Source organism: Nocardia sp. NPDC127579, assembly GCF_042672005.1.
Lineage (GTDB): Bacteria > Actinomycetota > Actinomycetes > Mycobacteriales > Mycobacteriaceae > Nocardia.
In genome coordinates this window covers 168,881-282,228 of the sequence record NZ_JBHXVZ010000009.1, presented here as the reverse complement: position 1 = coordinate 282,228, position 113,348 = coordinate 168,881, and the positions used below count along the sequence as shown (strand labels likewise).

Sequence of the window (113,348 nt, the reverse complement as noted above, 5' to 3'; positions counted from 1 at the left end):
GCGGCCGATCTCTTCCAGTTCGCCCAGCCAGCGCGCGCCTTGTCCGCCGAATGCGAGCGCATAGGGGGTACCGCTGAGCAGACGATCCACCAGTGGCGCCCGCTGATCCTGCGCGGCACCCATCTTCGCGTTCGTTCCGGTCCCGGTCTCAGTGCTCTCGTTGATCGTCAAGACGCTTCGACTTCCTTACTCCTGGCGGTGCGCCCACGGACCCACCGCTCCCTCCGGTACGCAGGGTGCTGTTCGACCTCTAGGCCTGATACGGGCGAGGATGGCACAAAATCATGAGGAAAGCCTCACGTTTGCCTCCCCAGCCCAGCCTTACCCTCCAGTATTCATGCACGGTCGTACCAGAACGCCGAGAAACATGAGGGCCACTCACGTTTGAACCCGCAGGTCTACCGGTTACCAACCCGTACGAAACATGAGTGCCCCTCATATTGGCCGTTACCTAATCGTTATAACCCCAGGTCGTGTTACTCACCAGTACGCCACGCCCATCCAGAGCTTCGCGATCCCGATCAAGCCCGGTAGAGTTTGGACGGTCGTACCACCAAGCGCGAGTGGCGAAATTGGCAGACGCGCCAGATTTAGGTTCTGGTGTCTTAGGACGTAGGGGTTCAAGTCCCCTCTCGCGCACCACTCGAACACGTATTTCTGGCAGATCCGCAAGAACTGGGCCGCGCCGTCCGAGGCAGCGGCCGACCAGGACCTTCGTAGTTGAGCGGGTGGAGAACCGTTCGCGCAGATTCCCGGCAAGGCGGGCACCGGCTTCGGCGACAGCCAGTCCGGCGGCCCTGATGCTTCTGAACGCTGTCGTCAGCGACGGACGATTCAAAACCACCAGGGTGATCGACGTCGCACTGCTACTCACCCTCGCCCGTCGCTCCAACGTCGACGAACGCACCGGTGACTACGGTTTCGTCGTGGTCGACGAATGCCACCACATCGCCGCCTCCGCCTTCATCGGCGTCCTCACCCAAATCCCCGCCCGCTACCGGCGGCCTGACCGACGAACACCTGGCTCGATAGGGCGGCGATCAGACCTTGATGACGCGGATTCCAGGGCCGCACAACACCTTCAGGCCCTCGGGATCCGAGGTCAGGACGGTCTGCACCCATTCGAATTGACCGCCGAAGCGATCGCGCGCACAGTGCGCCTGGTTCGTCGATTCGCCTCACACACAGGCGATCTACAGACGGGACCGCCGGGGATTCAGGTGTTGCCCTATTCGGGCAGGCCCTTCGACGCGGACGGCGTCAGGAACTCGAGTCGCGTCGAACGGACATAGTTGTCGTGCCGGCTCCTGAAGTGCTGAATGTGTTCGCCACGTAGACCAGGGGGCCGGGTTCGGTCGCGCAGATCTCTGCGACGGATGAAAACTCCTCAGCGCCTTGATGATACGTCAAGCAGAGCAGTTCGGCGCGCTCACAAGATCCGATCCCCTTGCAAGCGCTCCGATTCCGCCCCCGTTACAGCAGGGCTCGGCGTAGAGTCACACGCTGAACACAGCGGTTCGAACAGGAGAGCAGGAGCGCGCTACGGGCACCAGCAATTCCGGCGGCACCCGCGCATCGGGCTGGGACAAGATCGCCGTGATCATCTCGATCTGCGCACTCGCGGTCAGCGGAGTAAGCGCGTGGTTCTCCTGGAACGCGAACGACATCGCAAGGGACGCCAACGATTTGTCGTCGGCGCGCAACGATTTGGAGCGGCAGGCCAGCTTGCCGCTGAAGCTGGCCGACGCCAGGATCGTGGTCTGGTCGACGGTCGCCGCCCCGCCGCATGCCGCCGACGGCATGTACGTGGACGGTGACGACACCGAGGTAGCGGATGACCACTGGATGTCGAGCACGAAACGGTTGGTCCGGCTCAGGTTCACGAACACGAACAGCTTCGATGTCTTCGTGAGCGATCCGTACATCACGCTCGCGGACGGCAGATTCATGTTCCCCCAGTACCGCTGCGAGGATCAAGAATTCGACTCCGGCGGCAAATGCACCATGAGGCTGAAAGCCGGTGACAACAAGGGCATCGAATTCGACATCCAATCGGCGAAACTCGACACTCATTTCACCGACGCGTGGCGCAAGCGCGGACTGGAACTGTGCATCAGCACCACCCTCGGACAGCAGTGCAACCTGACGACCCTGATTCTCCCACCGGGCTCGGCCGGCAGTTGAGGCCCACCGAGCTCTCTCGGTAGGGCCGCACCGGAGGCGGGACGCGCGGCGGCGACCGACATCTCGCAGGTGACCTCCATCACTTACTCTGCATGTAACCTTTGGTTACATGCAGTTGATGTGCCAGACTCCCCAAGGGCGCCCGGGTTCGTACCGGCGTGCTGAGATGAACCGGATTGGCAAGGGGGCCAACGGTTTACGGTGAATGCGGCTTTGTCGCCGCGATAAGGACGGTCGTCGGAGACCGGTGATTCAGCGCTGGACATCTGCTCGACGTCCAGGCTCTGTCTCGCATGCCCTGAGGAGAGGTAAATGACCGCTGTTCTGGATGGCATCACGATGAAGAAGAAGACGAGCTCGCCCGCGCGTGAGGTCGCACGGCTGGCGGCGTGGCTTCCGTACTACGGCACCAAGGGATATCGGCAGTTCCGGCGCAGCGGGGACAAGGCGGTCGTGACCTCGAACCTGCGCGAGTTCCTGGTGCGCATGGGTCCGATGTACACCAAGGCCGGGCAGATCCTGGGCACACAGACCGGGCTGTTCGACAGCGACGCCATCACCGAGTTCCGCGAACTGTTCGCGGACATGCCGGCGATGCCGCCGGCCGAGACTTGTATCGTGCTGCGGGACAAGGGATCCGCGGAGATGAATCGGCGGCTCGTCGACTTCGACCCGGTGGCGCTTGCGGCCGGGACGGTCGCCCAGGTGCACCGCGGACGACTGGACACCGGCGAGGTCGTCGCCATCAAGATAGTGAAATCCGGTGTGCGAGAACGCCTCGTCGCCAGCACCTCCGCGACCACCGCGATGCTGTCCACCGTGCAGAAGCTGTTTCCGCCCGCCCGGTCCTACGACGCGGTCAGCCATTTCGCCGAACTGCGCCCGTTCCTCGTCGACCAGTGCGATATGCGCGTCGAAGCGCAACGCCAGGCGCGGGTCCGGGAGAACTTCCGCGCCCATCCCTTCGTGCGCGTGCCGGAGGTGTATCCGGAGCTGTGCACCGAGGACGTGCTGGTCATGGAGTTCATCGACGACGCCATCCCCGGCACCGAATTCGAGCGCTGCACCTATCCGCGCGGTGAACTCGCGCGCCGCATGCAGGACATCATCTACACGATGGCGTTCTTCCACGGCGAGTTCCACGTCGACCCGCACCCGGGCAACATGATGGTGACCGACGACGGCCAGATCGTCATGCTGGACTACGGGCTGGTGGGCACGCTGTCGGAGGACAGCAAATGGAATCTGGCCGCCTTCTACTACGCGTGCATCCACCGCGAATGGGACAAGGCCGTCGCACGATTCATCGAAGCGTTCACCGTGCCTCCGGAGGATTCGACCGGCTTCCCGGCCGCGCGACGCCAGCAGTTGACCGCCGTGCTGCGCTACCACTTCGAGGAGAAGACCGAATCGTGGTCGACGATGGGCTTCTTCGACGACGCGACGAAGGTCCTGCGCGCCGCGAACTGGCGGCTTACCACCGAGTTCACGCTGCTCGGGCTCGCGTTCCTGACCGGCGAGGGTTTCGTCAGCGCGGTCGACCCCGATATCGACGTGTGGGCCAACGCGCGCAAGTTCACCGACCGTTTCTCACCGTTCATGAGCGCGGAACTGAAGGACCTGTTCGATACCGAGATCGCCGGCCACATGCCCCGGGCGATGGCGATCAAGAACGACGACGAGCGTGCTCTGATCGCCCAGATCCACATGGACCGGTACATGCTGCCCAGCGAGTACCCGCTGATCGTGGACACGGCCGAGGGCAGCCGGTTCACCGACATCGACGGCAACAGCTACATCGACCTGTCCAGCGGTTTCGGCCCGCACATCCTGGGTTACCGGCCGAAGCAGGTGGTCGAGGCGATCGAGGTGGCCGTGCGCAAGGGCGCGGTCAACGCGATCGGTAATCGCGCGGAACTCGACCTCGCGGCCCTCATCGCCGACGCGTTCGGCGGCGACCGCAATGTCGTGTTCACCAACTCGGGCACCGAATCGGTGCTCACCGCCTCCCGCATCGCACGGGCGCATACGGGCAAGGACGTGGTCGCCAAGTTCGAGGGCCACTATCACGGCTGGTCCGATCAGGGCATGGTGTCTTCCTGGTTCCGCTACAGCGGCGCTCCCGAAGAGCCTGTGCCGGTGAGTAATTCGGCGGGCGCACAGCGCGGCGTGGTCGAGAACACCCTCGTTCTCCAGTACGGCGCGGACTACTCGATCGAGCGGATCCGCCGCCACGCCGCCACGCTGGCCGCGGTGGTCGTCGAGCCCATGCCGTCGATGAACCTCGACTACGACCCGGAGTTCCTGCGCAAGCTGCGGGCCGTGTGCGACGAATGCGATGTGGTGCTGATCTTCGACGAGGTGGTCAGCGGGTTCCGCGTCACCTACGGCGGGGTGCAGACCCTCGCCGGGGTCGCGCCCGATCTGACCTGTCTCGGCAAGATCGTCGGCGGCGGGCTGCCCGGCGGCGCCGTGGTGGGCAGTCAGCGGGTCATGCAGACCGCGCGCACCACCGACGATCCGTTCGAGGATTTCGCGTCCCGCGCGTTCTGCGGCGGCACCACCAGCGGCAACTCGGTGTCGACCGCGGCGGGTGCGGCGGTGCTCGGCTACCTGCGCGACAACCCGGAGGTCTACCGCGAACTCGATGCCAAGACCGACTATCTGCGTGAGAGCTTGCAGCGGGTGGCCGACGAGGAGGGGGTGCGCGCACGGGTGAGCGGCAAGCACACTGTCTTCAGTATCGGATTCGAGTACTCCAAACCCGCGCTGGCCCGCGATCAGGTCGCCGGCAGCCACATCAAGGCCATGCTGGCGCTCGCGTACTACATGCGGCTCAACGGCGTGTATCTGCCCGAGCTGCATACGATCATGCTCGGCGACGCACACTCCTATGCGGACCTGGACGCGGTCGCGGTCGCGTTCGGCAAGAGCATCCGGGAAATGAAGCAGCAGAACTTCTTCGCCTTCTGATGATGACGGTACTCCAAACACGTTCTCGCCCTGGCACATCCGGCGGCACCGAGCCCCGCTCGGGCGGGCTCGCCGCCGGATGGGCCCGGCTGTGCCACCGGTTCCGCTGGCTGATTCTCGGTTGCTGGGCAGTCGTCGCGGTGGTCGGCGGACTCCAATTCGCTGCACTGGAACGACATCTCAGCCTCCCGGACTACTCGATCTCCGACTCGGAGTCGGCGGCGGCGACCCGCCTGCTGGCCGACCGGTTCCCCCGGATGGGCGCCGAACAGGTGGCCGTCGTGGTGACCGGGGCGGACGGGCAGGCCGTGGCCGCATCGGTGCGGCCGATCGTCACGGCGCTGCGCGAGATGCCGGAACTCGGCGAGATCCTCGATCCCACCACGGCACAGGTGGGTCAGCAGCTGAGCACACCGGACCGGCGCACGGCGATGATCCTGGTCGCCCTGCGCGGTCCGGTGCCGGAACGCGATCTGCGCACCGATCAGATCACCGCGGCGCTGCGCGAGGTGCGCCTACCCGACGGTGTCACCGCCGATCTGACCGGCGAGACGCCGTTGAACAAGGCGCTGGCCGAGGTCGAGCGCGAGGACCAGGCCCGAGCCGAGCTCATCGGACTGACGCTGGCGGTCCTGCTGCTGGTGTGGGGTCTGCGTTCACTGCTGGCTTCCGCGCTGGCCGTCGGCGCGGCGCTGCTCGGGGTCGCCCTCAGCAGCTGTGTGATCGCCCTGGTCTCGGATTCGGTCGGCATGTCGCAGTTCGCGCTGGTCGTCGCGACCATCATCGGTCTGGGTGTCGGCATCGACTACGCGCTGTTCCTGATCAGCCGGTTCCGCGAGGAACTCGCCGAGCGAGATCACCTGCTCGGCGCACTGACCCGGGCCTTGCGGACTTCGGGGCACACGGTGATCATCTCGGGTGTCATCGTCATGGTCTCGCTGTGCTCGATCATGATCATCGACGGGCCTGTGTTCCGCGAAATAGCCATTGCCGCAGGGCTTGTCGTGCTGTGTTCGATGATCGCGGCCGTGACCGCGCTCCCGGCCGCACTGGCGGTACTGGCGGACCGCCTGCGGCAGCCCGCTCCCGCGGCGGCGTCCACCGGCGGGCGATGGTACCGGTGGGTCGGGCACGTGCAGCGCAGACCAGCGCTGTGCGGAATCCCGGTGCTGCTCGTGCTGCTGCTCCTGGCCCTGCCGCTGACCGGCATGCGCCTGGGACTGGACCTGGGCATCAAGACGCTGGCGCAGACACCGGCCGGGCGCGGATACGCCAGCGCCGCCGAGGCGTTCGGCGGGGCCGCCGTGGCCCCGATCTATCTCACCGCCTGCGCGCCGGACACACGGACACTGACCGGCGGTGACGCCGCCGAGATCCGCCGTTACCTCGACCAGCAGCGCGGCAAACCCGGTGTCGGGTCGATGGTCTCGGTGTTCGACGTGGCCACCGGCGATTTCGAGGCGTTCACGCGAGGTCCCGTGGGCGGTGCGGTGAGCGGCTCACTGATCGACGACTCGGCCCGGCCGCGCTGCCTGCTCGCCGTGGTGCAGCCCGCGACTCCGGTCGACGCACCGGAGACCGGGGCGTTGGTGCGAGCGCTGCGGGACGATTCGGAAGGATTGGCGGCCAACGGAATCGAGGTCACGGTCGGCGGAATGTCGGCGCAGTACCGGGATCTGGCGACGGAAACCGCGCGGATGCTGCCGCTGGTCGTAGCGCTGGTGCTGGTGGTCTCGCTGATCTATCTGGTGATCACGCTGCGCAGCGTCGTCATACCGATCAAGGCGATCGCCCTGAACGCGTTGGCCACCGCCGCCGCCCTGGGCGCGACCGTCGCTATCTTCCAATTCGGCTATGGTGAACCGCTTTTCGCGTTCACCAGCGTCGGAAGCATCCAGGCGTTCCTGCCGGTGGCCATGTTCGCGGTGCTGTTCGGCCTCTCGATGGACTACGAGGTGTTCATGGTCCGCCGCATCCGTGAGGAGTATCTGCGCTGCGGCGACACCGCCGAGGCGGTGCGGCGCGCCATGGCCAGGGTGGCACCGCAGATCACCGTCGCGGGCCTGATCATGATCGCGGTCTTCGGTTCGCTCGTGGTCGCCGACGTGCTCGAGCTGAAGCAGATCGGATTCGGTCTCGCCGTCGCCATCGCGATCGACATCTCACTGGTCCGGTTGATCCTGGTACCGGTGCTCATGTCGCTGGCGGATCGCTGGAACTGGTGGTTTCCCGGCGCCGCGGCGCGGGGGTCGGAGAAGTCCGCCGAGTCCGACCGTGGCGCGTCCGCGCCCGGTAGCGTCGGCGCTGAAGGGAGTCGTTGATGCGGGTACTGGTCTTGGGTGGCGCCGGTGAAATCGGCAGGGCGGCAGCGCGATTGCTCGCCGCCGAGGTCGATCAGCTGGTGATCGCCGACCTCTCGGCGGACGCGGCCGGCGCGGTGGCCGAGCAACTCGGGCCCACCGCTGTCGCGCGGCCGATCGATGTGGCCGACCACGATCGGCTGGTCGCGCTGGCGCGGGACTGCGACATCGTGGTCAATACCGTGGGGCCGTTCTTCCGTTTCGGTCCGGGCATCCTGGCGGCGGTGATCGAGGCCGGGCGCGACTACGTCGACGTCTGCGACGATCCGGCGCCCACGGCCACCATGCTGGATCTGCATGAGCGGGCGGCGGCCGCCGGAATCACGGCGGTGATCGGTATGGGCGCCAGCCCCGGCGTGGCCAATCTCCTTGCGAGCAAGGCTGTTTCCCTGCTCGATCGGACCGAGTCGCTGGTGACCGGGTGGAACCTGCTGATGGCGCAACCGCAGCAGCGCGGCTGGCGGCCGAGCGCGGCGATCGTCCACGGGATCGAGCAGGTGAGCATGCCGATCCCGGTGATTCGCGGCGGTGCGCTGACGCGCGAACTTCCGCTGCGCAGAACCACGATCGACTACCCCGGTATCGGGCCGGGCGTCGGATGGACCTTCGGGCATCCCGAGCCGGTCACCCTGGCACGGACCTTCCCGGATCTCGCGGACTGCGTGAACGTGGCGCTCGCCCCCCGCTACGCCGTCGCCTCGCTGTCCGCGCTGGGGTCGGCGGTGCGCGCCGGGCTGGTCTCGCGCGAGCGGGCCGCGACCCTTGCCGCGGCGGCCGAGCACGTGCTGCCCAGCTCACCGTTGGCGGCACTCGACCATGGTTGCCTCCCACCGCTTTTCGCCGTCGCTACCGGAACGTTGGATGGTGCCGCGGCGACGATCGGGTGCGCACTGGGGCAATTCCCGGGATTGACCATGGCCGAGGCCACCGGCATTCCGCTCGCTGTGGGCGCCCTGCTGCGCCCGGACCGCCCCGGCGTGCACCCGCCCGAAGCGGTCTACGACCCCGACGAGTTCTTCCACCGCCTGGCCCCCTACTGCCTGGGCAACCCCCGCCCCGAATCCATGGTCGTGGTGACCAACAGCCAGTGGACCCAGGCGGTCAACAACGCCGCCCTCGACAGCGGATCCCTGGTGACCGCTCTACTGCGCTCCCGAGCCCGCTGATCAGGATTACCCGGCCGGCCTTCGACCGCGGGTGGCTGCACTGTCACTGCCCGCGCCGAAGGTCCGGGTCCCGCCCGGACTCAGCTCACCTCACGCAGTTGCTTGCGTACCCATTCGGTGTGGGGATGGTCGACGCCGAAGAGCCGCTGACAGTCGGTCAGCACATCGAGCATCAGGTCGATGCCGGCGGGCCGACCGACGAATTTCGCTACGGCTTGGGCATACCGGACTCGGCAGCCCAGCGTGCGCGGATCGGCGCTGCCGAACTCCCGATCGAATTCGGCCAGCAACTCCTCCAGAAGCGCCAGCGCCGCGCGCTCGCCCATACGAAGCATCGCCATCGCACGGTGGCGGTGCACCAGCAGAGTGTCTTTATCGGTCTCTCCGAGGACCCTGCGGCAATCGGCCAACAGGTCGTCCACCTGCTCGAGTTCCTGATTCGGACCTGCGGTCAACCCGATTGCCTCGGCCAGCATTCCTCTGATGTGCAGCGTGCTGCGATGATCCGGTCCGAGGATATTCGTCTGTCCTGCGACGGCCTCGATCAGTAACGGCAACGCCCGATCGCCATCCTCGATCTCCAGATATGCCTCCGCTAGCACCCCCTTGACGGTGATGGTTTGTTCGGCGTCGGCGCCCAATCGGTGCCGGATCACCGTTTCGACGTCGATGAGCATCGCCAGCGCGGGTGCGGGTTGCCCTGCTCCGATGTAGATCTGGGCGAGGTCGCCGCGCATGTAGGCAAGTTCGAGATCGTCGGCCCCAGGCGAACGTTCGACCTCCGCGATCAAGGATTCCAGCATCTCGGCGGCAGTGCGGAAGTCCGAGGACCACCAGTAGGCGACCGCTAGCAGCCGACGCGCCATCGCTGTGGTCCGGTGTGATTCGCCCAGCACCCGCCGACACTCCGCCGCCGTCGTGGTGAGCCAGTCGCGTGCCTCGGCTAACTGTCCCGAATGCATGTACGCACCTCCGACCGCGATGCGAGCCGCCAGAGAGTGCGGTGATTCGGATCCTTCCGACGACTCGCAGTGACGCATCCAGGCAATCAAGTCCGAGACTGTTCCGGCCGGGACGGTGCCCGATTTGCGGAATGCGATCGCTTTCAACCAGCCGACGGCGAGTTGGACTGGGCGACTATCGGCTCCATGTACCGGCTCGGCCACCGTCCGGATGTGGGTCGCGAGCGATTCAGCCGCCGCGATGTCGCCCGCTGTCATATGGTGCACGGTCAAGGTCATTTGCGCATCGAGTGTTTCGATGTGCTGCTCTCCGTACCGCCGGAGGCGAACCTCGACGAGAGCCTCCAATGTCGGCAACCGCCGGGGATCGGCGGCCACGAGGTTCTGACCTGCGGCCTGGAGCACAGAATCGAGCCGGGCCAGGTCTGGCGACGGCTGATTTCGTAGTGCGGCGGCGGTGGCAAGCTGATATGCGGCGACCTTCTCAGTGAGCGCGCGCCTGGCCTGCGCGTGTTCATCGGAGTACAGGGCGGCCAGCATGTGCCAGGCTCGCACCAGCGTGTCGTAGTCAGCGTCGGCCCGAGCTTCCAGCTCGACCGCGGCGGACTCGGCCAGCGCGATCGCGGCGCGCTGCTCGCCGGACGCGACACAACGACAGATCTCGAGCTCACGCTCTGCCGCGACTGCTTCCTGTGCCGCCGCCCCCAGGGCGCGACGGCGCTCGGCAACGATCTTTTCCAGTACCGGTACCGCGGCCTCGAAATCCCTGAGAGTGATCAGCGCGGTAGCCAGGCCGTCCCAGAGTTCCCGTATGAAGACGAGATCCGCACCGAACAATTCCTCGAAGAAGGTGTACATCACAGCCATGGCGATCGCTGCTCGCACCTTGATACCCGACAGCTCGAACTTCTCCCGGTATCCGAGCCTTTCGACATACGCCTGGAATGGTTCCGACCCCAGCATTTGCTGACAGAACGGCAAAACGGTGTCCATCAACCGCGCGGTGCCCTGCGCCTGAGCGTTTTCCATGGCGAGAGAGGCGAGCGCTGAGCGCGCGACAAAAGAAGCTCCACTGTCCGGGCCGTACTGCTGGTCTGTGTCGTCCTGAATCGCCCGATAGAGGGCCAGCGCCCCCGCCACATCCCCGGCGGCCGCTCGTGTCTCCGCCAAATCGAATCGGGCCGCCAGAACGTCCGGGCCCGGCTCGTCGGACCCGAGCTCCGCGGCCCGTAACAGCGACTCCCGGCACCGGATGGCCTCCTCGTGGCGGTGACCCGCTGTATGCGCCTCGGCGAGTGTTCGGTACGCGGCGGCGACACCCGGCGAAAGACTCTGTTGCACTTGGTGGCCCGTGTCGGAGCCGATCACATTTACCAGAATGGTCGTCGCACGGTCGATCTCGCCGCGCTGCAGCAATGCGTCGGCCAGCCCGATCAACGGCCAGCATGTGGCTGGATGATCCAGCCCGAGTATCGCCTCGTAGTCGTGGGCAACGCTTTCGAACAGTTTCAGCGCCGCAGCCCCGGTGGGATCGGCCAACTGGTGGGCCTCGGCCTGCCAGAAGCGAGCACGGAGCGTGTCCACGTGATCCGGGCTCGTCATATCCTGGAACCCGGCGATAACACCGGGATAGCGGGCGAGCCCCGTCTCGGCGTGTCCGGCATTGACAAGTGCCCAGGCCAGGAAGGCTTCGGCCTGCAGAATCATGCCGGCCCGCGCGTCCTCGTATCTGTCCAGTGTGTGCCGCACCTGATCCGCACGGTGCTTCAGGTCATCCAGGTCGCGCCGACGGAAGAAGACAGCTCGCTCGGGATCGAAAGTCAGGCAGAGTTCCGCCGCGGGCCGCAGCATTTTCCACAGCGGACCCGGGGTTCCGTGCGGCACGCGTTCGGTGACGACAAGGGCATGGCGGATCAGAGTCCGGTACTGGGCGATCGGCAGCGCGTCCATACCGCTGTATGACGATTCGTCCAGCAGCGCCGCGAGCGCACCGATAGCGGCGTCACGCCATTGGGTCGCACTTTCGGCCCCGGAGGTATCGCGCAGGATCGTCTGCGTCAGGCGATGCATGCGCACCGTACCGGTCGCCCGGAACACCAACTGGTGCGCCAGCAGGTGCGACAGCGCGATATCGACCTGCGGGCGTTCGCCACATGCTTCGACCAGGACATCGGGTATTTCCTCGGGGGCGAACCAGGCCATAACCCTGATCAGGTCCACCGCCGACGGGCAGTCCGCCCCGAGTCGCTCCAGCGAGACCCGCAGCACCTCGGCCACCGTGCGCTTGGACCGGTCCGCCGCGGGCAGCAAAGTGGTGATGAGCCTGGGATTCTCGGCCAGCCGAGCGAGGTATTCCGCGCAGCTCATCGGAGTACCAGGCAGGCACAGCAGGGCGCGGGCCTGTTCCAGGGCCAGCGGCAGGTAATCGAGTTCCCCGCAGAGCCGGTCGGCATCCGGGTCCCGGGCCAGTCGCGGTGCGTCCCGAGCCAGCAGCTGCCGCGCCGCATCCGGGTCCAGGACCGGAAGCTGGTGCACCACAGCCGTATCCGGCCACCCCGCAGTACGCCGACTGGTGAGGAGATGATGACCTTCGAGCTTGGCCAGCAGATCCCCGACCTCGTCGGGATCCTCGACGTTGTCCCAGACGAGCAACCATCCGGAGTGCGCCCGCAACCAGCGCATCGCCCACTCGGCGAGAATCTCCGAGGAAACGCCGTCGGCTCGTTTACCCTGCAATTGGCGGCACACCGCAGCCAGCGAATCCGTCAGTTCCGCACTACCATCGGCCACGATGCGCCAGATCGGGTACCGAGCACAGCCTGTGCCGACCACCTCGGCGACGGCTGTCTTACCGATCCCGGCCGCGCCGACCAGCACCCGCGTACTTGCGGCATCGGCCAACGCCTCGGTCAACTGCCCGATCAGCTCACCGCGCCCGTAGACGGCGGCCACCCGCGGCCTCGGCAGATTGCCGATACCCGCAGGCGCCACAACAGTTTCCGGCGGCAGCAGGTCCAGCCCCTGGTGCTGGATGGCGATGCTGTGCGCGGAGACGTTCCGAAATTCGACCCGTAGACCGTAGTCCTCCCGCGCGGCTGCGGGGTCTGCTACGGCCGCGCGTTCGGAGGGTGGATAGGCCCCGATCCCCCGGCGCGGACTCCCGTGATCTTCACGGCACCCGCCACTTTGGCATCCTCGACCACGACGCCGCTACCGACGGCAGCGATATCGGTGATCTCGAGTTGCCCGGATTCGATGCGCCGCAGACGAACACCGACGATCTCGGCGGCCTCCGGCCGCTCATCCTGGATCGCGGCGAGCAGTTGCCGCGCCGCCTCGATCAGTTCTTCGTCCGCACCGGCGCCAGCTTCGGACAGCTCCTCGGCCAGTACCGCGCGCCGCGAAGCCAATTCCGGCTTGGACTCGACCACACCCAGGTCTACCGTCTCGTATCTCCGCGTGATCAAGCCCTTCAACGCAAGGTAGGCATCGGATATCGCGTTCTTCGCGGTTTCCGTCAACCCCGCTGCCGCACCCGCAGCCACCGCCGCGGCGATCATCGTCACTGGCTCCACCCCACCAACCCTCCCATTCTCGGACGAAGTGGCCGTCGCATACCGCCGATCGTAATGCCTTGCAGCACAGCGAGAAGCCGCTACGGGCGCACTGCCCCCTCACACCAGTGCGCCGGCCCCCGGGCGGTCGAATTTCAGCGTCGAGATCTGGTAGCCGGACCGCTTCGCCAGCGCGGTGAGCGTCTTGGCCTGCCCGTACTCCACGATGGTGTCGCACCGCAGATCCTCGACCAGGGCGCGAAATCCCGTGTGCCACAGCACCGGCGAGGTGAGCTGGCGGATCAGGCGGTCTCGCCAGCCCGCGCCGTCGGTGTGGGGGCGGCCGTCGACATTGGCGACGACGGGCGCGTGCCGGGCGGCGAACCGCACGGTGTCCAGCGCCTGGGCCAGTGGCTCGCACGCGGATTCCATCAACGGGCAGTGGAACGCTCCCCCGACCGAGATCCGGACCGGGCGCAGGGCCAGCGCGTGCACGCGCGTCGCGGCTTCGTCGATCGCGGCGACCGTGCCCGAGAGCACCACCTGTCCCGGGCCGTTCACATTGGCGACCCACACGTCGTAGCCCTCCGAACGCGCCTGTGTCACCATCTCGTCCACGGCGGAGACGTCCGCGCCGACGACGACGAGCATGGTCGAATCGGCGCGCCGCGCGGCCGCGAGCATCGCGCTACCTCGCGCAGCGACCAGTCGGGCACCGTCGGTCACCGACAGTGCCCCGGCCGCGACCAGAGCGACGTATTCGCCGAGACTGTGGCCCGCGAACGCGACGACCTCCGGATCGGATACGCCGAGGTGCGCGTCGTGATATCCGAGCACACCCATGGCGAACATCGAGAGCTGAGCGTTGTCGGTCTGTTGCAGGGTCTGCTCGTCCGATACCAGCAGCAATTCGGACACATCGCGGCCCACACTGTCGGAGATCTCCTCGACCAGTGACCACGCCGGGCTGTCCCGCCAGTGCTCACCCATGCCCGGTTTCTGAGCGCCCTGTCCGGGAAAGACCGCTGCGCGAACCGTACTCATCCGCATCCTCCGGCGTGCGAGATGTCGGCTCCGACCAACTGCGGTTCCCCGCGCTGGTCGGTGTCGGCCGGGGTAATGTCCGCGACCGGCTCGGGGTTGCCGCGGGCACGGACCGCTTCGACGAACTCCTCGAGCCGTTCCAGCCCCCAGTACTTCTGCCGTCCGACAATGAACAGCGGCGGGCCGAAAACGTCGTCGTGGAATGCGGTCGACAGTGCTTCGACCGCTAGGTCCCGATACCGTGGATCGTCGGCCGCCGTCGAGACCAGTTCGGGGTCCAAACCCAGTTCGGTGGCGATATCGGCGATTACCGCGGGATCGTCGATCGCACGCCCCTCGGTCCATCGCGCCTGGTAGACCCGATCGATGTACTCGAGACCGCGCCCCTGCTCGGCGGCCGGGAAGTAGCCGATATGCGCCACCTCCCACCGCACCGCGTTGTCGAACGGCCAGGTGACCCGCAGATTCCGCCGCTGGGTCAGGCGCCGGATGTCCTGGAGCAGGTAGCGGTGCTTCTCCTTCGACATCGGAACGTAGACGAAATCGGCTCCGGCCGCGCGGGTCCGGGCGAGAATGTCCTCGTCCGGATCCCAATAGGGAATCCAGGTCAGCTCATCGGGCAGATGTCCGTACAGTTCTTTCATGTCCCGGAACGCCAGCCACGAGTAGGGACTGCGAAACGAGAAGTAATGCCGCGGTGGCGTGGATTTCCGGTTCATCTTCGATTCCTCTTGGTTCGAACCATGACGCTTGTGCCCTGAGGCGGTGGATCAGATGACGGCGCCGCCGTCGACGTGCATCACCGAACCGGTGACGTAGGAGGCGTTGTCGCTCAGCAGGAACTCGACCATCGCCGCGACCTCGTCGGCGGTGCCGACCCGGCGCACCGGGATGCTCTTGACGATCTTCTCCGACTGCGCGGCCGGAATCTCGGCGACCATATCCGTGTCGATGTAGCCGGGGGCCACCACGTTCGCCCGGATGCCGTAGCGGCCGAGTTCGCGTGCCATCGACTTGGTCATTCCGATGACCCCGGCCTTGGTGGCCGAATAGTTGGTCTGCCCTGGATTGCCGTAGACACCGGAGATCGACGACATGGTGACCACCGCACCGCTGCGACGCTTCATCATCTCGAAAACGACCGCGCGGCAGACGTTGTAGACACCGGTCAGATTGGTGTCGATCACCGACGACCAGTCCTCGGGGTCGAGCATCACCATCGGCTTGTCCTTGGTGACACCGGCGTTCGCGACGATCGCGTCGATCGGGCCGAGGTCCTCGGCCACCGCATCGACGAATTTGCGCACCGCGGGCCCGTCGCTGACGTCGACCGCGAACGAGGACACTTTGCGGCCCAGCGCGCGCACCTCGTCTTCGACCGCGGCCGCGGCGGTGGCGTTCGACGAGTAGCAGAACGCGACGTCGTATCCGGCCCGGGCCAAGCGAAGGACACATGCCCGGCCGATACCGCGGGATCCACCGGTTACTACCGCTACCTTGGTCAACGTACTACCTCCATCGGCTCATGTTCTGTCAGTTGTGCGGGCCGGGACCGGATCTCGTCCTGGTCCCGCATGGTCACCACGGCCGAAGCCACCTCGAGGACGAGCTGCCCGTCCACCTCGCACGTCCCTTCGAACACGAAGGTGGTGCCGGTGGAGCGAACCAGTCGCACCCGGTTCTCCAGCCGGTCACCCGGCAGCACGGGGCGCAGCACCCGAATGTCGGTGATCGACCCGAAAAGCATTGCCTTGTCGGTCAAGTCGTCCGCATCGTCGGTGCTCCACAGCGAGAGGATCCCGGCCGCCTGGCACCACGCTTCGATGAGCAGCGGGACCGGATACGCGTAGGCGCTCAGCGGAGCGTCGTCCGGCACATCGCGATACCACGGCTCGTTGCAGGTGATCGCCTTGGTCGCGGTGATCGTCCGGTGCGGCACCAGCTCCTCGACCCGATCCACCAGCAGGATCGGGAACCGGTGGGGCACACGCTGTTTGATCTCGTCGATCTGGATCGGCATCATCGCACCTCGTCCGCGCCGCTGATCGGGTAGCGCAATCGCGCTCGTACACACACGTTTTCGCCCGACGACACCACCGAGCGGAGCACCCAGTCCTGATCCTCGCGCTTCCACACGTTCGTGATCGACACCTCGTCACCCGGATAGATCGGGTGCAGGAACCGAGTGGAGGCGATGGCGCCCAACGTCAGTCCGGGTTCGGGCAGGGCCTGTTCGGCGGAACGAGCGACCAACTCGATCGTGCACACGCCGGGAAATATGGCGAAGTCGGGATAGTGCCCGGCGAACACCTGCTCGGTGCGGGCTATCGAGACCTCGGCGGTGGAATTCAGGCCGTCGCGGTGCACGACCCGAACCTCCGCCTGAACTGCCCGCGCGGCGACACTCATTGCTCCGCCTCACCCACACGCAGCACCGCGCAACCCATCGCGCCGTCGCGGTCGTAGGCGGTGACGACGGCGATCGTGCCCGGGCTGTCGCGCACCGTCACCAGCACCGACGCGAGGGCGAAACTCGTGCACGCGGCACCGGTATCGCCGATCCGGTCGGACACGTCGATCGCGGCCGCGGACGAAAGCCCCGCTCGTGCCAGGGCCGCCGACTCGATGCCGTCGACGTCGCCGGCACCGGCCATGATGCCGACCTGCTCGGGCCGAACCCCCGCGTCCCGCAGCGCGGACGCGATGCAGGACGTCATCAGCTGCACCGGATCGACGCCCATACCCGGAGCACACACCCGGAAACTGGTGGACAACAGCGTCGCCAGCGGCGTACGTCCCGGGCCGGCGGTCTTCTCCAGCAGGAACAGCGCGCAGCCTTCGCCGAGGGTCACCGGCTCTGGCCGCGGACCGCGGATGAGCCGCTCCAGCCAGGCGCGATTCACGGTGTACTCTTCGGCCGCACCGCAGATCACGGCCTCGGCCTGCCCGCCACGCAGGATCCGGCTGCTGTATTGCAGCGCCGACAGCCCGGCGACCCGCCCCGAGGAAACGGTCGCGTTCGGCCCACGCAGCGAGTACCAGATGGCCGAACGCCCGGCGGCACAGTTCATGACCGCGTTCGGGAAGCGGGACGGATCGACATGGTAGGGCTTCTCGCCGACGAGCGAGTCGCGGGTGAAGTCCATCATCGACTTGGTGCTGCCGGTGTCGGTGCCCAGGACCAGAGCGATGTCGTCACAGCCGCCGATCTCGTCCCGGCCGCCGAGATCGCCGAGCAGTTCGCGGACCGCGGTCACGGTCAGCCCCGTGAGCCGGTCCAGCGAGCGCGTACCTTTCGAACCCAGCTCGGCGCGAATATCGAAGTCGGGGACGACGATCGCCGTCCAGTCGTCGACCTCGCACGAGAGGGACTCGGGACGGTCCGTCGAGCGCAGACCGGCGCTCGCGGCCGCGGTGCCGATCCCGAATGCCGACACCGCCGACCATCCGGTGATGACGCCCAGCGCGGTGCGGGCCTGGATCGGTGCGTCCGAAGGTGATTCGGCCACGACTGTCATGCGCGTGCTCCATGGGTGAGTTGAATTCGGTCGTTGAAGCGGTCGATCGCGGCGCTGAACTCCGCCGGCGTCTCGACCATCGGGAAGTGGCCGCAGTGCTCGAGCAACGTCAGCTCCGCGTCGGGGAGCTGGCCGGCCAGGACCGTGCTGTCGGCCGGAGGCGCCGCGACGTCGCCTCTGCCGGAGAGGATGAGACACGGGATGTCCATCTCACGAACGTTCATGTCCGGTGTCCGCAGATAGGTTTCGAAGAACTTCAGCCACCCGTACGGGCCGATCCGATCCTGTACCCGCTCGGCCATGCCCATGAGCAGGTCGCCGGAGATGGGCCGCCCCTTGGCACTGACCCGGATGCCCTCCGCCATGATGTGCACGAACCCGTTCACATACGAGGACAACACATTCCAGTCGAAGTCGTCGTGCGCGGACTTGTAGAACGGCGAAACCAGGACCAGGCCCTTGACCCCGCCGAGGACTTGCTCTCGGATCGGCCGCGTCGCGAGATCGAGCAGCATCGTCGCGGCGAACGAGTGTGCGATGACGACATCCACACCGCCCGGCACCGCGGCGACGGACCGCGCTATCCACTGGGTCGGGTCGGGATGACGCGCCCAGGCCCCGTCCTCGGTGCCGCTCCACGGCAGATCCCCGACCCACACCTCCGGGTCGGCGGCGGCCCCGGAGATACAGCCGAGCGGATTCGCCAGGCCACCCCACCGCCCCAGCACCGGGTCACCATGCCGGGTCCACACCCGCCAGCTGGTGCCGAGGCCGTGCAGCAGCAGCGCACGAATCGGGTGCTGCTGCTCGGACCGGCGCACCAGCACGACCGGGCCGGTGGCCACCTCAGCCGGCACGGGCCACCTGCTCATCGCCGAAGACCACGACGGCGTTGTTGCCCGCGAAGGCGAGACCGTTGTTCTGCACCACCGAAACCGGCGTTTCGATGGACTGATTCGGCACGCAGTCGACCCCGCATTCGGGATCGGTCTCCTCGTGGTTGATCGTCGGGGGAATGAAGCCGTGTGAGATGGACAGGGCACAACCCACCGCCGCCAGCGCCGACGCGGCCCCCATGGTGTGCCCCAGCATCGACTTGATCGACACCGTGCGGGGCAGATCGTCGCCGAAAACCTCCCGGATGGCGGCGGCCTCGGTGATGTCGTTGGCGCGGGTGCCGGTGCCGTGGGCGGAGATGTAGTCGATGGACGACGCGGCCACGCCGGCCGACTGCTGCGCCTTGCGCATGCACCGCTCCACCGACCCCCGGTCCGGAGCCACCGGATGCAGTGCGTCGCAGGTCATTCCGTAGCCCAGGACGACCGCGTAGACGGTGGCGCCGCGGGCCCGCGCGCGGTCGAGATCCTCCAGCAGAAGCATCCCCGCACCCTCACCGGTGAGAATCCCCTTGCGGTTGATATCGAAGGGCTGGCATTTCTCGGGCGCGATCGTTCCCAGTCGATAGAAGCCGGAGAACGTCTTGCGGCAGAACGCATCCGCACCGCCCACGATCGCGTAGTCGACGTCCCCGTAGGAGACGGCGTCGTACCCGTAACCGATCGCGTAGTTGCCCGCGGCGCAGGCGACGGGCAACGTCAGGACCTCGACGTCGGTCAGCCCGAGTTCGGCGGCGACACCGCTGGACAGGCGTCCCGCGGGGACGCGCCGTGCGATCTCCGGCGACAACCCGGCCCAGCCCTGCTCGACTTCCTGCGCGACCAGGGAATCGAGGTCGCGTGACTCGCCATCGGTGGTTCCGACGCTCACCAGCGAGCGTGCCGCGGCGAGCTCGGCCGGGTCCAGGCCACCGTCCGCGACCGCCATCTTCGCGGCCGCGATCGCGAACTGGGTGGCGCGCCCGAGACTGTCGATCTCGAGCCGCTCGATCCAGTCCTCGGGCGCGAACCCGCGGACCTCACCGCCCCGGGAGTGCTCGAATCCGGTCGTGTCGAAGGATTCGATCGTCGAGGCTCCGGAGCGACCCGCACGCAATCCGGCCAGGAATTCGGTGGCACCTATTCCGATACTCGAGACCGCGCCGAGCCCGGTGACGGCCACAGCCCTACGTCCGGCGTCGTTCGCCTTTGCCATTTCCATGTCCTTCGAGTGAGCTATTCGGCTTTCGCCGTGGAAGATTCGGCCTTCGAGAGCTCGGCCGTAACTGATTCGTCGACGGTGCCGGGCGAGCGCACCGCGGCCAACAGGACCGCGGAAAGCACGGTGCCGACCACGAGGACACCCCCGCCGACCAGGCCGACGATGTCGATGCTGTCGGTGAATGCCTCGACCGCCGCGGTGCGCAGCGCCGCACCGGCCTCGGCCGGCAGTTCGGCCGCGACCTGGAGCGCGCCGACGACCGTCTCGCGAGCCGTCGCAGGCAGGTCGGCGATGCTCGAGCCGGTCACCTCGGCCTCGGCCAGCCGGTCACGGAAGATCCCCGCGCCGACCGCACCCAGGACCGCGATACCGACCGCCGACCCGAACTCGGTACCGGTCTCGGTCAACGCCGACGCGGCTCCGGCCCGCTCGGGCGGAGCCGTGGTGAGAATCGTGTCGGCGGTGAGGGTGGTGGCCACCAGGACACCCGCGGTGAGCGCCGACTGGGCGGCCATGATGTACCAGACCGACGAGTCCGGCGTCACGAAGCACAGCAGGAACCCACCCGCGGCGCCGATCGCGATTCCGGTGCACACCACGATCATCGGGCGCACCCGCTTGGCGATCTCCACCGCGGCGACCATCGCGAGGATCCCCGGCGGCATCGCCGTCAGGAACCACAGTCCGGCCTTCAAGGTGTCGTATCCGAGCACCATCTGCAGGAACTGCGTCGTGAACAACGCACATCCGAAGAAGCTGAACATCATGACGAGGTTGACGGTGATCGCGCCGCTGACCGCCCGCACACGCAGCAACGCCGGTTCGATGAGCGGCGATTCGACCCGCAGCTGGCGCCAGCCGAAGTAGCCGAACAACGCGACACCGATCAGGATCAGCGCGGCGATGGGAAGGTCCAGGCCGACCCGGGCCCACTCCTTGATTCCCTGGATCAGGGTCAGCATCGCGACAATGGACACCGCCGCGCTCACCAGGTCGATACGCCCGCTCGCACCGTCTTTGGTTTCCGGGAGGAAGAACGGTCCGCAGACGACCAGCAGCAGCATGACCGGCACGTTCATGAAGAACACCGAGCCCCACCAGAACTGCTCGAGCAGGGCGCCGCCCAGGACCGGACCGAGCGCCGCGCCGGCCGCGAGCCCGCCGTTCCAGATCCCGATCGCCTGGGTGCGCTGCTTCGGGTCGACGAACATCGTGCGGATCAGGGCCAGCGTGGAGGGCATCAACGTCGCTCCGGCGATGCCCATCAGCGCACGGGCCCCGATCAGCATCTCGGGGGTCGTGGCGAACGCGGCGAGGGCGGAGGCGAGACCGAATGCGGTGGCGCCCACCAGCAACAGCAATCGACGACCGATGCGGTCACCGAGCGCGCCCATGGTGATGAGCAGTCCGGCCAACAGGAAGCCGTAACTGTCCAAGATCCACAATTGCTCGGTCGAGGACGGCGCGAGATCCTCGGAGATATGCGGAAGCGCGAAATAGAGGACCGAAAGATCCATCGAGATAATTAGACACGGAATTGTCAGTATTGCGACGCCGATCCATTCTTTCCGCGTCGCTTGCGGAAATTCTCCGGAAGTTGTTGCCCGCTTCGAGCTTTGGCCGTCGTCCATATCTTTGACGCTATCTGCTTCGGAAGTTACATTCTATGATCTGACAGGAAGTTGCCGATCCCGGCATTCAGGGCGCGACGGCCGCCGTCGGCAGCGCGACAATCCGTGCGTCGGCACCCGCGTAGAACCCGTCCCAATCCACCGCGACGCCGAAGACGTGCGCTTTGGCCATCGAGAACACGAATCGCTGCATGCCCCCCTCGTTCCGGCGCAGCGATCCGACCACTCCGACCTGCTCGCGCGCGCCGTGCGCGGTCGCCGATTGTTCGATCGGCACGGTCAGCACCGGGTGCGGTGAGATCTCCACGAAGCACCCGGCGCCGTGGTCGATCAGCGCGCGCACGGCGGGCTCGAAACCGACCCGGTCGCGCAGGCTGCGATACCAGTAATCCGCGTCCAGCCGGACGGTGTCGATAAAACCTCCGACCGACGTCGAATAGAACGGAATCGACCCCGTTCTCGGCGCCACCGCGGCCAGGAGTTCGCCGAGCTCGTCGCGGATGATCTCCACCGGCGCCGAATGCGAGGCGTAATCCACCGCGATCCGCCGCGCCCGAATCTGCTCGCGCTCGCACACGCGGAGCAGTTCGTCCAATCCGGCGGGTTCGCCCGAAACCACCACGGAGGTAGGGCTGTTCACCGCGGCAACCGACATCACACCCGCACAGCCGGAAAGTACCCGCTCGACCCGTTCGACCGGCGCGACGATGGAGACCATGCCGCCGAGGCCGGCCAACCGCTGCGCGATCGCCCGGGATCGCAGCGCGACCACCCGCGCACCGTCGGAGCGGGACAATCCACCGGCGACGACCGCGGCGGCGATCTCACCTTGGGAATGCCCGACCACCGCGGACGGCTGCACGCCGTACGAGCGCCACAGGGCGGCCAGACTCACCATCACCGACCACAGCGCCGGTTGCACGACGTCCACCCGGTCCAGCGACGGCGCCGCGGCCGCCCCGCGCAGGACCTCCGCGAGCCGCCAGTCGACGAACTCCGCCAGCGCCTCGTCACAGGCCGCCAGCTCCCGCGCGAAAACCGGTGCCGATTCCAGCAATTCGACGGCCATCCCGCGCCACTGGGCGCCCTGGCCGGGAAACACGAAAACCGGTGCGCTACCGGTGCGTACCCGGCCCGCCACGACGCCGTCACCGAGATCGTCGGCGGCCAGCCCGGCCAACCCGGCCAGCAGCTGGTCACGATCGCGGGCCACCACCGCCGCCCGGTATTCCGGTTGCTCGGCCGCGATCGCCGACGAGAATCCGATGTCGATCACCGAATCGTCGTGTGACGACCGCGAATCCGCGTCAGCCGTCGACAGGTACGCCCGCAGCCGGTCCGCCGCGACCCGCAGATCGACCGGCGTGTGGGCGGAGACGAACACGGGGACCGGCCGGCTACCGGCGCTCATCGCGAAACCAGCAGGGTGAAGGTGACATTGCCGTATTCGGACGTCGCCGCCACCAGCCGCCGGTGGGCACTCGGAGTGTTCGCCAAACGCGCCAGCACTCGCATCGGTTCGAGCGATCCGGCCCGGGCGATCGACTCCACCTCGACCTTCACACCCGGCCGCCCCGCCAACGTGTCGTAGAGAAAGGAGGTGACCGCCGAGTCGGGCCCGACCACCGTCACCTCGGTCGGCCCATCGTCCGGACTCGCGGCGAGCGCGGCGAAGGCCTGGTCCAGGCCGGGGTTGCGGGCGGCCCCGCGCGCGTTCGGCGGGAGGAAGCACGATCGCGCGGCGATGACATGCCGAGCGGCGTCGTGCACCGGGCGCAGGACCGCGAGCACCGCGCCGTCCTGGGCTCGGGCGCCGGTCTCGGTGCTGTCCAACGGGCATTCCGCGGCGCCGGCGAACACCAGATCGGCGCGTCCGCCGCACACCGCGCGCACTCCCTCTTGGATCGCCTCGAGTCCGGCGGTGCGCGGGGTGTGCAGGCTCAGCGCGAACCCTTTGAGCTGGTGTTCCATCGCGACCCGGCTGGCGACGAGGTTGATCGAGAAGTACGGGGCCGAGGCCGGGCTCAGCACATGCGATCCGCGCTCGGTGATGGTCCGATCGATGTCGCCCTGCGGGACCGAGGCCGCGTTGTTGGTCCCGACGCAGATCGCCCGGCGTTCCTCGTCGAACCGGTCGAGCACCGTGCCCGCGTCGTCCATCGCGCGGCGCGCGGCGACCAGGGCATACTGCGCAGCCCGGGGCAGATACTTGTACCCGCGGCCCAATTCCTGCCGCTGGTCGAACCATTCGTCCGCGGAGCTGTCGTGCGCTGCCGGCGGCTCGACGACGCCGAGGCCGTCGAGCGCGGCCACCGCCACCCCGGCGTCCGGTGACAATGCCGTGTCAGAGGGATTCACGATCAACCTTCTTCACAATCAGAGACATGTTGTTGCCGCCGAAGCCGTACGTGTTGACCATCGCGGTATCGCCGGCCAGCGGTGTCTCCCGCATCGGAAGCATGAGCCCGACCTCGGGATCGACCTCGTCGATCAGCAGATTCGGCGGCATCACGCCACGGCCGAGAAATGTCACCGCGGCAATCACACTCAAGGTTCCCGAGGCGCCGGCCGTATGCCCCAGCAGGGCTTTCGAGCTGTAGAACGGAATCCGCGCGGCGTGCGGCGCCAGCGCGACCGCCGTCGCGGCGGCTTCGACCGAATCGTTGTTCCGGGTACCCGTGCCGTGCGGTACGACCATGCTCAAGTCCCCGGGTGTCACCCCGGCTTCGGCCATCGACGTCCGCATCGCCCGAATCAGTTGTCCGCCTTCGGGATCCAGGCCGGTCACATGGAACGCGTCGCAGGACCAGCCCTGCCCGGCGATCTCCCCGTAGATGCGACAGTCGCGCCCGGCCGCCAGATCGGCGCGCTCGAGTACGACCGCCGCGGCGGCTTCGCCCAGCGTCGTCCCGTCCCGGTCCCGGGAGAAGGGCAGGCAGGTACCTTGCGAGACGGCGCCCACCTGGTTGAAGACCGCCAGCGCCACCCGGGAGAACGTTTCGTAGCCACCGGCGATCACGACGTCGGCCTCTCCGGACTCGATCAGTTGCGCGCCGATCGCGATGGCGTATCCGCTGCCCGCGCAGGCATTCGACAACGAGAGCGCGGGTCCGGTCGTACCGAGCTCACTCGCGACCGCGGGCGCGGCCGCGAACATCGGCACCCACCCCTGTTCGCTGAGCTGCTCGCCACGGGTGCGGTACTGCTCGACCAGGGCGGCATCGCCGTTCGAACTGCCGAGCACCACACCGATCCGGAGCGAATCATCGTCTTCGTGCCCGGCATCGGCCAGGGCTTCGCGGGCCGCGACCAGGATCGCGCGCATCGACTCGCTCGTGGCGAACCCCGCCACCGTCTCGGGTGCGGCCGGCCGGTCCTCGTCCGCCATCAGCGCGAAACGTTTGGTCGGGATGTTCATGTCGCCGAGGTCGGGGGCGACCACCTCCGGCGCCTTCGGGTCGTACAGTCGCGACACCAGTTCGGGCACTGTGCGCGCGGCGTGCGAAACCGCCCCGAGCCCTGTGATGAATACCCTGGTCATAGCGTTCCTTCACGGTTACATGTACAGAATCTGCGAATAGTCGGGCCACCGTCCGTACAGCTCGGCGTCGTCCACGATCCGCACGCCCGCGCGCAGCCGCTCGGGGCGCAGGCGCAGGCCGACGATGTCGTCGTGGCACACCAGCACCCGGACACCGGTTTCGAGCAGTCGCCGGACCTCCGAGCGCGGGTCGTTCACCGCGATCGGCGCACCGCCGAACAGACCGGTCAGCGACTCCGGGCCGAACTCCGCGGTGTCCAGCGCGTAGGTCGCGGCATGATCACGCAGCAGCAGGTCGACGCCCGCGAGTTGCCGGTGCAGTTCCAGGAGTTGGTAGAGCACATCGAAATAGCCGACCTCGATCGCGCCGCGATAGGCCCGTTCCACGATGACGAGATTGCGTGCGTTCGACATCAGGCCGTCCCCATGTAGATCGTCCGCCGGGCGGCTCCGACATGCGCGGCGAAGCGGTGCGGCGAGCGCACCGGGACCCCGTCGATGTGCCGGGCGCCGCGATGCTCACCACAGGTCCGGCAGCCGTACCAGTACAGCTGATCCGGATGGGCTTGCAGCAGCGCCGATATCAGTGACGCGGTGGTCGGGTGCTCGCGGTAGCGGTCGAGCAGATCGGTGGGTTTGGCCTCGCCGAGCGCGGTCTGGGTGAGCTGTGTCGCGTACCCGCAGGCCCACACCTGTACCGAGCGGCCCGAATCCAATGCGGCGCGGACCAGCCGGAGCAGGGTTGTCACCAGTTCACCCTGATGCGGTGAACCCATCACCACCAGCAGCAGGTCGGTGGAAGGCGCGACTCGTCTCAATGCCACACCACCGTCGAGTTGTCGTCGAGCAGGCGCTCGAGCAACCAGTCCATGGTCACCAGCTCGCGGCCGGGCACATCGGAGGCGTCGTAACCCCACTGCTCGAGCGACAGCGCGTCGACGCCGATCACGGCACCCGCCTCGCTCAAGGTGGTGAACACCGGATGATCGAGCACCGCACCGAGCACCGCGCCCTCCAGCAGCGCGACGGTGACCGTCGCGCTCCCGGTGGCCAGCACCTTGACCGCGTCCCGCAGCAGCCGAGGATCCCCGGCGGCCGCGGGCGCGATGGTCTCGACGAACACGTAATCACGCATTGGTCAGCGCGGCGAGCACACGGTCGTCGAAGTTGACCAGCCCCCAGTCGTCGCGGCGATGGATCTGGGCGTAGCCGTGTACAACGGTGCCGGTCGCGGTGTGCACCGGCGTACCGTCCCGCAGCACAAAGCAGTCGAACCGCGACCGATAGGTGAGGTTCTTGAAGACGTCGTCGACGGTGTAGGCGATGTACAGCGTCTCCTCCATCCTCGCCTCGGCGAGCATCGTCACCTGGGAGTGCGGCACCGCCGGAATCCACCGGTGCTCGTCGAGCAGCGTTTTGACCGAGATTCCCCGGCTGTCGACGAACCGGTCCTTGGCTTCCTCGAGCAGGCGCAGGTACCCGCTCATCGCCATCCGCTCGTTGTAATGGCAGGACGGATAGCCGATCCGGGCCGACCAGCTGATCCCGTTCGCGCCCGCGACGAGCGCGGCCAGGAACTCCTGCGGTCCTAGACCCGAAGGCGGAGCCGGACGTCGCGCTCCCTTCGGATACGGCCGCTCGATCTCCTCGGCCGCGAAGGGACGCAGCTCGGCCGGCACCCGGTCGACCGGGTCGATGTAGGTGTCGCGCCGCAGCACCGCGCTCACCTTGGACGTGACGACCTTGGTCCCCTCGTCCGTCGACAGCACCACCTTGAAGGTCCAGGCGTCCTCGGCGGCGGCCGGGATGACCGTCGCGGTCAGCTCGTCGTCCAGGTGCACCGAACTCAGGATCCGGGTATCGATGTCGACGACATCGAACCCGAGCCCGTACTCCTCGTAGAGGAACCGGCTCGACAGACCATTGCCTTTGATGTGGGCCAGGATCGCGTGTTCGACCAGATAGTTGATGTGCTTGAACCCGATCCACGCGCACACATTGTTGCCCTCGTACATCGGGGTGACCGAGCGCGCCGAGGTCTGCTGCCGGATGGCCTCGACGGCCTTGGTGAGTTCCACCATCTTCTTGTCCATTCTTGTCTCGGTCGCCTCAGGGCCCGACCGCTGCCGGGACCTGTTCGGACGTACTGTGCAGGCGGTCCCACACCGCGACGACCGTGCTGTCGGCACCGTCGACCGGCGTGAAGCCCGCGGCGTCGACGACACCCACGGCCGGCCGCGCGTCCAGGCCGGAGCGCGCCACCAGCAACGCGACCGCGCCGGTGCGCCGCTCACCACCGATCGCCACCGCGATGTCGGTGGCCGGCTCCACGCCGATCACCAGCACGTGGTCGGCGCGACCGGCGGCCAACAGCCGCCGGGCCAGGGTCACGGCTTCGTCCAGACCGCCCGGATAACCCGACACGAGCAGGTTCGGACCACGGAACCCGTGCAGAATCGCGACCGAGCTGGCCACCACGTTCGGCGACGCATTCGGCAGATCCATCGGACTGGTTGCCGCGATACCGCCCTCGTCGATCTCCCGCGCGACCCGTGCCACCGTGTCCACATTGCCCAGATTCGATGCGACAACCACGGCCACCCGATCCGGATCCGCCTGGATCGCGCGAGCCACGACCGGATCGGCCAGCACCGCGGTGCTGAGCGCCATCGCGGTCAGCGAGGCCCGGTCCTTGTAGCGCAGGCCGCGCTGGGTCATCACCGTCCGTGGATCGACCTCCGGCGCCATGGCCGTCGCGGCGATGACCGGGAATGTCGTTCCGGCCTCGGTGATCTCGGGCACCGCGGTCGAACTCGGGGCCGTAGCGGCGGCGATGATCGCCACGGCGTTCACGCCGCCGAACCCGAACGCGTTGACCTGTGCGAGCGCGAACTTCTCATCCGGGGCCGGAGCACCGAAGCGCAGCAGCCGAGCCTCGTCGACCGGTGCGCGACCGAGCGTGGTGTGCGGCGTCGTCCCGTGCCGCATCGACTCGATCGCCGTCAGGACCGCGATCAGCCCGGACGCGCCCGAGGTGTGGCCGATCATGGATTTGATCGCCACAGCGGCAGGCTTGCCGATCTGGTCACCGAATACCGTTGTCATGGCGGCGGATTCGGCGGTGTCGTTCTGCGGGGTGCCGGTACCGTGCAGCATCACCAGGTCGATATCGGCGGGGGTGACCCCGGCCATCGTGTGCGCGAGCCGGATCGAATCCGCCATACCGTTGCGGTCCGGGTTGGTGACGTGGCCGGCATCGCAGTTCACACCGACCGAACGCACCTCGAAGGCACCCTCGACGGCACGGGAGGTCAGCACTACAGCCGCCGCGCCCTCCCCCATGATCACGCCTTTCGGGCCGCTCTCGAACGGCCGCAGCGCATCCGGCGTCACCGGCTGCACCCGGTCGAGCAGGCCGTGCATGGACGCGGTGACCACATCGACACCGGCTACGACGACCTCCTCGGCCTCACCGAGCGCGAGCAGGTCCAGCGCCGCGGCGAGTGCGTGCAGCGATGCCGAACAGGCGTTGACCACCGTGGTGACATCCGAGGCACCCAGCGCCGCCCGGACCGCGTGCCCCAGATCGAGCTCCGCCGGTCCCGGCGTGCGTCCCTCGCACACCGCCAGTTCGAGCGTCCGGATCTCGGCCAGGCCGGTGCCGATGAGCACCGGTGTGCGCCCGAGATCGATCCCGGCTTCGTCCGATGCCTGCCGGATGGCCTCGATCACCAGACGAGACGCTCGCCCGGCTTCGGGCTGACCGTCGTCGATCTGGTAGGCCTGCTGTCCTTTGAACCGATCGATCTTCTGCCCGCGCAGCGGCCCCAATCCGGAGCGCCCCTGACATAGGTTGCGATACGTCGACGACGCATCCGCGCCGATCGACGTGATCATCGCGTAAGCCCTGACTGCAGCGCTCATTGCTTGACCGACAACGCCTCGCCCACGACGGTGTAGACACCTTCGAGATTGACCATGCGCGGCAGTTCTTCCTGATCGATCGTCACGCTGAACATCTTTTCCAGTGCCGCAAGGATTTCGATGGCCCGCAGCGAGTCCGCGTCATGGTCCTCGGCGAACAGGCTCTCCCGCGTGACCTCATCCTTTTCGATTTCCAGGATGTCGCAGATCAGATCCTTGATCCGGGCTTCGGTGTCTGTGGAAAGGCTCATTACAGATACTCCGTTTCTAGATACTCGGTGAACTAGACGCCGAGGTTGAACTTGTCACGAATTTCTCTGGAGGCGTCGAAGAACTTCTCGAGGTGCGCGTCGGTGTGGCCCTCGTTGATGATGATCCGCAGCACGGCCTTCTTCCGTTTGGCCGCCGGGTAGGCGTACACCGGAAGATGCAGGCCCTTCTCGAGATATGCGTGGTAGACCTCGAATGCGAGAGCTTCGTCGCCGATCTCGATCGAGGTGAAGCAGGTCTGGGTGTCGTAGACCGGCATTCCCTCCGCCTGCAAGCGGGCCCGGAACAGGTCGACCTTGCGCAGGTAGTTGTCGACGATCTCGGGCTCCCGATTGGCGAGCAGATCCATGATGTAAGTGGTGGCCGCCGCGGCCGGCGCGGACATTCCGGCGGTGAACATCGCCGTACCGCCCGGCTCCAGCGCGATTGTCGCGTCGGAGGTGCCACAGACGACACCGCCCTCGACGCCGACCGCCTTCTTCATCGAGACCATGATGAAAGACGAGCGCAACATGCCCTCGTACTCGCGATGGAACCGTCGATGGCTCGGCCCGTAGATCAGGAATCCGTTGGCGTCGTCGACATAGGACAGCGCACCGTACTTCTCGCAGACGTCGACGATGTCGTGCATGGGCGCGACGGTTCCGTCGAGCGAGTACACCGACTCGAAGACCACGCAGACGCGCTTACCGGCGAGGTCGCGCAGGATGGACTCGAGGTGCTCGACATCGTTGTGCTTGAACGAGAAGAGCCGCTCGCCGTACTTGAGGGTCTCCACGCCTTTCCACAGCGACCAGTGCGCGTCCCGGTCGAACACCATGACGACGTCGCTGTGGTCGAGGGTCAGCATCGGGTTGAACATCTGGTTGGCGGTCATCATCTGGGTGAAACCCAGGTTCGCCAGGGCGCCGCTGCCGAAGCTGACGCAGGCTTCCTTCTTGTGGTAGGCCGCCATCGCGTCCTCCAGGGCCGAATGTGCCACCGACACACCCTGCGAGATGCGCGATCCACCGCTGGCGATACCCAGCGACCGGCTGGTTTCGACGATGACGTCCATAACGTCTTCGCGCGATTGCAGATTCAGGAAGTTGACCGGCGCGAAGTTGATGAGCTTGTCGTCGCCCACGCCCTGCAACGCGCCGGGCATAACATCGGAAAATGGGGGCCGATCGACGCCGAGTTCACGCATTCCCTGCGCGAACTTGGCGAATTCCCAATTACTGTAGTCCATATACCTTCACCTAAGCGCCTCGATTCGCGTCCATATGACGATGTGATTCATGGTTGTGCACTGTCACCGCCTTGTCCACCCTCCCCAAAGGTATTGCAGTTTCCTGACTTACCTGCTCGCTCGCCGGCCGATTACTGGCAGCTTGATGCCCGGGCCGTAGACGGCTCGAGCGCCTACTGCTGAGATAGGCTGACATAGCAACGAATAAACCAGCGGAGGCCGAGACATTGTCTGATCCGGTTATTACGGGTGTCGGCATTACGACATGCGCGGGCGCGGATATGACGGCGCATCGCAAGTCGCTCGAAACACCCACACCCGCCGTAGCGACAATTGTCGACGACGAGCACGCCCGGGTCGCGCATCGCCTGTACGCCCTCGCGCCCGAACCGAATCTTCCCGCGTCCGAATACGCCGCCCGGGCCGCGGCGGAGGCGTTCGCCGACGCCGGCTTGACGCCGGAATCCGTTGCCGGCCGGCGCGTGTGCGTGATCCTGGCGAGCAGCATCGCCGACGCCCGCACCGCGGAGCAGGCCCGGATATCCGGGCAGGCCTTGCCGATCTCGGATTTCGGCAATATCGAGGCCGTGCGGCGGCGCATCGGACTGCCGCACGCGACCGGATACGAACTGGGCAACGCGTGCGCCGGCAGCGGCTACGCGATCTCCGTCGGCTGCGATCTGCTCGCGTCCGGTCAGGCCGATGTCGTCATCGCCGGTGGCGCCGAATCGTATTCGCGGGTCACGGTGGCGGCGTCCAGCGCCATGGCGGCGCTCTCGCCGTCAGGGGTGTGCCGGCCGTTCGATCGGCGCCGCGATGGTGTCGTCTTCGGCGAAGGCGCGGCCGTGGTCGTGCTCGAGACCGCGGACAGCGCACGAGCGCGCGGCGCGTCGAGTTACGCGGCCGTGGCCGGAGCCGGATGGAGCTGCGACGCCCATCACCCGATGGCCTCGGACCCGGCCGGAACCCAGGCCACGCGGTCCCTGCGCGAAGCGCTCGAGCGCGCGGGGACCGCACCTGCCGAGGTGGGCTGCGTAATCCCGCACGGCACCGGAACCCCGCACAACGATGTCGTCGAATCACGAGTGCTGGCAGCGGTATTCGGTGCGGCAATGGAACAGCTGCCGATCTACAGCGTGAAGACCGCGATCGGTCATCTCGCCGGCGGAGCGGGTGCGTCGTCCGTGGTGATCGCCGCGGCGGGTATTCGCGACGGCCGGCTGCCCCGCAACGCGCCGATCGAACCCGACCCCGAATGCCCGGTGTGGCTGCCGACCTCGCCCATCGAGCTCGCGTCCCGGCCTGTCGTCATCAACGCGTACGGCGCGGGCGGGCACAACATTTCACTGGTCCTGCGGGAGGCAGAATGAGCGCGGTAGCGGAACGGACGTCGGTGGTCGTGGCTTTGGGCCGCTGTCGACCGCCGAGCCCGGATGCCGAGGGATGGTTCAATCCCCGCACGGAACTCGGGCGGGGCTATCGGCACCTGCCCGATGCCGCGCACTACCTGCTCGCGGCCGCCCGCCAGGTCGCGCCGCTGCTCGACCGGCCTGCCGGTGACCGCTGGGGCGTCAGTATCGGCAGCGCGTTCGGCAGCGCCCGGCTGCACGACGACATCGAGCGTTCGGTCGCGGACGGCCAGGCGCACCTGCTGTCCCCTACGGCCGCTCCGTATTTCGCGCACAACATGGTGGCCAGCCAACTCTCGGCGGAGTATGGGATCACCGGAATGTGCCTGTCGGTGCATACCCCGGGTACCGCGGGGCTGGATGCCATCGGCCTGGCCACCTCCGCCCTCGACGCGGCCCGGGTCTCCCGCGCGATCGTCGGCGGGTTCGAGGCGCCGCGCCGCGAGGCCGCCCCCGGTGAACGCGCTGAAGGGGCCATGGTGCTGGTACTGGCGGCGGACGCGGCCCTGACCGCCGATACCCCGGCCCTCGCGCGGATCACGGTACGCACCTATGCCCGAGGCGAACTCGAACGGGTGGTGCGGGGCCTGGACAGTGCCGTCCCGACCGTCTACACCGCCGTCGACGACCGGACCGGCGCGGATCTCCGCAAGCTCGTTCCCGACGACGCCGACCTCACCGTGACCTCGAATTCCCTGGCCGCGCTCTGGCCGCTACCGGACATGATCGAGAGCGGCGAAACCGCCGGCACCGTCGTCGCGGTGGCCGGGTCCGTCGTGGTCGCGACCGTGAAACCGATTCACGCCTGATTCCCCGAAAAGCAGTGCCCAACCCGATGAAGAGAAAGTGATGGATATATGTCCACCTCCACGCTGAACAAAGAAGACCTTCGTGAACTGGTCGCCGATACGCTCGATGTGGACCTCGAACAGGTCACCGACAAAGCGGACTTCCTGGAAGAACTCGGTGTCGACTCGCTGATGTCGCTCGAGGTCGCGGTGCAAGTCGAGAAGAAGCTCGGCTTGAAGATCACCGAAGAGGAGCTCAAGGAAATCCGCAACTTCCAGGACGTGTGCACCATTCTCGACCGGAAGATCTCGGCCTAGTGCTCGCTCGTACCTGCCTGTCCGTTCCGGATCCCTTTCCGGAAACGGCAGGCACCACCTACAGCGCACGGATTCAGCAGAACGCCCGGGTAGTGGATGGACACTACCCGGAGTTCCCCATCGTTCCCGGCGCGATTCTCGTCGAACTGGCGGTCGAGGCAGCGTTCCGGGCGGCTCCGGCCGCGGCGGACACCTGCACGAGGTTGTCCGTGGAATCCGCGCGATTCCTCGCGCCGGTGCGGCCGCACGACATCGTCTCGTTCACCACCGACGTACGCGCCGGCGAGGACGGCGACACGGTTGTCCGGGTCACCGGCAAGCTCGCCGACGAGACGCTGTGCTGCCGGACCCGCATACGAATATCGAAGACAAAGGCTGTCCTTTGACCATTTCGGAGATCACCAGCCGGATTCCGCACCGGAGTTCGATGCTGCTGCTGGACAGAGTGCATTTCTTGGTGCCGGGAAGTCACGCCATAGCCAGCAAAGCGGTGACCGCGACCGAATGGTGCTACGAGTCGGAAGCCACCCGACGCGAATACGGCTACCCCATCGGTCTGGTCCTCGAGTCGTTCAACCAGACCGCCGCCCTGCTCACCACCCACGACAATCGGTCGGTCGGCGGGCGCGGGGCGGTCGTATCCGTGCTCGGCAGCTACACCGATGTACACATCGAGGGCACGGTGTATCCCGGCGACGTGATGGTGCACCACGCCATCGCCGCGGGGAGTCTCGGTGGCGCCGAATTCTTCACCGGCACCACGTCGGTGAACGGCACGGTGATCCTGAGGGTCGAGCGCTCCGTGCTCGCCCGCCGAGACGCTGCCCTGCTGCCGGACTACCCGGCCTGAAAGTCGTTGCCGAACAGGAGGAATCGACCATGTATCGTCGTGTCGCCGGCGCGCTTGCCGCCACCGGCCTCGCAGTAGTCGGTGGGATGCACCTTGTCTGGACTGCCAGCCCCTGGCCCTGGGACTCGGGCGATGAATTCCGTGCCGCGGTATTCGGAAGCGCCGAGACCGATGTGCCCAAGATCGGATACGTCCTCGTCGGTCTCGGGACGTTCGGCGCGGCGGCGATGGTCCTGGGCCAAGCGGGTGCACTGCCCCGGATCGGATCGGATCGGCTGCGCGCGCTGGCCATGTACACGCTGTCGGGTGTGTTGCTGGTGCGCGGCTCCGCCGGATATTTCCTCAATAGCGGAGCCTCGGCGGATTTCCGCGAGCTCAACACGGTCGTGTACTCGCCGCTGTGTCTCGTGCTCGGCGGGCTGACGCTCGCGGTGCAGCGCACCTACCGCTGAATCACGCAGCACCCGAACCCGTCTCGGCTCGCTATGAGCCGAGACGGGTTCTCGGTATCAGGCCTGAGCGGAAACCGGATCGGCGAATCCCGGCATCAGCTCCGATACCAGCCGCATGAACTCCAGCCGGGCGTCGAGTTGGGCGTACATGCTGATCGACCCGATCAGTACCCGGACGATCATCACGTACTCACGGGGCAGGTCGATCGCCCGCATCGTCTGCAGATCCGACCGATTGCCCAGGCCCATGCCCGAGGTCGCGGACCGCTGCAACCAGGTGCGCGTGAAATGGAACGACTCGGACTTCAACGGTTCGGTGATCAAGCGCAGATACTGTGCGATCGCGGCCGGTTCGACGTCCTGCCCGGGCTGGACGAAACCGTTGTCGCGCATGGTGATCGCCAGCGTGTCGAAATCGCCCGCACCGGCCAGCCGCACCATCCGGCCCAGCTCCGGCGGCAGGCCGCGCGGAAACCGTGCGCACGCCCCGAAATCGATGACGCCCAGCCGACCGTCGGCCGTCATCATGAAGTTTCCGGGATGCGGGTCGCAATGCAGCAGCCCGGCGCGCGCCGGCGCGGACAGATGGAACTCCGCGAGCAGGCGGGCGGCCCGATCACGCTGCGCGCGATCACCTTCCGCGATCACTCGCGACAGCGGGATTCCCTCCAGCCACTCGGTGATCAGCACCCTGGGCGCACTCGCGACGACGCGCGGCACAAGGAAGTTCCGGTCACCGTCGAACGCGGCGGCGAACGCGCGCTGATTGTCCGCTTCGATCCGGAAGTCGAGTTCTTCGACGGTGCGCTCGCTGAATTCCGCCAGCAGCGCCGAAACATCACCGGATCGGGTCAACCGCGCGAAGGCGCGCCCGTACCGGTTCAGCATGGCCAGATCGCCGCGCAGGGCCTCGGCGGCGCCGGGGTACTGCACTTTCACCGCGACCGGCCGGCCCGACGACCACACTCCCCGATGCACCTGCCCGATACTCGCGGCGGCCACCGGTTCGTCGTCGAAATGCTCGAACCGCTCCCGCCAGCGGGTACCGAGCTGCTGGTCGAGCACGCCGTGCACATGGTGCACCGGCATCGGTTTCGCATTCGACTGCAGCTTGGTGAGTGCTTCCTGATAGGGCCCCGCAACCGATTCCGGGATGGCGGCCTCGAACACACTGAGCGCCTGCCCGAATTTCATCGCGCCGCCCTTGAGTTCGCCGAGGACGGCGAAGACTTGTTCGGCAGCCTTGCGATCCAGCTCCGCATCGATCTGCTCGGCGTTGGCGCCCAACAGTTTTCGCCCGGCACCCAGCACGGCTCGACCAGCGATCCGGACCGGGATACCGGCCAGCTTCCGGCGCCGCTCGCCCGGTCGAGCGGGAATTCGATCAGCGTTCTCCGCCACCGGCCGACCTCATCCTTCGCTGGCAGCGGCCCGCTGCGTCGATTCGGCCAGATCGCGCAAGGTGCGCAGCTGTTTACGACTCATGACGAGATCGCCGTAGCCCAGCAGCGGACCGGAGACCGCGGGCACCGGCACCCGCGCCCGTGTCCGGATGATCAGCCGTGTACCACCGGTGATCGAGGACACCGCGTAGGTGACGGTGATCCGATCCGACGCGGTCATCGTGAGGTGGCGGTCGACCTCGAACGACACGAGTTCGAACATCGACATGAATTTCTGACCGACCTCCAGTCGATCCAGTCCCGGCGTGAACTCGCGGGGGCTTCGCTTCCCCCCGTTGTTCAGCAGGTCGTAACTGTATGGGGCGACCCGCAATTGGCACAGCCACCGGAAAACGACCGACACCGGGGCGTCGATCGTTATCGCTCGGTCCAGCTGGATACCCTGCGGATTCAACTCGTCGCAGGGGTATCGGTGTTCCTGTTCGGCCGAGGTGGCTCCCCAATTCGCGCCGATCATGGCCTCTCCTTCGCTCGTCGTGCTTCGACCGAAACTCCGCCGGCATGGCCCTTCCCCTGGCCTTCGCGGCGCTAGCAGGACAATGACTTCTCTTCTCGCGCAAGCATTTCTACGCGGATAACCTCGACTCGTCGACGGCGGCCGGATCCGGCACCGTCGGTGCGTCCCAGTATCGCATCAACAAGCGCTCGGCACGCATGCCGGCCTGGAATCGCGACTGCGCGCCGAGGTCTTCGTACAACTCCGCCACGTGGCGGCGGTAGGTACGCACCGAGATGCCCAGACGCTGGGCGGCGGTCTCGTCCTTCAGGCCGCGCGCGAGCGAGGCGATGACATCGCGGGTCAGTTCACATTCCCGGCGTTCGCGCAGCCGGGAGTGGATGTCGTATCCCGGTGACAGGGACCAGGTTTGGTCGAACCAGTTGGTCAGCACTTCCAGCATGGGTCCGTTGTCGACCTCGACCAGGCCACCGGAGCGGCCGTGGTCGATGAAGGCGCAGAATCGGTCCACCAGGATCAAGTTGAACACCGGGACGTGCGCGACCCGGCAGTCATCGGCGCGTTCGGGGCCCAGCGCCATCGGAACGTCGCCGAGCTGCACATCCGGCGAGCAGAGCACGGCGAACTTGGTGGACGGGTCCTTGGTCCATTCCCTGAATTCCCCGAGCACTCGGCTGTACCGCTCCGTTCCCAGACCGATCCGCATGGTCTTGGGCCCTCGGCCGAGGATCCATCGGACGGCGTCGTGCAGGTTGTCGGTGGTGACCAGCTGGCGCTCCGTCGAGGTTCGCAACTCGTCGAGTACACCACCGATCAGCAGTTTGGCCTGTTCCCAACCGTGCGCTGGCTGGTCGTCGGCATCCATGACAAGTGCTCCTTCGATCGATCGAGCTGTGTCCGACCGTGCGAAGCTCGCACGTGTCGTCCGAGGTGGTAGAGCCCACGGACGCCGTCGCGGATACAACCGCCCGGGTCGGGGCCGTCGCGATCAAGCCACCCAGCTCTCGGCGGTGGAGGGAAGGAGACCGCGGAGGCGGGTAAGTGCGCGGCCGCGCATGGGGCCGATGGAGCCACGCGGTAGGCCCAGCTGGCAGCTGATGGTGTCGTAGTTGGGGGCGGCGTCGGACATGAGCAGGCCGAGCAGGCGCTGGTCGCGTTCGGGGAGCTGGGAGAACGCGGCGCGGACCTCCTGGCCGGCGAGTAGGCGCAGGACCTGGTGGACGGTCGTCTCCTCGGCGGGGTCGACGGCATCGAGTACGGCGTCGTCTCCGACCGGGACATGCCGGGAGCTGCGAGCGATCTGCTTGAGGCATTCACGGCGGGCGGTGGTGGCGATCCAGGCCGGGAGCCGTTCCGGCGCTTGCAGATCCGCGAGATGGCTCACCACATTGGCCCAGGTCGCCTGGTAGACGTCCTCGCGGTCGTGCTGGGCGAGGCGAAAGGAGCGGGTGATCGACCACACCAGTGGCGAGAACCTGTCGATGAGCGTGCGCCAGCCCGATGGGCACCCCATCAGGCAGCGGGCCACCAGTAGTGGAAATGCTTCGACTTCGGTTGAACCTTCGGAAACGGCCATGTAAATCCCCTGCCACTACCAGGCGCACTACCGCGAACGCGCCGCCTGTAAGCCAGGCTATGCAGCGGCGATACCGGGGAGTAGGCCACCAACGGTGTATGCCCTCTGCATCAAAGGGTGCAGGCAATTGCCACCCGTTCTACGTAGGTGCGCATCCGGGTTCGTGATATAGCGCGCAATACGACCGCAGCTAATACATCGCGCCCCAAGCATTTCCGGATTCCGGGTTCTCGAATTACCTGATATGACAACGAAGTAGCCCCCGGAAATACACCGCCCATTCTGTATCCAGGCTTCGGATCGATCTCTCTGAACTGTCAGCCGCGACGGCTCGAACACGTATCGAGAGGACGCCATGGGCACGGAGACAACCGAAGTACTCGACCCCGCACGCCGGCTGCGGAGCTTCCAATGGTTCAACTGAATGATTCCATCAGAGTGGTCCGGCTCGGCATCCTGGAAAGCCGGCCCATTGTTCAGCTCATGTGCGTACTGCGGTTCGTCGCGGGCACCATGTGGGCCCTGCAATCGGACGAGAGTGGCTGTTCGGCGGGCTGGCCCGCCTATATCGCGTCCGCACTCGCCTGGTCGTGCGCGTCGGTGTCGATCTATCTGATCAACGGCGCCGTGGACGGCCCCGGCGACAAGCTGAACGGGGTCGGACGCCCGGTCGGCCGGGGTGATCTGAAACAGGATGACGCCCGCCAGTTCGCCACGGCGACAGCGGTACTCGCGATCGCCATCGCCCTGCTGTCCGGCAGCTACTCGATGCCACTGCTGGTGGGCGGGTATCTGCTTATCGGCTACGCCTATTCCGTCCCGCCCGTCCAGCTCAATCGCCACCTGGCCGGTGCCTCGATCATCGTGTTCTGCGGCGGCATGCTGACCTATCTGGCCGGCGCGATGGCCGTCGGCGCCGCGATATCCGCCGAATTGCTGGTTTTCGCCACGGTGATGTCGGCGTGGATGGGGGCCGTGGGCGCGATCGTCAAGGACTTCTCCGATTTCGCCGGTGATTCCGCGGTGCGCCGGAAGACCCTGGTGTGCATGCTCGGCGAGCGAACGGTCCGGCGGATCATCGCGACCTCCGCGATCGGCCTCACCTGCGCCACCGGGCTCGCGACGCTGCGGCTGCCGGCCCTGGCGGTAATCTTCCCGCCGCTGTTCATCGGCGCCCTCGCCGTCGCCTACACCACACTGACCACCCGCTATGCCGACCCGCGGGCGGTGAGCCGACGGCCCTATCACGCGTTCATGGGCACTCAGCTCACCGTGCACGCGGCGGTACCTGTAGCACTCATTTGACGTCCTCTTCGGCCTGAAAGCCGGAGATTCCTACCAGCACCCCGATGGGCACTCTCGGCGGGTTCCTGTTTCGCTGGGACTCGCTTTCCGCTCACACGGAAAGGCTTACGGTCCCTCCACAGGCGTTTAACCTCTCCGCACGTCCTGCGGCGAGAATGTTCTTCGCTGCGTTGAGATCCCGGTCGTGGACGGTGCCACACGCACACGCCCACTCCCGAACCGACAACGGTTTCGGCCCGTCGATCCGGCCACACACCGAGCACAACCGACTGGAGGGAAAGAATCGGTCCACCTTCGAGAAAACCCTGCCGTACCGCGACGCTTTCTCAGCCAGCATGCCGGTGAACATCGACCATCCAGCGTCGTGGACCGATTTCGCCAGCCGGGTGCGGGCCAAGCCCTTTACACACAGATCCTCGACATAGACCGCTTGGTTGTCGCGAACTATCGCCGTGGAATGCTTGTGCGCCCAGTCTCGGCGTGTATCAGACACTTTCGCGTGCGCTGCCGCCACCTTCACGCGGGCCTTGGCGCGGTTGGCAGAACCTTTCCGCTTACGCGAAAGACTCTTCTGCGCGCGGCGCAGCTTACGTTCGGCCTGCCGTAGAAATTTCGGGGACTCGATCCGTTTCCCGTTCGACAACACCGCGAACGTGGTCAAACCCAGGTCGATACCCACCTCGGAGGCCACCGGCCGCAACGGCTGTTCGTGCACCTCGATGACGAACGACGCGAAATACCGGCCCGCGCTGTCGTTGATGATCGTCACCGACGACGGCTCGGACGGCAACTCCCGCGACCACGCGAGGTTCACGTCCCCGATCTTGGGCAAGCGCAGCTTCCCACCGGAGGTAACCGCGAAGCGGGCGTTGCGGGTGAACCTGATCGAGCACCGAGTGTCCTTGCGGGACCGGTATCTCGGTGGCGCGACCCTGGGGCCTTTGCGGTTCCCGGTCACCGAAGCGAAAAAGTTCCGGTACGCGATGTTCAGGTCCGCCAGGGCCTGCTGCAACACCACCGCCGACACCTCGCCCAGCCACGCCCGTTCCGGGGTGTTCTTGGCCGCGGTCAGCAGCTTCGACAGCTCGCCATCACTGATGCGCCGCCCGTTGGTGAACGCCTCGCGCCGCACGGTCAGCGCGTCGTTGAATACCACTCGCGCGCACCCGAACGCCTTCGCCAACAACCGCTGCTGCCCCGCCGTGGGGTAGAGGCGGTAGTTGTATCGAAGCTGCACCTGTCGATCCCATCATTGGTTCATGACCGAATATCAGTCGATCAGGACAGGCAGATTCAACGGCGATAACAACCATGTCCACCTGCTGGTGGACTTCCACCCAAGGTCGCCCTGTCACGGCTGGCCAGCTCCCTGAAGGGAGTGTCCTCGCGCAGGATACGCCAAGAGTTCCCGGACCTGGTCGAACACTACTGGCGTGCGTAACGCCTGTGGTCCGGCTCGTACTTCGCCGGATCGGTCGGCGGAGCCCCGATCGCGGTTCTACGGCAGTACATCGAACAGCAGGAACGTCCCGTCTGAAGACACGGTCGGGCCTCGGCGGCCCTCCCGCGTGGGCCTTCACCACCGGGCTGAAGCCTGGCGCACTGGCCCACACCCGGTAGCGCTCAGCCGCGCGTCTCCTGGATCGGGATCCAGATGCGCACCCGGGTACCGCGGTTCAGCGTGGACGAGATGGTCACCGATCCCGACAGCAACTCCGCGCGCTCGGTCATCGACTGGATTCCATTGCTGCGCTCGACGACGGCCGGATCGAATCCCGTGCCGTCGTCGGCGACTATCGCACTGATCTCGTGCGGTGCGATGTTCACGACCACCGCCGCGCGTTCGGCGCGGGCGTGCAGATACACATTGCGCAGGCACTCGCGCAGGATCAGGAACAACTCGTCCAGGACATCGCGGTCGACCCAGTACTCCGCGCCGTTGACCATGATGTCGACGGCCGGGGTCTGCGACCGCATCACCGAAACGAACGCCTGCAACGCTGTTTCCAGGCTCTGTAGTTCTTCCCGGAGCCGAAGATCGGTGATGATCGCGGAAATCCGATCGATCGCATTGGACAGGGTGGCGATGACGGGCTGGACATCGCGCCCGCCACTGGGATTCTCGGCGGCATACAGTTCGAGCTGGCGCATGGACAGGCCGAGTTCGTTGCCGAGCCGGTCGTGCAGATCGCGGGCCAGCCGGTGGCGGGCCGAGTCGTTGATCTCGCCGAGTTGTCCCAGCAGAAAGGAATCGTAACCGGAGGCTCCCGCCTCCAGGCGCCGAAACAGCGCGCGCCCCAAGGTAATCAGTACCGGCTCCAAGCGGCCGGCGTGGCCGGCCTCGGATTCGAATGCCCGATTGATCTCGTCGACCATGATCTCGAACAGAATCCCGGCCGCCACGACCGAGCAGTCCGGGCGGATTCCACGATCGGCCCGGCCCGCGGCCATAGTTTTGATGAGATCGAGGTTCCGGCCCTGGATCACCTGGCCGAGCTCCATGGATTTCGCGCAATCGGAAATTATTTGCCTGGCCTGCTCGGCGCATTCTTCCCATATCGACTGGACGGCGACCAGCGGGCTGCCGACATCTTCCAGACCCTGTCGGTAACGGTCCAGAATTTGCGTACTCCGATTGACGATTCCGCCGACCATCTCAGGATTGACAAGATCAGTCACGATCTTCCCCCCTCCAGGTGATTAGGCCACCGCGGTGAGAAATGCTGCCCCAACCCTGCCCGCGATCCTGCTGCCTCGAATCCAACCCGGAAGCCGTCCGTCTCGTCAAGCCGAAAAACGGTGAACTCCCGGCCCTTTGCCACACAACGCCGTACAACGCAAGCCCACAGTCTCCGGGAAATTCATCGAGCCCTTCGGTCGAAGCGGACCAGTCATCCACTTGCGCCTCCTGCATGAGTCTCGTCCTTCCCAGGAGTGGATTGCCGCAGTCCAGGATATGCGATTCCGGTCAACTATGCTGTGGCATTGCTCGCCCGCTGGCCAGCCGGGCCCAACGAGCCTCGCACACCGAGGCGAGGCGTCCGACATCGACGATAGGGCCACTTCGGCCGGATAGTGGCATACCATTCGGGCACGCCTCCGATGCCTACCGAGCCCAGAATGCTTTGGCATTCTTATGCTGATCGTTTCACTCTCAGGAACGTGCTCGAATGACCTTCGCGGCGACCGCTCGGTTCACCGCGTCGAGCCGGGAGACCGCGCCGAGTTTATCGAAGACACTGCGCATATGCCGTTTGACCGTTCCCTCTGAAATACCCAGCAACACACCGATCTGGCGGTTGCTCATGGCATCGGCGGCGTGGTCGAGAACCTGTATCTCGCGGGCGGTCAGACAGGACCGCATTCGGGTATCCGGAGCGACCAGCAACCGCTGTCCGGAGATCACCGGCACCGCCCCGGCCGCCTCGGCGGCGACGGCTCGAATCGTCGACAGCAGCGATTCACGACTGGCGCTCTTGTGCAAGTAGCCAGCAATTCCCAGGCCCGCCAATTCCTGAATCAGCCGCATGTCCTGGTGCATGGTCACAATCAGAATTCGGCTCCGCGGGCTCGCCGCGCGCAATCGCCCGATGTTGTCCCGCACCGACTCGCCGGGCATCTCGACATCGAGCACCACCACATCGGGCCGCAGCCGAGCCGCCATCCCGACGCCGGAGGCGCCGTCGCCGACCTCGGCGACCACCGCGAGATCGGTTTCGAGCGCGATCATCTCGCACAGCGCCGCGCGCAACAGCGTGTGGTCATCGATCACCACGATCGAGATACGCGGACCGGCCATCAGGCGTCGAGCAGATCCCGGTACAACCGCTCCAGCTCGGCGCGCAGGCTGGAACCACCGTGCGCGTCCAGCTTCTCCAGGTCGTCCAGCACGTCGTTGGCGTCGTTGATGGTCACCGCGTAGGTCCAGCGCCGCCAGAACAGATAGGCGTCGGCGCTCGGATGTTTGCGGCAGAACTCGCGCAGGTTCGCGAGGAGTTCGGCACGGCGGCGGCGCTGATCGCGCGGCAGCGAATCGGCGCCGATCGGGTGCACCTGGTGGTAATTGATCGCGGCCGGGTGCACCGCGAAGCGCGCACCGGCCGCGTGCAGGCGATAGCTCAGCTCCGTGTCCTCCATGCCCCAGCCGCGAAAGGACTCGTCGAAATGACCGACCGCGGCCAGCATCTCGGCGCGCACCGCCAGGTTGGCCGTGGTGCCCAGGGCCCAGCCGAAGCGGAAGCCGGCCAGCTCCGGGCCGAAGCGTTCGAGCACCGCGTGATAGTTGTCCTCCTCGTCGCCGAGGTCGATGACGGCCACGGCCGCGGCGAAATCGTCGAGCAGCGCCTGCGGCGTGATCAGCGCGAAACCGCCTGCCTCCATACGGGACAGGAGTTCCGGGTCGCGGGCGGCCAGGGTGAGCAGGTCACGTTCGGCGGTCGGGAGCCGACCCGGCTCCCACAGCGTCAGCACGCGCCGCTTCCAGCCGATCGCGACGGCGTCGGGGTGCTCGCGCGCGAATCGCACGTGCTCGGCCAGCAGATCCGGATGTGCGATGCGGTCGTCGTCGTTGAAGACGATCAGCTCACCCGTCGCGTGCGCCAGCCCCAGGTTCCGTGCCGCGGATCGGCCGCCGTTGTCCTGCCGCAGGTAGGTCAGCGCGTAGTGCTCCCGGTATCGGTCGACCACCTGCTCGGCGCCGTCGCCGCCGCCGTCGTCGACCACGATGACCTCGAAGTCACGAAAACGCTGATGTACCAGCGATGCCAGCGTGTAGTCGAGATAGCGCGACTTGTCGTAGGTCGGGACGACGAGGCTCACTCGCACGAGACCGCCCCCTTGAACGGCAGCATGTGCTGTTCGACATAGGCGGCGAACTGCTCCACCCCGGACACACCGTCGAACCCGGCGGCGACCTCGGCGGCCCGCGCGGCGTAGCCGCCATACAGCATTTCGTCCAGACGCCGCGGCAACGCCGTCTCGATCTCGTCGTGCTCGATGATCACGCCGGTACCCAATCGCACACTGCGCGAAGCATTCTCGTGCTGTTCGCCATTGTGCGGGATGCAGATCACCGGGGTGCCGCAGAGAATGGCCTCCATCGTCGTGCCGTGCCCGCCGTGGATCACGGCGACATCCACCGCCTTGATCAATTCCATGGAGTGGTCGCTGAATTCGTGCACGGTGACCCGCGCTCCTGCGGCTACGAGCTTGTCCGCCAGCGGCGTGATGTCATCGACCGACACATTCGGCCCGGTGATCACGGTGAAGTGCGCGAGCGTGCCGGTCAGTGCCTCGAGTGCGCGCGGCAGGAATTCCCGTCCCGACGAAGAGCCGCCGAAGGTGATCAGCACCTGTGGGCCGCCCCCCAATTCGAGCTCGGCGCGCAGGGTTGCCACCCCGGGCAGCTCCGCCGGAGCGCGGCGCAGCAGCGGTCCGACGTAACGGATCTCGCGCAGCGTCGAATGCATGAACTCGGCGATATGGGCGGGGATCACCGACTGCGGTTCGAGCGCCGCGTAGTCCGGGATCGCGACCACGTCACCGAGCAGCTTGTCCACGTGCTCCCCCGCGATACCCATCTCCCGCAGTTTTTCGATGATCATCGGCTGCACGATGCTCATCGGGAAGACGAACAGGCGGGCGTTGTGGATGGACACCGACGGCACCCCGGCCATCGACGCGGCCACGCCCGCGGTGCTGCGCATATCGGAAACCACCAGGTCCGGGCGGAATTCATCGATCAGGCGGCACTCGTCGTCCAGGCAGGCGCGCAGGTAGTCCGCGCTGGCCAGCCGCCCGCGCGCCATCTGCCGCAACCCCTCCTCGCCCTTGACCTGGGTCCACGGCGGCACCGGGCCGATCTCGTGCACCGTCGCACACCGCAGCCCGATCCCGCGCGGGATGTGCACCGTCTCCGCCGCGCACGCGAACAGCACCTCGTGACCGCGCCGGAGCAGTTCCTCGGCGACCGCGATCGAGCGCATCAGATGCCCGAGGCTGCTCCTGCTGAACGCCACCACCAAAATCCGAGCCGGATCGACCGCCGCCATGTCACCTGTCCTCACTTCACCAACCGAACCGATCCCAGTGGCCGACACCGAGATCGACCATGTCGTGGATATTGCCGCGCACCGGGTGCGCGGGCGGCGTGCGCTCGGGGCCGAGCACCGTCGCCGGTATGCCCGCGCGCGGGGCCATCATGAGCCCGACCCGACGCGAGATCGTCGCGCCCGGCCCGATCGCCAGCCGAAATCGCGGCACCACCATGGCCAGGATCAGCCGCATCTCCAGCCGGGCCAGCACGGCTCCGATGCAGACGTGCGGGCCGAATCCGAACGGGAGGTACTCCACGGTGTTCGGCGTCAGGCCGTCCAGCCAGCGCTGCGGCCGGAACCGGGACGGCTCCGGGTACAGCGCCGGATCGCGATGCGTGACGTACTTGCTGGTCACCACCACGGTTCCGGCGGCGAGCGAATACCCGCCGAGTTCGGTTGCAGCGGTGGTGATTCGCGAGGTGTTGGGCCCCGGCGGCAACAGCCGCAGGGTCTCCTTCACCACGGCGTCCAGCACCGGCAGCCGCTCCAGATCGGCGACCGTCGGCACCGCGCCGCCCAGCGTGCCGGCCAGCTCGGCGGCCAGCGCGTCGAGCACGTCGGGATGCTGTGCCAGCAGCAACAGCGCCCACGCCAGGCTGTTCGAGGACGTCTCGTGCCCGGCGACGATGAGAGTGTTGAGCTGTCCGACGATTTCGTCGTCGGGCATCGGGTCGCCCCGCTCGTCGCGCAGCGCCAGCAGCAGACCGAGCAGGTCGCCGCCCGCGCCCGCGCGACGCCGGTCGATCATCCGCTGGAGTTCGGCGTCGAGTGCGCGCACGGTGCGCAGCAAACTGCGATACGGCGTGCCGGGCAGGTCGTAGGGGAACCAGGCCACCGCCGGGGCGAAGAACGGCAGCGCGAGCATATCGGCGACCAACTGCCCGACCCGTCCGGACCGGTCGGCGATATCCAGGCCGAACAGGGTGCGGCAGGCGATCCGCAGGGTCAGCCGGCGCATCTGGTCGACGAGGTCGAGCTGTGCGCCGACCCGCCAGGTGGACAGCTGGGCGTCGGTCATGGTGACGATGTCGTCCCGGTAACCCGCCAGTACCCGCGGGTGGAACGCCGGGGCCAGCATCCGGCGGCTGCGCCGATGCCGCGGCCCGTTCATCTCGAGCAGTCCGATACCCCGCCGCGCGCGCTTGATCGGCTCCGGGGTGAGGTACTCCAGCACCGTGTGGAAGGTGTCGGCGTCCAGCAGCACCGCGCGATTGTGCTGCGCGCCGAACGCGAAGACCTGCTGCCGATCACCGCGCACCAGCCCGGCCACCGGCCCGTAGCGGTGGTACAGCCGGGAGGTGTAGGCGATCGGATCCTGCTGGTAGCGATGGCGATTGACGCGTCGGCCACCGATTCGCGCCGGCGCCGGTCCCGGTAGCTGTGCGATCATCGGACCTCGGATCCCGGCGGGCTAGGTGCGGTAGTCACGGTTGACCGCCAGCAGCGCCGCCGCCTGATCCTCGCGATCCGGTTCGGCCCGTAGGTCTTTGAGCTTGGCCGCCTTCCAGCTGACGAAGGCCCCGGTGGTGGTAACCGGATCCAGTTCGGTCACCCACTCCACACCGACCGGCACCCCGAGCTCGGCCCCGATCAGACGTGCCAGTCGCTCCGAGTCGGCGCGTCCGGCCGCCACGGACGGCTGGTCCACGGCGTCCAGGCGCACGCGCAGCCGATCCCGACCGTGCTCGTCCCGCTCGATCTCGACCTGATAGCCGAGGCATGCCTCGACGTGCCGGAGCACCGCCTCCTCCAGACGCCAGGCCCGGAACCGGTTGGCGCCCAGCTGAACCTGGTCGCGAATGCGCCCGTTGATCCGGATCAGCGGGCCGACGATACCGCAGCCGCAGTCGTTCGCGCCGATCTCGACGACATCGCCGGTCCGGTAGCGGATCAGCGGCTTGCTGCCCTCGATCAGCATCGTGACGACCAGCTCCCCCGTGCCGTAAGGCCCGCTCAGCGCGCCGGTCTCCGGGTCGCGAAGTTCGTGGATGTAGTTGGGCCGCGCCAGGTGCATCCGCCCGTTGGCGCAGGCGGAGGAGATGATCAGGCTTTCCTGCGCGCCGTACAGTGCGTTGTAGGTGGTGACATTCCATGCCTGGTCGATCTGCCGCGCCAGCGCCGGGGTGCACAGCTCGCCGGTGACCAGGAAGACCTGCGCCGCGAAGTCCTTGGCCGGGTCGTAGCCGTAGAAGTGGGCCGCGCGCGCCAGCGTCATCGCCACGCTCGGCACGCAGAAGATGACATCCAACTCCAGCCGGTGCATCAGCTCGAGTGCCTTCTTGTAGCCGATCACCGGCGAGTAGGGCCAGATCTTGACGATCATCGAGTCCAGGTTGCGCGCCACGTCGCCCAGGGTGTCGCCGCTGGAGTGCACCTCGGTCGGCACCATCGCACCGATCCGCGGCCGTCGGCCGGGGAAGTGGCGGCCGAAGATATTGCGCCAGGATTCGGTCAGGTGTGCGTTGCTCGCCAGCACCTCGCGGGCGTCGCGCGGGCACGGCGTGGCCGGGCCGGTGGTGCCGGTGGTCTCGTAGAAGAAGCAGGCGTCGTCGAGGTCGCGGCTGAGCATGTCCAGCATCTGCTCGCGCAGATCGTCTTTGGTCGTGAACGGCAGCTGCTCGAGCTCGCTCAGCTCGAAGGTCGCCGGGTCGATCCCCGCCAGGCGCGCGGCGTAGAACGGCGAGCCATTCTGGGCCAGCGCGAGTACACGGCGCAGCTGATCGGTTGCCCAGACCCGATAGTCGTGGTCGCTCAGGGCGCCCGCGAGGTAACTCGCGTTCATCGAGAAATATCGGTCAACGAAATCTTTGTACTTCGGATCCGTCGGCAGCCACATTATCTACTGATTCCCTCCTGAAACTCGTTCAACGTATCCAGCCGAACCAGCGGAGGCCATGTCACCAAAGTGATATGGCGACGGCGCGCGCGATTTGCTCGACTGTATTTCGTTTCCCGACAGGTGGACTGGATGAACGACAGCATCGAGGAACTGCTCGCCCGACTCGATCCGGCCGCCAAGGTGCGGCTCGTCTCCGGCTCCGGTTTCTTTCGTTTCGCGGGCGACACCACTATCGGTCTCGCCGAAATGCCGGTGTCCGACGGCCCCTCGGGGGTGCGCGGAGAACACTGGGACGAACGTGACCCGTCGGTCAGCCTGCCGTCCGGCACCGCGCTCGCGGCCACCTGGGATCGCGGGCTGCTCACCGACATCGGCGCGCTGATCGCCGCCGAGGCGCGGCGCAAGGGAGTGTGCGCGGTCCTCGGACCGACGATCAATCTGCACCGATCCCCGCTCGGCGGCAGGCATTTCGAGTGCTTCTCCGAGGATCCGATGCTCACCGGCGAACTGGCCGCCGCCTATGTACGCGCGGTCCAGGCGCACGGCGTGAGCGCCTGCCCCAAGCACTTCGTGGCCAACGACTCCGAGACCGACCGTTACACCGCCGATGTCCGCGCCGACGAGCGCACGCTGCGCGAGGTGTATCTCTACCCGTTCGAGCGGGCGGTGCGGGCGGGCGCGTGGCTGATCATGAACTCCTACAACGCCGTCAACGGCGTCACGATGACCGAGAACCCACTGCTGGATGAGCCTTTGAAGGGCGAGTGGGGTTACGACGGCGTGGTGGTGTCGGATTGGACCGCGGTACGTTCCACCGCCGGAGCGGTCGGCGGCACCGATATCGCCATGCCCGGACCGGCCGAGCTCTGGGGCGCGCCACTGCTGGCGGCAGTCCGCGATGGCACGGTGCCGGAGTCGGCGATCGACGAGAAGGTCCGCCGCATTCTGCGATTCGGGCTCCGCGTCGGCGCGTTGCACGGAACAAGCAGGCCCACACCGTCTTTCAGCGAGCCCGCGGTGCGCGGGCTGATGCGCGCCGCAGCCGCACGGGCCATGGTGCTCGTGGCCAACGACGGGACGCTGCCCCTGCGCGGGCCGACCCGAGTCGCGGTCGTCGGGCCCGCCGCGGACGCACCGCGCTTCATGGGCGGCGGCAGCGCCACCGTCGTTCCCGGCCACACCAGCACACCGCTGGAAAGCCTGTCGGCGGTGCTGCCGGTGGTGCACACGCCCGGCGTACATCACGACGATCGGCTCACCCCGGTACCGATCGACCTGGTCACCGATCCCCTGACCGGCACGGCGGGACTGTCCCTGCGCTACCTGGACGGTGACACCGTCCTCGCCACCGAGCACCGCGGCTCGGGCCGGCTCATGCTGTTCGGCAACTCGCACGCCCGACGGTCGAGGACGATCGAACTGCGCGGGCGGTTGCGGGCCGACATCGCCGGTGTGTGGCGAATCGGGTTCGCCGGAATCGGTGCGCTGCGCCTGGATCTCGACGGCGAGACCGTCCGGGCGGAGACCGTGTCGCCGGAGGGCGGAGATCCGGTCGAGATGCTGTTGCATCCGCCGCAACGCTGGGTGAGCCGCACACTCGCCGCGGGCGCCGAGGTGGACGTGCGCATCACACTGAGCACGGCGAGCACCCAGGGCCTGCCCCCGGCGGGACTGACCTTCGCGATCGGCCGCCCACGCCGCGATCCGGACGAAGAGTTCTGCGCCGCAGTCGAATTGGCGCGCGCCAGTGAGATCGCGGTGGTCGTCGTCGGCACCACCGAGCAGATCGAATCCGAGGGCTACGACCGCACCGAGCTACGCCTGCCCGGCCGCCAGGACGACCTGGTGGCGGCGGTCGCGGCCGTGAATCCGCGCACCGTGGTGGTGGTGAATTCCGGCGCGCCCGTGGAGTTGCCGTGGCGCGACGACGTCGCCGCGGTCCTGCTGGCCTGGTTCCCCGGTCAGGAGTTCGGTGCGGCCCTGACCGATGTGCTGACCGGTGTCGCCGAGCCCGGCGGCCGGTTGCCCACTACCTGGCCGGTCGTCATCGCGGACGTGCCGGTGCTGAACACCCGGCCCGCGGCCGACCATTCGCTCCGCTACGCCGAAGGCATACACATCGGCTACCGGGCGTGGCTGAAAGCCGGTGTGGCACCGGCTTATCCATTCGGGCACGGTCTCGGCTACACCAGCTGGGCGCTCGGCGAGCTGACCGTCACCGGCCGCACGGCCGCGGTCGCCGTGCGCAATACCGGTGCGCGCCGAGGTCGTCAGGTGGTGCAGGCGTATCTGTCGCGCGCGGACAGCGCGGTGGACCGGCCGATGCGCTGGCTGGCCGGCTTCGCCGCGGTCGAGGCCGACCCCGGTGCGACCGTCGAGGCAGTCCTCGAATTGCCGCGGCGATCGTTCGAGCACTGGACCGAGCAGGGGTGGGTCGTCGAGCCGGGCGAATTCACCCTGCACGTCGGCACCTCGGTCGCCGAGCTACCGCTCACGGCACGGGTCGGCGCACCGCCGGATCATCCGAAAGATGCTGTGCCCATGTCACTTTAGCGGCATGGCGGATGGCCGTTCGGTGCATGGCCCACGCGCGGGGGTGCCGGTTACGTTGAGGATCACGAGTCAGGAGAGTTGATATGCGCATCCCGGTCACGGTGGTTCGTACGGAGCTTCCGGGAGGTGAGGCACTGGATCTCTACGAGGCGCTGTCGGCCGTGCGGCCCGACGGCGATGTCTTCCTGTTCGAAAGCCTGGCCGGCCCCGCGCAGGACTGCCGGACGGCGACCGTCGGGTGGGGGCGGCTGGCGGATCTCCAGATCTTCGCCGACCGTGTCCATCTCGAAGCAGCGGGGCCACTGGGAGTTTCGCTCTCGGCGGTGATCACCGGCGTGCTCGGTCCGCGGGCCGACGAGGCGTGGCCGGTGCGCGACAGCACCCAGGTGTGGGCCGTGCTGCGGGCCCTGCAGCAGGCATTCGACCTGACCACCGACCTACCCGCCGACCGGTTCGCCTTCGGCTTCCTGGCCACCTTCGCCTACGAATCGGCCTGGGACATGGACGAACTCGACCCGCTGCGGATCGAACGCGACGTGCCACGGTGCACGATGTCACTGTTCCAGCACACCGCCTGGTACGACCTGTCCGCCGCGGCGGCAAGTCATCTGGCAGCGTCCGGCCCGCATCTGCCGGGACACGAAGGCGCACTTCCGGAATCGGCCCGCGACGACACCGTCCCGGCGCCCCGGACCCCGGACGCGGTGCGCTCGCACGTCGGGGAATCGCAGTTCATCGCCTGGGCCGAGCAGTGCCTGGAGCACATCCGGGTCGGCGACATCTATCAGATCCAGATAGGTCACGCGATCGAGGTGGACTCCACGCTCACGCCGCGACAGGTGTATCGGCGGCTGCGTCACCGCAATCCGTCGCCCTACATGTACCTGCTGCCCTGGGCCGGACGCACGGTGATCGGAGCGAGCCCGGAGCTGTTCCTGCGACTGGAGGACGACCGGGTGATCATGCGGCCGATCGCCGGTACCGCGGCCCGCGCGGCCGATGCGGCCGCGGACCGGCTCCGGGTCGCGGCGCTGCGCGAGGACCCCAAGGAGCAGGCCGAGCATGTGATGCTGGTCGATTTGTGCCGCAACGACATCGGCCGGGTCTGTGTACCCGGGACGCTCGCGGTCGAGGACATGATGGATGTCGAGCCGTTCGCCTACGTGCACCATCTGGTGTCCACGATCTCGGCCCGGGTGAGCCCGGGTATCGATGTCTGGGCGGTGCTGTGCGCGACCTTTCCGGCGGGCACCATGACCGGCGCGCCCAAACTGCGCGCGATGCAGATCATCGACGAGATCGAGGGCGCCGGTCGCGGGATCTATTCCGGCGCGGTGGGTTTGATCGATATCCGAGGTCAGTCGACGCTGGCGCTGTGCATCCGCACCATCATCCATCGGGACGGGACCTACCGGACCCAGGCGTCGGCGGGCATCGTGGCCGACTCCAGTCCACCCGCCGAATGGCGGGAAACCCTGGCGAAGATGAGTGCCGCCTACTGGGCACTCACCGGTGAGGAGCTACTGCGGTGAGAGTCCTGCTTGTCGACGCCTACGACAGCTTCGTCCACATCATCGACCAGTACCTGCGCGCGCTCGACGTGGAAACGATTGTCGTCCGGTCGCATTCGCGCACTCCGGCCGAACTGGAAGAGCTGGCTCCCGACGCGATCGTGCTCGGCCCGGGCCCCGGGCATCCCGCGGTGTCGGGGCATGTGGAGATCGTCCGGTCCTTCGCCGGGCGTACCCCGCTGCTGGGTGTCTGCCTGGGCCATCAGGCCATCGGACTCGCCTTCGGCGGGCAGATCTCCCTGGCCGCGCACCTGATGCACGGCAAGAGCAGCCGGATCGAACACGACGGCGACGGGGTCTTCCGTGGTCTGGAGCTGCCGACGACAGTGACCCGGTATCACTCGCTGATCGTCGCCGACCCCCTGCCCGACGACCTCGTGGTGACGGCGACCTCGATCGATGACGGATACGTCATGGGCCTGCGGCACCGGCACTGGCCGATCGAGGGCGTGCAGTTCCATCCCGAGAGCATCACGACGGAGTCGGGCATGGCGATGCTCGGCAATTTCCTCTCGACGTCCGCCGCGACCGTCACGGAGCCGGTGCGATGAAAGAGACCGATGCACCACCACGGTGGGCTTCCATCGTCGGCATCAACGGATCGGAGCGCCCGAACGGGCTCACCGGTCAGGTACTGACGGCGCTGGCGGCGGCAGCCGCCGCGCGTGGTGTCGGCTTCGAGATCATCAACCTGTCCGAACACGTCATCGGGCTGTGCGGACGCTGCGGTGACTGCAATACCCGCGACACGCCCTGCGCCCAGGTCGACGACGTGCCGGCAATCCTCGAGCGCGTGCAGCGCCACGACGGCGTCGTCTACGCGACACCGGTTTATGGATTCGGCATGTCCGCGCTGATGCAAGCCTTCATCGAGCGCGCGGGCGTCGGGTACCTGCGCTTCACGCGACCGCTGGCCGACAAGGTCGCGGGTGTGGTGGTGACGGGCCGTCGCTACAGCCACGACCGGGTGTACGGCCAGTTGCTCGACAATGTGCTGCTCAATCGAATGATCGTGGCGGGCAGCGGATTTCCGGCCTTCGTGCACGGTCAATTCGGGGGCGAGGCGAGCGCGGACAGCGAAGGCATGACCGCCGCGGTGCTGACCCTGGAGCGGATGATCGATCTGCTCAGTGTGCTGCTGGTGCCGCACTCCGGGCCCGAGGAGGTGCGGCAGCGGTTGACCTCGCTGCCGCACAACGAACGGGCCGCGCCGCGGCGCTGACCGGCAAGATCAGCGCTCGCCGCCCGGATAGGCCGCGGCCTCGCCCAGCGTCGAAAGCCAGTGCTGCTCCGCGGCTTCCGCGTCGCGAATGCCGAGGAACAGCGGAGCGGCCGGAAAGTCGAAATAGAGCCGTCGAATGTCCTCCGGCGCCTCGGCATAGCCCCACATGATCGACTCGACGGTCGATCGGTAGTCGGCCCGGGAGGGGTAGCGCCGCTGTGGGTCCGACAGCTGGTAGATCGGCGGAATCCAATCCTTGCCCTCGTAGAGCGCGTACAGCATCGACACCGCCTTGTCGGTGTCGATCTCACCCTGTTCGACCGACAGCATGATGTCGTAGGCGGTATGGAACAGGTCCTGATACGCGGGTAGGTCGGCGCAGATCGTGCCGACGAACGGATGGGTATCCAGCGCGTCCAGATGTCCGCGATCGCCGGACAGGCTGTACTTGAGGTGCGCCTGCCGGAATCGCAGCGAGCTGAACGATCCCCCCAGCGCCCAGACCCGGTACCAGGCGTTCCAGAGCTCGAAGGACCGGAAGGCGATGTAGGAACCGTGCACGACACGGTCGTGCGCATCGAGCAGCCCCTGGGTGAGCCGCTCGACCTCGGCGAAACGGGCCGGGTCGAAATCGTCGGCGCGCACCGCCTCGATCAGCCGGTAGCCGAGCGCGTTCACCGCCTCCATGGTGATGTAGAGACCACGCGAGAACAGCGCGTCGACCGCACCGGCGGCCTGCCCGACCAGGCAGTACCGGTCCCCCAGGATCCGGGTGGACGAATACTGCGTGCGCGGAATCCGCACCCAGGGGCGGACCGGCCGCGCGTGGGTGAACTGATCCTTGATCTCCGGGAACCGGTCGAGGAACTCGGCGAAGACCTGCTCCGGAGGCTGCGACTGATCGAAGCTCGACTCGCCCCGCTGATCGAGATGCAGGCCCACGCTGCACGCGTCGTTGGTCGCGGCGTCGTAGTTGTCGAACGGGATGACCCACAGCCACCCGCCGTCGAAGATGTGGTGCAGCGTGCCCTGCGCCAGCGCCTGCGGAAGTCCGTGCCGCTCGGCCGGATACAGCGCGTCGAACGGCCGCACACCGACCATGTGGGTGAAGACGCAGCTCGAGTTGGTCCGCATGCGCGTCGGCGTCTCGCGCAACCCGAAGGTCTTGGCGACCAGCGAGAAAGCACCGGTGCAGTCCAGGAGATACTTTCCGTCGATCACCTGCCCGGACCCGAGCTCGACCCGCACGCCGTCGCTGTTCGCCGCCACCTCGGTCACCGCGGTGTTCTGTAGCACTTCCGCGCCGTACTTCACCGCGACGCGGTACAGGTAGGCGTCGATGTCCTGCCGGTACAGATGTGCCTCGGGACCGTGCGGGTAGTGCGGCACCACCAGCATGGTCGACTCCGCCGGGTCGAAAGGCCGGTCGGGGTCGTGGTGGACGAACGAGAAATTGCGTTTGATCCCGGAGGAGGATGTGACGTTGCGGCGCAGTTTCAAGAAGGTGCTCATGGCGTCGAACTCCGGAATTCCGTAGCGATCGGCCATGATTCGCAAGAGATAGGACGTGCCGGGGATCATGGATTCGCCGAGCGCGAATCGCGGATGCTCGGCCCTGTCGATCAGCACGGTCGACACACCGTGTTTGGCGAGAATGGCCGCGATGGCGGATCCGGCGACTCCCGAACCGAGGACGATCACATCGAAATTCATATAGTCCGAACCTATTCAGTGCGTAGCGGATTCGATATCGGTGCGGAACCGCTGCTCGGGCTCCGGCACCGGAATGCGGCGGTTCATGACGAAGGCCATGTCACGCATCGCGTTCTGCAACCCCTCGAGATCGCCGGGGCGCAGCGCCTGCGGACCGTCGCAGAGCGCGGCCTCGGGGTCGGGGTGCACGTCGACGAGCACCCCGTCCGCGCCGGCGGCGAGCGCGGCCCTGGTCAGCGGCAGCACGAGATCACGGCGGCCCCCGGAATGCGACGGGTCGACGAGCACGGGCAGCTGCGACAGCCGCTGCACGGTGGGCACCGCCGCGATATCCAGCGTGTTGCGATAGGCGGGTTCGTAGGTGCGAATCCCGCGCTCGCACAGCACGATATCGATCGTGCCCTGCTTGGCGATGTACTCGGCGGCCAGCAGCCACTCCTCGATCGTCGCGCTCATCCCACGCTTGAGCAGCACGGGTTTGCCGATCTTGCCGACCGCGGTGAGCAGCCCGAAGTTCTGCATGTTGCGGGCGCCGATCTGGAGCATGTCGGCATGCGCGGCGACGAGTTCCGCGTCGCGCGCGTCCACGACCTCGGTCACCAGGGGCAGGCCGGTCTCGGCCGCCACCTCGGTCAGGATCGCGAGGCCACGCTCGCCGAGCCCCTGGAACGCGTAGGGGGAGGTTCGCGGTTTGTAGGCGCCGCCCCGTAACACCGTGGCGCCCGCCGCTTGCGCCATCCGCGCCGCACGCAGAGTCTGCTCCGGCGTCTCCACCGCGCAGGGCCCCGCGATCAAGGTCGTGGTGTCCGGTCCGATCGAGCTGTCCCCGATCGAAACGGACGCGCGTGGCGCGCGGGGCTGTCGAGCTACCAGCGGATAGGTGGTTGCCATTCTCGTCTCTCTGGCCGATTGTCAGGGATTTACAGGGGTTTTCGCACCGGGGCCGGTACTCACCCCGACTGTCGCGGGCCGGCGGCCGGCCAGCACGGCCGGGATCACCGACAGCGCCACGATGGCCGCGCCGGCCCACCCGAGCGTGTCGAGGCTGTCGGTGTCCACCTGCTCGAGCACCCGATTGCCGATCGCGCCGCCCAGGGCGATACCGGCGAAGGTGGCGGCCGAGTTCAGCGAGAGCAGCAGCGGTCCCGCCTGCGGCGCGATGCCGAAGAGCCGATGTTGTTGCGGCGGTTGACTCGCCATACCGGCCAGACCCCACAGGGCCAGGGCCGCCGCGGCCAGGCCGAGGTGGGCCCGGGTGATCGACAGCGTCGCCAGGACGACGAACAGACCGGCGATCGCGAGCAACAGCACCGGGGCCGCGCCGAAACGATCGGTGCCCCGCCCGGCGAGCACCGTGCCGCAGACTCCGGCCACACCGAAGATCAGCAGCAGGAACGCGAGGGTCGTGCCGTTGCCGTCCGTCGACTCTCCGAACACCGCCCCCACGTAGGTCAGCGCCGTGTAGCCGCCGGTCAGGATCAGGAAGGTGGTCGCTACCGCGGCGAATACGCGCGGATCGCGGGCGGGTGCGAGCCGAGCCGCCAATCCGGGCGCGGCGGGCAGCGACAGCGCGGGCAGGCACAGCGCGAGCAGAGCCGCGCACAGCAGCCCGATCCCGGCCACCACGGCGAAGGTGGCCCGCCAGTCCAGGTCGGCGGCCAGCCAGGTGCCGAACGGCACGCCCGCCACGGTGGCCACCGAAATGCCGCCCAGCACAACGGACATCGCCCGGGCACGCCGCTCCGGCGGGGTCAGCGCCGCCGCGACCGCGGACGCGGTCGGAATGTAGAGCGCCGCGCACAGGGCGGTCAGCGCCCGCGCCGCCAGCAGTGTGCCGATGGTGGGCGCGCACGCGGACGCGATATTGCCCACACCGAATCCGAGCAGCGAGATCAGCATGACCTTGCGGCGGTCCATGCGACCGGTGAGCGCACCCAGCACCGGGGCCATCACGGCATAGACCAGGGCGAACAACGAGCTGATCCACCCGGCGGTGGCGATGCTGATCTCCAGCGACGCGGCGACGCTCGGCAGGACCCCGGCCACCACGAAGGTGTCGGTGCCGACGGCGAAGGCGCCGACCGCGAGGACCGGCAGAATCGGCAGGGGCAGCAGGGCCCGGCCGGTTTCGGAATCCACGAAAACTCCTGGAAGGACGGGCGGCTAGACCGCCGCCGGGTGGTATCGAGTCGGATCTCCGGCGACCACGCGCCCGCCGAGCAGGACCGCCTCGATCGCCTCCGGCCGGGTCAGAACGGTGATGTCCTGTGCCGGATCGCCATTGGTGAGCACCAGGTCGGCGAGGCGTCCCGGCTGTACGGTTCCGGCATCGTCGGCGCGACCGGCGAGAGCGGCGCCGTTGGCGGTGGCCCAGCGGATCACCTCCGGTGCGGGGATACCGGCCATCCGCACATAGGCGACGAGTTCCTCGGCGTAGGTGCCGTGCGGTGTCCAGGCGAAACCGAAGTCGTCGCCCGCGACGATGGGGATACCCAGCTCGACCATCAGCGGCAGGATCCGCAGCGTGTTCTCGATCTCCGCCTCGAATTCCAGCGATTCGAGGTAGTCGGTGGTCTTGCCGTGCTCGGTGCCGGTGGTCAGCAGCCGATGCGGCTGATACAGGCTGGGAATCACGAAGATCCCCTGTGCGGCAATCGCTTCCAGGGCCGCGTCATCGGCGTAGGTGGCGTGATCGATGATGTCCACGCCGGCGGCGATGGCATTGCGGATGCCGTCCAGCCCGCGCGAGTGCGCCCGGATCCTCACCCCGAGCTCGTGCGCGGTGTCGGCGGCAATCCGCAGCTCCTCCGGGGAGAACAGCAGCTCGTGCGAGCGCGCGTTGGGGAAGGTGTCGTCGCCGGAGGAGAACACCTTGATGACCTGCGCGCCTTCCGCGACCTCGGTCCGCACGTAGTCGACCAGCTCCTCAGGAGTGTCGACCAGCCGCATGAGATCGGTCGGAATGCGCTTGCTCACCTCGCCGTCGCGGCGCTCGGGCGGGCCGGACACCATCAGATCCCGGCTGCACGGTGTGATGCGCGGGCCGATCATCCGGCCGGATTCGACCGCCCGGTACAGGGCCATATCGATACCGGACACCGATCCGGCGCCGACGAATCCGGTATAGCCCAGCGCCAGCAGGTTTCGCGCGTTCTCGGCGGCGCGCAACGTCAGCTCCGGCACCGGATACCGGTAGAGCATGTCGCGCGCGTCGAGCACGTTCTGATACGCGATGTGCGTGTGCCCCAGGGTCATTCCGGGCATCACGGTCCGGCCCGAGACGTCGAGTACGTCGATGCCCGGCGTGGACAGCGGCGCCTGCGCCGCGGGTAGCACGGCTTCGATTCGGTCCCCGGCGAGCAGGACGCTGCGGTCCGGCACCGACGGCAGCCCCAGCCCCTCCTGCACAGTGACCCGGTGCAGCAATGTCTTTCGGCTCATGTGGATTCCTCGTCCCGGCGCCGTTCGAAGACCGCCCAGACGATTTCCGCACCGGGTCGGCGCGCCACCCAGCACAGATCGTTCGTATCCACGCCCGGGGTATTGGTGATGCCCAGCTCGCACGCGCCCGCGGCAACCAGCCGGGCCGCGTGCTGGGTCGAGTCGGCGTCGCGCCACCGCACCGCCCGGCCCGCGAGTTCGGGCGGCGCGAGCTCGGCGAACAGGCGGCGCACCTCCCACATGGAGGCCACGTGGATCGGGCCCGTCACCGGCAGCGGCGGCGGATCCTGTGCACGCCGGACGATGCCGTAATCCGGTGTCGGATATTGGAAGTAGGACAGCAGCCGAAGCGCGGGATGCCAATGGAACCCGGTGATATCGCGGTACGCGCTCGGCACCAGGGCCAGGTCGGCGGACTCGTCCAGCACGGCCGCCAGGACGGCGTCGAAGGTCGGGAACAGCCGGACCCGCATCCCGTAGCGCTCGGTCAGCAGCCCGGCCACCACATCGCTGGAGGTGCCCGCGGGGCCGATGGTCGCGATCGTCGCCGAGCGCCGCCCCCACCCGGCGGCGAGTTCGTGCCAACGCTGGGCGAAATCGGTCAGCAGCCCGTCCGGGATCGGTAGCTCGGTGGGTGTACTCACTGCAGGCCTCCGTTGACATCCAGTACCGACGCGGTCACATAGCTGCTCGCGGGGCTGATCAGATAGCCGATCGCCGCGGCGACCTCATCCGGCGTGCCGAAGCGACCGACCGGGATCTGCGCCCGGTACGCGCGTGCCCTACCGTCGGGAATTCGTGCGGCCATAGGTGTTTCGATGATTCCGGGCGCCACCGCGTTGACCCGGACCCGATGCACCGCCAGCGCTCGTCCCAGGCCGCGGGTCAGGGCGATGAGCGCGCCCTTGGACGCGGCGTAGGCCGCGTCCGGGCTGCCGGATTGCCCGCTGATCGATCCCACATTGACCACCGAGCCGGTCGCCCCCGTGGCGATCAACCGCCGCGCGACGTGCTGGGTACAGAAGAACGCGGCGCGCAGATTGACATCGAGCACCGCGTCGAAGTCGGCGGCCCCGTAGTCGAGAAAGTCACGGGCCAAATAGATTCCGGCATTGTTCACCAGTGCCGAGACCACGCCGTGCGTCTGCTCCACCGAGGTGAAGAAGGCGCAGATAGCGGCGGGGTCGGACAGGTCGACCACCTGACAGTCGGCGGCCGCGGCACTGTCGAATGGTCGTTTGTCCACGGCGACAACGCGATAGCCCGCGGCAGCGAGCAGATCCGTAGTGGCCGTGCCGATTCCACCGGCCGCACCGGTGACGACGGCCAGCCCCGCGGTCACTGAACTCCCGGCCGACGGTCGGCCCGGCTCTTGTCCCAATTCCGCTCCACCATGCGAAAGAACGCCGGATTCACCACCAGACGGCGGAACGGGCGGATTCCCGCCATGTACAGCCGGCCGAGCACACCGTTGGGCCGTACCAGCACCGTCATCTCGCCGCGATGCACACCGCCCTCCGGTACCCAGCCGACCAGCATCAGCGCGTGCACCGTCCGGCTCGCGTACTCGGTCACCCATTCCCGGTCGGTGCAGTAGACCGAAGTCCACGGCGCCCCACGCTGATCCGGCCCGCGCTCGTAGCCCGCGTCCTGCGGCAGGCGCTCACGCAGCGATATCGCGCGGGTGCCGAGGCCGTGCTCGGGACGGTCCCAGCCGAACCAGGCGCCCAGCTTCTGGCGGGCCACATAGATCAGGACGGCGAACCGCTCCCCCTCGAACGCCCCCTCCCCCGCGGCGATCTGGCGCACCAGCTCCGGAAACTCGTCGGGGCTACCGCCCGCGGGCAGCATCCACACGTCCTCCACCCGGAAGTCGGGGGCGATATCGGCCAATGCCCACGCCCGCGCCGTATAGGTGGAATTGGGGAGCTTCATGGGTCGAGACCTCCGTCGGTGACCGGGAATTCGTGGGGCTAGCGGACAGACCGCGCGGCGGGCCCGCTGGATACATCGACGCGGACAGGAGTGGCCGCGGCCAGCCAGGCGGCGGGCACCGGCCCGACCGAACGCCCCAGGCCGATGGCCGGATCGTCCCCGGCGTGCACCTCGGCGACCCAACCGTGCCCGGCCAGCCACCGCTCGAGATCGTCTCGGGCCGAAAGCCAGCGCGCGCCCTGCGACTCGACCCGCTCCCTTGCCCAGCGGCCCGGCTCGCCCAGCATCGAGGCTTGGAGGTGCTCGATTAGCAGCAAACTCCCCGGCGCGGCCGCTCGCCGCACGGTCGTGAGCAGGGCATCACCCTGCGCGTCGGTCAGATACATGAACAGCCCCTCGATCAGCCAGACGGTCGGCAGTGCCGGGTCGAACCCGGCGGCGGCGAGCGTGGCCGGCCAGTCACCGGTGAGATCGGCCGCCACCGGCTGCCATCGACAAGCGGCCCGCAGCCCCGCGAGGTGGGTGATCGACTGCTTGAATCGGCACATGTCCGGCAGGTCGATCTCGAACCAGCGTGCATCCGGCGGGCATGCGAGCCGGAACGGTCGCCCGTCCAATCCGCCTGCGAGGGTGACGATCTGGTGCACGCCGTCGTGCAGCGCGGCCATGATGCGGTCGTCGAAGAACCGGGTCCGGACCGTGAAATAGTCCGGATAGCGGGGCTTCTCACCGAGCACCTCCCGCACCATTTGCGTGCAGTGCGCCATGACCGGATGTTCGGCGAGCGTGCCGGTCACCCAGTCGGCGAGCGGATCACGGAAGAGGGCGTCGGGCCGGATACTCTCCGCGTGCCGTTGCCAGGCGATGAAAAGCGCTGTCCGGCCGACGCCTTCAGGGATGTACAGGTCGGCGAGCGAAGCGGGGGTGCTGGTCATGACTACTCCGAGGTGCTGGTTGGTGGTGGTCTCCGGCGCTGGATCGCTCAGGGTTGCAGTCGTTTCCACTCCCACCGCCCACCGGTCCGGCGGTAGGCGAGGCGGCGGTGCAACCGGTCCGGATCCGAGCACCAGAACTCGATTTCGTCGAGGACGAGCCGATATCCGACATAGCGCGCGGGCCGGGCCAAGGGTTCGGGGCCGGCGGCGAGTTCGGCCGCGCGCCGGGCGAGCAACTCGGGTGATTCCAGCTCCAGACTCTGTTCGGAGGCCACCGTCATGGGATGCAGGGCCCGTGGCCGGGCGTGCCACATGGCCTCGGACCCGGCCGCGCCGACCGGGTCGACACAGCCGGACAGCACAACCTGCTGACCGGTCTCGCGCCAATACAGGACACCGCCGGCCCGCGGATTCATGGCCAGGTCCCGGCTCTTACGGCTGGTGGTCTGCGTAGCGAAGACGAGCGCGCCGGGTTCGACGGCGCTGATCGACACCATCCGCGTCGACGGCCGTCCCTCGGTGTCCGCGGTGGCCAGCGCGAGCGCCAGCGGTTCGCGCACACCCTGCCGGTGTGCCGCCGCCAGCCACGCGTCCAGCAGCCCGGCCGGATCACCGGGCGGATCGAGGTATTCCGGAAAGCCGCAGTCGACGGTCGCGGTCAGGGTTTCGAAATCGGCTGGGCGCATTCGCGATTCCCTTCCACCGTTCACAACAGCAGGTGGCCGCGCGCGACCGTGACGGCGTCACCGCTGACCAGGACCGATTCGACGGCCGTCGCGCCGTGGTGCGCGACGGCGAACAGATCCGAGGGACGGCCCAGCTCGACGCCCTGGCGGATCCACACCTGGTCGCCGAACCGGGCCTTGCCGTGGCGGGCCAGATGGATCGCCATCGGACCGGCCGCCGAACCGGTGGCGGCGTCCTCGGCGACGCCGTAGGCCGGGGAGAACATGCGCATCCGCCAATGCTCGCCAGATGCGGCGAAACAGATCGCCGACATGTCCTCGTGCTCGGCCAGGCGCCGCTGATCAGGGGTGAGCGCGACCAGTTCGGACACGCTGTCCAGGCCGACGAGCACGTGCCGCGGGCCGTTGCGGTACTGGGTCACCGGCAGCGCGGGCGTGGTCACGCCGAGCGCGGCCAGCAGTTCCGTGCTGCGCTGATACGGCGACCACACCGGCACCGGCTGCGACATACGCACCCGCCCGCCCTGCGCGCCGCGCGGCTCGACCTCGACGCGCACGAGCCCCATCGCGGTCTCCAACGCGAGTGACCGCGATCGGGTGCGCTGCGAGAGCGCCAGCGCCGTACCCAGGATCGGATGACCGGCGAACGGCAGTTCGTTCACCGGCGTGAAGATCCGTACCCGGGCATCGCCGCCGGACTGTGGCGCCAGCACGAAAGTCGTTTCCGACAGGTGCATCTCATTCGCGATCCGCTGCATCGTGGCCGCGTCGAGATGATCGGCCGCGAAACAGACCGCGACGGGATTGCCGGTCAGCGGCTCGCTGGTGAAGGCGTCGACAACGGTGTAGGCAAGCATGATCGGCACCTAACGGCCGCGCACGACGGCGGCGACATCGAAACGGACACGGTGGGTGGGCGCGGCGCCGATCAATTCCAGCGCTCGATTCGGCGGCAACAGTTCCGGGTCGGGCGGCCGGTCCCACAGCATGACCGCGCCCCACCGGCCCCGCCGCGGGTCGGCGAGCCAGAGTTTGGCGCTCAGTCCTTCGACCTCGCGCCACTGCCGCAGTCGCCGCTCGGTCAGATCGGCGCGCAGCCGTTCGAGCCCGATCCCGGATTCGGGGAGATCCCACCAGGCGATATCGACGATCATCGCAGCACCTCCGCGCCCGCCAGGACCACACCGCAGCGGCGCGCGATGTACAGCAGCGCGGCCGAATGCTCGTCCGCGGTGAAATCGGCTGTCGCGTCGGCCACTACGAACGGCTGGATATCGTGGCTGAACGCGTCGATCGCGGTCGCGAGGATGCCGACATGCGCGTACACACCGCAGATGAGGAGCTGATCGCGGCCCGCGGTCCGCAGCCGCGCCAGCAGCCGCGTGTTGTGGAACGCGCTGTAGCGCCACTTGGTGATCACCCAATCCGCCTCGGCGGGCGCCAATTCCGGCACGATCCGCCGGTCGGCGTCGACCGTGCGCATCCCGGGCCCCCAGAAGTCGGCGAGCAGGCCGCGCTGGATCGTGGTCATCCCGCCGGGCTGGGTGGTGTAGGCGACCGGGACGTGCGCGCGGGCGCACCGGTCGCGCACCGCCGCCGCCTGACCGATCAGCTGCCCGCGCAGCCGCGGCGGGACGGCCCGCAGGAAGTACTCCTGCATGTCGTGGACCAGCAGGACCGCACGCGCCGGATCGAGCTGCCAGGCAGCGGTATTCGCCGGAAACGGCGGTGACAGGTGGTAGTCGTCGATGCTCGGCAGGCTCATCGGCTGCTTCTTCCTCGCTACACCGGCGGGCTAGGTGGGGATGCCCTCGCGCTTGATCACCGGCACGGAAATCCCGAGCGCCTGGAACTGCCGACAGGGATTCATGAACTCCCGCTGCCGCTTGATCAGACCGTTCTCGAACTCGAAGGAATGGATGAAGTGGTTGGTGTAGTGCCCGGGCTCGTACCCCGGGAAGCGGATCGCACCGGTCCCCTGGCACTCCACCCAGAACCGATTCGGGTCCTGGGTGTCGAAGATCTCCACCTCGGTCCACTCCCAATCCGGGAAACAGCGCAGCGACCAGACGGCGTGCGCGCCGAGTTTGTCGCGGCCGGAGATCACGATCGGCTCCCCGGTCTCGGTGGTCCACAATCCGCCGGTGCCGTCCTCGGTGAACAGCGAATGCCGGCTGAGGCGATCATTCCCGCGGCAGCCCATATAGGTCGCCACCATCCGGCGATTGGCGGCGCGGACAGCCGCGTCGGAGGGGATGGAACCGGAGTCGGTCGAGATCGTCATGGTGTCGCTCCACAAGGTCGGGCGGCCTGGGCGGCGCTGATCGAATGTGACAAACAGGTTTCACAGACAGAGCGAACGACCGCTGCCATGGATACACCCCGGCCTAGCCGGGGCGTTCGGCATCGATCAGTGCCATCCGCTGCTGTTCGCGCCGCGCCTCGTCGGCGGTCTCGGTCGTCGCGGCCATCGCCCGCCGCAGGATCGGCGGCGCCATCAGGGAGGTGATGACGGCGACCAGGATCAACACCGTGTATGCCTCGACGCCGAGCACGCCCAGGCGCAGGCCGACCATCGCGATGATCACCTCGATGACGCCGCGGGCGTTCATTCCGGCGCCGAGCGCCACGCATTCCGCGCGCGAGAGTCCACTGGCCAGGCCTCCCAGCGCCGCGCCGAGGAACTTCCCGGCGATGGCGATGGTGAGTACCGCCAGCGCACCGGCCAGCAGCGGCGGGTGCGCCAGCGCGGTCAGATCCATGCGCAGCCCGGCCGAGGCGAAGAAGATCGGCGCGAGCACCGACATCACGACCGAGTTCAGCGGCGCCAGCCGGGCCAGATCCATGCCGCAGGATCCGATCAGGATGCCGCAGAGGAACGCGCCCAGGATGGCCTCGAACTTCAGCGCGTGCGTGCCCGCGGACGCGAGCAGCAGCAGAATCACCACCGCGCCGATCGGCGCGCCTCGCTCCGAGGTGCCGCTCGCCCACCGCATGACCCGCCGGACCAGCGGCCGGGCTACCACCATCGTGAAGATCAGGACCAGCACCAGCCAGCCCAGCGACACGAGTACCGTGCTGCCGCGAAACCCGTTGGTGGCCATGGCCGCGACCACCGACAGCAGCAGCCAGCCCGCCACGTCGTCGACCAGTCCCGCGGTCATGGTGAGCTGGCCCATATCGCGGTGCGCCAGCCGCAGTTCGATCAGCGTCTTCGCGATCACCGGAATCGCGGAGACGCAGATCGCCACGCCGAGGAACAGCGCGAATACCAGCCGCTCGGTCCCCTCCGGGCGCAGCGGCGAGGGCAGCGCGAATCCGGCTCCGATGCCGAGCGCCAACGGAATCACCAGGCCCCCGGCACTGATCTTCGCCGCCTTTCCGACGTTCTTGCGCAGGTGCCCGAGGTCCAGCTGCGTACCCGCCAGCCCGACCAGCAGTAGCACGCCGAGCTGGCCGACACCGTCGAGCAGATGCATCTGCTCGGCGACGGGCGGAAACAGCCAGCGCGACACCGGCGGCGCCACATGCGCCAGCACCGAGGGCCCCAGCAGCACACCCGCGGTCAGTTCGCCGACCACGGCCGGGGCGCCCAACCGGTTCGCCAGCGCACCCAGCAGCCGCGCCGCCAGCAGCAGCACCGCCAGTTGCAGCACGAGTACCAGCAGCACGTCGCCGGACAGGGGCGCGACGGGCGCGGCGGCGAGGGTCATGCCGATTCCGCGTATCCGCGCGCGGAGATCTGCCAGATCGCGGGGGCCTGCGGTACCGGGGCGATGCGGGCCTGCTCCACGGGCAGTCCGCGCAGCAGTGCCCGGGCGTTGTCCAGGCTCACGCCGGGCCCGGCCACACAGGCACGGAAGAAGCGCGCACCCAGGCCACGCAGCGGACGCGGATACTGCAAGCAGCCCACCGTGATCCGGGCGTCCGCGAGGGTGGTGGACCGATCGGCCTCGAGCACCCGGAGCAGTCCGCCGGGCCGCAGCACCCGGACCATCTCGGCCATGCCCGCGGCCGCGTCCGGCCAGTGTTTGACCGACCCGACGCTCACCACCGCGTCGAACGAGTCGTCCGGAAAGGGCAGCCGATCCGCGCTGGCCCGCTCGAAACGCAGCCGGTCCGCACGCTGGACGACGCGGCGCGCGGCCCGCCTGACCTGTCCGGGGTCCGCGTCGACGCCGACGATCCGCAATCCTGGATTGCGCGCGGACAATTCGAGGGCGAGCTGACCGCCGCCGCAACCCACATCGAGCACTCGGCTCCCGTCGGGCAGGGCGGTGCTCAGCTCCTCGACCAGTCCCGCGTTCATGGCTTGGACACCGTCGGCGATGACGTGGTCGTAGAGCCACCACACCACCGGCGGATAGGTCTTGGTGATATCGAATTTCATGGGATCTCCTCGGTGCAGGGAAGCGAGCGGGTCAGCGCGGGGCGCGGCGTCCATTGCCAGATCCCCACCGGGGTGCATCTGGCCATCCAACCGGCAAGTGCCAGTAGGAGATTCGTGTGGTCCAGGGCGCGGCTCAGCGCCGCCGGGCCGACGGCGGTCACCGCGGGCGACACATAGCGCACACCGGGCCGGTCGCGGCCCGGCTCCAGCACCAGGGTCAGATCGTGCACCCGGACCCGGCGCAACAGCGCGACCGTCACGGACGCGACCGGTCCCGGCGCGACCGTGAGTACCGCCGAGCGATCCGCGCCCCCGGCCGGATGCCGGGGCCGCCACGACACCCGCCACGGCCGCACCAGGGCCCGGTAGGCGGCGAACTCCGCACCGAATCGCTGGGTGAGGTCCGGGGTTTCGGTCCGGTTCGAGATCGTGATGACCGCGCAGAACATGGTGATCAGCACCACGAGCACGAGCAGGTCGCCGATCATCGCGCCCCAGCCGAACACCACCGCCGCGCCGCCGAGCTGCATCGGATTGCTGACATAGGCGAACGGGCCCGAGGACACCAGGTGTTTGGGCGGATCGAACGGCACCGGCGTGCCCCGGCCGATCAGCGCGCATTCGATCACCGCCTGCACGCCGACGGTCCCCGCGCACACCAGGATCACCCCGAACACCGCCCACGCCGCCAGCGGCCGGTGCAGCAGCGTCGTCCAATCGCCCGCGCCGACGCTGAACACCGCGGACGGCACGACGAAGCCGAGCAGGGTCGCGAATCCGTTGACCTGGATCGCCGCCCGGGCGAACAGGTGGGTGTCGCGCGCGGTCGCGACCCCGAGGACCACCGCCGGGACCAGCACGACCACCACATTGACGACCTCGCCGAGCAGCCAGTACCGGTGCAGCGTGACGACCGGCTCGAACCGTCCCATCACGACCGCGTCCACCGCGACCAGCGCGCCCGCCGCACCACACACCGCCGCGGGCACACCCACCGTGGGAAACCGCGCCGCCACCAGCGGCGGCAGGGTGCCCCAGAGCAGCGCCCACCCGAACAGCAGGTCCACCGGCACACCGGCGATCCGGCCCGCGGCCTGGAAAGACCACCACCCGAGCTCGATCGCGACCACATTGACGACCAGCAGCGAGACGCCCGCCCAGATCGTCGCGAGCACGGCGCCGGCGACGACGCGCCGGCTGGGCCGCCACCGCCATGCCACGCCCAGCACGAGCGCCAGCGGTCCGCCGGTGGCGATACCGCGGAGAACGAGGTCGCTGCTCATGCCGCGGCCTCGTCGGGGCGGGGGGCGAAGCTGTAGTCGGTGAGTGGGAACCGCCGATCCTGCCAGTAGGCCTGCACCGTCGGCCGCGGACGGACCAGCCTGGGCTTCCCGTGCTCGTCGAAGTAGTAGCTGTTGGCCGTCGCGCAACCGCTGCTACGCCACACGCTCGCGCGCAACAGCCGATCCATCCCGGCCACGAATCGTTGCTGCGCGGGACGTTTCACCTCGAAGGTGCCCGCGCACCGCCGCCGCATCTCGGTGACCACACGGCGGATGTGCGCCATCTGCGATTCCACGGCGAAGAAGTAGGAGAGCCCGGCGAAGGAGTACGGCCCGCTGAGATAGAACAGATTCGGATAGCCCGCCACGGCGATGCCCTCGTAGGACTCGTACCCGTGCGCGTGGAACCAGTCGCCCATCTCGACTCCCGCCCGGCCGACGATCGGGAACGGCGGAAAGGAGCCCTGCTGCTGGAGTACGAAACCCGTTGCCAGGATCAGCACGTCCACGTCGTGCGCGACGCCGTCGGCGGTGACGATGCCGTGCGGCGCGACGCGCTCGATCGGGGCGGTGACCAGATCGACCTCGGCCCGGTTGAAGGTCCGCAGGTAGTGGTTGGAGAAGGTCGGCCGTTTGCACCAGAAGGTGTAGTCGGGCGTCAGCCGTGACCGTATCTCCTTGTCGCGCACCTGCATTCGCAGATGGAGCCGACACAGGGCCTCCAGCGCCGCGATGCCCGGCGGGAAGAACCGGTAGACCAGGAAGGCCAGCGCGAGCACCTCGTTGGCGGCGGCGTTGAGGAAACGCAGCGCGCGCTGGGTGCCGGGCAGACGGCGGAACATGCTGCGGGCCAGCGGCGGCATGGCGAAATCCGGCTTGGGCGCCACCCAGATCGGCCGGCGCTGGTAGACCTCGATGTGCTCGACCCGATCGGCGATCTCGGGTAGCAGTTGCACCGCTGTCGCGCCGGTGCCGATCAGCGCGACCCGCTTACCGGTCAGATCGACCTCGTCGTCCCAGGCGGCGGTGTGCACGATCGCGCCGGTGAAGCTGTCCAGTCCCGCGATATCGGGTCTGCGCACCTGGGACAGCAATCCGGTCGCGACGATCAGCATCCGGCAGGTCACCGGGCGGCCGTCGGCGGTGCCGACGGTCCAGACCCCGCTCGCCTCATCCCAGTGCGCGCCGGTCACCGTGGTCGCGAATCGGATGCGCCGCCGCACCGCGTAGTCGTCCGCGATCCGCGCGGCGTACTGCTGCACCTCCGCGCCGGGCGCGTACAACCGGGACCAATCCGGGTTGGGCGCAAAGGAATACGAGTAGGTCGGCGCCGCGGTATCGACCCCGATCCCGGGATAGCGGTTCGCGTGCCAGGCGCCCCCGACATCGTCGGAGCGCTCCAGCACGGCGTAGTCGATGCCGAGCCGGGAGAGCTCGATGGCGGCGCCGAGCCCGCTGAAACCTGCGCCGATGACGACGGCCTCGTGGTCGACGCGCCCCGACGGCGCGGCCCGACCATCGGCGCGGCCGCTCTTCTCGCTGGTACTCATAACCGGGCCCCTTGTTCGATCGTCGCGATGCCTAGCTGCCCACCCACTACTCCGAGCGCGCCCGGCGGCTCGCGGATACAGCCGGATTCCGTGCGCGGTCCACGACTCTCCTTCGGCCACAACGCGATACAGGTCGACGTATCCAGCGGGCGGGCTCACGCCTCTGTCCCAGCGAGCTTTCCGCCGGGAGCGTGCGGTGACCCGTCGCTCCGAGCGCGGAGCGCCGGCCGACCCGGAGGAGTCACCATGTTCGGTGCGTGGCTGGACCGGCTGCGAGTCCTGCATCTGCGGGAGCTGCGGTCACACCGTGCCCGGGCGCTGATCTCGATCGGGGTGGTGGCGGTTTCGGCCATGCTGATGGTCACCGTCGTCGGCATCACCGGCTCGATCAGCGGCTCGGTCGACAAACTCGCCGAGGGCGTGGGCGGTGCGGCGCGCCTGGAGGTACTCGGCATCACCGACAGCGGCTTCGATCAGTCACTGTCGCGCGAGATCGCCGCGATCGACGGGGTGCGGGCCGCGGTGCCGATGCTGCGCAGCGTGTTCGACGCCGAATCCGGTCGCACCCTGCTGCTGGGCGTGGATTCGACCGTCATGGCCCTGGGCAGCGATCTATTGCGCGCCGTAGGCGGAGGTTTCGAGATGGCCGCCGAGCTCGCCGCCACGCCGAACGGTGTTGCGATCGGCACCGGTCTCGGACTGGCCGAGGGCGCCAGCTTCGAGCTCGGCTCTGCCCGGGTCACGGCCGCCGCGGTGCTCGACAGCGATGCCGCGCGCCGGATCAACGGCGGGCATTTCGTCCTCGCCCCACTGGGTTCGGCGCAGCTCCTCCTCGACCGGCCCGGCTCGCTGGATTCGATTCTGATCGTGCCGAAGCCCGGATCGGATGTGCGGGCCCTGCGGTCCCGTATCGAGGCGGTCGTCGCCGGGCGCGCCGTAGTGGCCGACCCGAATTTCCGTGCCGCCCAGACCGGTAGCGGGATCGCGATGCTGCGATACACGACCCTGATGGCCGCCGCCGTCTCCCTGATCGTCGCGGCGTTCCTGGTCTACACCACCACGACGACGGTCGTTTCGCAACGGCGAGCCGCGCTTTCGACGCTGCGCGCGCTCGGCGGGCGGCCACGGTCGATGGTGCGGGACCTGCTCACCGAGACCGCACTGCTGGCACTCGTCGCCGCGACGGTCGGCGGCGCGCTGGGTGTGCTGGCGGGCCGGCTCGCGATCGGCGCGCTGCCGCCGGCCCTCGTGCAAACCGTCGAGGCCAGACTGGAATACATACTGCCGCCCCGCACCCTGCTCGGGACCGCCGTCGTCTGTGTCGCCGTCACCGTCGCGGCGGCCGGGCTGGCCGCGCGCGATGTGCACCGGGCCACACCTATCCAAGCTCTGACACCCCTCGGCGCCGAACCGGCGCCGGGACCCGGCGGACGGCTGCGGGCCGGGGCCGCGCTGGCCGGGCTCGCAGCGGCGATCGCTGCCGGGATGCTGGCCCGCGCGGACGTGGGCCGGTTGTCGACCGCGGCGCTCGCGCTCGCGTTCCTCGCCGCGGTCTGCCTGTGCTGCACGGCGAGCGGAGCCATCGTGCGCGCGGCGGCGGCACTGACCCAGCGCTTCGGCGCACCGGGTGTGCTGGCGGCGACCTCGCTGCGGCGGGCGCCGAAACGCGTGTGGGCCACGGTGATGACCGTGACGATCGCGGTGGCCATGACCGTGACGATCACCGGTTCCAGCGGGAATGTCCTGGATTCGACGGGCGGCTACTTCCGGTCGCTGGCGGGTACCGAACTCTGGGTGGGCTCACAACCCGCGGACTCGTTCTCCACCGCGCCGCTCCCGCCGGGCACCGCCGCCGCGGTCGCCGCGATCCCCGGGGTCGCGACCGTGCTGCCGAGTCAGTTCGTGTTCGCCACGGTCCGGGGCACCCGGGCACTGCTGCAAGGACATTCGCCCGAGTTGCGGCATCCGGTATTCGACACCGTGGACCCGGCGGTTCGGGCCCGGATCGACGCGGGCCTCGGCGTACTGGTCTCGCGTGATCTGGCTCGCGCACTGGGCGTTTCGACCGGGAGCACGCTGGAGCTGCCGACTCCGAAGGGAATTCGGCACACCGAGGTGCTCGGGGTGATTCCATACTTCTCGGTGCTGGCGGGCGCCGTCGTCGCGGGACTGGATCAGCTGCGCGACTGGTTCGACCGGCCCGGCGCGACGCTGCTCGGCGTGCACCTGTCCCCCGGCGCCGACCCCGGCGCAGTCGAAAAGGCTGTCCGCCAGGCAATTCCGGCCACTGCCCACGTCTTCACCGGCGCGGCGGCGGTGGCCGGAGTGCGCGGCGCGGTCGCCCAGGGCGCCGCGCTGACCTGGGCGATCACCTGGATCATCGGCGGTGTCGCCGCCGTCGCCCTGTTGAACACCTTCATGCTCTCGGTGCTCGAACGTCGCCGCGAACTCGGCGTGCTGCGGGCCACCGGCGCCGGCCGCCGCTTCCTGCTCCGCTCGGTGCTCGCCGAGGCTGCGGGCGTCGCCGTCGTGGGCGCCCTGCTCGGTCTCGGAATCGGAAGCGCCACACAGTATCTGGGGTCGATCGTCAGTTCGGCCGCACTGGGGCTGGACATCGGCTACCGCGCCTCGCCGGCCACGGCCGGATTCGCCCTGCTGGCGCTGGCGGTGAGCCTGCTCGGCGCTGTTCCCCCCGCGCTACGCGCCGCGCGCCTGCCCGTCGTCGATGCCCTCGAGGCCCGATAGCTCGCCGATCCATGGAGGAATCAGTATGCGGGACAAGGTAGTTCTGATCACGGGCGTGCGCGGCATGGGCGGGGCGACCGCGCGCCGGCTGGTCGCGGCCGGGGCGCGGGTCGTGCTCGTCGACCGCGATGCCGAGGCCGCCGCCGCGCTGGCCGCGGAGCTCGGCGCGAATGCGCTCGGCGTCGTCGCCGATGTGACAGACCAGGCGGCCGTGCGGGGCGCGGCCGATCGAGCCTGCGAGGCGTTCGGCGGCATCGACGCGGTCCTCGCGAGCGCCGGTATCGCCGGGGCGATGCGACCGGTCGACACCCTCGCGCCCGCCACCTTCGACGAGGTCATCGAGGTCGACCTGCTCGGCGTGTGGCGTACCCTGCACGCGACTTTGCCTGCGCTACAGCGCAATCGGGGATACTTCCTGGCGATGTCGTCCGCCTACGCCCTGCTGCCCAGCCCCCTGATGGCCCCGTACGGCGCCGCCAAGGCCGGTGTCGAGGCGCTGTGCCGCGCCGCGCGCATCGAACTCACGGGCACCGGGGTCGCGGTGGGTGTCGCCTACGCGGGCCTGGTCACAACGCCGCTGCTGGAAGCCTTCGTGGCGGGCAACCGGGCGGCGGTCGATGCCCGATCCACGGTGACCGCCGACCGGCTCGGCCGATTCCTCCTGGCCGGACCGGCGACGATCTCGCCCGACCAGGCGGCCAAGGCGCTGGTCCGCGGCATCCGCCGCCGATCCGGGCGGGTCTATACGCACCGATATCTGCGGGTCGCGCAGGCCACCCGGGGCATCGCGATGCCGATCGACGCGCTCCTCGGACGGCTCGCGCCGGTCCGCGCCGTCATCGATGCGGCGCGGCTGGCCGAGCCGCATCGATGACGCTCAGACGGCCGGTCGCGCACCGCCCGAGCGTGCGCTCTCGACGCCCGCCGACGCCCGGATCACCTTGGCGGCCACCGCGCGGTTGACCGCGTCCAGCCGCGACACCGCGCCCAGCTTCTGGAAGATATTGGCCAGGTGCCGTTTGACCGTCCCCTCCGAAATCCCCAGCTTCCCCGCGATCTGGCGATTGCTCAACGCGTCGGCCACATGTCCGAGTATCTGCAACTCGCGATCGGTCAGCGCGGGTTCCGTGGCGGCGGTGAGATGCAGCGCCTGCGCCGACATCACCGCGACGCTGTGCCGTTCACCGCCGTGGATGGCACGGATGTTGGCCAGCAACGATTCTCGGCTCGCGCTCTTGTGCAGATAGCCGGAGATCCCCGAATCCGCCAACTCCCGGATGAGCCCGATGTCCTGGTACATGCTGACGATCAGGATTCGCGAGTCCGGGCTGACCTCCAACAGGTCGGCGATGTTCTCGCGCACGGTTTCCCCGGGAATCTCCACGTCCAGCACGATCACATCCGGCTTCCACCGCCGGACCAGGTCGACGCCCGTTCGGCCGTCCGGGACGTCCGCCACCACCTCTATATCGGATTCCAGTTGAAGCATGTCGCGCAGCGCGACTCGCAATAACGTGTGATCGTCGACGATGACAACAGAAATGCTTCTTTCTATCATGCGGCCCCTTTCCCACACAAAACACTACGGGCATCCGAAGACTTCTGTGGCGGCACCCAAATATCCAGAGTTGGCGAATATTTGGCAACCGATCCGGGCTCCGCGCCGTGGCCGGGGCATGGCCGCAGCCGACGCTTGTCACCTACGAGCCAGATCAGAATTTTGCGAAAAATGAACTAGTCACTTGTTTCCATACGAAACGATTGCTATGTTAGCTGCGTCACTGACGAGATATAACTGTGACCTTCCGTACGGCGCTACCCCTCGACGTCGCACGGTGCTCGAAATCTAGATGAAGGAGAGCCGGATGGGTTCCCTAAGTGATGTAATCGCCGCCATGATTCCGCTGCTCGGATCCGCAGTGGCAGGCGATGGCCTCTGGGATGTATTCCTCGGATCACTCGGCGGCCTCGCGGGCTGATCCCGCGGGCATCCAGATATTTCAGACCCGTCCCGGCACGGCCGACGATGCCCGTGCCGGAATGCTCGATAGGAGAAACACATGGGTTCACTCGTTGAAATCTTGAAGCTGGGCACGAACAGTGTCGGACCGATCGGCACCAACATCGTGAACGCGCTGATCACCATCAGTGGTGGTACGCCCGCTCCCGGCAAGTAATCCCGCCGCGAAGATCGGGGGCTCGCGGTGTGCGGGCCCCCGATCTTCGGCGCTCAGCCCCGAAATCGATGTGAATGAACTATCTCCGAAGTCTCGCAATACTGATCACCGGTCTGTGCACGCTCTCCCTTTTCCCGGCATGGCACAACAGCGCGCCGGCGACGGCCGCGACCGGCGCCTGGCTGGTCGGTCAGACACCCCGTGAGGGTCGGCTGGTCGAGATCTCCGTGCACTCGCAGGCCATGGATCGTGACATATCGTTGCAGGTCCTACGCCCGCCAAACACTGCCCTACCAGCGCCGACGCTCTATCTGCTCAATGGCGCGGGCGGCGGCGAGGACGCCGCGAACTGGCTCGGGCAGACCGATGCGGCGGCGTTCTTCGCGGACAAGCACGTCAATATCGTCATTCCGATGGAAGGCGCGTTCAGCTACTACACGGATTGGCAGAACGACGACCCGGGCCTTGCCGAGCATCTCGGCAACAACGGCCGGAACATGTGGGCGACATTCCTTACCAAGGAGTTGCCTCCGGTCATCGACGCCACGTTCGGCACCACCGGAAAGAATGCGCTCGCGGGTATTTCGATGGCCGGTACCTCGGTACTCGACCTCACGATCCAAGCGCCCGATCTATACCGGGCCGCAGCCGCCTACAGCGGCTGCGCCATGACCAGCGACCCCTGGGGAATGGCATTTGTAAAAACCGTCGTACAACTCGGCAAGGGCGATGCCGAAAATATGTGGGGTCCCTATGACGGTGACGGCTGGCGGGCACACGACCCTTATGTCCAGGCGGACCGGCTGCCCAGAATTCCGATGTATATTTCCAGCGGCACCGGACTGCCGGGACGTTTCGACAGTCTCGACAATGCGCGACTGGACAACGACAACCGGAAACTGGTCAATCAGATGCTCGTCGGCGGCCTGATAGAAACCGTGACAAATTACTGCACGGGAAAACTCTCCGACCGGTTGCGGGCATTGGGGCGCACCGATATCACGGTGAACCAGCGTCCGGCAGGAACACATTCCTGGGGATATTGGCAGACCGATCTGCACCAGTCCTGGCCGATGCTGGCGGGGGCGATCGGACTCTGAACGACGGCAGCGGCCGATTCGCCGGAAGTTCCGGCGGGTCGGCCTGTGTCATGCGGGGCTCCGCTCGAGTGCGGCCGTGAGCGCGCGGAAGGAACCGAGCAGCAACTCGCCGTAGCGCGCCGGGTCCGGCAGCATCGCCGGATCGGCGCTGAAGGTCAGCAGAATCCGATCCCCCTGCGAGGTGATGAGGTGGCGTAGGCCGTCACCGTCCATGATGGGCAGGACGCCGAGCGCCACAGCGAGTCCGGCGCCGCCGAACGCGAGGTCCTCGGCCACTCGCGGCACATTGCTGATCGTCGTATTGATCAGCGGCACCGTCTCGACATCGTCGAAGACCCGCCGGGCCCGCGCCCAGCCGGCCAGTCGGAGCAACCATGCGGGCGCGGTCTCGACGCGCGATTCCCGCGCGAGCACCGCGCTGTCGCGCTGACGCTGCTTCTGCCGGGCGGCCGACCGCGTGATCGCACGCAGGCGGCGCACCGGGTCGGCGATATCGGTATGCAGGTCGACCGCCAGCTGTGCCAGCTGATTCGACGAATTCCACTGTGCGATACCGCGCATCGACATAGGGACCATGGCGGCCAGCGAGGTCGGCGGTGTCTCGTTCCGCTCGCCCAGGTAGGCCGCGAGCGCGCCGGATACCACCGTCAGCAGCAGATCGTTGACGGTCACACCGGCGCCGAAACCGTCCTTGGCGGCCTTGATCTCGTCGAAGGAGAACTCGACGGTGTCGAAGGCGAGCCGCTCGCGCACCCGGCGATTGAAGCGGGTGGCGGGGCGGAAAGGCTCGGGCTCGTGCAGCTCTCCGGCGGCAGCGCGCGCCCGGACCCGCGCGGCGGCGGCGCGGGTGCGCTTCAGGCCCACGGCGAACCGCACGAGGTGATAGGGCAGGGTCGCCACCGCACGCCGACGGGCGGCCGAATAGGACCATTCGGCAATGCTTTCGGCGCGCGCGGGCACGGCATCCGGGGCGAACAGTCTGGCTTCCAGGGCTCGGGTCGCCACGCCGTCGCAGGCGCTGTGATGGAACTTGAGCACCACGATTGTCGCGGGGCCCGGCAGGTGCGGGGCGTCGCGAATGTCGTTCATGACGTGGATCTCCCACGGCGGTCTGGTGAGATCCATGCGCGTGGACGCGATATCGGCGATCCTGCGGCGCGCCTCGGCCCAGTCGGCGGCCGGGCGGGTATGCACGTGGCGGTGGATGTCGAAGTCCGGATCGGGGACCCAGTACGGGAAGCCGAACGGCACCTGCCGCAGCCGCTGCCGGAAGATCGGCGAGTAGCCCAGGCGGTCACGCATCCAGTCGACGGCCGCCGCCCCGTGCGGCGGCGCCGCGCCGGGCGTCGATTCGTCGAACACGTAGACCGCCACGATGTTCGAGAGGTGTCGATCCGTCTCGTCGTAGACCAGTACCGCGTCTCGCGCCGCCATCTGCCGTGCGCCAGCGTCGTTGCTGGTCATCCGCACACCCACTCTCGAACACGCCTTGCTTGCGCGACAGACTATGTGAACATAGGTCGCTTTTGTGGCGGAATCCGTCAAACTTGACAAGCAACTGCTTGTTCGATGGTCAGACGGTCTCGTCCTCGAGTGTCGCGCGAACCTGCTCGCGCAGCTCCGGCCCGTCCTCGTGCCCGTGCACCGAGACCGCGTGCTCGGTCGCCGCGCGCACGACCTCGTCCTCTTCCCCGGAGATGGTGAGCGTGCAGTTCGATTCGCTCGGGAACCTGCGGCAGTCGGCTATCTTCCTCGTCATCGCCAGTCCTCCTTTACCGTGCCTATCAACGGTAGGCCCGGCCCACACCGACCAAGGTCACAATCCACGCACAGTGCGGGAGGCAGGACGACGTGCGACACGACCCGGGCCCGGCCGATCGGACGGAATCCGGATCACATCCGCGACTTCAGGATGTCGATCTCGCCGCCCGGTAGCGAGGGGTCGAAGCCGTGCTCGATCAGCCAGCGGATGCCGCGCAGGCAGCGCAGGGACCACCAGGCGCGGATCACGTCGGGGTCGAGGCCGGGGCCGTAGCCGGTCAGGACGTCGTCGAGCCGGGTCTGGTGGCCGAGGGTCAGGGTGGCGATGTCGTAGTGGGCGTCGCCTCGGGCGGCTTCGGTCCAGTCGATGACGCCGGTGACCTCGTCGTCGGCGACGAAGATGTGGCTGACCTGAAGGTCGCCGTGGATGAACACCGGTGTCCAGGGCCGCAGGGCCGGATCGGCGAGCTCGCGGTTGCGGGTCACCACCTCGGCGGGCAGCACGTCGTTGGCGAGCAGCCAGGCACATTCGCCGTCGACCTCCGCGGCGAGATCCGCCCGGCTGCGCTCCGGAAACGGGGGCAGCGGGGCGTCGTGCAGCTTCCGGATGGTGGCACCGGCCGCCACCCAGGCGGCCGACGACGCGGTCTCCGGGTGCCCGAGCCGGCCCAGCGCCCGTCCCGGCAGCGCGGCGAGCGCGAGCACGGGGGGCTCGCGCCACCGGATCTCCGGCGTCGGAATCGGCGCCAGCGCCATGGCGCGGACTTCGACCTCGGTACGCGACTGATCCGAGTCGATCTTCAGGAACACCGCGCCGACGCGCAATGTCGCGCAGTCCCGGTGGGCGACGACCACTTCGACCTCTTCCACTCGGCCAGTATGACGAACGGACCCGGCGCGCCATATCGGCTAATCACCGGCTAACGGCCATAGTTGACCGTGATGAGTACCGAGAAGCTGGATAAGCCGCCTGCGCCGGACCTTCGGCTCATCGCCATCGGTGTCGTGGCGGTGGTGGCCATCTCCGGGTGGGCGGCCCTGGACCAGGACGGGTTCGAGTCCGCTTCGAGTGCGGCACTGACCTGGGTACTGAGCAATTTCGACTGGCTGTTCGTGGTGTCGGCGGATGTCTTCCTGGTGCTGTGCGTGGTGATCGCGATCAGCCGGTTCGGGCGGGTCCGGCTGGGCGCCGACGACTCCGAACCCGAATTCAGCAACCTGGCCTGGATCGCGATGATGTTCAGCGCCGGCATGGGGATCGGCCTGATGTTCTACGGCGTCGGGGAACCGTTGCAGCACTTCGTCTCTCCGCCGCCGTCCACCGCCATCACACCGCAGACCACCGACGCGGCCAAGACCGCGTTGCAGTATTCGCTGTTCCACTGGACCCTGACCCCGTGGGCCATCTACGGCATGGTCGGGCTCGCACTCGCCTACGCCGGATTCCGCAAGGGGCGCGGCAACCGGCTCTCGGCGGTGTTCGTGCCGCTGCTGGGCGTCCGGCGGGCGAACGGCTGGGCGGGGCAGGCGATCGATCTGCTCGCGGTGTTCGCCACGGTCTTCGGCACCGCCACCAGTCTCGGGCTGGGCACCCTCCAGGTCGCCAAGGGCCTGCACCTGACCGCGAACGCGCCCGATACCGTGACGGTGCAGCTGATCATCATCGCCGCGCTCGGCACCGCGTTCGTGGTGTCCGCGTTCTCCGGACTGCACAAGGGCGTGAAGTGGCTGTCCACCGTGAATATCGCGCTGGCGGCGCTGCTCATGGTGTTCATCTTCGTGCTGGGGCCGACGGTCTACATTCTCGACAGCCTGCCCGCCAGCATCGGCAACTATCTGTTCAATCTGCTGCCGATGGCGACCCGCACCAGCGCCTACGCCGACCCGGACTGGCTGGGCACCTGGACCATCTTCTACTGGGCGTGGTGGGTGTCGTGGGCCCCGTTCGTCGGCACCTTCATCGCGCGGATCTCGCGGGGGCGCACCATTCGCGAATTCCTGATCGGCGTGCTACTGGTGCCGAGCGCGGTGACCACGGTGTGGTTCTGCATCATGGGCGGCAGCGCGATTCGGCTCACGGCGACCGGCGTGGCCGATCTCGCGCAGTACGCGACCGATGCGGAGGCGTCCCTGTTCGGCATGCTCGACGCGCTGCCGCTGGGCACCGTCACCTCGTGGATCTCGATGATCCTGGTGATGACCTACTTCGTCACCAGCGCCGATTCCGCCTCCCTGGTGATGGGTTCGCTCACCAGCCGGGGCGCGCTGCACCCACCGTCCTGGCTGGTCGTCACCTGGGGTGTGCTGATGGCCGCGGTAGCCGCCGTCCTGCTGGTCGCGGGCGGCCTGAAATCCCTGCAAACAGCCACCATCCTGGTGGCGCTGCCCTTCGTCCTCGTCATGCTCGCCCTGTGCTGGTCGCTGTTCAAGGAACTTCGCGAAGACCCCGGCGCCGGCCCCGCCACCCACCACCCTCTCTACGGCCTCCGCGAGGCGGTCCGCGCCGTGGTCGGCGAGGCCAGCAGCGAACGCGACGCGGACCGCGTCAAGCGGTCGTCACCCGCTCCCCCGTCCGCGCGTGGGTCGCATACAACGTGAGCCCCACGAAGGTCAGCCCGCCCACCAAATTCCCTACCACGGTGGGGATCTCGTTCCACAGCAGATAGTCGCCGAGAGAGAAGTCGCCGCCGAGCAGCAGCCCCGACGGGAACAGGAACATATTGACGATGGAATGCTCGAAACCCATGTAGAAGAACAGCATGATCGGCATCCACATGGTGATCACCTTGCCCGACACCGAGGTCGACATGATCGCGGCGACCACGCCGGTGGACACCATCCAGTTGCACAGCACGCCGCGGATGAACAGCGTGAGCATTCCGGCCCAGCCGTAGTTCGCGTAGCCCACCGTGCGCGATTCGCCGATGTCACCGAGCCGCTGGCCGACCTCGTTCGGGTCCATGGCGAAGCCCATGGTCACGATGATCGCCATCATGACCGCGACGGTGAGCGCGCCCGCGAAGTTGCCGAGGAACACATACGCCCAATTGCGGAGCAGCGCACGCAGGTTCACGCCGGGCCGCTTGTCGATCCAGGCCAGCGGGACCAGGGTGAACACTCCGGTCAGCAGGTCGAAGCCGAGCAGGTAGAGCATGCAGAATCCAACCGGGAACAGCACCGCGCCCAGCAGCGGCTGGCCGGTCTGGACGGTGATGGTGACGGCGAACGCCGCCGCCAACGCCAGGATCGCCCCGGCCATGTAGGCGCGAATCACGGTGTCGCGCGTGGACATCAGCGCCTTGTCCTGTCCGGCGTCGACCATTCTGGTCACGAATTCGGCGGGTTTGAGGTAGGACATCACGATCCAATCGACGCAGAAGTGGGGATGCGCCGATTCTGCGGAGTGGTCGTTGCCGACCTGTGAAGAGCGTGTTTCCGGCTTGGTATACCGCTAATCGAGCTGGCAGCCTGGTGCTCATGATCCCCATCATGAGCAAGTCCGAGGCCGCGGAACTGGTGGTAGCGGCGCGCATTCGCGGCGGCAAGACCTGGGCGGAGCTGGCCACCGCCATCGACGCGCCACTCGTGTGGAGCACCGCGGCACTGCTGGGCCGGCACCCACTCACACCCGACCAGGCCGAAACCATCTGCGCCCTACTCGGTTTGGACACCGCCGTGGGCGAGGCGCTGCAACGCCAGCCGACCCGCGGCGCCGACCCGGAGGTGATGAGCGACCCGACGATCTACCGATTCGTCGAGGCCGTCAATGTCTACGGGCCGGCGCTGAAAGAACTCATCCACGAGGAGTTCGGGGACGGCATCATGAGCGCCATCAACTTCAACATCGATATCGCCCGCCGCCCCGACCCCGACGGTGATCGCGTGGTGATCACCTTCGACGGCAAATTCCTCGACTACCGCTGGTGACTATTTCGCGGCGGGTAGTTCCACGCCGGTGACGCGGGCGATGTCGGCGAACATGGCGCGGGCGGCCTGGATGCCGATACCCGACATCCAGACCTCGTCGTCGACCTCGAAGACCTTGTCGCCCTTGACCGCTCGCAGGTCACGCCAGACCGGGCCGCCGGTGACGGTCTTGCGTTCGGTCTTGTCCGGGTCGTCGATGGTGGCAACGAAGATCATGTCGGCGTCGGCCAGATCGATCTGCTCGGCGCTGATCTCCTTCATGATCTTGGCAGCCGGATCGGCGGCGACCTGGGAGGCGGGGCGGGGCAGGCCGATGTCGCCGAGCACCACGCCGCTGTAGGAATTGCTCATGTACAGGCGGGTCGGCCCGGCCAGGAAGCGGATCACCGAGGTCATCGGCAGCGCACCGTTGTACTTGGCCTTGATCGCCTCGCCCAGCGCGCGCGCCTGATCCTCGTAACTCTTCAGCGCCTGCGCTACCTGATCGTCCAAGCCGAGTGCCTTGCCGTGCACCAGCAGGTTCGCCTTCCACGGACCACCGGTGGTCTCGGTGAAGACGGTCGGCGCGATCCCGGAGAGCTTGTCGTAGATCTTGTCGTGGCGGACCTTCGAGGACAGGATCAGATCGGGCTTCAGCGAGGCGATCCGCTCCAGGTTCGGTTCCAGCAGCGGGCCCACATCGGTGATGCCCTCGGTCCGGTCACCGAGGTAGGCGGGGAAACCACCGCGGGTCTTGGTGTGCGGTACCACCGCGCCCACCGGCTTGATCCCGAGCAGGGTCGCCGAGTCGAGCTCGGCGGTGTCGAGCACCACCACCCGCTGCGGCACCTTCGGAATCCGCACCTGCCCCATCACCGTGTCCAAGGTGCGCGGGAAGCTCGCGGAGTCGGCCGCGGTGTTCACCGAACCCGTTGCGGCGGAGTCGCTTCCGCACGCGGCGAGCCCGGATACCGCGATGGTGGCCGCGATCAGCGCGGCGCCGAGCCGACGGAATCGTGCTGTGGGCATGACTGGTCCTCATCTCTTTCGGGGGTGGAAACGGATCGCCGCGCCCGGGGCACGACCAGCGGTGTCCCGGTCTCGGGATCGGGAATGACACGGGCGTCGACGCCGAACACGGTGCGCACCAGGTCCTCGTCGAGCACCTCGCCGGGCACACCCGCCGCCGCCAGCCGCCCGTCGTGCAGGACCACCAGGTGATCGGCGTAGCGGGCGGCCTGGCCCAGATCGTGTAGCACCATGATCACCGTGCGGCCCGCGTCGGCGTGCAGGTCGGCCACCAGATCCAGGACGTCGAGCTGATGGCGCAGGTCCAGGAACGTGGTCGGTTCGTCCAGCAGCAGCAGATCGGTCTCCTGCGCGAGCGCCACAGCGATCCAGGCACGTTGGCGCTGGCCGCCGGAGAGCCGATCGACCGGTTGATCGCGCAACGCGTCGGTTCCGGTGCGGCGCAAGGCAGTGTCGACCGCGGCCTGATCCTGCGCCGACCACGGACGCAGTAGCCGCTGATGCGGATAGCGGCCGAGCCGGACCAGCGCCTCCACGGTGATGGCGTCCGGTGTGATCGGTTGCTGCGGAAGCAGACCCAGCTTCAAAGCCAGATCGCGCGCCGCCAAACGGTGGATATCGGCGCCGTCGAGGGTGACGGCGCCGCCGGTGGGCCGCAGCAGGCGCGCCAAACCGCGCAGCAGCGTGGACTTTCCGCACGCATTCGGGCCGACGATGGCGGTCACCGCGCCGCCGGGCAGCGTGAGCGTCAAACCGTCGATGACGGCGCGGTCGCCGTAGTGCAGTCGAAGATCCCGCGCGGCAAGCTCGTTCGCGTTGGTCACACTGTCCTCCGAGAGGCCGGGCCGCCGTCACGCAGCAGCAGGATGAGCAGCCAGGGCGCGCCGATCGTCGCGGTGACCACGCCGACCGCCAGTCCGTGCACCGGCAGTAGATGCTGGGCGGTCAGATCGGCGCCGAGCAGCAGGGTGGCTCCGGCCAGTGCGGTGGCGACCAGCGTTGTACCCGTGGGTCTTCCGGCCAGCATCCGGATCAGATGCGGCACCGCCAGCGCCACGAAGGCGATCGGTCCGGCGATCGCGGCGGCCAGCGCCGCCAGCGCGGCCGCGGTCACCAGCAGACGCAGCCGGGCGGTGGTCACCGAAATACCCAGCGCGCCAGCGGATTCGTCACCCAGGTCCAGGACCGCCAGTTTGCGGTATTGGACGAAGAGCGCGACCAGTACCGCGAGGCCGGCCAGCGCCGCGCCGGTCACTTCGGGCCAGGTGCGGCCGTAGAGCGAACCGGCGGTCCACTGCATGGCCGATCCGGCGAGCTCCTGGGGAAACCGCACCACGATCAGGTTCACGGCGGCCGCCAAACCGGCCTGCACCGCGATGCCGACCAGGACCAGGCGGGTGACCACCATGCCGGACCAGCGCCCGAGCAGTGCGAGGGCCGCCGCGGCGAACAGTCCGCCGCCCAGCGCGCCCAGCGGCAGCAGCCGCTGACCCGCACCCGCGGCCAGGATCAGCACCGCGCCCAGCGACGCACCGCCGGTGATACCCATGACATCCGGTGAGGCCAGCGGATTGCGGAACAGGCGTTGCAGCACCGCGCCGGCGGTGGCCAGGCCCGCGCCCGCGACGAGGGCGGCGGCCAGGCGCGGTGCGCGGAATTCCTGGACGATGTACACCTCTCCCGGATCGCCGAAGCCGAGCGCGGCGCGCAGTGCGGTCCCGGCGGACATGCTCACCTCACCGGTGGTGAGCGCGATGACGCTGAATCCGGCCAGGGCGGCCAGGCAGAGCGCGGCGACCAGCCGGGCGCGACGGCGCTCGCGGGTCAGGGCGGTGGGTTTCGTCGCCAGCACGCTCATCCGCGGGCTCCCGCGCGGCGGGCCAGGATCGCCAGTAGCGGCGCGCCGAGCAGGGCGGTCACGATGCCGACCTCGACCTCGGAGGGCCGGGCGATGAGCCGTCCCGCGATATCCGCGGTGAGCAGCAGCAGTGGGCCGCCGATCAGGCAGCCGGGTACCAGGAGGCGATGGTCGTTGCCGACCAGCAGTCGCACCAGGTGCGGCGCCCCCAACCCGATGAAGGCGATGGGGCCCGCGACCGCGACCGCCGAACCGGCCAGCAGCACCGCCGCCAGCATGCCGGTGACCCGAATCCTGGTGACCGGCACGCCCAGTGCGTGCGCGGCCTCGTCGCCGAGCGCGAAAGTGTTGAGCGCGGGGGCGATCACGAGGCCGAGCACGGCGCCGAGCACCAGCGTCGGCAGCATCGGCAGCAGAACCTGGAGGTCACGCTGTGCGATCGATCCGGCCAGCCAGAATCTGGCCTCGTCCAAGGTGCGTTCGCTGAAGACCAGTACCGCCGTGGTCCACGACACCAGCACCAGTTGCAATACGGTCCCGCCCAGCACGAGCCGGACCGGGTCGATATCGCCGGAGCGCCGCCCGAGTACGAAGGTGAACAGCGCGGCCCCCGCGGCACCCACGAACGCGAACCACACATATTCCACCGGTTGATTCAGGCCGAACGCGTAGATGGCCGTCACCACCGCGAGACCCGCGCCGGCGTTGATGCCGAGCGTGGTCGGGGCCGCCAGCGGATTCCGGGTCACCCCCTGCACCACCGCTCCGGCCAGCCCGAGCGCCGCCCCCACCACGATCCCCACCAGCGTCCGCGGCATCCGCATACCGGTGACCACCAGCGCGTCCCGCCCGTCCCCCTGCCCCACCAGCGCCGCCACCACGGTCCCCACCGGCACCGACCGACTCCCCAGCGCCAAACTCAGCACCCCGACCAGCAGCAGAACAGCGAACCCGATCAGCAACAGCGGAACCCGCCGCCACCGCAGGCCAGAAGAGGAAGTGTCCACCGCAGTCACAGCCGAAGAGCTTAGGTTAGCCGTACCTAATTCTGTCAACTCGCTCGGATACTCCGCGGCTCGGACGAGTTGCCCACTCCGGTTCCCGCCGTGACGCCGGCACCACCCGGCCGCACACGCCGAACCGGTTCAGCCAGGCCGCGCCGGTCACGGATGCAGGTCGAGGCGATAGCCGAGCCCGCGCACGGTCACCACCAGACGCGGGGCGGAGGGGTCCTGTTCGATCTTGGTGCGCAGGCGGCGCATGTGGACGTCGACGATTCGGTGGTCGCCGAAGAAACCGCGGTCCCAGACGCGATCCAGCAGCACGTCCCGGCTGAAGACACGGCCGGGCGCTTCGGCCAGTTCGCACAGTAGACGAAATTCGGTGAGGGTCAGGTGAACCGGGTCCTCGCCGCGGCGAACCATGCCGCTCAGGCGTGAAAGTACCAGCGGTGGCCCGGATTTCGTATCGAGCACGAGATCGTCCGGGCCGGGGTCGCGTTCGTGCGCCAGGCGGGCGCGGCGGCGCAGGGCACGCAGCCGAGCCGTGATCTCCTTGATCTGAAAGGGTTTGGTGACGAAGTCGTCGGCGCCCGCCTCCAATGCCGCCACCACGTCATGGGTGTCGTCGCGGGCACTGACCACGACGATGGGCACGTGATGCTCGCGCCGGATCTCACGGATGCAGGTGAATCCGTCCATGGTGCCGAGCATCAGGTCGATGATGATCATGTCGGGCGCGCCGCGGCGACGCAGTCGATCCAGCGCGGCCTCGGTGGTCGGCGCCTCGGCGACGTCGTAACCCTCGTCCTCCATCGCCAGCCGCAACGCGCCACGCACCCGGTCGTCGTCCGCCACGATCAGCAGGCTCGCGCTCATCGACCATCCTCACCACACCCGACCCGGACCGCGCGCACCGTGCCGACGCGGCAGGAATGCAGAGTACCCAGGTCAGCGCCGCCGACGCGGCGGCCTGCCGATCGTCATCCAACCGCAAAGTAGCTGTGTACTTCTCCGCAAAGAACGCTCCCAATGATCTAGGAGTGCTCTGTGACGCCGACACGCCCCGGTCCCGGTGAGCGATCCCGAATCCGCCGTCGACGTTCGAATCAGCTTGCGCTTTCCCGAAGGCGGGGCCGTCGTCGAATACAGGTCCTCCGCCGCCGTCGCGCATCGGGTCGCCGAAGCCCTGCGCCGGCACGGCGTCATCGTCACCATCGACGACCAGGTGCGCCCCGGCCTGGCCGAGCTACCGACACACGATCTCTGGGACTAGCCCTCGCGATCGAGCACCGCGGACAGGAACTCCCGGGTGCGCGGCTCGACCGGGTCGGCGAAGAGCTGATCGGGCGGACCCTGTTCCAGCACCCGCCCGCCGTCGAGCACCACCACTCGATCGGAAACACCACGGGCGAAACGCATTTCGTGGGTCACACAGAGGAAGGTGAGATCGGTGCTTTCGGCGATATCGGCGAGCAGTTTCAGCACCCCGGTGACCAGTTCCGGATCCAGCGCCGAGGTCACCTCGTCGAGTAGCAGAATGTCGGGCTGCATGGCCAGTGCACGGGCGATCGCCACGCGCTGCTGCTGACCACCGGAGAGCTGTCCCGGCTTGGAGTTCGACTTGTCTTGCAGCCCCACCATTTCCAGCAGCTCCAGTGCCTTCACCTCGGCCTCCTCGCGGCCCTGCCCGAGACTGCGAATCGGGCCCTCGGTGATATTGCGCAGCACCGTCATGTGCGGAAACAGGTTGAACTGCTGGAACACCATGCCGATTCGGCGGCGCACCCGTCGCTGGTGTGCTTCGGGGGCGGGAATCAGCTTGTCCCCCTTGCGCACATGGGTCAGGCATTCGCCGCCGATGTCGATGGTGCCGGAGCTGACCTGCTCGAGCGTCATCACCAGGCGCAGGATGGTGGTCTTGCCGGATCCCGAGGGTCCGATCAGCGTCACGAATTCCCCTGGGGCCACCGAGAAGTCGAGCCCCTCGAGGCAGGGGGTATCGCCGTAGCGTTTGCCCACATCGTTGAACCGGATCATCGGTTCAGACAGCTCCGACACGGCTTTGCACCTTTCGAACCAGGATCGAACACGGGTAGCTCAGAGCGAAGAAGGTGAGACCGACGGCGAACCAGGCCTCCGGTCCCGCACCGCCGGAGCTGGCCGCATAGACGGTCTTGACCTGATACACCATGTCGAGCACCACGATGGAGGACAGCAGCGGCACCTCCTTGAGCATGGCGATGGTGTAGTTGCCCAGCGCCGGCAGCACCCGTGGAACTGCCTGCGGGAGAATCACATCGGTCCAGGTGCGGGTGCGGGGCAGGCTCAGCGCCCGGGCCGCTTCCCACTGGGTCGCCGGGACCGCGTCGATGCCGGCCCGGTAGACCTCGGCGGTGTAGCACGCGTAGTGCACGCCGAGCGCGGTCACGCCGACCACGAGCCGCTGCGCGTCCACCGACAGCCCGCCGAGCAACTCCGGCCGGACCAGCCAGTACAGCACGAAGATCTGCACCAGCAGCGGTGTGCTGCGCACGAATTCGATGAAGGCCCACAGCATCTGGTCGAGGACCGGGATCCGCATGGCGCGCAGCACCGCGAACAGCAGACCGAGCACATAGGCGACCAGCGAGCCCAATAGCGTGAACTGGATGGTGACCAGCAGCCCGTCCCAGATGAACGGGAAGGTCTCGAAGAACCGATCCCAGCGCCACTTCTCCATCAGATCACCGCCAATCGCCGGGTCCGGCTCGGCGCCTTACGCCCGACCCGGCGCGCAGCCAGCGCTTCGGCGAGCCGCATGAGGACTGTCACCACGACCGCGATCAGCAGGTAGCAGACCAGTTCGATGAGATAGATCAGCCCGAGTTCCCGGGAGAACGCGGGGACGGCGCGCAGTTCGTCGGTCTTCTTGAAGATCTCCGGCACCGCTATGAAGCTCAGCAGCGCGGTACTTTTCACCAACTGGATGAACAGGTTGTTGAACGAGGGCAGCATTTCCACCACGGCCTGCGGCAGCACCACGCGCCACATGCGTTGCAGCGGCGTGAGATTCAGCGCGACGGCGGCTTCCAGCTGCCCTTTCGGCACCGAACGCACGGCGCCGCGCACGATTTCGGCTCCGTAGGCGCCGTGGTTCAGGCCGAGTACCACGATGCCGATCAGCAGCAACCCCTGCGCGGTCGCGCCGAGCGCGATGCCCAGGAAGATCGGCACGGCCACCGCGAAGAAGAACAGCTGCACCACTTCCGAGCTGCCCCGGAAGCCCTCCACGTAGATCCGGGACAGAACCCGGACCCAGCGGCGGGGCGAGAGCATGGCCAGCCCGGCCGCGAAGGACAGCAGTACGGTCAGCGCGATGCCGCCGACGGTCGCCCACAGGGTGAAGGGCAACCCGGCGAGCATGCGCTCCAGGTAGATCGAGAAATTGTCGGACAAGGCGCTGGATCAGGCCTTGCAGTACTGCTCGGTGGTGAGCGCGGGCGCCGGTTCGTTCGCCGCGGTCAGACCGAACGGCTCGACCAGGCGCAGCCATTCGCCGCTGGCGTGCAGTGCGCGCAGCTCCCGGTTGAAGTCCGCACGGAATTCGTCGTCGCCGATCCGGAAGTTGAAGGTCCCCACATCGGGCCGCGAGCTGTACTGGAACGACTCGGTCACTTCGAGATTCGAGTTCGGGTTGTTCTTCACCAGCCAGGCGGCGGTGACATCGAGGATGGCCGCACCGTAGACGTCGCCGTTGCTGACCGCACGCAGGATATCGTCCTGCTTGGCCATCGGCTCCACCAGATTGCCCGGCACGCCGGACTTTTCGGCGTAGCCGTTCTCGACCGCGCCGCCCAGGGTCGCGACCCGCACATTGGCCTTCGGGATATCCTCGAATCGCTTGATGTTCTGCGGGTTTCCCTTGGGCACCAGGAAGGCCGAGCCGACCTGATAGTCGGGAACGGCGAAGGCGGAGCTCTCGCAGCGCTTGGGATTGATGAACATGCCCGCGGCCACGAACGCGTAGTTCTGCGCCCGCACGCCGTCGATCAGTCCGTCGAAGTCGGTGACCACGCCTTCGACTTCGTCGATGCCGAGCTTCTTCAGCACTGCCCGGGCGACGGTGGGCGCGTACCCGGTGAGCTCGCCCTTCTCGTCGAGGAAGGCCCACGGCGCCTCGTTGGCGAAGCCGACCTTGATCTTGCCGGAGGACTTGGCGTCCGCGTAGGTGACGGCGGCGCCGGTCTCCCCGCCCAGCCCGCATCCCGACACCGCCAGCGCGAGCACCGCGGCCAAGGCCCCCAGCCGCATCCGTGAGCTCAACTTACCGATTCGCATTCGATCATCTCCGACGACGGCATCAAGATGGGCTCCCCCACCACGGCACGAGTCGCTAAAGGTTCCCAGGAGAACTTTGCGATCTACGCCACAATCTCTTTGCGGTCCGATGACGATCGAGGCGCGTCACGAAGTTCATCCCTGCGCAACCTCGCGGTTGCCCGCCTCGGCAACGATCTCCGGATTCCCCGTCCGCGGGGACTGAGTGTGTTCGAGGAGTTTGGGTTGACCAGGATGAACAAAAGGCGATCAACCGCGACGGTGCTGGCGGTGGCGATGCTCGCCGCCGCGTGTGGCACCGACGACGAGCCGGGCGGGCCGGCGGCCGCACCCGGCTGGGAGCGGGACGCGGCGAACAGCTATCACCGGCTGGCCACCTATCCGGTCTTCCAGAATCGCCCCGAGGGCGTCGCCGCGGAGACGGCCACCTCCGCGGAAATCTCGGCCGTCACCCCCGACGGCAAGACCCTGATCTATACCGACGCCGCCGGTAAACGGATCGGATTCGTCGATCTCGGCGATCCCGCGCATCCCAAGGGCGCGGGCACGCTGTCGCTGGCGCAGCTCGGGCACGCCGACGACCAGCCGACCTCGGTGACCGTGGCCGGTGCGTACGTCCTGGTGGTCGTCGACAGCAGCGGCGGCAATTTCGCGCAGCCGTCCGGGCGGGTGGATGTGGTCCGGATCAGTGACCGCGCCAAGGTGCACAGCATCGACCTCGGCGGTCAGCCGGATTCGATCGCCCTCAGCCACGACGGCGCGCGCGTGGCCATCGCCATGGAGAACCAGCGCGACGAGGAATTCACCCCGGCGGGCGGCGCGAAGGGTGACCTGCCGCAGCCGCCGACCGGGTTCCTTCAGCTCATCGATCTGACCGGCGCGCCGCAGCAGTGGACGCCGCGCCCGGTGCGCATCGACGAATCCGCCGCGCGCGCCGCCGGTTTGGCCGCGCCCGAGGACCTCGAGCCCGAGTACGTGAGCTTCAATGCGCGCGGTGAGCTGGCCGTCACCCTCCAGGAGAACAACGGCATCGCGATCATCGACGCCGCGGCCGCGACCGTGCGGACGGTGTTCTCCGCCGGGAAGGTCTCGGTCGCCGATATCGACAGCAAGAAAGACGGGCTGATCGATCCGACCGGTTCGGTGCGCGATACGCCGCGCGAACCCGATGCGATCGCCTGGATCGGTGACGATCACGTCGCGACCGCCAACGAGGGCGACTGGAAGGGCGGCAGCCGCGGCTGGAGCGTCTTCGACGCGAAGACCGGCGCGGTGGTCTGGGACGCCGGCAACACCTTCGAGCACCTGGCCATGCGGACCGGCCTGTTCAACGAGAAGCGTGCCGGTGCCAAGGGCGCCGAGCCGGAGGGTATCGCGGTCACCGAGCTGAACGGCGCCCCGGTCGCGCTGGTCGGCTCCGAGCGCGGCAATTTCGTTGCCGTCTACGATGTTTCGGATCCGCGCAAGCCGGTGTTCCGGCAGATCCTGGCGACCAATGCCGGGCCGGAGGGCATCGTGCCGATCCCGTCCCGCAATCTGCTCGCCGTCTCCTCGGAGCAGGACGACGCGGAAGCCGGTGTGCGCGGCGCGATTACGGTGTTCGGCTTCGGCGCCGACTACGCCGGGCAGGGTGACCCGATGTTCCCGTCGATCGTGTCCGCCGACGCGGGCCGGGCGCCGATCGGCTGGGGTGCGCTGGGTGCGCTCACCGCCGACCCCGCCGCCGCGGATCGGCTGTACACGGCCACCGATATCGCCTACGGCCCGGCCCGCGTGCTGGGCCTCGATGTTTCGCTGGTTCCGGCCGTCATCGACACGCAGTTGCCGATCACCGAGGGCGGCAAGCCGGTGAGCCTGGATATCGAGGGGCTGGCCGCCCGCCGCGACGGCGGGTTCTACCTCGCGGTGGAGGGCGAGGACGGCCCGGGCAACGCGATCGTGCGGGTCGCCCGCGACGGCGCGATCGAGCAGCGGATCCCGCTGCCCGCCGAGATCGCCGCCGGGCTCGGCAAGCAGGGCCTCGAGGGCATCTCGGTCCAGGGCTCCGGTGCCGAGGAAACCGTGTGGGTCGTCTTGCAGCGCGAGCTGAAGTCGGATCCCAAGGGTGTCGTCCGGATCGGCAGGTATCTGCCGAAGTCCGGCGAATGGCAGTGGTACGGCTACCAATTGGACACCACCGCGACCAAGGGCGATTGGATCGGCGTCTCGGAGATCACCGTCGACGGCGATTCCCTGCTCGTGCTCGAGCGTGACAAGCTCAACGGTCCCGCCGCCGCGCTGAAGGTGGTGAACCGGGTCGCGCTGCCGACCACACCTGGCGTGACCGGCACCGCACAGCCGGTCGTTTTGCCCAAGGCCCGAGTACACGATCTGCTCCCCGCGCTGCGCGCCACCAACGGCTGGGTACAGGAGAAAGTGGAAGGTCTGGCGGTGGCGGGTAACGGCGAGTTGTTCGCCGTCACCGACAACGACGGCCTCGACGACGCCACCGGCGAAACGGTGCTGCTGCGTTTGGGCGCGGCCCACTAGTCACACCGGAATGAGGGGGAGCGGCGGCGGGCCCGATGGGTCCGCCGCCGCTCGGACTCACACCCGGTGATCGTGGTCGAATCCGGTTGCCAGATCGCCACATTCGATGAGCGCGGTGTCGGCACGCCCGTTCAGATACCGGCGACCGCCGCGATCGCCAGCGGCGACGGCACTCATCGGCAGCCAGTGCGCGCGCGCGGCGACGACGGGATGTCCTGGGGCGCCGTCGAATACGGCGCGGACCAGCCCGCTCGGGGCAGTCCGGCCAACGGTGAGCACGCGGTCGACCACGTCGGCTCCGACATCCGGGGTGTCCACCGGCATGATCACCGCGTACTCGGCGCCGGTCGGCCACGCGGCGGCCAGGCCGGACCGCAGTGCGGCGCTGACGCCCCGCCCCCAGTCCGGCGCCCAGATCTGGCGAGCCGACGCGGGCAAGCCGAGCGGTAGCGGCGCGGGACCGGTTGCACCGAGCACCACCAGGACCGATGCGCAACTCTCCAGTGCTGCAACGGCTTTACACACCCACGCGCCGTTCTCGGCGAGCGCCTTGGGGTATCCGTACCGCGTGCCCGCCCCGGCCGCGAGCACGATGCCGATCGAGTCCGCCGCGCTCAGCACATCGTGACGGGACGCAGGGCGATATCGTCGGGCCGGACCGGAGCGCGCGGCAGGTCCAGACCGGTGGCGGCCCGCAGCGCGTTGAGAATGGCCGGCGTGGAGGACAGCGTGGGCGGTTCGCCGACACCGTTGAGTCCGTAGGGCGAATCGGGATGGGGGAATTCGAACATGCTGATCGGCATCGGCGGAACGTCGAGAATGGTGGGAATCAGGTAATCGGTGAACGAGGGGTTGCGCACCCTGCCCTGTGCGTCGACGACGATCTCCTCCATCAGCGCCAAGCCCAGCCCCTGCGCGCTGCCGCCTTCGATCTGCCCCTGTACCGCAAGGGGATTCATCGCCTTGCCGACGTCCTGGGCCACCGCGAGTTCGACCACGCGTACCAAGCCGAGTTCCACGTCGACGTCGACCACCGCGCGATGGGCGCAGAACGCGAAAGCGATATGCGCGTTGCCCTGGCCGCGTTCGGGATCGATGCCCTCGGTCGGCCGGTGATGATATTCGTGTACAGCCGACAGCGTTTCGTCGCCTAACAGGTCGGCCAGCGTGAGCACCGTCGTGCCGGTGGCGGCGTCGGCGATCGTCCCGTCCTGCAGCGCGAGGCCGGACACCGCACGGCCGGTGGCCCGCTCGGCGCGAGCCAGCAGTTCGCGTGCCAGCTCGCGGCTGGCGCCCTGGACCGCGCCGCTGGACATCCAGGTCATCCGGGAGGCCGACGCCGAACCGGCGTCGCCGATCCGCGTATCGGCCGGGAGCACCACCACCTGGGCGACGCCGAGTTCGGTGGTAGCGATCTGTGACTGCACGGTCGTGATCCCCTGCCCGCATTCCGCGGCGGCTGTGTGAATCGACACGACGGGCTCGCCACCCGCGATCGAGAGGGTGACCCGCGCGGTCGAGATGTCGTCCACCCCGCCCGAGTAACCGATCGCCTTGACGCCGACCGCGTAGCCGATACCGCGGCGAATCCCCTCGCCGCGTGTCGTATTGCCGACGCCACCGGGCCGGGTACGCGGATCGTGGGCCGAGGCGGCCGCGGGCAGCGGCCGCTGCCGCAGGGCCTCGAGCAGTTCGCGCACCGGGGCGGGGCCGTCCACCGCCTGACCAGTGGGCAGGATGGTGCCGGTGGTCATGGCGTTCTTCAGGCGCAGTGCCAGCGGGTCCATCCCGAGTTCGCGCGCGAGCCGATCCATATTCGACTCACAGCCGTAGGCCGACTGCACCGCGCCGAATCCGCGCATCGCGCCGCACGGCGGATTGTTGCTGAAGACGACCAGGCCATCGATCTCCGCGTGCGGCACCGCGTAGGCGCCGGCGACGAAATACGACGCGTTCGCGATGACCACAGGCGAGGTCGAGGTGTACGCGCCGCCGTCGAACAATAGGCGCGCCTTCACATAGACGAGCTTCCCGTCGCGGGTCGCGCCGTGTTCGAACCGCATCCGTGCGGGGTGCCGATGCACATGCCCGAAGAAGGATTCGTGCCGGTTGTACATCATCTTCACCGGTCGGCCCAGACGCAGCGCCAGCATGCAGGCGTGCACATGGACCGAAAGATCCTCGCGGCCGCCGAAAGCGCCGCCCACGCCGGCCATCGTCAAGCGGACCCGCTCGACCGGCAGGGCCAGGCACGGCGCGATCTGCTCGAGGTCTTTGTGCAGCCACTGCGAGGAGACGTAGAGCTCCACTCCCCCATCCGGCGCGGGGACCGCGAGGCCGGATTCGGGTCCGAGGAAGGCCGGGTCCTGCATGCCCAGTTCGTAGTCACCGACGACCACGACCTCGGCGGCCGCGCGGGCGCGCTCCATATCGCCGTGCCGGATCTTGACGTGCCGCACCAGATTCGAGTCCTGGTGCAGTACCCGGGCCGCCGGGTCGAGGGCAAGCTCGGGATCGGTGACCGGCTCGATCGCCTCGTAGTCGACCACGACGAGTTCGGCTGCCCGGCGCGCGATCTCGGGATCGTCCGCGGCTACCAGCGCTACCGGTTCGCCCTGGTAGCGCACCTCGTCGATGGCCAGCACGGGCTGATCGGCGACCTTCATGCCGTAGGTCTTCACGCCCGGGACGTCCGCGTGGGTCAGGACCGCGTGCACGCCCGCGAGCGCCAGCGCGCGGCTGGTGTCGATCGCCCGGATCCGCGCCGCCGCATGCGGGCTGCGCACGGTGGTCCCCCACACCATGCCGTCGATCCACAGGTCCGAGGAGTAGGCGAACTCGCCGGTGACCTTGAGCGTGCCGTCGGGGCGCAGCGCACTGCTGCCGACGCCCTTGCCCTCCCGGGTCCGCGCGCCGGAGACCAGGGTGCTCATCGCGCCCTCCCGCCGGAGGTCACGAGTCGACAGGTATCGGGCGCTCTGCGCATGGGATATCTCCTTGGAACTACGGCGTTTTCGACACACGCCGGTGACTGATCGAGGCCGCCGGTCCTTTCCCACACGCTCGCCGCCGAATACCGCGGCCGTCGGCATATCCCCGACCGGAACCCTGCCGACTCTACACGTGTAGATACCCTCCTGTCAGCGATTCCCACCCCGTAATCTGGCCTCGTGCAACGCGTTACCCGCAACGATGTCGCCCGCCGCGCGGGCACCTCACCGGCCGTGGTGAGCTACGTGATCAACAACGGCCCGCGTCCGGTCGCCGCCGCGACCCGCGATCGGGTGCTCGCGGCCATCGCCGAACTCGACTACCGGCCGAATCTGGTGGCACGGGCCCTGCGGTCGACGAGCAGCAACACCATCGGACTCGTCGTGCCGGACAGCAGCGAAGGCTTCTTCACCGAACTCGTGCGCGGCATCGAGCGGGCCGCCTTCGACGAGGGTTCGCTCGTGCTGCTGGGCAATTCGGGTCATTCGCCGGAGCGGGAGCTACGCTACGCGCGCACCCTGGCCGGTTTCCAGGTCTGCGGCCTGCTGCTGGTACGCGCCGAGGTGGCCGAAACTCACACGGCGAATGCCGATTTCGGCGTCCCCGTGATCTATGTGAACAACAGGGCCCCCCGCGCCGCACAGGCGACCTCGGTGACCCTGGCCGACCGGACCGGCGGGCGCCTGGCGGCCGAACACCTGCTGGCGCACTCGTATCGGCGCATCGGCTGTCTTACCGGCCTCGCCCACTCCGGCCCGGTAGCGGAGCGGGCGCGCGGCTGGACGACGGCGATGCGGCGCGCGGGCCGCGATGTCTCGGCCGTGCGGCGCACGGGCCTGGACCGAGCCACCGCACGCGTGCAGGTCCGGGAGTGGCTGCGCGAACCCCAGCGCCCGGATGCCGTCTTCGCCGCCGCCGACGGCCTGGCCCTGGATGTGCTTGCGGCGGCGCAGGAATCGGGCCTGCGCGTGCCCGAGGACCTGGCCGTGATCGGGTTCGGCGCGACCCGGCCCGCGGCGCACAGCTGGCCGCCGCTCACCACAGTGGGCTGTTCTTTCGACGACTTCGGTCGTGCGGCGGTCGAGACGCTGCGCGCGGCGCGGGCCGCAGTCGAGCTTCCGCCCGACCGCACGCTCGCGGTCGAATTGATCCGTCGGCGCAGCTGCGGATGCCCCGAAGATTGCATGTAATATGGCGAGGCCACTACGAGGAGGGGCCCCGCGATGTCCGAGTCGCCCGTACTGCAGAGCATTTCGCCCGGCGACCTGCTCACCGACCGCACCTACGAGGCACTGAAGACCGCGATCCTACGCAATCAGCTGGCCCCCGGCACCCCGCTCAGCGTCCCCGAACTCGCCAGACAGCTCAATGTCAGCCGCACGCCGGTGCGCGAGGCGGTGCAGCGGCTGATCTACGAGGGCCTGGCCGATCACGTCTCCCGGCGCGGCGCCGAGGTGAGCCTGGTCGACATCGACGACCTGCGGGAACTGTATGTGGTGCGGGAAATGCTGGAGGGGTTGGCCGCACGCCTGGCGACCGAGCGCCTGGACGGCGTCGGCCTGGCCGCGCTGCGAGAGGTGCTCGCCGAGCACGAGCGGGTGCTCCGCGACGGCACCGATCAGGCAGCGCATGTCGAGCTGGATATCCGCTTCCACCGCACGCTGCGTGACATCGCCGCCAACCCCCATCTCACGGCGACGCTGGAACCCATTGCCGGACGGTCGCACCTGGCCTTGCATTCGCTGTGGCGCAGCCCGGACGCGCCGCGCTTCGCGCTGGATGAACACATCGATATCGTCGAAGCGATGGCCGCGGGCGATCCGGAGTTCGCCGAAACCGTGGCGCGGCGGCACATTTCGCGATTGCGAGTGCGGCTGTCGCAGGCCACGACCCGGGAGCCCCAGGGGCGGACGAGACTTCGCGCGCCCCTGGGCTCCCCACGCTGAGCGTTACCGCGCCGCGTTCGCCGCGGCTTCCTCGGCCCAGGCCGAGGGCGTGTAGCCGCTGTAGTGATCGGCGTGCGAGTTCGTCGCCGATGCCTGCGGGATCTCGCCGCGCAGATAGGCTTTCGCCTCGGCCTCGTCCTTCGGCGGCGGGGTGGGCGCCAGCCCGAGCAGCTTGGCCATGTTGTTGCCCAGGTAGCCCTCGAGGTCGTCCTCGGACAGGTCGAGCCCCTGCGGCGGCTTGTGGCACAGCACCTCGAGCTCGCGCGCCCACATGCCGGGCTCGTTCGGCGGCGAGTCGGTGCCGAACACCATCTTGCTCTTCTTCATCTCCTTCGCGAATTCCACGATGCGCGACTGGAGCAGCCAGCCGGACTCACCGATGACATTCGTCGAGTCCTGGATCATCCAGAACGCCTCGAAGCAGTAGACGCCGCCGGTTTGAATGCCGAAGTGGCCCAGGATGAAATTCACCCCGGGAAATTCCCGGATGATCGGATAGAACTGGGTGGGGATGGAGTACGGGCCGTCGCCGGTGTGGATCAGCACGGTCACGCCCAGTTCGTCGCAGACGCGCAGCGCCGGGCGCAGCCAGTCCAGCGCCCGGTCGGGGCGGTAGGAGTGCATATTGGCGTGCAGTTTCATCATCTTGTAGCCGTGTTCCTGCACGTGGAACGCCAGTTCGGCGGCGCCGTTCTCCGGGCCGAAGCGCGGGTTGTAGATGAAGTTGCCGACGAAGCGGTCCGGGTACTTCTGCACCAGCGAGGTGACGTAGGCCTGATAGTCGCGAATGCCTTCGCGGCCCGGCCGATTCCCTTCCCGCCAGGCGGTGTTGCCCGGCGGCGGCATGATGCAGCTGACGTCGACCCGGCGCGGTTTGCCGTTGATCCAGAATGGACCGTCCATCATCTCCAAGGTGCGTTCGCCGGTGAACGGTTCACCGGTGTGCCGCCAGGCCTCGTCGACGAGATCGGTCGGATGGACGTGCGTATCGATGATCATTGCGAATCTCCTTGATCCGGCCGGGATGAGATCCCCGGCCGCGATTCACGCACCTACGGGCCGCGGGTTGCACCGCGGCGGGCCGGCCCGACCACCGGCTCGATGGCACCGAGTGGACCACAGCCCGCCATCGGTGTCAACGGATTGCATGTAATTACAAGATCATTGGATCTTCGGTTGCCCCTGTTCAGTGGGCAATTCGCGACGAGTGAATCCGGCAATGCCGTACGAACAAGTATTGACAAGGGTCGTGGCCGCCCGTTTACATGTACCCGTGACCACGACATGTGCGCCAGGTCACATCGCCGGTGACCTCCCGCTTCCGGGTTAAACCGTTCGGCACCCGCCAGGCCTCGGCCTGGCCGGGGGAGATATCTCCCCTCACGCCAACGGATTTGGGCGGCGATGCCGTCCGGGAAGGCAGCGGCGGCCATGACACCCCCCTCCCCTCAGCACTGCGATCTGCTCCTCACCGGCGGGACGGTACTCACCGTCGACGACGCCCGCACCGTGCATCAACCGGGCGCGGTCGCCATTACCGGCACGCGCATCGTCGCGGTCGGACCGGCCGCCGAATTCACCGACTGGCAGGCGGATACGGTCATCGACTGCACCGGCCGGGCCGTGCTGCCCGGCTTCGTCGACGGCCACAACCACCTGTATCAGGCCCTGGCCCGGGGGCTGGGCGAAGGCATGTCGATCGTGCCGTGGCTGTGCGAGTTCATGTGGCCCTACTCCATCGCCATGACCCATGAGGGCGCCATGGCCGCCGCGCGACTCGGCGCGGTCGAGGCGCTGCGGACGGGCACCACCACCGTCATCGACAATCATTACGCCCCGAGCGATCTGGTCACCACACTGGCCGTAGCGGACGTGATCGAGCGGGCGGGCCTGCGCGGCGTGGTCGCACGCGGCGTGATCGGCGAGCGCACCGAGATCGCCGCTCGCCGTGGCCAACCCGAAGGACTCTTCCGCTTCACCGCCGCCGACGAAATCGCCATGACCAGGGACGCGCTCCAGCATCGCCCGCGCGGATCCAAGGTCGAAATCTGGCCCGCACCACTGAATCTCACCTACGTGGACCAGAAACTGGTACGCGCCTGCGTCGAACTCGCGAACGAGTACGACACCAAATGGCACACCCACTGCTGCGAGAGCGCCAAGGATCCGCTCGGCTATCTCGACGCCTACGGCGTGCGGCCGGTCCAGTGGCTGGCCAAGGAAGGACTGCTCGATCACCGCGCCACCCTGGCCCACGCCATCTGGCTGGACGACGCCGAGATCGAGCAGGTCGGCGCGGCGGGCGCGGGGGTCGCGCACAACCCCTCCTCGAACGCCTACCTCGCGTCCGGCACCGTGCGGCTGCGGGAACTGCGCGAGAGCGGCGCGGCGGTGTCGCTGGGCAGTGACGGCCCGAGCTGCGGGCACCGCCAGGACCTGTTCGAGGCCATGAAACTCGCGGTATACGCGCAGCGACTGTCGACCCTGGACCCGACCAGCTGCCGCGCCGAGGACGCGCTCGAGCTGGCCACCCGCGAGGGCGCCCGCTACGCCGGTATCGACGCCGGTGTGCTCGAGCCCGGCCGCCTGGCCGATCTCATCGTCGTCGACCTGGGTCGTCCGCACCTGCGTCCCGTACACCGTGCGGTGAGTTCGCTGGTCTACGCGGCGCGAGGTTCGGATGTCGAGATCACCATCGTCGACGGGCAGATCGTCTACCGCGACGGCGAGTGCCTGTCCATCGACGCCGATGCTGCCGTCGCGGAGTCCGAATACCAAGCCGAACAACTGATTTCACGCGCGGGCATGTCCGGTCTCCGGACGCCGTGGGCGCGCTGACCCGTAATACCGCACGGCCCGGTCCGGCCCGCTCCAGGAGTTAGCAATGAAGATATTCACCCGCCCGCGCGGCCGGTCCGCGACACCGAGAGACCCCGTAGACACCATTCCGCCACTGCGCCACCTGATCCCGCTCGGCCTACAGCACGTGATCGTCGCCTACTCCGGGATGGTCACGCTGCCGCTGGTGATCGGCCTCGGCATCGGCCTGTCCCCCGCGCAGATCACCACGCTGGTCACCGCGAACGTCTTCGTCAGCGGCCTGGCCACACTGCTCCAGACGCTCGGCATTCTCAATATCGGTGTGCGACTACCCATTGTCATGGGGTCCACGTTCACCGGCATCACCCCGGCCATCATCGTCGGCACGGAGTCCGGGCTACCCGCCGTGTTCGGCGCGACCATCGTGGTCGGGTTGATCACCTGGCTGATCGCCCCGTGGTTCGCGCAGCTGGCCAGGTACTTCCCGCCGATCGTGACCGGCACGACCATCGCGATCATCGGGTTCTCGCTGCTGCCCAAAACCGCCACCATGATCGCCGGTTCCGCGTCGGCGCCCGATCACGGCGCACCGAAACGCCTGCTGCTCGCCGCCGTCACCATCGTGCTCGTGGTGGTGCTGGAGCGGGTGATGCGCCCGTCCATCGGCCGGTTCGCCATTCTCATCGCCCTGGTCGCCGGGACGCTGGCGGCCTGGCCGCTCGGGCTGACCGACTTCGGCGCGGTCGGTACCGCACCGGTATTCGGTGTGGTGCAGCCGTTTTCGTTCGGCGCACCGACCTTCCTGCTGGCCGCGATCCTGCCGATGCTGATCGTGCAGGTGGTCAACATGGTCGAGTCCACCGGTGACACCCTGGCCGTCGGCCAGGTGGTCGGCCGTGAGGTCGGTCCGGGTGATATCGCCCGTGCGCTGCGCGCCGACGGTGTCGGTACCGCGCTCGCCGGACTGTTCAGCAGCTTCCCGTTCGTCACCTTCGGCGGCAACGTCGGCCTGGTCAGCATCACCCGGGTGATGAGCCGGTACGTGGTGGCCACCGCGGGCGCGATCCTGGTGCTCATCGGCCTGATGCCCAAGCTCGGCGCGGTCGTCGCCTCGCTGCCCGGGCCGGTACTCGGCGGGATCGGCGTCGTCATGTTCGGCACCCTCGGCGCGATCGGCATCAAACTGATGCTGGGCGCGGATTTCAGCCGCCCGCGCAACCATCTCGTCGTCGCCATCGCCTTCGGTTTCGGCCTGATCCCGGTGGGTTCACCGGACTTCTACGATCAGCTGCCCGGTCCGATGCAGACCGTGCTGTCCAGCGGCATCGCGGCCGGCGGCATCGCCGCCTTCCTGCTCAATCTGCTGCTCAACGGCGTCGACAAACCCGCTGTCGCACAGCCCGATCCGCAGGCTGCGAGCTGAATCGCCATGACAGACAAGGAAATCGACCCCGTCGTCCAGTCGGCCGTCGACACCCGCCCGAGCGCCGCACGGACCGTACTGCTGGGCCTACAGCACACGCTCGTCATGTACGCGGGTGTCGTGGTGGTGCCCATCGTGTTCGGCGCCGCGATCGGGTTGTCCGAGGCGCAGCTGGCCGAGCTGGTCAGCATCGATCTGATCCTCGCGGGCATCGGCACCCTGCTCCAGGCCCTGGGTCTGTGGAAGTTCGGCATCCGCATGCCGCTGGTGGTCGGCGCGGCCTCCAGCGGTGTGGTGCCGATGGTGCTGGTGGGCCAAAGTCAGGGCCTGGCAACGGTATACGGCTCGCTACTGGTCGCCGGGGTGATCTGGATCCTGGTCGCGCCGTACTTCAGCATGCTGCTGCGGCTGTTCCCGGAAGTGGTGACCGGCACGGTGATCGCGCTGATCGGACTGACCCTGATCCCGGTGGGCGTCCGGCTGATCGCGGGCTCCGATCCGAACGCCGCCGGTTACGGCCGGCTGAGCCACATCGCGCTGGCCGCCGGAACCATCGCGCTGATGGTGCTCTTCCGACGGCTGTTCACCGGATTCCTCGGCCAGCTCTCGATTCTCGCCGCCCTGGTGACCGGGGCGATCGTCGGCTGGTCGACCGGGATCGGCAGTCTGGCGCAGGTCGGCGGCGGCCCGCTGGTCGGCATGATGCGGCCGTTCCACTTCGGCGCCTTGCAATTCCACGTCCCGTCGATCCTGCTGTTCCTGGTCATCGTGTTCGTGATGATGGTCGAGGGCGCGGGCCAAGGCCTGGCCGTCGGCCAAGTGGTGGGCAAGTCGGTGGGCCCGGACGAGATCACCCGGCTGCTGCGGGTGGACGGCCTGATGACGGCGCTGAGCGGCGTCTGCAACGGCTTCGTCTACACCACGTTCGGCCAGAACATCGGGCTGATCAAGCTGACCGGCGTACGCAGCCGGATGCCGGTGGCCGCAGGCGGGGTGATCCTGCTCGTGCTCGGCTTCGTGCAACCGGTCGGCCGGGTGGCCGCGGCCATTCCGGAACCGGTGGTCGGGGCGGCCGCGCTGGTCACCTTCGGCGCGCTGGCCGTCGCCGGGATCCAGATCCTGGCCCGGGTCGACTTCGATCGTTCCAGCAATCTCATGATCGTCATGCTGTCGCTGGGCGTCGGGCTGATCCCCGCCTACGCCCCGCGCTTCTACCACCAGCTGCCCACCTTCGCCGAGATGTTCTTCAAGAGCGGCGTCGCCACCGGCACCATGCTGGCCCTCGTGCTGAACGTGGTGTTCCACGAGCTCCGCAAGTCGCCTCGATAAGCAGAAAGTCCCTCATGTCATACGAATTCGACGACGGCGCGCGCCCCCGGCTGATCATCGGCATCACCGGCGCCAGCGCACCGCATCTAGCCCTGCATCTGCTCACGGCCCTCGCGCAATCGGGAACGGTCGAAACCCATCTGATCGTGTCGCGGGCGGCGCACCGCACCCTCGAACTCGAGGCGGGCCTGCGGGCCGACGATCTCGCCGGGCTCGCCGATGTCCACCATCAGCGCGGCGATATCGCGGCGAGTATCGCCTCCGGTTCCTTCCGCACCCTGGGCATGGTGGTGGTCCCATGCTCGATGAAGACGCTGGCCGCGATCGCCCACGGCTATTCCGACGACCTGATCGCGCGGGCCGCCGACGTCTGCCTCAAGGAGCGGCGGCGGCTGGTGCTGGTCACCCGGGAAACCCCGCTGAGCCTGGTGCACCTGCGCAATATGACCGCGGTGACCGAGGCGGGCGCGGTCGTGCTGCCGCCGATGCCCGCGTTCTATCAGCAGCCGACCTGCATCGACGATCTGCTCGCGCACCTGAGCGGAAAGATCCTCGACCAGTTCGGAATCGACCACGAACTGTCACCGCGCTGGCAGGGACCGGATTCGGTCCGTCAGCTGACCGGAGGTCCGGCCCGATGACCGATCCCGCCAGCACCCAGGATCCGCACGCCTTCGTCGAGCAGTACCTGGCGGCGCATCCCGAGGACGTGCTCACCGTCGGCGAGGTGGTCCCGGCCGATCAGGGCGTGACCGGGCTGATCTACGAACTCGCCGCCCGCGGCCGCGACGAGATGCTGGTGTGCCGCAAGGTCGACGGCCTCGAGGTCCCGGTGGTGAGCAATGTCTTCGCCTCCCGGCGGCGGATCGCCCGGCTGCTCGGCACCGACCCGGGCGGGCTGCACGAGGCGTTCGCGGCCCGGGCGGCCCAGCCGCTGCCACCGCGCCGGGTGGCGACCGGTCCGATCCTCGATATCGTCCGGACCGGCGCGGACGTCGACCTGGCGACGGTGCCGATGCTGCGGCACTTCGCCTCCGATCGCGCGCCCTACATCACCAGCGGCATCATCGTCGCGCAGGACCCGGACACCGGGGTCGGCAATCTGAGCTATCACCGTTCGATGGCGCACTCGCGCACCGCGCTGGCGACCAGCCTGCATTCGCGCGGTGACCTGTGGCGCATGCTCGGAAAATACGCCGAGCGGGGTGAGCCCATGCCGGTGGCCATGGTGCTCGGCGGGCATCCGCTGTTCATGCTCGCCGCCTCGGCGCGGGTCGGCTACGAGGTGGACGAGCGGGCGATCGCGGGCGGCCTGCTGGGGGAACCGCTGGAGGTGGTGCCGACGCCGCGCTACGGCATCGGCGTTCCGGCCTGGTCGGACTTCGTGCTGGAGGGCACGATCGATCCTGCCGAGCGGGTCGAGGAGGGGCCCTTCGGCGAATTCTCCGGCTACTCCTCGAATCGGTCCACCAACAATCTCTTCCAGGTCACCGCCGTCATGCGGCGAGCGCGGCCGATACTGTTCGACGTCGAGGGCGGCAATACCGCCGAGCATCTCAATCTCGCTCGGATTCCGCGCGAGTCGGAGATGGCGGAGAAGCTCAAGTCGCGGTTCCCGGATGTCACCGCCGTGCACTACCCCACCTCCGGAACGCACTTCCACTGCTATGTGGCGCTGCGGCAACGTCGTCCGGGACAGGCCAGGCAGGTGATGCTCGGCCTGCTCGGCTGGGATCCGTACGTCAAGACCGTCGTCGCGGTGGACAGCGATATCGATCTCACCGACGATTCCGCCGTGCTGTGGGCGCTGGCCACCCACTTCCAGCCGCACCGCGACATCCTGACCGTCGACGGCCTGCCGGGTTCGCCGCTGGATCCATCCTCGACCAGCGACGGCACCACCTCGCGCATGGGCCTGGACGCGACCCGCGGCCCGGACTTCGAAGGCAAGCGCATCGAGATCACCCCGGACGCCCTGGCTCACGCTCGCACGATTCTGAATTCCCTTACGTCAACAGGAGATACGCATGTCTGACAGCGGCAAGATCCCGGTGACCGTCCTGACCGGATTCCTCGGTTCGGGCAAGACGACACTGGTCAATCACATCTTGACGGCCAATCACGGCCACCGAATCGCGGTGATCGAGAACGAGTTCGGCGAGATCCCGATCGACAACGATCTGGTGCTCAACGCGGACGAGAAGATCATCGAGATGAGCAACGGCTGCTGCCTGTGCTGTACCGCGCGCACCGATCTGATCGAGATCCTGCGCTCGCTGCTCGAACGCAGTGATCGCTTCGATCGCGTGCTGATCGAGACCAGCGGGCTCGCCGATCCGAATCCGGTCGCGCAGACCTTCTTCGTCGACGAGGAGATCGCCGCGCACTTCGCGCTCGACGCCATCGTGACACTGGTCGACGCCAAGCACGTGCGCGCCCATCTCGCCGAGGTCGGTGGCGACGGCGTGGCGCACCAGGTGGTCGACCAGATCGCGTTCGCGGACCGGATCGTCGTCAACAAGGTCGATCTGGTCGACGGCGAGACCGTGCGCGAGGTGACCGCGGCGGTGCGGGCGATCAACGCGACCGCGGACATCCTCACCTCCCGGTTCGCGGCGATCGATCTCGGCGCGGTGCTCGGCATCGGCGCGTTCGACCTGGCGCGCACCATGGCGGGCGACCCGCACTGGCTCGACGAGGACGAGCACAGCCACGATCCGAGTCTCACCTCGGTCGGGATCACACTCGACGGCGACGTCGATCCGGCTGCGCTCGAGTCCTGGCTCACCGCGCATCTGGCCGAGCACGGCCCGGAGGTGTTCCGGCTCAAAGGTGTCCTCGCGGTCGCCGGCGACGCTCGGCGCTTCGTCCTGCAAGGCATACACAGCATGTTCGAGATCCGACCGTCCGCGCCGTGGCCGGACGCGGAGCGCCCCGGCAAGGTGGTGTTCATCGGCCGCGACCTCGATCGCGACCAGCTCACCGACGGCCTGCGGTCCTGCCTCGCCCTGCCCGCGGCGGTGCGCTGACATGGATTTCCTGCGACCCGCCTCATGGTCTGAAGCGCTGGCGGCCAAAGCCGCGTATCCGGCGGCCGTTCCGCTGCTCGGCGGCACCGATGTCCTGGTCGAGCTCAATTTCGATCTGCGGCGGCCCGAGGTGCTGCTGGATCTGACCCGCGTCGGCGAACTCGGCGAATGGGCACCCGCCGGTGACCGGCTGCGGGTCGGCGCGGGAGTCACCTACACCCGGCTGATCACCGAACTCGGCGACCGGCTGCCCGGTCTGGCGATGGCCGCCCGCACCGTCGGCTCACCGCAGATCCGCAATCGCGGCACCGTCGGCGGCAATCTCGGCGCGGCCTCGCCCGCCGGTGATTCGCATCCGCCGCTGCTCGCCGATGACGCTGTGGTCGAAGCACATTCGGTGCGTGGTGTCCGGCACATCCCGATCACGGAGTTCTACCAGGGCGTCAAACGCAACGCCCTGGCCCCCGACGAACTCATCGCCGGGTTTCGAGTGCGCCCGGCCACCGGCCCGCAGCAGTTCGCCAAGATCGGCACCCGCAACGCCATGGTCATCTCGGTGACCGCGCTGGCGCTGTCCCTGCGACCCGAACACGGGGAGGTCGGCGTCGGGTTCGGCTCCGCGGCCCCCACCCCGCGACGCGCGGCGGCGGCCGAGCGCTTCCTGAGCGAGGAGCTGACCGCGACCGGCCACTGGGAATCCCGCTCCGCGCTCGACCCCGCCGTGGTCGAGCGCTTCGGACAACTGGTCGCGGCGGCGGCCACCCCCATCGACGATGTGCGCGGCACCGCCGAGTACCGCCGCCACGCCCTGTCGGTACTGGCCCGGCGCACCCTCGCCTGGGCTTGGAAAGACTATGTGAGAGAAAGGAAGGCGGCCTGATGCGAGTCACCTTCACGGTCAATGGCGCACCGGTCACCGTCGAGGACGTGTGGCCGGGCGAGAGTCTGCTGTACACCTTGCGCGAGCGCATGGGGTTGCCCGGCTCCAAGAATGCCTGCGAGCAAGGCGAATGCGGTTCCTGCACGGTGGTGCTGGACGGTGTGACGGCCTGTTCCTGCCTGGTGGCGGCGGGCCAGGTCGAGGGTCGCTCGGTCCGGACGGTCGAGGGGCTGGCCGAGGGCAGTCAGCTCGCGCCGATGCAGCAGGCGTTCGTCGAGGCCGGTGCGGTTCAATGTGGTTTCTGCACACCGGGTCTCATTGTGCAGGCCAGTGATCTGATCGAACGAAATCCGGAACCGTCCGACCTCGAGATCCGCGAGGCGCTGGCCGGAAATCTGTGCCGCTGCACGGGTTACGAGAAGATCCTGGACGCGGTGCGGCTCGCGGCCCGGCGGCGGGCGACCCGGTGACGGTCCGTCGTGCGTGAGATCGCCCGTCAGCTGTATGAATGGCAGTGCGCCGGAACGGACTTCGCCCTGGCCACGGTAATCGGCACCGGCGGCAGCGCGCCGCGTCCACCGGGCGCGGCAATGGCCGTGTCGGCGCAGGGGCAGGTGGTCGGCAGCGTGTCCGGTGGTTGCGTCGAGGCAGCCGTGCACCAGTTGTGCCTGGAGGCATTGGAATCGGGTGTCGCGGTGCGGCAGCGCTTCGGCTACAGCGATGACGACGCCTTCGCGATCGGGCTGACCTGCGGCGGGGAGGTGGAGGTCTTCGTGCATCCGCGCCCCGGTCCGGCGCTGGCGCCCGCGCTGACCGCGCTGGCGCGCGACGAACCGGTGACGGTGCTGCGCACGCTGGACGCGCATGCCCGCACCACCGTCCGGGCCGGCGAGCCGGAACTCGAAACCGGTGTGCACGGCCCGGAATTCGTGGAGTGCTACGGCTCGCCACCGCGCATGCTGATCTTCGGAGCGATCGACTACGCCGCCGCGCTCGCCGCGCTGGGCCGATTCCTGGGGTACCGCGTCACCGTGTGCGACGCCCGCGCGGTGTTCACCACGGCGGACCGGTTTCCCGAGGCGCACGAGGTCGTCGTGCAGTGGCCCGATCGCTATCTGCGGTCACTGCCGGTCGACGCGCGCACCGTGGTGTGCGTGCTGACCCACGACGCCAAATTCGACGTGCCGCTGCTCGAGGTCGCCCTGCGGCTGCCGGTCGGTTACGTGGGCGCGATGGGTTCGCGCCGCACCCATGCCGAACGGCTGGCGCGATTGCGCGAAATCGGCCTGACCGAGGGCGAACTCGCGCGGCTGCGATCACCCATCGGGCTCGATCTGGGTGGTCGCACTCCCGCGGAGACGGCCCTGTCGATCGCCGCCGAGATCGTCGCCGACCTGCGCGGCGGCAGCGCGGCATCGCTGGCGCGGACCGCCGGCGCCATTCATCGCTGACGCGGCTGCGCCAGAATCGCCGAGCCCATCCAGCGGCGCAGATACCGGCGCAACTCGGCGTCCGCGCGCGGCGGGTTGCCGGGTGCGGCGAAGAAGGACTGCTGGGTGCGCAGGCAAAATTCGACGAGTTCGTGCAGCGAGTGCTCGTCGTAGCCGTAGCTTTCCCAGTCGACGTCGAAGCGCCGGATCATCTGCATGCCGAAGTCGAGTGCCTCGTCGGAGACCAGGCTGCCGGGGTCGACGTTGGCGTAGGCGCTGGACACCAGCCAGCCCAGGTGCGGTGTGCGGCTGACCTCGGCGAGGGTGAAGACCACGCCTTCGGTCATGGCGTCGGCGGGATCGTGGATGCCCGCGACCTGCTCGGTCAGCCGGTCCAGGAAGTCGGCCACCGAGCCGATGGCGACGGCGCGCATCAGCGCGTCGGTGCTGGGGAAATACCGGTAGACGGTCTGCCGGATGACGCCGAGCGCCTCGGCGACCTCGGAGATGCTGATCGCGGAGCCGGTGCTGCTGGTCAATTCGATTGCGGCGGTGACGATTCGGGTCCGCGCCTCGTCGTCACTGCCGGGCGGGTTGCCGCCCCATCCGCGCCTGCCTGCCACTGGCCAGACGGTACCAGAGGTCCGGCTCCGCGAATTCAATCATACAAACATACAACCTTGTGTATGTTGTCCATTATGACCGACCTGCAAGTCCGGAAGATGCGCTTCGCGTTCGCCGACTACGACGTGCCCTTCCTGTGGAACCCCCAGAACCCGGCCTTCTCGGCCATGGCCAACGCGGTCTCACTGCTGGCCATCGGCTTCGAGAAGATGATCGTGAACATGATCCGCGAGGCCATGCCGCTGATCAGCGATCCCGAGGTCGCCGCGGAGGCCGACGCGTTCGTGCGGCAGGAGGGCCAGCACTCGACCGCGCACCGCCAGCACGTCAACGGCCTGATCCGCGCCTACCCCGGACTCGAGGACACCTACAACCGGGTGATCGCCGAATTCGACCGGCTCACCACCCACACTCCCCTGGCCTACCGGCTGGCCTACACCGCCGACCTCGAAGCCACCTTCACGCCGGTGTTCAAGCTGATGCTCGACAACGACAAGACCCTGTTCGCGCCGGGTGACGACCGGGTGGCCTCCCTGTTCATCTGGCATTTCGTCGAGGAGGTCGAGCACCGCAGCTCCGCGCTGATCATCTTCGATCACGTGGTCGGCAGCGACGTGTACCGGATGCGCAAGGCGCCGTCGATCTTCGCGCACGTGCTGCGCGTGATCCGGATCGCCAACGAGGGCTTCAACGAGCACGTGCCGACGGCGGATCGACAGGTCGACGCCATGGCGATGCACGCCACCTACCGCCGTGGGCAGCAACTACGCCGGCTGCTCCCGGGCCTGCGCGCCCAGGACAACGGGCCGATGCCGCGCGCCTTCGACGGACTCCCCCTGAAAGAACAGCTGATCGCGCTGGCCGGCATCATCCGCAGTCAGCTGCCCAAGCACAATCCGGATCACGAGCGGCTACCCGAACTGGCGGATCTGTGGTTCCGGCGGTTCGACGAGGGATACGACGTCTCGCACTGGTACACCGCCGCGACGCGGAAGGCGCACTGATGGCCGCCGGGTGCGCGCAGACCTTCGCGGAACTGGCACAGGCACTGGGATTCTCGTGCGCGGAGGCGGGCGGGCTGGTCGAGTTCCGCAATCCGTTCGCATTGGAGAATCCGACGCTGGCGGTACTCGAGTTCACCATTGTGCTCGGCGCGGTCCTCGCGCTGATCTATGCCGTAGTGCGGTTGCGCCGGCACGGCGATCCGACCAATCTGGTGCTGTGGTTCGGCGCCACCGCCTATCTGTTCATCATCGAACCGCCGCTGTACTTCCCCCAGGAATTCGGCATCTCCGACTATGTCGACACGATGTTCGCGCACAACGTGTTCACTGTCGATTTCCTGTGGGGCCGGCTGCCGCTCTACATTGTCGCGATCTATCCCTTCATGGCCACCCTGGCCTACGAGATCGTGCGCATGCTGGGTGTTTTCCGCAGTTACGGCGTCGTGGTCGGCGCGGCGTGCGTCGGGTTCGTGCACCACGCGTTCTACGAGATCTTCGATCACCTCGGCCCGCAGCTGCGCTGGTGGGAATGGTCGGTCGACAATCCGATGAACCAGCCCATGTTCGATGCCGTGCCGCTGCCGAGCGTGGTGGTCTTCGCGGCGCTGTGGCCGATGTCGCTGGCGCTGTGCGTGCGGTGGTTCGTGGGACGTCAGGTCGACGCCGGACAGCAGTTCACCGGGCTCCAATTGGTCTGGCGCACAGTGGTTATCGGACTGCTCGCCTCGCTCGGCACGGCGATCCTGCCGATTCCGGCGACGGTCCTCGGCGCGGGCAGCACGCCCGTGCGCGGATTCCTCTACGCGCTGGAACTGGTCGTGGTCAGCGTGGTCGCCGCGGTGGTGCTCTGGCGGCAGTGGCGCACGCCGCGCGCGGATTCGAACACACCGCCGTATCGGAACCGTTTCGTCCAGATTTACGGCGCGGTCTATCTGGCCGTCATGGGCGGGCTCTGGATTTCGGCGCTGCCGGACTTCTTCGCGGCCGAACACGGCGTCACCGACAATGGTGATCCGCTCGGAAACCTCTGGTACACAGCGGTTTGCTTCGCGGTGGCGCTCGGCTGCCTACTGGCGACTCGACACGCTCGCGCGGCTGTCGCGGCGGCAGCCCGGTAAATGCTGAGTACACTGCCTCCGATTTCGTTTTCCGGGATCAGGTGCGACGTCTAGGCTGGACTTCAAAGGTTCTTGTGCGCGAACGCAAGGGAGCAGATGACCACCATCGCGGGAACCGTGCGGTATCGGGAGCCGACGCGGGCCGACCTGCCCGATATTCAGGTGATCGATGGTGCGGCCTTTCGTGACCGCTATCCCTTCTTCGTGCTCCGGCAATTACTGGACGCGCACAGTTCCCGCTGCGTCGTCGCCGTCGAACCCGGCGGCGACGGCGAGGACAAGGTGGTCGGTTACGCGCTGACCATCATGGGCGAGGGCGAGCGCGCCTGGCTGATCAGCCTCGCCGTCTCCCCTGATCGGCGCGGCGCCGGATACGGCCGCGGCCTGCTCCGGCACAGCATCCAGGTGTCCCAGGACAAGGGTGATGTGGACGAGGTCTGGCTCACCGTCGATCCGCAGAACCTCTCCGCCTACAACCTGTTCAAGGATTTCGGCTTCGTGTTGCGCGAACACGACGAACGCTATTTCGGCGACGACGAGCCGCGCGATGTGCTCGTCTACAAGCTGCATCGGCTCGCGGCCCCCTTCGGCGAAAACGGTTACCCTGGAAGCTGATTGCCGGTGTACGACAGGGGGTAGGCGGATGCCGGGGGGTGATGCGCAGGTATGGCGGCTCAATTCGGTCATCGACGATATCGGTAATCGCGCCCTGCGCTACACCCAGAAACTCGATCCGCCCACCGTCGCCGAGGCCGAAACCCTCGACGAACTCGACAACCACATCGAGGCCCTGATCGACCGGCCCGAACTGATCACCCTCGGGCGGCAGAGCAACCGGCTGCGTTTCGGTTCGCTCTACGAGCAGGCGCCGAACGTGACGCCGGGCGAGGAGGCCTGGCGTACACCGCTGATCGCCGGGCTGATCGCCGCCGAAGTCGAATTCCGCGGGCCGCTGCGCCTGAGCCCCACCCAGAACGCCCTGCTGGCAGGCCAGTACGAGACGCTGGCCGCCGAGCTGAGCCGCTGCGGGCTGCCTCACCACGCGGTACGCGCCTGGAACGGCGCGGTCGAACTGTACCGCCGCGCCAAGAACACCGCCGCCGAGGACCGGTGCGGCCTGGCCCTGGCCCGCACCCGCCGCCGCACCTTCGCGCCCGGCTGGCGGCGCGGCCTGTCCGCGGTCTCGGATCTGCTGTGCGGGTACGGGTATCGGCCGTTCTGGCTGCTGGGCTGGGTGGTCGCGCAGATCGTCGTCTGCACGGCGCTCGGCCTGCTCTGGGCGGGGAACAAGTCCACGACCGAGGTCGTCTACCTGGGTGTGCTGACCTTCCTCAATCCGCTCGATCCCGGTAACGCGCAGGGCATGGCGCCCCAGGCGAAGGTGCTGTTCGCGGCCGAGGCGTGGCTGGGCGCGGTGTCGATGTCGGTGTTCTTCGCGCTGCTGGTCCGCCGCTGGTTCCGGCTCTGATCACCAGTCGCCGGCCGGGTGCCCGCCGCGCGCGGCGTGATAGGTGGCCACCTCGATCCGGCGCTGCAACTGCTCGACCCGGGCGGTCCACTGTTTGGAGAAACTCGCCGCCGCCTGTAGGTCACGCCACGGCGCTCGCATGGCGGCCGGCACCTGCGCGCCCGGCATCCACAGATGCGCCAGATGTTCGAGCACCGGAGCCAGCACGGCCACCTGCCGCCCATCGCTGAACCCCTCGGCCGCACGGACTTTCGCGTCGATCACGGTCAGCAGCCAGTCGTGCACGGCGATGTCCTGGCACAGGCGCAGCGCGTCCGGTAGGTCCTTGTCCTCGCGCACGATGACCCGCGCGGTCCGCGACAGATCGTCCTCCAGCCGCAGCGACACCGCCGGTCCGGCACTTCCGCCGATGACGGCGGTCCAGCGTAGCCGGGTGGTCGGCGCGCGCAGCGGCGGGCGCTGATCCAGCTGCGGCGCGGCGCGCAGATCGTCGAGGTGCCGGGCGCAGATCGACGCGAGATCCAGCGTATTCGGGCCCGGCACGGCGAAATAGCCCGCGCTCAACTCCTGGTCGGGACTCCCGCGATCGGGCAGTTCACCGAGCACCTCGGTCACACCGACCTTGCCGATGTAATGCGCCCACGGACGGCGCTTGCGGTGCCGGGCCCGCACCACCGTGGTGTGCGCGGACAGTTGCGCCACCCGTCCGCCCACCAGCACCGCGGTCGAGGCCACCGTGCCCACCACCCGCGCCGAGCCCGTCGACCCCCAACCCAACCGGCAGTCGACGCCGGTGGCCCGGCGCGGCGAGAAGGCGAGCGGGCCCGGTCGATCCCGCCGCAGCACGGTCGCACCGGGCACCGTCGCCAGCAGGTCGTCGGTGGCCTGGCCGTCCAGGGTCACCGAATGCGGCAGCAGGCAGGTTCGGATCTCGCCGAGCAGCACCAGCGGCGTGGGCGCGGCCCGGCGCGGCGGGGCCCCCGCCGCGCCGGCGCGGTTCACCACATCTCCGCTCGTCACCGTCACGTCCCGTCGAGCAGCAGATGTCCTACGCGTTCCACGACTTTGGGCGGCACCGGCACCCCGGCCCGCGCGCCCTGCGCGGCGACCTCGGCGGCGACATCGTCATCCGGGGCCAGATGATCGAGGATGACCCGCACCGCCGACTCGATCAGCAGATAGCGCTTGGGCAGCATGGACAGCGTCCGGTACGCCGTGAACGGCGCCGCCTCCGGATTCAGCCGCACCACCGGCGGCAGGTCCTGCCAGCGGTCCGGCCAGTCCCGGTCGGCGGGCCACTGCTGCGGATCCACCACGGGCGCACCGTGATAGCGCAGCATGCCCAGCCGCAGCAGCTGCCACACCGCGGCCAGGAACGGACACGACCAGCGGCGCGCCGCGTCCCGGTCGTGCCACAGCTCCACATCCAGAAAGATCGAATGCTCGCCCCGCCCGTACTCCTGCGGCGGCCGATACGGCTGCGGGTGCATGGCCGGGCGGGACACGCCGTTCTGCTCCCGGCGGCCGTTGCACAGCCAGCCGGATTCGGTGGTGGGCGGGCGGCTGCCGTTGGCGGT

109 protein-coding genes, 1 tRNA gene and 1 pseudogene (2 of these 111 running past the window's edge) are annotated in these 113,348 nt (G+C 68.0%); 41 read left to right on the top strand and 70 right to left on the bottom strand.

The window, feature by feature from the left end; translation table 11 throughout:
• A protein-coding gene (locus ACFVMC_RS28280; RefSeq protein WP_379215212.1) for a fatty acid synthase subunit beta domain-containing protein crosses the window boundary here: on the bottom strand, positions 1-123 show its 5' portion. Its footprint begins 9,210 nt before the window's first position; the window shows 123 of its 9,333 coding nt (coding positions 1-123); its start codon is at positions 121-123; its stop codon lies off the left edge, out of view.
• Positions 124-557: 434 nt separating this feature from the next.
• Here ACFVMC_RS28280 and ACFVMC_RS28275 point away from each other — a divergent pair.
• The 6 genes from ACFVMC_RS28275 to ACFVMC_RS28250 all read left to right on the top strand — a co-directional run bounded on the left by ACFVMC_RS28275 (position 558) and on the right by ACFVMC_RS28250 (position 8,683).
• Positions 558-642 (top strand) — tRNA-Leu (locus ACFVMC_RS28275).
• 158 nt (positions 643-800) lie between these two features.
• Positions 801-1,292, top strand: coding sequence for a hypothetical protein (locus tag ACFVMC_RS28270; protein ID WP_379215210.1), 492 nt, complete (start codon positions 801-803; stop codon positions 1,290-1,292).
• A 304-nt stretch (positions 1,293-1,596) separates the two neighbouring features.
• The gene (locus ACFVMC_RS28265) at positions 1,597-2,184 is read left to right on the top strand and encodes a hypothetical protein (protein WP_379215208.1); all 588 of its coding nucleotides are present in this window, start codon (positions 1,597-1,599) and stop codon (positions 2,182-2,184) included.
• A 312-nt stretch (positions 2,185-2,496) separates the two neighbouring features.
• Positions 2,497-5,157 carry an aminotransferase class III-fold pyridoxal phosphate-dependent enzyme gene (locus tag ACFVMC_RS28260; protein WP_379215206.1) on the top strand — a complete coding sequence of 887 codons (2,661 nt, stop codon included), beginning with the start codon at positions 2,497-2,499 and terminating at the stop codon, positions 5,155-5,157.
• A 2-nt stretch (positions 5,158-5,159) separates the two neighbouring features.
• Positions 5,160-7,478, top strand: a complete 2,319-nt coding sequence (locus ACFVMC_RS28255; RefSeq protein WP_379215204.1) for an MMPL family transporter — start codon at positions 5,160-5,162, stop codon at positions 7,476-7,478.
• On the top strand, positions 7,478-8,683 hold the full coding sequence (locus tag ACFVMC_RS28250) for a saccharopine dehydrogenase family protein (protein ID WP_379215202.1): 1,206 nt from the start codon (positions 7,478-7,480) through the stop codon (positions 8,681-8,683). The genes ACFVMC_RS28255 and ACFVMC_RS28250 overlap by 1 nt, the downstream gene beginning before the upstream one ends.
• Positions 8,684-8,763: 80 nt before the next feature.
• Here ACFVMC_RS28250 and ACFVMC_RS28245 read toward each other — a convergent pair whose 3' ends face one another.
• Positions 8,764-11,922 (bottom strand): tetratricopeptide repeat protein, encoded by a 3,159-nt coding sequence (locus tag ACFVMC_RS28245; RefSeq protein ID WP_379215200.1) that lies wholly within the window; start codon positions 11,920-11,922, stop codon positions 8,764-8,766.
• 303 nt (positions 11,923-12,225) lie between these two features.
• Here ACFVMC_RS28245 and ACFVMC_RS28240 point away from each other — a divergent pair, with 303 nt between their 5' ends.
• Positions 12,226-12,720: a hypothetical protein gene (locus ACFVMC_RS28240; RefSeq protein ID WP_379215198.1), complete on the top strand. Its 495-nt coding sequence runs from the start codon at positions 12,226-12,228 to the stop codon at positions 12,718-12,720.
• A 32-nt stretch (positions 12,721-12,752) separates the two neighbouring features.
• Here ACFVMC_RS28240 and ACFVMC_RS28235 read toward each other — a convergent pair whose 3' ends face one another.
• The 20 genes from ACFVMC_RS28235 to ACFVMC_RS28140 form a co-directional block, all read right to left on the bottom strand.
• Positions 12,753-13,211, bottom strand: coding sequence for a hypothetical protein (locus ACFVMC_RS28235; protein WP_379215196.1), 459 nt, complete (start codon positions 13,209-13,211; stop codon positions 12,753-12,755).
• Positions 13,212-13,319: 108 nt separating this feature from the next.
• Positions 13,320-14,243, bottom strand: coding sequence for an ACP S-malonyltransferase (locus ACFVMC_RS28230; protein WP_379215194.1), 924 nt, complete (start codon positions 14,241-14,243; stop codon positions 13,320-13,322).
• A complete protein-coding gene (locus ACFVMC_RS28225; protein WP_379215192.1) occupies positions 14,240-14,962 on the bottom strand; it encodes a 2-hydroxychromene-2-carboxylate isomerase in 723 nt (240 codons plus the stop codon). Before ACFVMC_RS28225 ends, ACFVMC_RS28230 begins: the two co-directional genes overlap by 4 nt.
• A gap of 51 nt (positions 14,963-15,013) precedes the next feature.
• On the bottom strand, positions 15,014-15,748 hold the full coding sequence (gene fabG, locus ACFVMC_RS28220; protein ID WP_379215190.1) for a 3-oxoacyl-[acyl-carrier-protein] reductase: 735 nt from the start codon (positions 15,746-15,748) through the stop codon (positions 15,014-15,016).
• Complete coding sequence (locus ACFVMC_RS28215) at positions 15,745-16,266, bottom strand: 3-hydroxyacyl-ACP dehydratase FabZ family protein (protein ID WP_379215189.1); 522 nt, start codon at positions 16,264-16,266, stop codon at positions 15,745-15,747. Before ACFVMC_RS28215 ends, fabG begins: the two co-directional genes overlap by 4 nt.
• Positions 16,263-16,652: a hypothetical protein gene (locus ACFVMC_RS28210; RefSeq protein WP_379215187.1), complete on the bottom strand. Its 390-nt coding sequence runs from the start codon at positions 16,650-16,652 to the stop codon at positions 16,263-16,265. The genes ACFVMC_RS28215 and ACFVMC_RS28210 overlap by 4 nt, the downstream gene beginning before the upstream one ends.
• Entirely contained in the window at positions 16,649-17,761 is a 1,113-nt protein-coding gene (locus ACFVMC_RS28205; protein ID WP_379215185.1) for a beta-ketoacyl synthase N-terminal-like domain-containing protein, read from the bottom strand. The genes ACFVMC_RS28210 and ACFVMC_RS28205 overlap by 4 nt, the downstream gene beginning before the upstream one ends.
• Positions 17,758-18,633: an alpha/beta fold hydrolase gene (locus tag ACFVMC_RS28200; protein ID WP_379215183.1), complete on the bottom strand. Its 876-nt coding sequence runs from the start codon at positions 18,631-18,633 to the stop codon at positions 17,758-17,760. Before ACFVMC_RS28200 ends, ACFVMC_RS28205 begins: the two co-directional genes overlap by 4 nt.
• On the bottom strand, positions 18,608-19,852 hold the full coding sequence (locus ACFVMC_RS28195) for a beta-ketoacyl-[acyl-carrier-protein] synthase family protein (RefSeq protein ID WP_379215182.1): 1,245 nt from the start codon (positions 19,850-19,852) through the stop codon (positions 18,608-18,610). The genes ACFVMC_RS28200 and ACFVMC_RS28195 overlap by 26 nt, the downstream gene beginning before the upstream one ends.
• A gap of 20 nt (positions 19,853-19,872) precedes the next feature.
• Positions 19,873-21,489 (bottom strand): MFS transporter, encoded by a 1,617-nt coding sequence (locus tag ACFVMC_RS28190; RefSeq protein WP_379215180.1) that lies wholly within the window; start codon positions 21,487-21,489, stop codon positions 19,873-19,875.
• Between the two features lie 67 nt (positions 21,490-21,556).
• Entirely contained in the window at positions 21,557-22,900 is a 1,344-nt protein-coding gene (locus ACFVMC_RS28185) for an acyltransferase domain-containing protein (protein ID WP_379215178.1), read from the bottom strand.
• Positions 22,897-23,847, bottom strand: coding sequence for a beta-ketoacyl synthase N-terminal-like domain-containing protein (locus ACFVMC_RS28180; protein WP_379215176.1), 951 nt, complete (start codon positions 23,845-23,847; stop codon positions 22,897-22,899). Before ACFVMC_RS28180 ends, ACFVMC_RS28185 begins: the two co-directional genes overlap by 4 nt.
• Positions 23,834-25,030 (bottom strand): beta-ketoacyl-[acyl-carrier-protein] synthase family protein, encoded by a 1,197-nt coding sequence (locus tag ACFVMC_RS28175; RefSeq protein WP_379215174.1) that lies wholly within the window; start codon positions 25,028-25,030, stop codon positions 23,834-23,836. The genes ACFVMC_RS28180 and ACFVMC_RS28175 overlap by 14 nt, the downstream gene beginning before the upstream one ends.
• A 15-nt stretch (positions 25,031-25,045) precedes the next feature.
• Positions 25,046-25,444 carry a hypothetical protein gene (locus ACFVMC_RS28170; protein ID WP_379215172.1) on the bottom strand — a complete coding sequence of 133 codons (399 nt, stop codon included), beginning with the start codon at positions 25,442-25,444 and terminating at the stop codon, positions 25,046-25,048.
• Positions 25,444-25,854, bottom strand: a complete 411-nt coding sequence (locus ACFVMC_RS28165) for a hypothetical protein (protein ID WP_379215171.1) — start codon at positions 25,852-25,854, stop codon at positions 25,444-25,446. The genes ACFVMC_RS28170 and ACFVMC_RS28165 overlap by 1 nt, the downstream gene beginning before the upstream one ends.
• Positions 25,845-26,165: a hypothetical protein gene (locus tag ACFVMC_RS28160; protein ID WP_379215169.1), complete on the bottom strand. Its 321-nt coding sequence runs from the start codon at positions 26,163-26,165 to the stop codon at positions 25,845-25,847. Before ACFVMC_RS28160 ends, ACFVMC_RS28165 begins: the two co-directional genes overlap by 10 nt.
• Entirely contained in the window at positions 26,158-27,123 is a 966-nt protein-coding gene (locus tag ACFVMC_RS28155) for a thioesterase family protein (RefSeq protein WP_379215167.1), read from the bottom strand. Before ACFVMC_RS28155 ends, ACFVMC_RS28160 begins: the two co-directional genes overlap by 8 nt.
• Positions 27,124-27,139: 16 nt before the next feature.
• Positions 27,140-28,954, bottom strand: coding sequence for a beta-ketoacyl synthase N-terminal-like domain-containing protein (locus tag ACFVMC_RS28150; RefSeq protein ID WP_379215166.1), 1,815 nt, complete (start codon positions 28,952-28,954; stop codon positions 27,140-27,142).
• Positions 28,951-29,205, bottom strand: a complete 255-nt coding sequence (locus ACFVMC_RS28145; protein WP_379215164.1) for an acyl carrier protein — start codon at positions 29,203-29,205, stop codon at positions 28,951-28,953. Before ACFVMC_RS28145 ends, ACFVMC_RS28150 begins: the two co-directional genes overlap by 4 nt.
• A 32-nt stretch (positions 29,206-29,237) precedes the next feature.
• Entirely contained in the window at positions 29,238-30,455 is a 1,218-nt protein-coding gene (locus ACFVMC_RS28140) for an aminotransferase class I/II-fold pyridoxal phosphate-dependent enzyme (protein ID WP_379215162.1), read from the bottom strand.
• A gap of 281 nt (positions 30,456-30,736) precedes the next feature.
• On the opposite strand from ACFVMC_RS28140, the gene ACFVMC_RS28135 reads away from it, so the two are divergent.
• The 6 genes from ACFVMC_RS28135 to ACFVMC_RS28110 all read left to right on the top strand — a co-directional run bounded on the left by ACFVMC_RS28135 (position 30,737) and on the right by ACFVMC_RS28110 (position 34,272).
• Positions 30,737-31,825 carry a beta-ketoacyl-[acyl-carrier-protein] synthase family protein gene (locus tag ACFVMC_RS28135; protein ID WP_379215160.1) on the top strand — a complete coding sequence of 363 codons (1,089 nt, stop codon included), beginning with the start codon at positions 30,737-30,739 and terminating at the stop codon, positions 31,823-31,825.
• On the top strand, positions 31,822-32,673 hold the full coding sequence (locus tag ACFVMC_RS28130; RefSeq protein WP_379215159.1) for a beta-ketoacyl synthase N-terminal-like domain-containing protein: 852 nt from the start codon (positions 31,822-31,824) through the stop codon (positions 32,671-32,673). Before ACFVMC_RS28135 ends, ACFVMC_RS28130 begins: the two co-directional genes overlap by 4 nt.
• Positions 32,674-32,721: 48 nt before the next feature.
• On the top strand, positions 32,722-32,970 hold the full coding sequence (locus ACFVMC_RS28125; RefSeq protein WP_379215157.1) for an acyl carrier protein: 249 nt from the start codon (positions 32,722-32,724) through the stop codon (positions 32,968-32,970).
• 92 nt (positions 32,971-33,062) lie between these two features.
• Complete coding sequence (locus tag ACFVMC_RS28120) at positions 33,063-33,356, top strand: hypothetical protein (protein ID WP_379215155.1); 294 nt, start codon at positions 33,063-33,065, stop codon at positions 33,354-33,356.
• The gene (locus ACFVMC_RS28115; RefSeq protein ID WP_379215153.1) at positions 33,353-33,820 is read left to right on the top strand and encodes a 3-hydroxyacyl-ACP dehydratase FabZ family protein; all 468 of its coding nucleotides are present in this window, start codon (positions 33,353-33,355) and stop codon (positions 33,818-33,820) included. The genes ACFVMC_RS28120 and ACFVMC_RS28115 overlap by 4 nt, the downstream gene beginning before the upstream one ends.
• A 29-nt stretch (positions 33,821-33,849) precedes the next feature.
• Complete coding sequence (locus ACFVMC_RS28110) at positions 33,850-34,272, top strand: DUF3995 domain-containing protein (RefSeq protein ID WP_379215152.1); 423 nt, start codon at positions 33,850-33,852, stop codon at positions 34,270-34,272.
• A 57-nt stretch (positions 34,273-34,329) separates the two neighbouring features.
• Here the strand turns inward: ACFVMC_RS28110 and ACFVMC_RS28105 are convergent, their stop codons facing one another.
• From ACFVMC_RS28105 to ACFVMC_RS28090, 4 genes are all read right to left on the bottom strand, one after another.
• Positions 34,330-35,673, bottom strand: coding sequence for an ABC1 kinase family protein (locus ACFVMC_RS28105; protein WP_379215150.1), 1,344 nt, complete (start codon positions 35,671-35,673; stop codon positions 34,330-34,332).
• Between the two features lie 9 nt (positions 35,674-35,682).
• Positions 35,683-36,192, bottom strand: coding sequence for a hypothetical protein (locus ACFVMC_RS28100; RefSeq protein WP_379215148.1), 510 nt, complete (start codon positions 36,190-36,192; stop codon positions 35,683-35,685).
• A 109-nt stretch (positions 36,193-36,301) separates the two neighbouring features.
• Positions 36,302-37,057, bottom strand: coding sequence for a response regulator transcription factor (locus ACFVMC_RS28095; RefSeq protein ID WP_379215146.1), 756 nt, complete (start codon positions 37,055-37,057; stop codon positions 36,302-36,304).
• 123 nt (positions 37,058-37,180) lie between these two features.
• Entirely contained in the window at positions 37,181-37,768 is a 588-nt protein-coding gene (locus tag ACFVMC_RS28090) for an RNA polymerase sigma factor (RefSeq protein WP_379215145.1), read from the bottom strand.
• A gap of 411 nt (positions 37,769-38,179) precedes the next feature.
• Here ACFVMC_RS28090 and ACFVMC_RS28085 point away from each other — a divergent pair, with 411 nt between their 5' ends.
• Entirely contained in the window at positions 38,180-39,073 is an 894-nt protein-coding gene (locus ACFVMC_RS28085) for a UbiA family prenyltransferase (RefSeq protein ID WP_379215144.1), read from the top strand.
• 91 nt (positions 39,074-39,164) lie between these two features.
• Here the strand turns inward: ACFVMC_RS28085 and ACFVMC_RS28080 are convergent, their stop codons facing one another.
• Complete coding sequence (locus ACFVMC_RS28080; RefSeq protein ID WP_379215142.1) at positions 39,165-40,256, bottom strand: RNA-guided endonuclease InsQ/TnpB family protein; 1,092 nt, start codon at positions 40,254-40,256, stop codon at positions 39,165-39,167.
• Between the two features lie 195 nt (positions 40,257-40,451).
• Between ACFVMC_RS28080 and ACFVMC_RS28075 the strand changes: the two are divergent.
• A pseudogene (locus tag ACFVMC_RS28075) lies at positions 40,452-40,610 on the top strand (transposase).
• Positions 40,611-40,696: 86 nt separating this feature from the next.
• On the opposite strand, the gene ACFVMC_RS28070 reads toward ACFVMC_RS28075, so the two are convergent.
• The 6 genes from ACFVMC_RS28070 to ACFVMC_RS28045 form a co-directional block, all read right to left on the bottom strand.
• Positions 40,697-41,752, bottom strand: a complete 1,056-nt coding sequence (locus ACFVMC_RS28070) for a sensor histidine kinase (protein ID WP_379215141.1) — start codon at positions 41,750-41,752, stop codon at positions 40,697-40,699.
• A 475-nt stretch (positions 41,753-42,227) separates the two neighbouring features.
• Positions 42,228-42,872: a response regulator gene (locus ACFVMC_RS28065; RefSeq protein WP_379215139.1), complete on the bottom strand. Its 645-nt coding sequence runs from the start codon at positions 42,870-42,872 to the stop codon at positions 42,228-42,230.
• Positions 42,872-43,897 (bottom strand): glycosyltransferase family 2 protein, encoded by a 1,026-nt coding sequence (locus tag ACFVMC_RS28060; protein ID WP_379215137.1) that lies wholly within the window; start codon positions 43,895-43,897, stop codon positions 42,872-42,874. Before ACFVMC_RS28060 ends, ACFVMC_RS28065 begins: the two co-directional genes overlap by 1 nt.
• The gene (locus ACFVMC_RS28055; RefSeq protein ID WP_379215135.1) at positions 43,888-45,138 is read right to left on the bottom strand and encodes a glycosyltransferase; all 1,251 of its coding nucleotides are present in this window, start codon (positions 45,136-45,138) and stop codon (positions 43,888-43,890) included. Before ACFVMC_RS28055 ends, ACFVMC_RS28060 begins: the two co-directional genes overlap by 10 nt.
• Before the next feature lies 1 nt (position 45,139).
• On the bottom strand, positions 45,140-46,558 hold the full coding sequence (locus ACFVMC_RS28050) for a cytochrome P450 (RefSeq protein ID WP_379215133.1): 1,419 nt from the start codon (positions 46,556-46,558) through the stop codon (positions 45,140-45,142).
• A 21-nt stretch (positions 46,559-46,579) separates the two neighbouring features.
• Positions 46,580-47,950, bottom strand: coding sequence for a phenylacetate--CoA ligase family protein (locus ACFVMC_RS28045; RefSeq protein WP_379215131.1), 1,371 nt, complete (start codon positions 47,948-47,950; stop codon positions 46,580-46,582).
• Positions 47,951-48,136: 186 nt separating this feature from the next.
• Here ACFVMC_RS28045 and ACFVMC_RS28040 point away from each other — a divergent pair, with 186 nt between their 5' ends.
• The 4 genes from ACFVMC_RS28040 (at position 48,137) to ACFVMC_RS28025 (ending at position 53,353) form a co-directional block, all read left to right on the top strand.
• Positions 48,137-50,560 carry a beta-glucosidase gene (locus tag ACFVMC_RS28040; RefSeq protein WP_379215129.1) on the top strand — a complete coding sequence of 808 codons (2,424 nt, stop codon included), beginning with the start codon at positions 48,137-48,139 and terminating at the stop codon, positions 50,558-50,560.
• Between the two features lie 83 nt (positions 50,561-50,643).
• Positions 50,644-52,092 carry an anthranilate synthase component I family protein gene (locus ACFVMC_RS28035; RefSeq protein WP_379215127.1) on the top strand — a complete coding sequence of 483 codons (1,449 nt, stop codon included), beginning with the start codon at positions 50,644-50,646 and terminating at the stop codon, positions 52,090-52,092.
• Positions 52,089-52,682, top strand: a complete 594-nt coding sequence (locus ACFVMC_RS28030) for an anthranilate synthase component II (protein WP_379215126.1) — start codon at positions 52,089-52,091, stop codon at positions 52,680-52,682. The genes ACFVMC_RS28035 and ACFVMC_RS28030 overlap by 4 nt, the downstream gene beginning before the upstream one ends.
• Positions 52,679-53,353 (top strand): flavodoxin family protein, encoded by a 675-nt coding sequence (locus ACFVMC_RS28025; RefSeq protein ID WP_379215124.1) that lies wholly within the window; start codon positions 52,679-52,681, stop codon positions 53,351-53,353. The genes ACFVMC_RS28030 and ACFVMC_RS28025 overlap by 4 nt, the downstream gene beginning before the upstream one ends.
• Before the next feature lie 9 nt (positions 53,354-53,362).
• Here the strand turns inward: ACFVMC_RS28025 and ACFVMC_RS28020 are convergent, their stop codons facing one another.
• The 17 genes from ACFVMC_RS28020 to ACFVMC_RS27940 form a co-directional block, all read right to left on the bottom strand.
• A complete protein-coding gene (locus ACFVMC_RS28020; protein ID WP_379215122.1) occupies positions 53,363-55,066 on the bottom strand; it encodes an NAD(P)/FAD-dependent oxidoreductase in 1,704 nt (567 codons plus the stop codon).
• Between the two features lie 15 nt (positions 55,067-55,081).
• Positions 55,082-55,957, bottom strand: coding sequence for a 3-deoxy-7-phosphoheptulonate synthase (aroF, locus tag ACFVMC_RS28015; RefSeq protein ID WP_379215121.1), 876 nt, complete (start codon positions 55,955-55,957; stop codon positions 55,082-55,084).
• Between the two features lie 21 nt (positions 55,958-55,978).
• Positions 55,979-57,205, bottom strand: a complete 1,227-nt coding sequence (locus tag ACFVMC_RS28010) for an MFS transporter (protein ID WP_379215120.1) — start codon at positions 57,203-57,205, stop codon at positions 55,979-55,981.
• A 24-nt stretch (positions 57,206-57,229) separates the two neighbouring features.
• Positions 57,230-58,507, bottom strand: a complete 1,278-nt coding sequence (locus tag ACFVMC_RS28005) for an amidohydrolase family protein (RefSeq protein ID WP_379215118.1) — start codon at positions 58,505-58,507, stop codon at positions 57,230-57,232.
• A complete protein-coding gene (locus ACFVMC_RS28000; RefSeq protein WP_379215116.1) occupies positions 58,504-59,151 on the bottom strand; it encodes a hypothetical protein in 648 nt (215 codons plus the stop codon). The genes ACFVMC_RS28005 and ACFVMC_RS28000 overlap by 4 nt, the downstream gene beginning before the upstream one ends.
• Positions 59,148-59,849, bottom strand: a complete 702-nt coding sequence (locus ACFVMC_RS27995) for an SDR family NAD(P)-dependent oxidoreductase (protein ID WP_379215114.1) — start codon at positions 59,847-59,849, stop codon at positions 59,148-59,150. Before ACFVMC_RS27995 ends, ACFVMC_RS28000 begins: the two co-directional genes overlap by 4 nt.
• Positions 59,846-60,442, bottom strand: a complete 597-nt coding sequence (locus ACFVMC_RS27990) for a DUF2867 domain-containing protein (protein ID WP_379215112.1) — start codon at positions 60,440-60,442, stop codon at positions 59,846-59,848. Before ACFVMC_RS27990 ends, ACFVMC_RS27995 begins: the two co-directional genes overlap by 4 nt.
• Positions 60,443-60,480: 38 nt before the next feature.
• Positions 60,481-61,377, bottom strand: a complete 897-nt coding sequence (locus tag ACFVMC_RS27985) for an SAM-dependent methyltransferase (RefSeq protein WP_379215110.1) — start codon at positions 61,375-61,377, stop codon at positions 60,481-60,483.
• A gap of 47 nt (positions 61,378-61,424) precedes the next feature.
• Positions 61,425-62,063 (bottom strand): phenazine biosynthesis FMN-dependent oxidase PhzG, encoded by a 639-nt coding sequence (gene phzG, locus ACFVMC_RS27980; RefSeq protein WP_379215108.1) that lies wholly within the window; start codon positions 62,061-62,063, stop codon positions 61,425-61,427.
• Between the two features lie 20 nt (positions 62,064-62,083).
• On the bottom strand, positions 62,084-62,920 hold the full coding sequence (locus tag ACFVMC_RS27975; RefSeq protein ID WP_379215106.1) for a PhzF family phenazine biosynthesis protein: 837 nt from the start codon (positions 62,918-62,920) through the stop codon (positions 62,084-62,086).
• A gap of 9 nt (positions 62,921-62,929) precedes the next feature.
• Positions 62,930-63,217 carry a hypothetical protein gene (locus ACFVMC_RS27970; RefSeq protein WP_379215105.1) on the bottom strand — a complete coding sequence of 96 codons (288 nt, stop codon included), beginning with the start codon at positions 63,215-63,217 and terminating at the stop codon, positions 62,930-62,932.
• On the bottom strand, positions 63,214-63,828 hold the full coding sequence (locus tag ACFVMC_RS27965; protein ID WP_379215103.1) for an isochorismatase family protein: 615 nt from the start codon (positions 63,826-63,828) through the stop codon (positions 63,214-63,216). The genes ACFVMC_RS27970 and ACFVMC_RS27965 overlap by 4 nt, the downstream gene beginning before the upstream one ends.
• A gap of 30 nt (positions 63,829-63,858) precedes the next feature.
• Entirely contained in the window at positions 63,859-64,347 is a 489-nt protein-coding gene (locus ACFVMC_RS27960; RefSeq protein WP_379215101.1) for a PhzA/PhzB family protein, read from the bottom strand.
• Positions 64,348-64,450: 103 nt separating this feature from the next.
• The gene (locus ACFVMC_RS27955; RefSeq protein WP_379215099.1) at positions 64,451-65,776 is read right to left on the bottom strand and encodes a cation:proton antiporter; all 1,326 of its coding nucleotides are present in this window, start codon (positions 65,774-65,776) and stop codon (positions 64,451-64,453) included.
• A complete protein-coding gene (locus ACFVMC_RS27950) occupies positions 65,773-66,453 on the bottom strand; it encodes a class I SAM-dependent methyltransferase (protein WP_379215098.1) in 681 nt (226 codons plus the stop codon). Before ACFVMC_RS27950 ends, ACFVMC_RS27955 begins: the two co-directional genes overlap by 4 nt.
• Complete coding sequence (locus ACFVMC_RS27945) at positions 66,450-67,736, bottom strand: methyltransferase family protein (protein ID WP_379215096.1); 1,287 nt, start codon at positions 67,734-67,736, stop codon at positions 66,450-66,452. Before ACFVMC_RS27945 ends, ACFVMC_RS27950 begins: the two co-directional genes overlap by 4 nt.
• Positions 67,733-69,286 (bottom strand): flavin-containing monooxygenase, encoded by a 1,554-nt coding sequence (locus ACFVMC_RS27940; protein WP_379215094.1) that lies wholly within the window; start codon positions 69,284-69,286, stop codon positions 67,733-67,735. Before ACFVMC_RS27940 ends, ACFVMC_RS27945 begins: the two co-directional genes overlap by 4 nt.
• 246 nt (positions 69,287-69,532) lie before the next feature.
• Here ACFVMC_RS27940 and ACFVMC_RS27935 point away from each other — a divergent pair, with 246 nt between their 5' ends.
• Both ACFVMC_RS27935 and ACFVMC_RS27930 read left to right on the top strand, forming a co-directional pair.
• Positions 69,533-72,031 carry an FtsX-like permease family protein gene (locus ACFVMC_RS27935; RefSeq protein ID WP_379215092.1) on the top strand — a complete coding sequence of 833 codons (2,499 nt, stop codon included), beginning with the start codon at positions 69,533-69,535 and terminating at the stop codon, positions 72,029-72,031.
• A 25-nt stretch (positions 72,032-72,056) separates the two neighbouring features.
• Positions 72,057-72,905 (top strand): SDR family NAD(P)-dependent oxidoreductase, encoded by an 849-nt coding sequence (locus ACFVMC_RS27930; RefSeq protein ID WP_379215090.1) that lies wholly within the window; start codon positions 72,057-72,059, stop codon positions 72,903-72,905.
• A 3-nt stretch (positions 72,906-72,908) separates the two neighbouring features.
• On the opposite strand, the gene ACFVMC_RS27925 is transcribed toward ACFVMC_RS27930, so the two are convergent.
• Positions 72,909-73,589, bottom strand: coding sequence for a response regulator (locus ACFVMC_RS27925; RefSeq protein WP_379215088.1), 681 nt, complete (start codon positions 73,587-73,589; stop codon positions 72,909-72,911).
• 693 nt (positions 73,590-74,282) lie between these two features.
• Between ACFVMC_RS27925 and ACFVMC_RS27920 the strand changes: the two genes are divergently transcribed.
• Positions 74,283-75,308, top strand: a complete 1,026-nt coding sequence (locus ACFVMC_RS27920) for an alpha/beta hydrolase (protein ID WP_379215086.1) — start codon at positions 74,283-74,285, stop codon at positions 75,306-75,308.
• A 48-nt stretch (positions 75,309-75,356) separates the two neighbouring features.
• Here the strand turns inward: ACFVMC_RS27920 and ACFVMC_RS27915 are convergent, their stop codons facing one another.
• From ACFVMC_RS27915 to ACFVMC_RS27905, 3 genes are all read right to left on the bottom strand, one after another.
• Positions 75,357-76,772 carry a wax ester/triacylglycerol synthase family O-acyltransferase gene (locus ACFVMC_RS27915; protein WP_379215084.1) on the bottom strand — a complete coding sequence of 472 codons (1,416 nt, stop codon included), beginning with the start codon at positions 76,770-76,772 and terminating at the stop codon, positions 75,357-75,359.
• Positions 76,773-76,881: 109 nt separating this feature from the next.
• Positions 76,882-77,067, bottom strand: coding sequence for a DUF1059 domain-containing protein (locus ACFVMC_RS27910; RefSeq protein ID WP_379215082.1), 186 nt, complete (start codon positions 77,065-77,067; stop codon positions 76,882-76,884).
• A gap of 134 nt (positions 77,068-77,201) precedes the next feature.
• Positions 77,202-77,939, bottom strand: a complete 738-nt coding sequence (locus tag ACFVMC_RS27905) for an aminoglycoside phosphotransferase family protein (protein WP_379215080.1) — start codon at positions 77,937-77,939, stop codon at positions 77,202-77,204.
• 72 nt (positions 77,940-78,011) lie between these two features.
• Here ACFVMC_RS27905 and ACFVMC_RS27900 point away from each other — a divergent pair, with 72 nt between their 5' ends.
• Positions 78,012-79,667 carry a BCCT family transporter gene (locus ACFVMC_RS27900; RefSeq protein WP_379215078.1) on the top strand — a complete coding sequence of 552 codons (1,656 nt, stop codon included), beginning with the start codon at positions 78,012-78,014 and terminating at the stop codon, positions 79,665-79,667.
• On the opposite strand, the gene ACFVMC_RS27895 is transcribed toward ACFVMC_RS27900, so the two are convergent.
• A complete protein-coding gene (locus ACFVMC_RS27895) occupies positions 79,615-80,427 on the bottom strand; it encodes a formate/nitrite transporter family protein (RefSeq protein ID WP_379215076.1) in 813 nt (270 codons plus the stop codon). The two genes, ACFVMC_RS27900 and ACFVMC_RS27895, sit on opposite strands and share 53 nt — an antisense overlap.
• A gap of 119 nt (positions 80,428-80,546) precedes the next feature.
• Between ACFVMC_RS27895 and cynS the strand changes: the two genes are divergently transcribed.
• Entirely contained in the window at positions 80,547-80,996 is a 450-nt protein-coding gene (cynS, locus tag ACFVMC_RS27890; RefSeq protein ID WP_379215074.1) for a cyanase, read from the top strand.
• On the opposite strand, the gene ACFVMC_RS27885 is transcribed toward cynS, so the two are convergent.
• The 5 genes from ACFVMC_RS27885 to ACFVMC_RS27865 form a co-directional block, all read right to left on the bottom strand.
• Positions 80,997-82,004: an ABC transporter substrate-binding protein gene (locus tag ACFVMC_RS27885; protein WP_379215072.1), complete on the bottom strand. Its 1,008-nt coding sequence runs from the start codon at positions 82,002-82,004 to the stop codon at positions 80,997-80,999.
• A complete protein-coding gene (locus tag ACFVMC_RS27880; RefSeq protein WP_379215070.1) occupies positions 81,965-82,828 on the bottom strand; it encodes an ABC transporter ATP-binding protein in 864 nt (287 codons plus the stop codon). Before ACFVMC_RS27880 ends, ACFVMC_RS27885 begins: the two co-directional genes overlap by 40 nt.
• Positions 82,825-83,862, bottom strand: a complete 1,038-nt coding sequence (locus ACFVMC_RS27875) for a FecCD family ABC transporter permease (RefSeq protein WP_379215069.1) — start codon at positions 83,860-83,862, stop codon at positions 82,825-82,827. Before ACFVMC_RS27875 ends, ACFVMC_RS27880 begins: the two co-directional genes overlap by 4 nt.
• On the bottom strand, positions 83,859-84,878 hold the full coding sequence (locus tag ACFVMC_RS27870; RefSeq protein ID WP_379215067.1) for a FecCD family ABC transporter permease: 1,020 nt from the start codon (positions 84,876-84,878) through the stop codon (positions 83,859-83,861). Before ACFVMC_RS27870 ends, ACFVMC_RS27875 begins: the two co-directional genes overlap by 4 nt.
• Before the next feature lie 147 nt (positions 84,879-85,025).
• Positions 85,026-85,739, bottom strand: a complete 714-nt coding sequence (locus ACFVMC_RS27865) for a response regulator transcription factor (RefSeq protein ID WP_379215065.1) — start codon at positions 85,737-85,739, stop codon at positions 85,026-85,028.
• A gap of 196 nt (positions 85,740-85,935) precedes the next feature.
• Between ACFVMC_RS27865 and ACFVMC_RS27860 the strand changes: the two genes are divergently transcribed.
• Complete coding sequence (locus ACFVMC_RS27860) at positions 85,936-86,136, top strand: hypothetical protein (protein WP_379215063.1); 201 nt, start codon at positions 85,936-85,938, stop codon at positions 86,134-86,136.
• On the opposite strand, the gene ehuA is transcribed toward ACFVMC_RS27860, so the two are convergent.
• From ehuA to ehuB, 4 genes are read right to left on the bottom strand one after another with little or no spacing between them, the layout of a single operon-like run.
• Positions 86,133-86,900 (bottom strand): ectoine/hydroxyectoine ABC transporter ATP-binding protein EhuA, encoded by a 768-nt coding sequence (ehuA, locus tag ACFVMC_RS27855; protein ID WP_379215333.1) that lies wholly within the window; start codon positions 86,898-86,900, stop codon positions 86,133-86,135. The genes ACFVMC_RS27860 and ehuA overlap by 4 nt on opposite strands.
• Before the next feature lie 4 nt (positions 86,901-86,904).
• The gene (gene ehuD / locus ACFVMC_RS27850; protein WP_379215061.1) at positions 86,905-87,582 is read right to left on the bottom strand and encodes an ectoine/hydroxyectoine ABC transporter permease subunit EhuD; all 678 of its coding nucleotides are present in this window, start codon (positions 87,580-87,582) and stop codon (positions 86,905-86,907) included.
• Positions 87,582-88,298 carry an amino acid ABC transporter permease gene (locus tag ACFVMC_RS27845; protein ID WP_379215059.1) on the bottom strand — a complete coding sequence of 239 codons (717 nt, stop codon included), beginning with the start codon at positions 88,296-88,298 and terminating at the stop codon, positions 87,582-87,584. Before ACFVMC_RS27845 ends, ehuD begins: the two co-directional genes overlap by 1 nt.
• A gap of 9 nt (positions 88,299-88,307) precedes the next feature.
• Entirely contained in the window at positions 88,308-89,180 is an 873-nt protein-coding gene (gene ehuB, locus ACFVMC_RS27840; RefSeq protein ID WP_379215057.1) for an ectoine/hydroxyectoine ABC transporter substrate-binding protein EhuB, read from the bottom strand.
• 234 nt (positions 89,181-89,414) lie between these two features.
• On the opposite strand from ehuB, the gene ACFVMC_RS27835 reads away from it, so the two are divergent.
• Positions 89,415-91,709, top strand: a complete 2,295-nt coding sequence (locus tag ACFVMC_RS27835) for an esterase-like activity of phytase family protein (RefSeq protein WP_379215331.1) — start codon at positions 89,415-89,417, stop codon at positions 91,707-91,709.
• A 57-nt stretch (positions 91,710-91,766) separates the two neighbouring features.
• Here ACFVMC_RS27835 and ACFVMC_RS27830 read toward each other — a convergent pair whose 3' ends face one another.
• Both ACFVMC_RS27830 and pucD read right to left on the bottom strand, forming a co-directional pair.
• A complete protein-coding gene (locus ACFVMC_RS27830) occupies positions 91,767-92,330 on the bottom strand; it encodes an NTP transferase domain-containing protein (RefSeq protein ID WP_379215056.1) in 564 nt (187 codons plus the stop codon).
• Positions 92,324-94,642, bottom strand: coding sequence for a xanthine dehydrogenase subunit D (gene pucD, locus ACFVMC_RS27825; protein ID WP_379215055.1), 2,319 nt, complete (start codon positions 94,640-94,642; stop codon positions 92,324-92,326). Before pucD ends, ACFVMC_RS27830 begins: the two co-directional genes overlap by 7 nt.
• Positions 94,643-94,879: 237 nt before the next feature.
• On the opposite strand from pucD, the gene ACFVMC_RS27820 reads away from it, so the two are divergent.
• Both ACFVMC_RS27820 and ACFVMC_RS27815 read left to right on the top strand, forming a co-directional pair.
• Positions 94,880-95,890, top strand: a complete 1,011-nt coding sequence (locus tag ACFVMC_RS27820) for a LacI family DNA-binding transcriptional regulator (RefSeq protein WP_379215053.1) — start codon at positions 94,880-94,882, stop codon at positions 95,888-95,890.
• A gap of 33 nt (positions 95,891-95,923) precedes the next feature.
• The gene (locus ACFVMC_RS27815) at positions 95,924-96,646 is read left to right on the top strand and encodes a GntR family transcriptional regulator (protein ID WP_379215052.1); all 723 of its coding nucleotides are present in this window, start codon (positions 95,924-95,926) and stop codon (positions 96,644-96,646) included.
• A 3-nt stretch (positions 96,647-96,649) separates the two neighbouring features.
• On the opposite strand, the gene ACFVMC_RS27810 is transcribed toward ACFVMC_RS27815, so the two are convergent.
• The gene (locus tag ACFVMC_RS27810; RefSeq protein ID WP_379215051.1) at positions 96,650-97,645 is read right to left on the bottom strand and encodes an amidohydrolase family protein; all 996 of its coding nucleotides are present in this window, start codon (positions 97,643-97,645) and stop codon (positions 96,650-96,652) included.
• Positions 97,646-98,077: 432 nt separating this feature from the next.
• On the opposite strand from ACFVMC_RS27810, the gene ACFVMC_RS27805 reads away from it, so the two are divergent.
• Genes ACFVMC_RS27805 through ACFVMC_RS27765 form a run of 9 tightly spaced genes read left to right on the top strand, consistent with a single transcriptional unit; the run spans position 98,078 to position 107,578 of the window.
• Complete coding sequence (locus tag ACFVMC_RS27805; protein WP_379215049.1) at positions 98,078-99,484, top strand: amidohydrolase family protein; 1,407 nt, start codon at positions 98,078-98,080, stop codon at positions 99,482-99,484.
• A gap of 46 nt (positions 99,485-99,530) precedes the next feature.
• Positions 99,531-100,889, top strand: a complete 1,359-nt coding sequence (locus ACFVMC_RS27800) for a nucleobase:cation symporter-2 family protein (protein ID WP_379215047.1) — start codon at positions 99,531-99,533, stop codon at positions 100,887-100,889.
• Between the two features lie 6 nt (positions 100,890-100,895).
• Positions 100,896-102,218, top strand: coding sequence for a nucleobase:cation symporter-2 family protein (locus ACFVMC_RS27795; RefSeq protein ID WP_379215045.1), 1,323 nt, complete (start codon positions 100,896-100,898; stop codon positions 102,216-102,218).
• A gap of 14 nt (positions 102,219-102,232) precedes the next feature.
• Positions 102,233-102,859 carry a UbiX family flavin prenyltransferase gene (locus ACFVMC_RS27790; protein WP_379215044.1) on the top strand — a complete coding sequence of 209 codons (627 nt, stop codon included), beginning with the start codon at positions 102,233-102,235 and terminating at the stop codon, positions 102,857-102,859.
• Positions 102,856-104,253: a UbiD family decarboxylase gene (locus ACFVMC_RS27785; RefSeq protein ID WP_379215042.1), complete on the top strand. Its 1,398-nt coding sequence runs from the start codon at positions 102,856-102,858 to the stop codon at positions 104,251-104,253. The genes ACFVMC_RS27790 and ACFVMC_RS27785 overlap by 4 nt, the downstream gene beginning before the upstream one ends.
• Complete coding sequence (locus tag ACFVMC_RS27780) at positions 104,246-105,247, top strand: CobW family GTP-binding protein (RefSeq protein ID WP_379215040.1); 1,002 nt, start codon at positions 104,246-104,248, stop codon at positions 105,245-105,247. Before ACFVMC_RS27785 ends, ACFVMC_RS27780 begins: the two co-directional genes overlap by 8 nt.
• A 1-nt stretch (position 105,248) precedes the next feature.
• Positions 105,249-106,127, top strand: coding sequence for an FAD binding domain-containing protein (locus ACFVMC_RS27775; protein ID WP_379215038.1), 879 nt, complete (start codon positions 105,249-105,251; stop codon positions 106,125-106,127).
• The gene (locus ACFVMC_RS27770) at positions 106,127-106,597 is read left to right on the top strand and encodes a (2Fe-2S)-binding protein (protein WP_379215036.1); all 471 of its coding nucleotides are present in this window, start codon (positions 106,127-106,129) and stop codon (positions 106,595-106,597) included. Before ACFVMC_RS27775 ends, ACFVMC_RS27770 begins: the two co-directional genes overlap by 1 nt.
• Before the next feature lie 9 nt (positions 106,598-106,606).
• Positions 106,607-107,578 (top strand): XdhC family protein, encoded by a 972-nt coding sequence (locus ACFVMC_RS27765; protein WP_379215035.1) that lies wholly within the window; start codon positions 106,607-106,609, stop codon positions 107,576-107,578.
• Here ACFVMC_RS27765 and ACFVMC_RS27760 read toward each other — a convergent pair.
• Positions 107,569-108,180 carry a TetR/AcrR family transcriptional regulator gene (locus ACFVMC_RS27760; RefSeq protein WP_379215033.1) on the bottom strand — a complete coding sequence of 204 codons (612 nt, stop codon included), beginning with the start codon at positions 108,178-108,180 and terminating at the stop codon, positions 107,569-107,571. The two genes, ACFVMC_RS27765 and ACFVMC_RS27760, sit on opposite strands and share 10 nt — an antisense overlap.
• A 75-nt stretch (positions 108,181-108,255) precedes the next feature.
• Between ACFVMC_RS27760 and ACFVMC_RS27755 the strand changes: the two genes are divergently transcribed.
• From ACFVMC_RS27755 to ACFVMC_RS27740, 4 genes are all read left to right on the top strand, one after another.
• The gene (locus tag ACFVMC_RS27755; protein WP_379215032.1) at positions 108,256-109,185 is read left to right on the top strand and encodes a metal-dependent hydrolase; all 930 of its coding nucleotides are present in this window, start codon (positions 108,256-108,258) and stop codon (positions 109,183-109,185) included.
• Entirely contained in the window at positions 109,185-110,303 is a 1,119-nt protein-coding gene (locus tag ACFVMC_RS27750) for a hypothetical protein (protein WP_379215030.1), read from the top strand. Before ACFVMC_RS27755 ends, ACFVMC_RS27750 begins: the two co-directional genes overlap by 1 nt.
• A gap of 96 nt (positions 110,304-110,399) precedes the next feature.
• Positions 110,400-110,918: a GNAT family N-acetyltransferase gene (locus ACFVMC_RS27745; RefSeq protein ID WP_379215028.1), complete on the top strand. Its 519-nt coding sequence runs from the start codon at positions 110,400-110,402 to the stop codon at positions 110,916-110,918.
• 28 nt (positions 110,919-110,946) lie between these two features.
• On the top strand, positions 110,947-111,771 hold the full coding sequence (locus ACFVMC_RS27740) for a hypothetical protein (protein WP_379215026.1): 825 nt from the start codon (positions 110,947-110,949) through the stop codon (positions 111,769-111,771).
• Here ACFVMC_RS27740 and ACFVMC_RS27735 read toward each other — a convergent pair whose 3' ends face one another.
• Together ACFVMC_RS27735 and ACFVMC_RS27730 are read right to left on the bottom strand one after the other, a co-directional pair.
• Positions 111,772-112,791, bottom strand: a complete 1,020-nt coding sequence (locus ACFVMC_RS27735; RefSeq protein WP_379215025.1) for an SCO2521 family protein — start codon at positions 112,789-112,791, stop codon at positions 111,772-111,774. It lies immediately after the preceding gene.
• A 2-nt stretch (positions 112,792-112,793) separates the two neighbouring features.
• A protein-coding gene (locus ACFVMC_RS27730) for an SCO2522 family protein (protein WP_379215023.1) crosses the window boundary here: on the bottom strand, positions 112,794-113,348 show its 3' portion. It continues 441 nt past the right edge of the window; only the last 555 of its 996 coding nucleotides appear in the window; its start codon lies beyond the right edge, outside the window; the stop codon is at positions 112,794-112,796.

What these genes read in the sequence shown, in the direction of transcription:
- ACFVMC_RS28190 (WP_379215180.1), bottom strand. Translation starts at nt 21,489, where the DNA reads ATGGACGACGGCCAAAGCTCGAAGCGGGCAACAACTTCCGGAGAATTT.
- ACFVMC_RS28270 (WP_379215210.1), top strand. Translation starts at nt 801, where the DNA reads ATGCTTCTGAACGCTGTCGTCAGCGACGGACGATTCAAAACCACCAGG.
- ACFVMC_RS27805 (WP_379215049.1), top strand. Translation starts at nt 98,078, where the DNA reads ATGACACCCCCCTCCCCTCAGCACTGCGATCTGCTCCTCACCGGCGGG.
- ACFVMC_RS27920 (WP_379215086.1), top strand. Translation starts at nt 74,283, where the DNA reads ATGAACTATCTCCGAAGTCTCGCAATACTGATCACCGGTCTGTGCACG.
- ACFVMC_RS28100 (WP_379215148.1), bottom strand. Translation starts at nt 36,192, where the DNA reads ATGATCGGCGCGAATTGGGGAGCCACCTCGGCCGAACAGGAACACCGA.
- ACFVMC_RS28230 (WP_379215194.1), bottom strand. Translation starts at nt 14,243, where the DNA reads ATGAGTACGGTTCGCGCAGCGGTCTTTCCCGGACAGGGCGCTCAGAAA.
- ehuD (WP_379215061.1), bottom strand. Translation starts at nt 87,582, where the DNA reads ATGGAGAAGTGGCGCTGGGATCGGTTCTTCGAGACCTTCCCGTTCATC.
- ACFVMC_RS28150 (WP_379215166.1), bottom strand. Translation starts at nt 28,954, where the DNA reads ATGAGCGCTGCAGTCAGGGCTTACGCGATGATCACGTCGATCGGCGCG.
- ehuB (WP_379215057.1), bottom strand. Translation starts at nt 89,180, where the DNA reads ATGCGAATCGGTAAGTTGAGCTCACGGATGCGGCTGGGGGCCTTGGCC.
- ACFVMC_RS28065 (WP_379215139.1), bottom strand. Translation starts at nt 42,872, where the DNA reads ATGGCCGGTCCGCGTATCTCGATCGTGGTGATCGATGACCACACGCTG.
- ACFVMC_RS27935 (WP_379215092.1), top strand. Translation starts at nt 69,533, where the DNA reads ATGTTCGGTGCGTGGCTGGACCGGCTGCGAGTCCTGCATCTGCGGGAG.
- aroF (WP_379215121.1), bottom strand. Translation starts at nt 55,957, where the DNA reads ATGGCAACCACCTATCCGCTGGTAGCTCGACAGCCCCGCGCGCCACGC.
- ACFVMC_RS28160 (WP_379215169.1), bottom strand. Translation starts at nt 26,165, where the DNA reads ATGCGTGATTACGTGTTCGTCGAGACCATCGCGCCCGCGGCCGCCGGG.
- ACFVMC_RS27915 (WP_379215084.1), bottom strand. Translation starts at nt 76,772, where the DNA reads ATGACCAGCAACGACGCTGGCGCACGGCAGATGGCGGCGCGAGACGCG.
- ACFVMC_RS27990 (WP_379215112.1), bottom strand. Translation starts at nt 60,442, where the DNA reads ATGAAGCTCCCCAATTCCACCTATACGGCGCGGGCGTGGGCATTGGCC.
- ACFVMC_RS27785 (WP_379215042.1), top strand. Translation starts at nt 102,856, where the DNA reads ATGACCGATCCCGCCAGCACCCAGGATCCGCACGCCTTCGTCGAGCAG.
- ACFVMC_RS28260 (WP_379215206.1), top strand. Translation starts at nt 2,497, where the DNA reads ATGACCGCTGTTCTGGATGGCATCACGATGAAGAAGAAGACGAGCTCG.
- ACFVMC_RS27835 (WP_379215331.1), top strand. Translation starts at nt 89,415, where the DNA reads ATGAACAAAAGGCGATCAACCGCGACGGTGCTGGCGGTGGCGATGCTC.
- ACFVMC_RS28175 (WP_379215174.1), bottom strand. Translation starts at nt 25,030, where the DNA reads ATGACCAGGGTATTCATCACAGGGCTCGGGGCGGTTTCGCACGCCGCG.
- ACFVMC_RS28020 (WP_379215122.1), bottom strand. Translation starts at nt 55,066, where the DNA reads ATGAATTTCGATGTGATCGTCCTCGGTTCGGGAGTCGCCGGATCCGCC.
- ACFVMC_RS28045 (WP_379215131.1), bottom strand. Translation starts at nt 47,950, where the DNA reads ATGAACGCGAGTTACCTCGCGGGCGCCCTGAGCGACCACGACTATCGG.
- ACFVMC_RS28145 (WP_379215164.1), bottom strand. Translation starts at nt 29,205, where the DNA reads ATGAGCCTTTCCACAGACACCGAAGCCCGGATCAAGGATCTGATCTGC.
- ACFVMC_RS28130 (WP_379215159.1), top strand. Translation starts at nt 31,822, where the DNA reads ATGAGCGCGGTAGCGGAACGGACGTCGGTGGTCGTGGCTTTGGGCCGC.
- ACFVMC_RS28135 (WP_379215160.1), top strand. Translation starts at nt 30,737, where the DNA reads ATGACGGCGCATCGCAAGTCGCTCGAAACACCCACACCCGCCGTAGCG.
- ACFVMC_RS27925 (WP_379215088.1), bottom strand. Translation starts at nt 73,589, where the DNA reads ATGATAGAAAGAAGCATTTCTGTTGTCATCGTCGACGATCACACGTTA.
- ACFVMC_RS28025 (WP_379215124.1), top strand. Translation starts at nt 52,679, where the DNA reads ATGAAAGAGACCGATGCACCACCACGGTGGGCTTCCATCGTCGGCATC.
- ACFVMC_RS27740 (WP_379215026.1), top strand. Translation starts at nt 110,947, where the DNA reads ATGCCGGGGGGTGATGCGCAGGTATGGCGGCTCAATTCGGTCATCGAC.
- ACFVMC_RS27965 (WP_379215103.1), bottom strand. Translation starts at nt 63,828, where the DNA reads ATGAGCCTGCCGAGCATCGACGACTACCACCTGTCACCGCCGTTTCCG.
- ACFVMC_RS28050 (WP_379215133.1), bottom strand. Translation starts at nt 46,558, where the DNA reads ATGATCGCACAGCTACCGGGACCGGCGCCGGCGCGAATCGGTGGCCGA.
- ACFVMC_RS27910 (WP_379215082.1), bottom strand. Translation starts at nt 77,067, where the DNA reads ATGACGAGGAAGATAGCCGACTGCCGCAGGTTCCCGAGCGAATCGAAC.
- ACFVMC_RS28215 (WP_379215189.1), bottom strand. Translation starts at nt 16,266, where the DNA reads ATGATGCCGATCCAGATCGACGAGATCAAACAGCGTGTGCCCCACCGG.
- ACFVMC_RS27865 (WP_379215065.1), bottom strand. Translation starts at nt 85,739, where the DNA reads ATGAGCGCGAGCCTGCTGATCGTGGCGGACGACGACCGGGTGCGTGGC.
- ACFVMC_RS27800 (WP_379215047.1), top strand. Translation starts at nt 99,531, where the DNA reads ATGAAGATATTCACCCGCCCGCGCGGCCGGTCCGCGACACCGAGAGAC.
- ACFVMC_RS27940 (WP_379215094.1), bottom strand. Translation starts at nt 69,286, where the DNA reads ATGAGTACCAGCGAGAAGAGCGGCCGCGCCGATGGTCGGGCCGCGCCG.
- ACFVMC_RS27775 (WP_379215038.1), top strand. Translation starts at nt 105,249, where the DNA reads ATGGATTTCCTGCGACCCGCCTCATGGTCTGAAGCGCTGGCGGCCAAA.
- ACFVMC_RS27780 (WP_379215040.1), top strand. Translation starts at nt 104,246, where the DNA reads ATGTCTGACAGCGGCAAGATCCCGGTGACCGTCCTGACCGGATTCCTC.
- ACFVMC_RS28185 (WP_379215178.1), bottom strand. Translation starts at nt 22,900, where the DNA reads ATGAGCGCCGGTAGCCGGCCGGTCCCCGTGTTCGTCTCCGCCCACACG.
- ACFVMC_RS27955 (WP_379215099.1), bottom strand. Translation starts at nt 65,776, where the DNA reads ATGACCCTCGCCGCCGCGCCCGTCGCGCCCCTGTCCGGCGACGTGCTG.
- cynS (WP_379215074.1), top strand. Translation starts at nt 80,547, where the DNA reads ATGATCCCCATCATGAGCAAGTCCGAGGCCGCGGAACTGGTGGTAGCG.
- ACFVMC_RS28195 (WP_379215182.1), bottom strand. Translation starts at nt 19,852, where the DNA reads ATGGCAAAGGCGAACGACGCCGGACGTAGGGCTGTGGCCGTCACCGGG.
- ACFVMC_RS28255 (WP_379215204.1), top strand. Translation starts at nt 5,160, where the DNA reads ATGACGGTACTCCAAACACGTTCTCGCCCTGGCACATCCGGCGGCACC.
- ACFVMC_RS28095 (WP_379215146.1), bottom strand. Translation starts at nt 37,057, where the DNA reads ATGGATGCCGACGACCAGCCAGCGCACGGTTGGGAACAGGCCAAACTG.
- ACFVMC_RS28005 (WP_379215118.1), bottom strand. Translation starts at nt 58,507, where the DNA reads ATGAGCCGAAAGACATTGCTGCACCGGGTCACTGTGCAGGAGGGGCTG.
- ACFVMC_RS27950 (WP_379215098.1), bottom strand. Translation starts at nt 66,453, where the DNA reads ATGAAATTCGATATCACCAAGACCTATCCGCCGGTGGTGTGGTGGCTC.
- ACFVMC_RS27810 (WP_379215051.1), bottom strand. Translation starts at nt 97,645, where the DNA reads ATGATCATCGATACGCACGTCCATCCGACCGATCTCGTCGACGAGGCC.
- ACFVMC_RS28040 (WP_379215129.1), top strand. Translation starts at nt 48,137, where the DNA reads ATGAACGACAGCATCGAGGAACTGCTCGCCCGACTCGATCCGGCCGCC.
- ACFVMC_RS28210 (WP_379215187.1), bottom strand. Translation starts at nt 16,652, where the DNA reads ATGAGTGTCGCCGCGCGGGCAGTTCAGGCGGAGGTTCGGGTCGTGCAC.
- ACFVMC_RS28240 (WP_379215198.1), top strand. Translation starts at nt 12,226, where the DNA reads ATGATGACCTTCGAGCTTGGCCAGCAGATCCCCGACCTCGTCGGGATC.
- ACFVMC_RS27930 (WP_379215090.1), top strand. Translation starts at nt 72,057, where the DNA reads ATGCGGGACAAGGTAGTTCTGATCACGGGCGTGCGCGGCATGGGCGGG.
- ACFVMC_RS28250 (WP_379215202.1), top strand. Translation starts at nt 7,478, where the DNA reads ATGCGGGTACTGGTCTTGGGTGGCGCCGGTGAAATCGGCAGGGCGGCA.
- pucD (WP_379215055.1), bottom strand. Translation starts at nt 94,642, where the DNA reads ATGAGCACCCTGGTCTCCGGCGCGCGGACCCGGGAGGGCAAGGGCGTC.
- ACFVMC_RS27815 (WP_379215052.1), top strand. Translation starts at nt 95,924, where the DNA reads ATGTCCGAGTCGCCCGTACTGCAGAGCATTTCGCCCGGCGACCTGCTC.
- ACFVMC_RS27945 (WP_379215096.1), bottom strand. Translation starts at nt 67,736, where the DNA reads ATGAGCAGCGACCTCGTTCTCCGCGGTATCGCCACCGGCGGACCGCTG.
- ACFVMC_RS27795 (WP_379215045.1), top strand. Translation starts at nt 100,896, where the DNA reads ATGACAGACAAGGAAATCGACCCCGTCGTCCAGTCGGCCGTCGACACC.
- ACFVMC_RS28155 (WP_379215167.1), bottom strand. Translation starts at nt 27,123, where the DNA reads ATGGACAAGAAGATGGTGGAACTCACCAAGGCCGTCGAGGCCATCCGG.
- ACFVMC_RS28085 (WP_379215144.1), top strand. Translation starts at nt 38,180, where the DNA reads ATGGTTCAACTGAATGATTCCATCAGAGTGGTCCGGCTCGGCATCCTG.
- ACFVMC_RS27970 (WP_379215105.1), bottom strand. Translation starts at nt 63,217, where the DNA reads ATGATCGTCGATATCGCCTGGTGGGATCTCCCCGAATCCGGGATCGGG.
- ACFVMC_RS27875 (WP_379215069.1), bottom strand. Translation starts at nt 83,862, where the DNA reads ATGAGCGTGCTGGCGACGAAACCCACCGCCCTGACCCGCGAGCGCCGT.
- ACFVMC_RS27745 (WP_379215028.1), top strand. Translation starts at nt 110,400, where the DNA reads ATGACCACCATCGCGGGAACCGTGCGGTATCGGGAGCCGACGCGGGCC.
- ACFVMC_RS27790 (WP_379215044.1), top strand. Translation starts at nt 102,233, where the DNA reads ATGTCATACGAATTCGACGACGGCGCGCGCCCCCGGCTGATCATCGGC.
- ehuA (WP_379215333.1), bottom strand. Translation starts at nt 86,900, where the DNA reads ATGATCCGGTTCAACGATGTGGGCAAACGCTACGGCGATACCCCCTGC.
- ACFVMC_RS28140 (WP_379215162.1), bottom strand. Translation starts at nt 30,455, where the DNA reads ATGGACTACAGTAATTGGGAATTCGCCAAGTTCGCGCAGGGAATGCGT.
- phzG (WP_379215108.1), bottom strand. Translation starts at nt 62,063, where the DNA reads ATGCGCCCAGCCGATTTCGAAACCCTGACCGCGACCGTCGACTGCGGC.
- ACFVMC_RS28125 (WP_379215157.1), top strand. Translation starts at nt 32,722, where the DNA reads ATGTCCACCTCCACGCTGAACAAAGAAGACCTTCGTGAACTGGTCGCC.
- ACFVMC_RS28110 (WP_379215152.1), top strand. Translation starts at nt 33,850, where the DNA reads ATGTATCGTCGTGTCGCCGGCGCGCTTGCCGCCACCGGCCTCGCAGTA.
- ACFVMC_RS28225 (WP_379215192.1), bottom strand. Translation starts at nt 14,962, where the DNA reads ATGAACCGGAAATCCACGCCACCGCGGCATTACTTCTCGTTTCGCAGT.
- ACFVMC_RS27895 (WP_379215076.1), bottom strand. Translation starts at nt 80,427, where the DNA reads ATGTCCTACCTCAAACCCGCCGAATTCGTGACCAGAATGGTCGACGCC.
- ACFVMC_RS27750 (WP_379215030.1), top strand. Translation starts at nt 109,185, where the DNA reads ATGGCCGCCGGGTGCGCGCAGACCTTCGCGGAACTGGCACAGGCACTG.
- ACFVMC_RS27975 (WP_379215106.1), bottom strand. Translation starts at nt 62,920, where the DNA reads ATGCTTGCCTACACCGTTGTCGACGCCTTCACCAGCGAGCCGCTGACC.
- ACFVMC_RS27755 (WP_379215032.1), top strand. Translation starts at nt 108,256, where the DNA reads ATGACCGACCTGCAAGTCCGGAAGATGCGCTTCGCGTTCGCCGACTAC.
- ACFVMC_RS28035 (WP_379215127.1), top strand. Translation starts at nt 50,644, where the DNA reads ATGCGCATCCCGGTCACGGTGGTTCGTACGGAGCTTCCGGGAGGTGAG.
- ACFVMC_RS28205 (WP_379215185.1), bottom strand. Translation starts at nt 17,761, where the DNA reads ATGACAGTCGTGGCCGAATCACCTTCGGACGCACCGATCCAGGCCCGC.
- ACFVMC_RS27960 (WP_379215101.1), bottom strand. Translation starts at nt 64,347, where the DNA reads ATGACGATCTCGACCGACTCCGGTTCCATCCCCTCCGACGCGGCTGTC.
- ACFVMC_RS28090 (WP_379215145.1), bottom strand. Translation starts at nt 37,768, where the DNA reads ATGGCCGTTTCCGAAGGTTCAACCGAAGTCGAAGCATTTCCACTACTG.
- ACFVMC_RS27885 (WP_379215072.1), bottom strand. Translation starts at nt 82,004, where the DNA reads ATGCCCACAGCACGATTCCGTCGGCTCGGCGCCGCGCTGATCGCGGCC.
- ACFVMC_RS27985 (WP_379215110.1), bottom strand. Translation starts at nt 61,377, where the DNA reads ATGACCAGCACCCCCGCTTCGCTCGCCGACCTGTACATCCCTGAAGGC.
- ACFVMC_RS27900 (WP_379215078.1), top strand. Translation starts at nt 78,012, where the DNA reads ATGAGTACCGAGAAGCTGGATAAGCCGCCTGCGCCGGACCTTCGGCTC.
- ACFVMC_RS28200 (WP_379215183.1), bottom strand. Translation starts at nt 18,633, where the DNA reads ATGAGCAGGTGGCCCGTGCCGGCTGAGGTGGCCACCGGCCCGGTCGTG.
- ACFVMC_RS28170 (WP_379215172.1), bottom strand. Translation starts at nt 25,444, where the DNA reads ATGTCGAACGCACGCAATCTCGTCATCGTGGAACGGGCCTATCGCGGC.
- ACFVMC_RS27770 (WP_379215036.1), top strand. Translation starts at nt 106,127, where the DNA reads ATGCGAGTCACCTTCACGGTCAATGGCGCACCGGTCACCGTCGAGGAC.